General features: G+C 61.9%; 82 protein-coding genes and 2 pseudogenes (1 of these 84 only partly in view). 55 read left to right on the plus strand and 29 right to left on the minus strand.

Features of this window, described 5'->3' with window-relative positions; genetic code table 11:
* From HX875_RS07340 to nuoN, 21 genes are all read left to right on the plus strand, one after another.
* Positions 1-34, plus strand: the final stretch of a protein-coding gene (locus HX875_RS07340; RefSeq protein ID WP_177042656.1) for an NUDIX hydrolase. It extends 413 nt beyond the left edge of the window; 34 of the gene's 447 nt are visible here — the last part of the coding sequence; its start codon lies beyond the left edge, outside the window; its stop codon occupies positions 32-34.
* 59 nt (positions 35-93) lie between these two features.
* On the plus strand, positions 94-1,218 hold the full coding sequence (gene mnmA / locus HX875_RS07345; RefSeq protein ID WP_177042657.1) for a tRNA 2-thiouridine(34) synthase MnmA: 1,125 nt from the start codon (positions 94-96) through the stop codon (positions 1,216-1,218).
* Positions 1,215-1,838, plus strand: a complete 624-nt coding sequence (gene hflD / locus HX875_RS07350) for a high frequency lysogenization protein HflD (RefSeq protein ID WP_010172715.1) — start codon at positions 1,215-1,217, stop codon at positions 1,836-1,838. The genes mnmA and hflD overlap by 4 nt, the downstream gene beginning before the upstream one ends.
* 123 nt (positions 1,839-1,961) lie before the next feature.
* Positions 1,962-3,332, plus strand: a complete 1,371-nt coding sequence (gene purB, locus HX875_RS07355; protein ID WP_177042658.1) for an adenylosuccinate lyase — start codon at positions 1,962-1,964, stop codon at positions 3,330-3,332.
* An 84-nt stretch (positions 3,333-3,416) separates the two neighbouring features.
* The gene (locus tag HX875_RS07360) at positions 3,417-4,583 is read left to right on the plus strand and encodes a ribosomal protein uL16 3-hydroxylase (RefSeq protein WP_177042659.1); all 1,167 of its coding nucleotides are present in this window, start codon (positions 3,417-3,419) and stop codon (positions 4,581-4,583) included.
* Complete coding sequence (locus HX875_RS07365) at positions 4,576-4,998, plus strand: GNAT family N-acetyltransferase (RefSeq protein WP_017479509.1); 423 nt, start codon at positions 4,576-4,578, stop codon at positions 4,996-4,998. The genes HX875_RS07360 and HX875_RS07365 overlap by 8 nt, the downstream gene beginning before the upstream one ends.
* Positions 4,999-5,220: 222 nt before the next feature.
* Positions 5,221-5,958, plus strand: coding sequence for a secretin N-terminal domain-containing protein (locus HX875_RS07370; protein ID WP_177042660.1), 738 nt, complete (start codon positions 5,221-5,223; stop codon positions 5,956-5,958).
* A gap of 493 nt (positions 5,959-6,451) precedes the next feature.
* On the plus strand, positions 6,452-7,777 hold the full coding sequence (aceA, locus tag HX875_RS07375) for an isocitrate lyase (protein ID WP_003219577.1): 1,326 nt from the start codon (positions 6,452-6,454) through the stop codon (positions 7,775-7,777).
* 1,193 nt (positions 7,778-8,970) lie between these two features.
* Entirely contained in the window at positions 8,971-9,384 is a 414-nt protein-coding gene (locus HX875_RS07380) for an NADH-quinone oxidoreductase subunit A (RefSeq protein ID WP_003219575.1), read from the plus strand.
* Positions 9,385-9,394: 10 nt separating this feature from the next.
* Positions 9,395-10,069, plus strand: coding sequence for a NuoB/complex I 20 kDa subunit family protein (locus HX875_RS07385; protein WP_003219572.1), 675 nt, complete (start codon positions 9,395-9,397; stop codon positions 10,067-10,069).
* 72 nt (positions 10,070-10,141) lie between these two features.
* Entirely contained in the window at positions 10,142-11,926 is a 1,785-nt protein-coding gene (nuoC, locus tag HX875_RS07390; RefSeq protein ID WP_177042661.1) for an NADH-quinone oxidoreductase subunit C/D, read from the plus strand.
* Between the two features lie 2 nt (positions 11,927-11,928).
* Entirely contained in the window at positions 11,929-12,426 is a 498-nt protein-coding gene (nuoE, locus tag HX875_RS07395; RefSeq protein WP_003174721.1) for an NADH-quinone oxidoreductase subunit NuoE, read from the plus strand.
* Positions 12,423-13,778 (plus strand): NADH-quinone oxidoreductase subunit NuoF, encoded by a 1,356-nt coding sequence (gene nuoF, locus HX875_RS07400; protein WP_177042662.1) that lies wholly within the window; start codon positions 12,423-12,425, stop codon positions 13,776-13,778. The genes nuoE and nuoF overlap by 4 nt, the downstream gene beginning before the upstream one ends.
* 135 nt (positions 13,779-13,913) lie before the next feature.
* Positions 13,914-16,628 carry an NADH-quinone oxidoreductase subunit NuoG gene (gene nuoG / locus HX875_RS07405; RefSeq protein ID WP_177042663.1) on the plus strand — a complete coding sequence of 905 codons (2,715 nt, stop codon included), beginning with the start codon at positions 13,914-13,916 and terminating at the stop codon, positions 16,626-16,628.
* Positions 16,625-17,632 (plus strand): NADH-quinone oxidoreductase subunit NuoH, encoded by a 1,008-nt coding sequence (nuoH, locus tag HX875_RS07410; RefSeq protein ID WP_003219563.1) that lies wholly within the window; start codon positions 16,625-16,627, stop codon positions 17,630-17,632. The genes nuoG and nuoH overlap by 4 nt, the downstream gene beginning before the upstream one ends.
* Before the next feature lie 11 nt (positions 17,633-17,643).
* Positions 17,644-18,192 (plus strand): NADH-quinone oxidoreductase subunit NuoI, encoded by a 549-nt coding sequence (gene nuoI / locus HX875_RS07415; protein WP_003174725.1) that lies wholly within the window; start codon positions 17,644-17,646, stop codon positions 18,190-18,192.
* Between the two features lie 9 nt (positions 18,193-18,201).
* The gene (nuoJ, locus tag HX875_RS07420) at positions 18,202-18,705 is read left to right on the plus strand and encodes an NADH-quinone oxidoreductase subunit J (protein WP_003219561.1); all 504 of its coding nucleotides are present in this window, start codon (positions 18,202-18,204) and stop codon (positions 18,703-18,705) included.
* A 2-nt stretch (positions 18,706-18,707) separates the two neighbouring features.
* Positions 18,708-19,016: an NADH-quinone oxidoreductase subunit NuoK gene (nuoK, locus tag HX875_RS07425; RefSeq protein ID WP_003219560.1), complete on the plus strand. Its 309-nt coding sequence runs from the start codon at positions 18,708-18,710 to the stop codon at positions 19,014-19,016.
* Positions 19,013-20,866 carry an NADH-quinone oxidoreductase subunit L gene (gene nuoL, locus HX875_RS07430; protein WP_177042664.1) on the plus strand — a complete coding sequence of 618 codons (1,854 nt, stop codon included), beginning with the start codon at positions 19,013-19,015 and terminating at the stop codon, positions 20,864-20,866. Before nuoK ends, nuoL begins: the two co-directional genes overlap by 4 nt.
* A 55-nt stretch (positions 20,867-20,921) precedes the next feature.
* Positions 20,922-22,454: an NADH-quinone oxidoreductase subunit M gene (gene nuoM, locus HX875_RS07435; protein ID WP_017476147.1), complete on the plus strand. Its 1,533-nt coding sequence runs from the start codon at positions 20,922-20,924 to the stop codon at positions 22,452-22,454.
* A 7-nt stretch (positions 22,455-22,461) separates the two neighbouring features.
* Positions 22,462-23,925, plus strand: a complete 1,464-nt coding sequence (nuoN, locus tag HX875_RS07440) for an NADH-quinone oxidoreductase subunit NuoN (RefSeq protein WP_017476148.1) — start codon at positions 22,462-22,464, stop codon at positions 23,923-23,925.
* Positions 23,926-24,163: 238 nt separating this feature from the next.
* On the opposite strand, the gene HX875_RS33080 is transcribed toward nuoN, so the two are convergent.
* The 3 genes and pseudogenes from HX875_RS33080 to HX875_RS07450 all read right to left on the minus strand — a co-directional run bounded on the left by HX875_RS33080 (position 24,164) and on the right by HX875_RS07450 (position 27,232).
* A complete protein-coding gene (locus tag HX875_RS33080) occupies positions 24,164-24,985 on the minus strand; it encodes a methyl-accepting chemotaxis protein (protein ID WP_371318563.1) in 822 nt (273 codons plus the stop codon).
* Between the two features lie 36 nt (positions 24,986-25,021).
* A pseudogene (locus HX875_RS33085) lies at positions 25,022-25,843 on the minus strand (cache domain-containing protein); the annotation flags it as partial.
* Positions 25,844-25,912: 69 nt separating this feature from the next.
* Entirely contained in the window at positions 25,913-27,232 is a 1,320-nt protein-coding gene (locus HX875_RS07450) for a Na+/H+ antiporter family protein (RefSeq protein ID WP_169389406.1), read from the minus strand.
* A gap of 1,391 nt (positions 27,233-28,623) precedes the next feature.
* On the opposite strand from HX875_RS07450, the pseudogene HX875_RS33090 reads away from it, so the two are divergent.
* Both HX875_RS33090 and HX875_RS33095 read left to right on the plus strand, forming a co-directional pair.
* Positions 28,624-28,770 (plus strand): annotated as a pseudogene (locus tag HX875_RS33090) (HAMP domain-containing protein); the annotation flags it as partial.
* 102 nt (positions 28,771-28,872) lie between these two features.
* Entirely contained in the window at positions 28,873-29,628 is a 756-nt protein-coding gene (locus tag HX875_RS33095) for a methyl-accepting chemotaxis protein (protein WP_371321474.1), read from the plus strand.
* A 136-nt stretch (positions 29,629-29,764) separates the two neighbouring features.
* Here HX875_RS33095 and HX875_RS07460 read toward each other — a convergent pair whose 3' ends face one another.
* From HX875_RS07460 to HX875_RS07475, 4 genes are read right to left on the minus strand one after another with little or no spacing between them, the layout of a single operon-like run.
* Positions 29,765-31,081: a sensor histidine kinase gene (locus HX875_RS07460; protein ID WP_177042667.1), complete on the minus strand. Its 1,317-nt coding sequence runs from the start codon at positions 31,079-31,081 to the stop codon at positions 29,765-29,767.
* Positions 31,078-31,746, minus strand: coding sequence for a response regulator transcription factor (locus HX875_RS07465; RefSeq protein WP_177042668.1), 669 nt, complete (start codon positions 31,744-31,746; stop codon positions 31,078-31,080). The genes HX875_RS07460 and HX875_RS07465 overlap by 4 nt, the downstream gene beginning before the upstream one ends.
* Positions 31,746-32,069 (minus strand): PepSY domain-containing protein, encoded by a 324-nt coding sequence (locus HX875_RS07470; protein WP_010172783.1) that lies wholly within the window; start codon positions 32,067-32,069, stop codon positions 31,746-31,748. The genes HX875_RS07465 and HX875_RS07470 overlap by 1 nt, the downstream gene beginning before the upstream one ends.
* Complete coding sequence (locus HX875_RS07475; RefSeq protein ID WP_177042669.1) at positions 32,069-32,377, minus strand: PepSY domain-containing protein; 309 nt, start codon at positions 32,375-32,377, stop codon at positions 32,069-32,071. Before HX875_RS07475 ends, HX875_RS07470 begins: the two co-directional genes overlap by 1 nt.
* A 159-nt stretch (positions 32,378-32,536) precedes the next feature.
* Between HX875_RS07475 and HX875_RS07480 the strand changes: the two genes are divergently transcribed.
* The 7 genes from HX875_RS07480 to codA all read left to right on the plus strand — a co-directional run bounded on the left by HX875_RS07480 (position 32,537) and on the right by codA (position 39,278).
* Positions 32,537-33,616 (plus strand): patatin-like phospholipase family protein, encoded by a 1,080-nt coding sequence (locus HX875_RS07480; protein ID WP_177042670.1) that lies wholly within the window; start codon positions 32,537-32,539, stop codon positions 33,614-33,616.
* Between the two features lie 179 nt (positions 33,617-33,795).
* Complete coding sequence (queD, locus tag HX875_RS07485; RefSeq protein WP_003237990.1) at positions 33,796-34,152, plus strand: 6-carboxytetrahydropterin synthase QueD; 357 nt, start codon at positions 33,796-33,798, stop codon at positions 34,150-34,152.
* Between the two features lie 91 nt (positions 34,153-34,243).
* Positions 34,244-34,696, plus strand: a complete 453-nt coding sequence (locus HX875_RS07490) for a GNAT family N-acetyltransferase (RefSeq protein ID WP_177042671.1) — start codon at positions 34,244-34,246, stop codon at positions 34,694-34,696.
* A gap of 10 nt (positions 34,697-34,706) precedes the next feature.
* A complete protein-coding gene (locus HX875_RS07495; RefSeq protein ID WP_177042672.1) occupies positions 34,707-35,330 on the plus strand; it encodes an NUDIX hydrolase in 624 nt (207 codons plus the stop codon).
* Between the two features lie 202 nt (positions 35,331-35,532).
* Positions 35,533-36,801: a cytosine permease gene (codB, locus tag HX875_RS07500; protein ID WP_177042673.1), complete on the plus strand. Its 1,269-nt coding sequence runs from the start codon at positions 35,533-35,535 to the stop codon at positions 36,799-36,801.
* The gene (locus tag HX875_RS07505; protein ID WP_177042674.1) at positions 36,798-38,015 is read left to right on the plus strand and encodes a PucR family transcriptional regulator; all 1,218 of its coding nucleotides are present in this window, start codon (positions 36,798-36,800) and stop codon (positions 38,013-38,015) included. The genes codB and HX875_RS07505 overlap by 4 nt, the downstream gene beginning before the upstream one ends.
* Before the next feature lie 27 nt (positions 38,016-38,042).
* Positions 38,043-39,278 (plus strand): cytosine deaminase, encoded by a 1,236-nt coding sequence (codA, locus tag HX875_RS07510; RefSeq protein WP_177042675.1) that lies wholly within the window; start codon positions 38,043-38,045, stop codon positions 39,276-39,278.
* Here codA and HX875_RS07515 read toward each other — a convergent pair.
* Positions 39,273-40,256, minus strand: a complete 984-nt coding sequence (locus tag HX875_RS07515; protein WP_177042676.1) for a diaminopimelate epimerase — start codon at positions 40,254-40,256, stop codon at positions 39,273-39,275. The two genes, codA and HX875_RS07515, sit on opposite strands and share 6 nt — an antisense overlap.
* Positions 40,253-41,014 (minus strand): FadR/GntR family transcriptional regulator, encoded by a 762-nt coding sequence (locus HX875_RS07520; protein ID WP_076016736.1) that lies wholly within the window; start codon positions 41,012-41,014, stop codon positions 40,253-40,255. The genes HX875_RS07515 and HX875_RS07520 overlap by 4 nt, the downstream gene beginning before the upstream one ends.
* 234 nt (positions 41,015-41,248) lie before the next feature.
* Here HX875_RS07520 and HX875_RS07525 point away from each other — a divergent pair, with 234 nt between their 5' ends.
* The 8 genes from HX875_RS07525 (at position 41,249) to HX875_RS07560 (ending at position 48,699) form a co-directional block, all read left to right on the plus strand.
* Positions 41,249-41,989: an SDR family oxidoreductase gene (locus HX875_RS07525; protein WP_177042677.1), complete on the plus strand. Its 741-nt coding sequence runs from the start codon at positions 41,249-41,251 to the stop codon at positions 41,987-41,989.
* A gap of 30 nt (positions 41,990-42,019) precedes the next feature.
* The gene (locus HX875_RS07530; protein ID WP_177042678.1) at positions 42,020-42,865 is read left to right on the plus strand and encodes a fumarylacetoacetate hydrolase family protein; all 846 of its coding nucleotides are present in this window, start codon (positions 42,020-42,022) and stop codon (positions 42,863-42,865) included.
* A 20-nt stretch (positions 42,866-42,885) separates the two neighbouring features.
* A complete protein-coding gene (locus tag HX875_RS07535; protein ID WP_177042679.1) occupies positions 42,886-44,163 on the plus strand; it encodes an L-fuconate dehydratase in 1,278 nt (425 codons plus the stop codon).
* Between the two features lie 37 nt (positions 44,164-44,200).
* Complete coding sequence (locus tag HX875_RS07540) at positions 44,201-45,061, plus strand: amidohydrolase family protein (RefSeq protein WP_177042680.1); 861 nt, start codon at positions 44,201-44,203, stop codon at positions 45,059-45,061.
* Complete coding sequence (locus tag HX875_RS07545; RefSeq protein ID WP_177042681.1) at positions 45,058-45,831, plus strand: SDR family oxidoreductase; 774 nt, start codon at positions 45,058-45,060, stop codon at positions 45,829-45,831. Before HX875_RS07540 ends, HX875_RS07545 begins: the two co-directional genes overlap by 4 nt.
* On the plus strand, positions 45,828-46,175 hold the full coding sequence (locus HX875_RS07550; protein WP_177042682.1) for an L-rhamnose mutarotase: 348 nt from the start codon (positions 45,828-45,830) through the stop codon (positions 46,173-46,175). Before HX875_RS07545 ends, HX875_RS07550 begins: the two co-directional genes overlap by 4 nt.
* A gap of 51 nt (positions 46,176-46,226) precedes the next feature.
* A complete protein-coding gene (locus HX875_RS07555) occupies positions 46,227-47,450 on the plus strand; it encodes a sugar MFS transporter (protein ID WP_177042683.1) in 1,224 nt (407 codons plus the stop codon).
* Between the two features lie 97 nt (positions 47,451-47,547).
* Positions 47,548-48,699 carry an MFS transporter gene (locus HX875_RS07560; RefSeq protein ID WP_177042684.1) on the plus strand — a complete coding sequence of 384 codons (1,152 nt, stop codon included), beginning with the start codon at positions 47,548-47,550 and terminating at the stop codon, positions 48,697-48,699.
* Between the two features lie 45 nt (positions 48,700-48,744).
* Here the strand turns inward: HX875_RS07560 and HX875_RS07565 are convergent, their stop codons facing one another.
* The 7 genes from HX875_RS07565 to HX875_RS07595 form a co-directional block, all read right to left on the minus strand.
* The gene (locus HX875_RS07565) at positions 48,745-49,359 is read right to left on the minus strand and encodes a type III secretion effector protein (protein WP_177042685.1); all 615 of its coding nucleotides are present in this window, start codon (positions 49,357-49,359) and stop codon (positions 48,745-48,747) included.
* Positions 49,349-49,696 carry a hypothetical protein gene (locus HX875_RS07570; protein ID WP_177042686.1) on the minus strand — a complete coding sequence of 116 codons (348 nt, stop codon included), beginning with the start codon at positions 49,694-49,696 and terminating at the stop codon, positions 49,349-49,351. Before HX875_RS07570 ends, HX875_RS07565 begins: the two co-directional genes overlap by 11 nt.
* 564 nt (positions 49,697-50,260) lie before the next feature.
* Positions 50,261-51,142: a type III secretion protein gene (locus tag HX875_RS32740; RefSeq protein ID WP_256348057.1), complete on the minus strand. Its 882-nt coding sequence runs from the start codon at positions 51,140-51,142 to the stop codon at positions 50,261-50,263.
* Between the two features lie 375 nt (positions 51,143-51,517).
* Positions 51,518-53,923 carry a TonB-dependent siderophore receptor gene (locus HX875_RS07580; RefSeq protein WP_177042687.1) on the minus strand — a complete coding sequence of 802 codons (2,406 nt, stop codon included), beginning with the start codon at positions 53,921-53,923 and terminating at the stop codon, positions 51,518-51,520.
* A gap of 96 nt (positions 53,924-54,019) precedes the next feature.
* Positions 54,020-54,994, minus strand: coding sequence for a FecR family protein (locus HX875_RS07585; protein WP_177042725.1), 975 nt, complete (start codon positions 54,992-54,994; stop codon positions 54,020-54,022).
* A gap of 32 nt (positions 54,995-55,026) precedes the next feature.
* The gene (locus tag HX875_RS07590) at positions 55,027-55,527 is read right to left on the minus strand and encodes a sigma-70 family RNA polymerase sigma factor (RefSeq protein ID WP_177042688.1); all 501 of its coding nucleotides are present in this window, start codon (positions 55,525-55,527) and stop codon (positions 55,027-55,029) included.
* A gap of 98 nt (positions 55,528-55,625) precedes the next feature.
* On the minus strand, positions 55,626-56,570 hold the full coding sequence (locus tag HX875_RS07595; RefSeq protein ID WP_177042726.1) for an NAD(P)-dependent oxidoreductase: 945 nt from the start codon (positions 56,568-56,570) through the stop codon (positions 55,626-55,628).
* Positions 56,571-56,601: 31 nt separating this feature from the next.
* Between HX875_RS07595 and HX875_RS07600 the strand changes: the two genes are divergently transcribed.
* Positions 56,602-57,444 (plus strand): LysR family transcriptional regulator, encoded by an 843-nt coding sequence (locus HX875_RS07600; RefSeq protein ID WP_177042689.1) that lies wholly within the window; start codon positions 56,602-56,604, stop codon positions 57,442-57,444.
* A gap of 16 nt (positions 57,445-57,460) precedes the next feature.
* Here the strand turns inward: HX875_RS07600 and HX875_RS07605 are convergent, their stop codons facing one another.
* Positions 57,461-58,219 (minus strand): SDR family NAD(P)-dependent oxidoreductase, encoded by a 759-nt coding sequence (locus HX875_RS07605; RefSeq protein WP_177042690.1) that lies wholly within the window; start codon positions 58,217-58,219, stop codon positions 57,461-57,463.
* 111 nt (positions 58,220-58,330) lie between these two features.
* Positions 58,331-60,079 carry a helix-turn-helix domain-containing protein gene (locus HX875_RS07610; protein ID WP_177042691.1) on the minus strand — a complete coding sequence of 583 codons (1,749 nt, stop codon included), beginning with the start codon at positions 60,077-60,079 and terminating at the stop codon, positions 58,331-58,333.
* Positions 60,080-60,268: 189 nt separating this feature from the next.
* On the opposite strand from HX875_RS07610, the gene HX875_RS07615 reads away from it, so the two are divergent.
* From HX875_RS07615 to HX875_RS07675, 13 genes are all read left to right on the plus strand, one after another.
* Positions 60,269-60,868 carry an amino acid synthesis family protein gene (locus HX875_RS07615; protein WP_177042692.1) on the plus strand — a complete coding sequence of 200 codons (600 nt, stop codon included), beginning with the start codon at positions 60,269-60,271 and terminating at the stop codon, positions 60,866-60,868.
* Between the two features lie 447 nt (positions 60,869-61,315).
* Positions 61,316-62,263: a flavin reductase family protein gene (locus HX875_RS07620; RefSeq protein WP_177042693.1), complete on the plus strand. Its 948-nt coding sequence runs from the start codon at positions 61,316-61,318 to the stop codon at positions 62,261-62,263.
* Between the two features lie 22 nt (positions 62,264-62,285).
* A complete protein-coding gene (locus tag HX875_RS07625) occupies positions 62,286-63,797 on the plus strand; it encodes an aldehyde dehydrogenase (protein ID WP_177042694.1) in 1,512 nt (503 codons plus the stop codon).
* An 18-nt stretch (positions 63,798-63,815) separates the two neighbouring features.
* Positions 63,816-64,892, plus strand: a complete 1,077-nt coding sequence (locus tag HX875_RS07630) for an LLM class flavin-dependent oxidoreductase (protein WP_177042695.1) — start codon at positions 63,816-63,818, stop codon at positions 64,890-64,892.
* Entirely contained in the window at positions 64,892-65,704 is an 813-nt protein-coding gene (locus HX875_RS07635) for an alpha/beta fold hydrolase (RefSeq protein WP_177042696.1), read from the plus strand. Before HX875_RS07630 ends, HX875_RS07635 begins: the two co-directional genes overlap by 1 nt.
* The gene (locus tag HX875_RS07640; RefSeq protein ID WP_177042697.1) at positions 65,697-66,092 is read left to right on the plus strand and encodes a carboxymuconolactone decarboxylase family protein; all 396 of its coding nucleotides are present in this window, start codon (positions 65,697-65,699) and stop codon (positions 66,090-66,092) included. Before HX875_RS07635 ends, HX875_RS07640 begins: the two co-directional genes overlap by 8 nt.
* A gap of 242 nt (positions 66,093-66,334) precedes the next feature.
* Positions 66,335-67,468, plus strand: a complete 1,134-nt coding sequence (locus tag HX875_RS07645; RefSeq protein WP_218171887.1) for a quaternary amine ABC transporter ATP-binding protein — start codon at positions 66,335-66,337, stop codon at positions 67,466-67,468.
* Positions 67,461-68,357: an ABC transporter permease gene (locus HX875_RS07650; RefSeq protein WP_079443397.1), complete on the plus strand. Its 897-nt coding sequence runs from the start codon at positions 67,461-67,463 to the stop codon at positions 68,355-68,357. The genes HX875_RS07645 and HX875_RS07650 overlap by 8 nt, the downstream gene beginning before the upstream one ends.
* A 72-nt stretch (positions 68,358-68,429) precedes the next feature.
* Positions 68,430-69,455 carry a glycine betaine/L-proline ABC transporter substrate-binding protein ProX gene (proX, locus tag HX875_RS07655; protein WP_177042699.1) on the plus strand — a complete coding sequence of 342 codons (1,026 nt, stop codon included), beginning with the start codon at positions 68,430-68,432 and terminating at the stop codon, positions 69,453-69,455.
* Positions 69,456-69,681: 226 nt separating this feature from the next.
* On the plus strand, positions 69,682-71,169 hold the full coding sequence (locus tag HX875_RS07660) for an NAD-dependent succinate-semialdehyde dehydrogenase (protein WP_177042700.1): 1,488 nt from the start codon (positions 69,682-69,684) through the stop codon (positions 71,167-71,169).
* The gene (locus HX875_RS07665) at positions 71,166-72,551 is read left to right on the plus strand and encodes an aspartate aminotransferase family protein (protein WP_177042701.1); all 1,386 of its coding nucleotides are present in this window, start codon (positions 71,166-71,168) and stop codon (positions 72,549-72,551) included. The genes HX875_RS07660 and HX875_RS07665 overlap by 4 nt, the downstream gene beginning before the upstream one ends.
* Before the next feature lie 166 nt (positions 72,552-72,717).
* Complete coding sequence (locus tag HX875_RS07670; protein ID WP_177042702.1) at positions 72,718-73,206, plus strand: Lrp/AsnC family transcriptional regulator; 489 nt, start codon at positions 72,718-72,720, stop codon at positions 73,204-73,206.
* Between the two features lie 63 nt (positions 73,207-73,269).
* Positions 73,270-73,827, plus strand: a complete 558-nt coding sequence (locus tag HX875_RS07675; RefSeq protein ID WP_177042703.1) for a GNAT family N-acetyltransferase — start codon at positions 73,270-73,272, stop codon at positions 73,825-73,827.
* Here HX875_RS07675 and HX875_RS07680 read toward each other — a convergent pair.
* Complete coding sequence (locus HX875_RS07680) at positions 73,805-74,689, minus strand: EamA family transporter (RefSeq protein ID WP_177042704.1); 885 nt, start codon at positions 74,687-74,689, stop codon at positions 73,805-73,807. The genes HX875_RS07675 and HX875_RS07680 overlap by 23 nt on opposite strands.
* Before the next feature lie 116 nt (positions 74,690-74,805).
* Between HX875_RS07680 and HX875_RS07685 the strand changes: the two genes are divergently transcribed.
* Positions 74,806-75,582, plus strand: a complete 777-nt coding sequence (locus HX875_RS07685; RefSeq protein WP_177042705.1) for an AraC family transcriptional regulator — start codon at positions 74,806-74,808, stop codon at positions 75,580-75,582.
* A gap of 55 nt (positions 75,583-75,637) precedes the next feature.
* Here HX875_RS07685 and HX875_RS07690 read toward each other — a convergent pair whose 3' ends face one another.
* From HX875_RS07690 to HX875_RS07725, 8 genes are all read right to left on the minus strand, one after another.
* Positions 75,638-76,663, minus strand: coding sequence for a hypothetical protein (locus tag HX875_RS07690; RefSeq protein ID WP_177042706.1), 1,026 nt, complete (start codon positions 76,661-76,663; stop codon positions 75,638-75,640).
* 170 nt (positions 76,664-76,833) lie between these two features.
* A complete protein-coding gene (locus tag HX875_RS07695; protein ID WP_177042707.1) occupies positions 76,834-78,189 on the minus strand; it encodes an MATE family efflux transporter in 1,356 nt (451 codons plus the stop codon).
* Positions 78,190-78,211: 22 nt separating this feature from the next.
* A complete protein-coding gene (locus HX875_RS07700) occupies positions 78,212-78,775 on the minus strand; it encodes a DUF2239 family protein (RefSeq protein WP_177042708.1) in 564 nt (187 codons plus the stop codon).
* A gap of 50 nt (positions 78,776-78,825) precedes the next feature.
* Positions 78,826-79,782 carry an AAA family ATPase gene (locus HX875_RS07705; protein WP_177042709.1) on the minus strand — a complete coding sequence of 319 codons (957 nt, stop codon included), beginning with the start codon at positions 79,780-79,782 and terminating at the stop codon, positions 78,826-78,828.
* Positions 79,783-79,949: 167 nt separating this feature from the next.
* A complete protein-coding gene (locus tag HX875_RS07710; RefSeq protein WP_177042710.1) occupies positions 79,950-80,993 on the minus strand; it encodes an aliphatic amidase in 1,044 nt (347 codons plus the stop codon).
* A gap of 15 nt (positions 80,994-81,008) precedes the next feature.
* Positions 81,009-81,356, minus strand: coding sequence for an FmdB family zinc ribbon protein (locus HX875_RS07715; protein WP_177042711.1), 348 nt, complete (start codon positions 81,354-81,356; stop codon positions 81,009-81,011).
* A gap of 2 nt (positions 81,357-81,358) precedes the next feature.
* Complete coding sequence (gene fmdA, locus HX875_RS07720) at positions 81,359-82,588, minus strand: formamidase (protein WP_177042712.1); 1,230 nt, start codon at positions 82,586-82,588, stop codon at positions 81,359-81,361.
* A gap of 563 nt (positions 82,589-83,151) precedes the next feature.
* Complete coding sequence (locus HX875_RS07725) at positions 83,152-83,622, minus strand: Lrp/AsnC family transcriptional regulator (RefSeq protein ID WP_177042727.1); 471 nt, start codon at positions 83,620-83,622, stop codon at positions 83,152-83,154.
* 124 nt (positions 83,623-83,746) lie between these two features.
* Between HX875_RS07725 and HX875_RS07730 the strand changes: the two genes are divergently transcribed.
* Both HX875_RS07730 and HX875_RS07735 read left to right on the plus strand, forming a co-directional pair.
* Entirely contained in the window at positions 83,747-84,991 is a 1,245-nt protein-coding gene (locus HX875_RS07730) for a methionine gamma-lyase (protein WP_177042713.1), read from the plus strand.
* 185 nt (positions 84,992-85,176) lie between these two features.
* Positions 85,177-85,824: a helix-turn-helix transcriptional regulator gene (locus HX875_RS07735; protein WP_177042714.1), complete on the plus strand. Its 648-nt coding sequence runs from the start codon at positions 85,177-85,179 to the stop codon at positions 85,822-85,824.
* Between the two features lie 125 nt (positions 85,825-85,949).
* On the opposite strand, the gene HX875_RS07740 is transcribed toward HX875_RS07735, so the two are convergent.
* Together HX875_RS07740 and macA are read right to left on the minus strand one after the other, a co-directional pair.
* Positions 85,950-87,908 (minus strand): MacB family efflux pump subunit, encoded by a 1,959-nt coding sequence (locus HX875_RS07740; protein ID WP_177042715.1) that lies wholly within the window; start codon positions 87,906-87,908, stop codon positions 85,950-85,952.
* A 3-nt stretch (positions 87,909-87,911) separates the two neighbouring features.
* Entirely contained in the window at positions 87,912-89,063 is a 1,152-nt protein-coding gene (macA, locus tag HX875_RS07745) for a macrolide transporter subunit MacA (protein ID WP_177042716.1), read from the minus strand.
* Positions 89,064-89,519 lie beyond the last annotated feature (456 nt).

Raw genomic sequence — 89,519 nt, forward strand, 5'->3', positions numbered from 1 at the left:
CCACAGCCTCGAATTGATCCGCCCTTCTCTTTAGCCTTGCAGACGCGAGCCTGCTAGAATCGCGTCCTTTTTAAAGACACCCGTTGAAATCCTATGCGTGATCCAGCCCCTTCTGACACACAAAAGAAGCGCGTCATCGTCGGTATGTCCGGCGGCGTGGATTCTTCCGTTTCCGCCGTTCTGCTCATGGAGCAGGGTTATGAGGTGGAAGGCCTGTTCATGAAGAACTGGGAAGAAGACGATGGAACGGAATATTGCACCGCCATGGACGACCTGGCGGATGCCCAGGCCGTCTGTGACAAAATCGGCATCAAGCTGCACACCGCCAACTTCGCCGCCGAGTACTGGGACAACGTGTTCGAGCACTTCCTGGCCGAATACAAGGCCGGTCGCACGCCGAACCCGGACATCCTGTGTAACCGCGAGATCAAGTTCAAGGCGTTCCTCGATTACGCAATGATCCTCGGTGCCGACCTGATCGCCACTGGCCACTACGTGCGCCGTCGCGACATTGATGGCCGCACCGAACTGCTCAAGGGTCTGGACGCCAACAAGGACCAGAGCTACTTCCTGCACGCCGTTGGCGGCGAACAGATCGCCAAGACCCTGTTCCCGGTGGGCGAGCTGGAAAAACCCGAAGTGCGCGCAATTGCCGAGAAACACGGCCTGGCCACTGCCAAGAAGAAGGATTCCACCGGGATCTGCTTCATTGGCGAGCGCCGTTTCAGCGACTTCCTCAAGCAATACCTGCCGGCGCAACCGGGTGAGATCAAGACCACCGAAGGCGAAGTCATCGGCCGTCACCACGGCTTGATGTACCACACCATCGGCCAGCGTCAGGGCCTGGGCATCGGCGGCTTGAAAGACGCCGGCGAAGAGCCGTGGTACGTGCTGATCAAGGACCTGGAGCACAACGAGCTGATCGTGGGCCAAGGCAATGACCACCCGTGGCTGTTCTCCCGCGCCCTGCTCGCTTCGGACATCTACTGGGTCAACCCGGTCGACCTGAGCAGCCCGCGCCGCCTGACCGCCAAAGTGCGCTATCGCCAGAGCGACCAGCCGTGCACCCTGGAAAAAACCGCCACGGGCTATCGCGCCACCTTCGATGACCCGCAACGTGCCGTAACGCCGGGCCAATCGGTAGTGTTCTACGACGCAGAGATTTGCCTGGGGGGCGGCGTAATCGAAGTTGCCGAACCCTGGAGCAGCCAGGCATGAGCCCGACCCAGGAGCAATTGACGGCATTGGGCGGCGTGTTTCTCGCTGCGGTGCTGGTGGACAAGATCGCCAAGACCGGCCAGGTCACCGAGGCGGGCCTGACCTGCATGCTCGGCAGCCTGCTGATCCGCGACCCCAAGGACACCCTGGAAGTGTATGGTGGCGATGACTTGGCCCTGCGTGAAGGTTATCGCGCGCTGGTCGGCGCCCTCGAGCGCGACCCCAGCACCTTGCAGCGCGAGCCGCTGCGCTACGCCCTGTCGATGCTCGGCCTCGAGCGTCAATTGGCCAAACGCGACGACCTGCTGGAAACCATCGGCAAGCGCCTGCCGCAGATTCAGTCCCAGGTCGAGCATTTTGGCCCGGCCCACGAAAACGTGATCGCAGCCTGCGGCGCGCTGTACCAGGACACCCTGAGTACCCTGCGCCAGCGGATCCAGGTGCACGGCGACATGCGTAACCTGCAACAACCGAACAACGCCTCGAAAATCCGCGCCCTGCTCCTGGCCGGCATTCGTTCGGCGCGGTTGTGGCGCCAGTTGGGCGGTCATCGCTGGCAGTTGGTGATCAGCCGGCGCAAATTGCTGAAAGAGCTTTACCCGTTGATGCGCAACGAATAAGTCGCAGCAACCGATTTTTTATAGCCCCACGCGTAATACGCCGGTCAGTTGGCAACGGACCGGCGGATTTTTTCATGTATGATACGCGCCCCATTTCGTTGCCCGACTGTCCGAGAACACCCCATGCAGCTTTCTTCGCTCACTGCGGTTTCCCCTGTTGACGGCCGCTACGCCGGCAAAACCCAGGCCCTGCGCCCTATTTTCAGCGAATACGGCTTGATCCGTGCTCGTGTTCTGGTTGAAGTGCGCTGGCTCCAGCGCCTGGCCGCTCACCCTGCAATCAGCGAAGTGCCGGCGTTCTCCGCCGAAGCCAACGCAGTGCTGAACGCCCTGGCGGAAAACTTCGCTCTGGAGCACGCCGAGCGTGTGAAAGAGATCGAGCGCACCACCAACCACGACGTAAAAGCCATCGAATACCTGCTCAAAGAGCAAGCGGCCAAGCTGCCGGAACTGGCCAAGGTCAGCGAGTTCATCCACTTTGCCTGCACCAGCGAGGACATCAACAACCTGTCCCACGCCCTGATGCTGCGCGAAGGCCGTGATGACGTGATGCTGCCCCTGATGCGCCAGACCGCCGACGCCATCCGCGAACTGGCGATCCGTTTCGCCGATGTGCCGATGCTGTCGCGCACCCACGGCCAGCCGGCTTCGCCGACCACCCTGGGTAAAGAACTGGCCAACGTGGTGTACCGCCTGGAGCGTCAGATCGCTCAAGTCGCTGCCGTACCGCTGCTGGGCAAGATCAACGGCGCCGTAGGCAACTACAACGCTCACCTGTCGGCCTACCCTGAGATCGACTGGGAAGAAAACGCCCGCGCCTTCATCGAAGACGAGCTGGGCCTGGGCTTCAACCCGTACACCACGCAGATCGAACCCCACGACTACATCGCCGAGCTGTTCGACGCGATTGCGCGCTTCAACACCATCCTGATCGACTTCGATCGCGATATCTGGGGCTACATCTCCCTGGGCTACTTCAAGCAGCGCACCATTGCCGGTGAAATCGGTTCGTCGACCATGCCGCACAAGGTCAACCCGATCGACTTCGAAAACTCCGAAGGCAACCTTGGTATCGCCAACGCCCTGTTCCAGCACCTGGCCAGCAAGTTGCCGATCTCCCGCTGGCAGCGCGACCTGACCGACTCCACCGTACTGCGCAACCTCGGCGTGGGCTTTGCCCACAGCGTGATCGCGTACGAAGCCAGCCTCAAAGGCATCAGCAAACTGGAGCTCAACGCGCAGAAAATCGCCGCTGACCTGGACGCTTGCTGGGAAGTCCTGGCCGAGCCGATCCAGACCGTGATGCGCCGCTACAACATCGAAAACCCGTACGAGAAGCTCAAAGAGCTGACCCGCGGCAAGGGCATCACCTCTGAAGCGCTGCAAACTTTCATCGACGGCCTGGACATGCCAGCCGCCGCCAAGGCTGAGCTGAAACTGCTCACCCCGGCCAACTACATCGGCAACGCTGTGGCCCAAGCCAAACGCATCTGACAGCTGCTTGACCCTTTGAGACGCCCGGCAGCGCCGGGCGTTTTTATTCCCGTCTGAAAAGTGCTTTTTTTCAATAGGTTACACATGAATCCTGATATTCCTCTTCAACTTCTGGGCGGCATCACGGCACGCGAGTTCCTGCGCGACTACTGGCAGAAAAAACCGCTGCTGATCCGCCAGGCCATTCCTGACTTCGAAAGCCCGATCGACGCCGACGAACTGGCCGGCCTGGCGCTGGAAGAAGAAGTCGAGTCGCGCCTGATCATCGAACACGGCGAGCGTCCGTGGGAGCTGCGTCGCGGCCCGTTCGCCGAAGATGCCTTCAGCACCCTGCCCGAGCGTGAGTGGACCCTGCTGGTGCAGGCCGTCGACCAGTTCGTGCCGGAAGTGGCCGAGTTGCTGGAAAACTTTCGTTTCCTGCCAAGCTGGCGCATCGACGATGTGATGATCAGCTACGCCGCCCCGGGTGGCAGCGTAGGCCCGCACTTCGACAACTACGACGTGTTCCTGCTGCAAGGTTCCGGCAAACGCAACTGGAAGATCGGCCAGATGTGCAACTCCGAAAGCCCGCTGCTGCAACACGCGGACTTGCGCATCCTCGCCGAATTCGAAGAGACCGCCGAATGGGTGCTGGAACCGGGCGACATGCTGTACCTGCCGCCGCGCCTGGCCCACTGCGGTGTTGCCGTCGATGATTGCATGACCTACTCCGTAGGCTTCCGCGCGCCTAGCGCCGCTGAAGTGCTGACCCACTTCACCGACTTCCTCAGCCAGTACCTGACCGACGAAGAGCGCTACACCGACGCCGATGCCCAGCCGGTCAGCGACCCGCACCAGATCCAGGGCGACGCCCTCGACCGCCTGAAAAGCCTGCTGGCCGAGCACATGAGCGACGAGCGCATGCTGCTGACCTGGTTCGGCCAGTTCATGACCGAGCCGCGCTACCCGGAACTGGTCGCCGGCCCGGAAGTGGAAGAAGAAGACCTGCTGGGCAGCCTGGAAAGCGGCGCCGTGCTGATCCGCAACCCGAGCGCCCGCCTGGCCTGGTCCGAAGTGGACGACGACCTGCTGCTGTTCGCCAGCGGCCAGAGCCGCCTGTTGCCGGGCAAGCTGCGGGAACTGTTGAAGCTGGTTTGCGCCGCCGACGCGCTGCACATCGACAACCTCGGCCCATGGCTGGCGGATGAAGATGGCTGCGCCCTGCTGTGGGAGCTGGTCAAGCAAGGGAGCCTGGGGTTTGCCGATGAATAAGATTCACGTAAGTGTCGCGGACTGGCAAAAGGATATCGCCGAGATACGGCGCATTCGTGAAGCGGTATTTATCGCTGAACAATCGGTTCCACCGGAGCTGGAATGGGATGCTGACGACGCAGGTGCCGTGCACTTTCTCGCGTTCGAAGGTGACTTCCCCATCGGCACCGCCCGCCTGCTGCCTACGGGCGAGATCGGCCGTGTGTCGGTCCTCAAGGACTGGCGCGGCCTGAAGGTGGGCGACAAGCTGATGGAAGCGGTGATTGGCGAGGCCGAGAAACGCGGCCAAACCCGACAGATCCTCAGTGCACAGGTCCATGCAGCGCCGTTTTATGAGCGCCTGGGCTTCAAGATTGTCAGCGATGAGTTCCTGGAAGTCGGGATTCCTCATGTTGATATGGTGCGCGAGGGCTGACTTTAGACCGAGTCGCTCCCATCGCAGGCAAGCCAGCTCCCACAGGAGAATGCATTCCAAATGTGGGAGCTGGCTTGCCTGCGATAGCGGTATCAGCAACACCCCAAAAGGCCCTGTCATCCACCGATGCCAGGGCCTTTTGCCGTCCAGAATTCAACTTGCGGGCTACAAAGCCGACAAACTGGCACTATCTAGCCTAAATGACTCGCAGAGATAACGGACATGTCCCTACGCACCCTGCTCACCACTGTGCTCCTGGCCATCAGCTTCTCGGTGATGGCCGCCACCGAAGTGGTGCCCCTGAGCAACCGCACCAGCGCCGACCTGCTCCCGGTGGCGCAGAACTTCATCGGCAAGGACGGCACCGTCAGCGCCTACGGCAACCAACTGATCGTGAATGCCGAGCCGGACAAGATCCAGGGCCTGCGTGCCCTGCTCTCGCAACTGGATACGCCGTCCAAACGCCTGCTGATCACCGTCGACACCAACGAGAACAACCAGCAAAGCAACGGCAACAATCAAACCCAGGTGATCACCTACAGCACTGAAAGCCGCGACGGCGGGATCCAGCAGATCCAGGCCAGCGAAGGTGTGCCCGCGCTGATCCAGGTCGGCCAGAGCGTGCCGCTCACCACCACCCAGCCCGACGCCTACGGTCGCCCGCAAAACCAGACCCAGTATCGCAACGTGACCCAGGGCTTCTACGTCACCGCGAGCGTCACCGGTGAGACCGTTCACCTGAGCATCAGTACCAATCGTGACCGCATGAGCCAGGAACGTCCCGATGTAGTGAACGTGCAAAGCACCGACACAACCGTCAGCGGACGCCTGGGCGAGTGGATCACCCTGGCCGGTATCAATCGCCAGACTCAGGCCGAAAAAAGCACTACAACCCGCAGCTACTCTACTCAGGGCCGTGATGACCTGAGCTTACGGGTCAAAGTCGACACCCTGAACTGAAGCACCAAAAACTGACTGACGAGTCGTATTAGACTAAAGATGTAGTGCTTTAAAAAAAGCACTACAAAACATTTGACGATCCAAAAAAGCATGGGCATGATGGCCTCGCTCCCGCTAATCAGGGGCCCTGGCAAGGGCCTTCGGATCGTCGCTCAAAGCCACCCACCTGAGCCGATTCGTGTCTGTACCGCCCACAAGGTGTGTTTGACGAGGTTGCGACTGGAACGAAGTTGTCCCGAGGGACGGAAGCTACCCAGGTAACCCGGCAACACACTGATGGATCGTACAAAGGCCCACGACGCCCGAAGACCGTTCGCAGTTCGCCCTTACCTGCTCAACTCCCCCTTGATCCAATCGTTCATCCCGTCGCCTTCCCCGCCAAGCCTGACTTGACCGCCTAAGCTTCTGGTCAGCGAGCAGCCATAACCACGCACTGATACGTGGCTGGCAAATGGAATTTTCCACCTAGACCTATGCGACGAGGTTTTTCCCCATGGCACTGACACGCGAACAGCAAATTGCAGCCCTTGAAAAAGACTGGGCTGAAAACCCACGCTGGAAAGGCGTGACCCGCGCTTATTCCGCTGCTGACGTCGTCCGCCTGCGTGGCTCGGTTCAACCTGAGCACACTTTTGCAAAACTCGGCGCCGAGAAGCTGTGGAAGCTGGTCACCCAGGGTGCCAAGCCGTCCTTCCGCCCCGAGAAAGATTTCGTCAACTGCATGGGCGCCCTTACTGGCGGCCAAGCGGTTCAACAGGTAAAAGCCGGTATCCAGGCGATCTACCTGTCCGGCTGGCAAGTGGCTGCGGACAACAACTCCGCTGAATCCATGTACCCCGACCAATCGCTGTACCCGGTGGACTCCGTGCCAACCGTGGTCAAGCGCATCAACAACTCGTTCCGCCGCGCTGACCAGATCCAGTGGAAAGCCGGTAAAGGCCCGGGCGACGAAGGCTACATCGACTACTTCGCACCGATCGTTGCAGACGCTGAAGCCGGTTTCGGCGGCGTGCTGAACGCCTACGAGCTGATGAAGAGCATGATCGAGGCAGGCGCTGCCGGCGTTCACTTCGAAGACCAGCTTGCGTCAGTGAAGAAATGCGGCCACATGGGCGGCAAGGTTCTGGTGCCTACCCAGGAAGCGGTGCAGAAGCTGACCGCTGCTCGTCTGGCAGCTGACGTGGCCGGTACGCCGACCATCATCCTGGCCCGTACCGACGCCAACGCGGCTGACTTGCTGACCTCGGATTGCGACCCGTACGACCAGCCGTTCGTGACTGGCGAACGTACCCAGGAAGGCTTCTATAAAGTGCGTGCCGGTCTCGACCAGGCGATCGCTCGCGGCCTGGCCTACGCGCCGTACGCCGACCTGATCTGGTGCGAAACTGCCAAGCCGGACCTGGATGAAGCTCGTCGCTTTGCCGAAGCGATCAAGAAGGAATACCCGGACCAACTGCTGTCCTACAACTGCTCGCCGTCCTTCAACTGGAAGAAGAACCTGGACGACGCGACCATCGCCAAGTTCCAGCGCGAACTGTCGGCCATGGGCTACAAGCACCAGTTCATCACCCTGGCCGGCATTCACAACATGTGGCACAGCATGTTCAACCTGGCGCACGACTACGCCCGCAACGACATGACTGCCTACGTGAAGCTGCAGGAGCAGGAATTCGCTGACGCTGCCAAGGGTTACACCTTTGTGGCGCACCAGCAGGAAGTGGGCACTGGCTACTTCGACGACATGACCACTGTGATCCAGGGCGGTACCTCGTCCGTGACTGCACTGACTGGGTCGACTGAAGAAGAGCAGTTTCACTAAGTACTGAGTACACGGCCATTGCGGCCCCAAGGAAGACCTAACCGCAGTGCCGCATGACAATCACGCCCCGACTGGTTCGGGGCGTTTTTTTTGCCTCGGTTATTGGGTGTATATCCATTATTTGGGTAATGACTGCTATTGGTTCCGCTCTTACNNCGCCTAGGCTCGGTGTGCCCGAACGCAGGCAGCACGAAGCGGGGCGCCTAAGATCAAGATCAAAAGCAGATCAAAAGCAAAAGCACAGCGGCCTACAGGCCGGCTTGAGTGTGGTGAAGCAAAGGCAAAATCAAAATCTAAAGCGAGCACGGTCCACTGTAGGAGCTGGCTTGCCGGCGATGGCATCGCCTCGGTGTATCTGAAAGACCGAGTTGTCCGCATCGCCGGCAAGCCAGCTCCTACAGAAAAGCGGCTTTTGCCTTTGCTTCTACCACTCAGGTCGGCTTTCAGGCCGCCGTGCTCTTGATCTTGCTTTTGATCTGCGGGCCCCGTTAACCACGATGGCCGCAAGTAGGCACGGTGGAGCGGGTAAATCGGCAGGGATGCCGATTTAGCCGCGCCGGGCCATGGATGGCCCGTCGCGGCGGCCCGCGGAATCGGGCCTTCGTTCCGGCATGCCGAGCCTAAGCGAAGCACCGAGTGGTGGGGCAAAGACCTTTTGGTTACTTTTGGCTGGGCCGGCATTCCGGGCGTTTGCCAAAAGTGACCCGCTGTAAGAGCGGAACCATAAACCGCCGTTACCGCAGCAACGGATATGTACACAACCCCCTCCCACCCCCCATTTTCGATCAAAACATTGATCCAGAGCGGTACCCCCACCTACAAAACCAGTTAAAAGATCCGCTTTACCAACTAGCATCACCCACACAAGTAACAGCAACTTCCCCCGTTAAACCCCGAACAGCTGTTTAAAACCCACGCAAACAATATTCATTATCATTTAGAGCATGAAAACTTCTTTACAGCTTAAACAAAACATAATTGGTGAAATACCCGCTAATGCCCGCCCTACAAGGCCTACAGCCCCAAGAAGGTGCACTATGCCCTTATTCCATCGAATAATTTCGCTATAGGAATTTTACTTGCCCGGTGTTTAGCCATAAAATCACCGCGATTGATTGCGCTGCGACATATCGTCACTGCATCGTTACTTTTTCGAGCTCAGAGACCTTTGCTCTCTGTTAAGGATTTCCAGCATGACCGAAGCGACAGGACTCATGGCCCACAACTGGGGCTTTGCCATTTTCCTCCTCGGTGTCGTCGGCCTCTGCGCCTTCATGCTCGGCGTCTCCAGCCTCCTCGGGTCAAAAGCCTGGGGCCGCAGCAAAAACGAACCGTTCGAGTCCGGCATGCTACCTACAGGTGGCGCCCGCTTGCGGCTCTCAGCCAAATTCTATCTGGTCGCGATGCTCTTCGTGATCTTCGACATCGAAGCCCTTTTTCTCTTTGCCTGGTCTGTGTCCGTCCGCGAAAGCGGCTGGACCGGATTCGTCGAAGCCCTCGTTTTCATAGCAATTCTGTTGGCAGGCCTTGTCTACCTATTTCGAGTGGGCGCCCTTGACTGGGCTCCGGAAGCTCGTCGCAAGCGGCAAGCGAAGCTGAAACAATGAGGCTTTGGCGATGCAATACAATCTCACCAGGATCGACCCGGATGCTCCTAACGAGCAGTACCCCATCGGCGAACGGGAAACCGTTTCCGATCCGTTAGAAGACCAAGTCCACAAAAACATCTACATGGGCAAGCTGGAAGACGTGCTGAGTGGCGCGGTCAACTGGGGGCGTAAAAACTCCCTGTGGCCGTACAACTTCGGTCTTTCGTGCTGCTACGTGGAAATGACCACCGCCTTCACGGCGCCCCACGACATCGCGCGCTTTGGCGCCGAAGTTATCCGGGCCTCGCCGCGTCAGGCGGATTTCATGGTTATCGCCGGTACCTGCTTTATCAAGATGGCGCCGATCATTCAGCGTCTCTACGAGCAAATGCTCGAGCCAAAGTGGGTTATCTCCATGGGTTCGTGCGCCAACTCCGGTGGCATGTACGACATCTACTCCGTAGTTCAGGGGGTGGACAAGTTCCTGCCCGTGGACGTCTACGTGCCTGGCTGCCCGCCCCGCCCTGAAGCATTTCTGCAAGGCTTGATGCTGCTGCAGGAATCGATTGGCAAGGAGCGTCGCCCACTTTCCTGGGTTGTCGGAGATCAAGGCGTATACCGCGCCGAGATGCCGTCACAAAAGGAACAGCGCCGCGAACAGCGTATTCAGGTAACCAACCTGCGCAGCCCCGACGAAGTCTGATCCAGAACCGCTTCTTTTATAGAACGAAAACCTGGCTTCATTCTTTACGTTGACCGAAAGCGATAAAAAACCATGACTACAGGCAGTGCTCTGTACATCCCGCCTTATAAGGCAGACGACCAGGATGTGGTCGTCGAACTCAATAACCGTTTTGGCCCTGACGCCTTCACCGCCCAGGCCACACGCACCGGCATGCCGGTGCTGTGGGTGGCGCGTGCCAGGCTCGTCGAAGTCCTGAGCTTCCTGCGCAACCTGCCCAAGCCGTACGTCATGCTCTATGACCTGCATGGCGTGGACGAGCGCCTGCGCACCAAGCGCCAGGGACTGCCGAGCGGCGCCGACTTCACCGTGTTCTACCACCTGATGTCGCTGGAACGTAACAGCGACGTGATGATCAAGGTAGCCCTCTCCGAGAGCGACCTGAGCGTTCCGACCGTGACCGGTATCTGGCCTAACGCCAACTGGTACGAGCGTGAAGTGTGGGACATGTTCGGCATCGATTTCCCGGGCCACCCGCACCTGACGCGCATCATGATGCCGCCAACGTGGGAAGGTCACCCGCTGCGCAAGGACTTCCCTGCCCGCGCCACCGAATTCGATCCATTCAGCCTGACCCTCGCCAAGCAACAGCTTGAAGAAGAGGCTGCGCGCTTCCGTCCGGAAGACTGGGGCATGAAACGCTCCGGCACCAACGAGGACTACATGTTCCTCAACCTGGGCCCGAACCACCCTTCGGCTCACGGTGCCTTCCGTATCATCCTGCAGCTGGACGGCGAAGAAATCGTCGACTGCGTACCGGACATCGGCTACCACCACCGTGGTGCCGAGAAGATGGCCGAACGTCAGTCGTGGCACAGCTTCATCCCGTACACCGACCGTATCGACTACCTCGGCGGTGTGATGAACAACCTGCCGTACGTGCTCTCGGTCGAGAAGCTGGCCGGTATCAAAGTGCCGGACAAGGTCGACACCATCCGCATCATGATGGCCGAGTTCTTCCGGATCACCAGCCACCTGCTGTTCCTGGGTACCTATATCCAGGACGTCGGCGCCATGACCCCGGTGTTCTTCACCTTCACCGACCGTCAGCGCGCCTACAAGGTCATCGAAGCCATCACCGGCTTCCGCCTGCACCCGGCCTGGTACCGCATCGGCGGTGTGGCGCACGACCTGCCGCGTGGCTGGGAACGCCTGGTCAAGGAATTCATCGACTGGATGCCCAAGCGTCTGGACGAGTACCAGAAAGCCGCCCTGGACAACAGCATCCTCAAGGGCCGGACCATCGGCGTCGCCCAGTACAACACCAAAGAGGCCCTGGAATGGGGCGTCACCGGTGCTGGCCTGCGCTCCACCGGCTGCGATTTCGACCTGCGTAAAGCACGCCCGTACTCCGGCTACGAGAACTTCGAATTCGAAGTCCCGCTGGCGGCGAACGGCGATGCCTACGACCGCTGCATCGTGCGCGTCGAAGAAATGCGCCAGAGCCTGAAGATCATCGAACAGTGCATGCGCAACATGCCGGAAGGCCCGTACAAGGCGGATCACCCGCTGACCACGCCGCCGCCGAAAGAGCGCACGCTGCAACACATCGAAACCCTGATCACGCACTTCCTGCAAGTTTCGTGGGGCCCGGTCATGCCGGCCAACGAATCCTTCCAGATGATCGAAGCGACCAAGGGTATCAACAGTTATTACCTGACGAGCGATGGCGGCACCATGAGCTACCGCACCCGGATTCGTACTCCAAGCTTCCCGCACCTGCAGCAGATCCCTTCGGTGATCAAAGGTGAAATGGTCGCGGACTTGATTGCGTACCTGGGTAGTATCGATTTCGTTATGGCCGACGTGGACCGCTAAGCATGAATAGCACGCTTATCCAGACAGACCGTTTCACCCTGAGTGAAACCGAGCGCTCGGCCATCGAGCACGAGCTGCATCACTACGAAGACCCGCGCGCGGCGTCGATCGAAGCCTTGAAGATCGTCCAGAAGGAACGTGGCTGGGTGCCCGACGGCGCCCTCTACGCCATCGGCGAGATCCTGGGCATCCCTGCCAGCGATGTTGAAGGCGTGGCGACGTTCTACAGCCAGATCTTCCGCCAGCCGGTTGGCCGCCACATCATTCGCGTATGCGACAGCATGGTCTGCTACATCGGTGGCCACGAGTCCGTGGTCAGCGAGATCCAGAACAAGCTGGGCATCGGCCTTGGCCAAACCACTCCGGACGGCCGCTTCACGCTGCTGCCGGTGTGCTGCCTGGGCAACTGTGACAAGGCGCCGGCGTTGATGATCGACGACGACACATTCGGCGACGTGCAGCCTGCTGGCGTCACCCAATTGCTCGAGGGCTACCCATGACCCTGACTTCCTTCGGTCCTGCCAACCGCATCAAGCGGTCGGCCGAGACTCACCCGCTGACCTGGCGCCTGCGTGACGACGGCGAGCCTGTATGGCTTGACGAGTACCAGGCCAAGAACGGTTACGCGGCCGCGCGCAAAGCCTTTGCCGACATGGCCCAGGACGACATCGTCCAGACCGTCAAGGACGCAGGCCTCAAAGGCCGCGGCGGTGCAGGCTTCCCCACTGGCGTTAAGTGGGGCCTGATGCCGAAAGACGAATCCATCAACATCCGCTACCTGCTGTGCAACGCGGATGAAATGGAGCCGAACACCTGGAAAGACCGCATGCTGATGGAGCAACTGCCCCATCTGCTGATCGAAGGCATGCTGATCAGTGCCCGCGCGCTGAAAACCTACCGTGGCTACATCTTCCTGCGTGGCGAATACACCACCGCCGCCAAGCACCTGAACCGTGCCGTGGAAGAAGCCAAGGCAGCTGGCCTGCTGGGCAAGAACATCCTCGGTTCGGGCTTTGACTTCGAGCTGTTCGTGCACACCGGCGCCGGGCGTTATATCTGCGGTGAAGAAACCGCACTGATCAACTCCCTCGAAGGCCGCCGCGCCAACCCGCGCTCCAAGCCGCCCTTCCCTGCCGCCGTTGGCGTGTGGGGCAAGCCGACGTGCGTGAACAACGTTGAAACCCTGTGCAACGTGCCGGCGATCATCGGCGACGGCGTGGAGTGGTACAAATCGTTGGCCCGGGTCGGCAGCGAGGATATGGGTACCAAGCTCATGGGCTTCTCCGGCAAGGTCAAGAACCCGGGCCTGTGGGAACTGCCTTTCGGCGTGACCGCACGCGAACTGTTCGAGGACTACGCCGGCGGCATGCGCGACGGTTACACCCTCAAGGCCTGGCAGCCAGGCGGCGCCGGTACCGGCTTCCTGCTGCCTGAGCACCTGGACGCACAAATGTACGCCGGCGGCATCGGCAAGGTGGGCACCCGTATGGGTACCGGCCTGGCCATGGCCGTGGACAACACCGTGAACATGGTGTCGTTGCTGCGCAACATGGAGCAGTTCTTCTCCCGCGAATCCTGTGGTTTCTGCACCCCGTGCCGCGATGGTTTGCCATGGAGCGTCAAGCTCTTGATGGCCATCGAGAAAGGCGAAGGCCAGCCCGGCGATATCGAGACCCTGCTGGGTCTGGTCGGCTTCCTCGGCCCAGGCAAGACCTTCTGTGCTCACGCACCGGGCGCCGTGGAGCCATTGGGCAGCGCGATCAAATACTTCCGCTCGGAGTTCGAAGCCGGCATCGCGCCCAAAAGCGCCGCCGTCCCGCCTCTGGCAAGGCCGATTGTAGTCGGCGCGTAACGCTTAAAAAGGCGAAGGGTCAGTGCCCTTCGCTTTCTCATGTGCTGACGCCTTCAAGGCTGTGTTGATGCACATGAATAACAAGATTCCATTAGCCACGCCCGCTGACACCGGGCCAACGAAGAACTTTGAACCATGGCCACTATCCACGTAGACGGCAAAGAGCTCGAAGTCGATGGGGCAGACAACCTGTTACAGGCGTGTCTGTCGCTAGGCCTCGACATTCCATATTTCTGCTGGCACCCCGCCCTTGGCAGCGTTGGCGCTTGCCGCCAGTGCGCGGTCAAGCAGTACACCGACGAGAACGACACCCGTGGTCGTATCGTGATGTCCTGCATGACCCCTGCCACCGACGGCAGCTGGATCTCCATCGAAGACGAAGAAGCGAAAGTGTTTCGCGCCAGCGTCGTCGAATGGCTGATGACCAACCACCCGCACGACTGCCCAGTGTGTGAGGAAGGCGGCCACTGCCACCTGCAAGACATGACCGTGATGACCGGCCACAACGAGCGCCGGTATCGCTTCACCAAGCGCACCCACCAGAACCAGCAACTGGGCCCGTTCATTTCCCACGAGATGAACCGCTGCATCGCTTGCTACCGCTGCGTGCGCTTCTATAAGGATTACGCCGGCGGCACCGACCTCGGCGTGTTCGGCGCCCACGACAACGTGTACTTCGGTCGCGTTGAAGACGGCACCCTCGAAAGCGAGTTCTCGGGCAACCTCACCGAGGTCTGCCCGACCGGTGTATTCACCGACAAGACTCACTCCGAGCGCTACAACCGTAAGTGGGACATGCAGTTCTCGCCGAGCATCTGCCATGGCTGCTCCAGCGGTTGCAACATCTCCCCGGGCGAGCGCTATGGCGAACTGCGTCGCATCGAAAACCGCTTCAACGGTTCGGTCAACCAGTACTTCCTGTGCGACCGTGGCCGTTTCGGCTACGGCTACGTCAACCGCGAAGACCGCCCGCGTCAGCCACTGCTGGCCGACGGCGCCAAGCTGAGCCTCGACGAAGCGCTGGATAAAGCCGCTGACCTGCTGCGCGGTCGCAACATCGTCGGTATCGGTTCGCCCCGCGCCAGCCTCGAAAGCAACTATGCGTTGCGCGAGCTGGTGGGTGCCGAGCACTTCTACTCGGGTATCGAAGCCGGTGAACTGGAGCGTATCCGCCTGGTACTGCAAGTTCTGAACGACAGCCCGCTGCCGGTTCCGAACATGCGCGACATCGAAGACCACGACGCGATCTTCGTCCTCGGTGAAGACCTGACCCAAACAGCTGCCCGCGTGGCCCTGTCCCTGCGCCAGTCGGTGAAAGGCAAGGCCGAAGACATGGCCGACGCCATGCGCGTCCAGCCCTGGCTCGACGCGGCGGTGAAAAACATCGGCCAGCACGCGCTGAACCCACTGTTCATTGCATCCCTGGCTGAAACCAAGCTCGACGACATCGCCGAAGAATGCGTACACGCCGCGCCCGACGACCTGGCCCGCATCGGTTTCGCCGTGGCCCACGCCCTCGACGCCAGCGCACCTGCCGTTGAAGGCCTGGACGCTGAAGCCGTTGAACTGGCCAAACGCATCGCCGACGCACTGCTGGCCGCCAAGCGCCCATTGATCATTGCCGGTACCTCGTTGGGTTCCAAGGCGCTGATCGAAGCCGCTGCCAACATCGCCAAGGCCTTGAAGCTGCGCGAGAAGAACGGTTCCATCAGCCTGATCGTGCCGGAAGCCAACAGCCTCGGCCTGGCCATGCTCGGTGGCGAGTCCCTGGACGCGGCGTTGCAAGCCGTGACCGACGGCAGCGCCGATGCCATCGTGGTACTGGAAAACGACCTGTACACCCGCACGGATTCGGCCAAGGTCGACGCAGCGCTGAACGCGGCCAAAGTGCTGATCGTTGCCGATCACCAGAAAACCGCCACCAGCGACCGCGCCCACCTGGTACTGCCAGCCGCCAGCTTTGCTGAAGGCGACGGCACTCTGGTCAGCCAGGAAGGCCGCGCCCAGCGCTTCTTCCAGGTGTTCGATCCGAAGTACATGGACGCCAGCATCCTGGTTCACGAAGGCTGGCGCTGGCTGCATGCCCTGCGCGCTACCCTGCTGAACCAGCCGATCGACTGGACCCAACTCGACCACGTGACCGCTGCCGCAGCCGCCGCTGCACCGCAACTGGCCCGTATCGTCGACGCTGCACCGTCCGCCGCGTTCCGCATCAAGGGCATGAAACTGGCCCGTGAACCGCTGCGTTACTCCGGCCGTACCGCCATGCGGGCTGACATCAGCGTGCATGAACCACGTACGCCGCAAGACAACGACACCGCGTTCGCCTTCTCCATGGAAGGTTACTCGGGTTCGGTCGAGCCACGTCAGCAGGTGCCTTTCGCCTGGTCGCCGGGCTGGAACTCGCCGCAAGCCTGGAACAAGTTCCAGGACGAAGTCGGTGGTCACATCCGTGCTGGAGACCCGGGCACCCGCCTGATCGAAAGCGCCGGTGACTCGCTGAACTGGTTCGCCAGCGTTCCGCGTCCGTTCAACCCGGCCCAGGGTACCTGGCAGGTTGTGCCGTTCTTCCACCTGTTCGGCAGTGAAGAAACCTCTTCCAAAGCCGCGCCGGTACAAGAGCGCATTCCGGCCGCCTACGTGTCCGTAGCCAAGTCCGAAGCCGACCGCCTGGGCGTCAACGACGGTGCCCTGCTCAGCTTGAACGTTGCCGGCAAGACCCTGCGTCTGCCGCTGCGCATCAACGAAGAGTTGGGTGCTGGCCTGGTTGCATTGCCAAAAGGCCTCGCGGGGATTCCTCCGGCGATCTTTGGTCTTACCGTTGACGGTCTGCAGGAGGCAGCTCAATGACCTGGTTCACCCCTGAAGTGATCGACGTGATCATCGCGGTGGTCAAGGCCATCGTGATCCTGTTGGCCGTGGTCGTGGCGGGCGCCTTGCTCAGCTTCGTCGAACGTCGCCTGCTGGGCTGGTGGCAGGACCGTTACGGTCCGAACCGCGTTGGCCCGTTTGGTATGTTCCAGATCGCCGCCGACATGCTGAAAATGTTCTTCAAGGAAGACTGGACGCCGCCGTTTGCCGACAAGGTGATCTTCACCCTGGCACCGGTCGTGGCCATGAGCGCCTTGCTGATTGCCTTCGCAATCATCCCGATCACCCCGACCTGGGGCGTGGCGGACCTGAACATCGGCTTGCTGTTCTTCTTCGCCATGGCCGGCTTGTCGGTCTACGCGGTGCTGTTCGCCGGTTGGTCGAGCAACAACAAGTTCGCCCTGCTGGGCAGCTTGCGGGCCTCGGCCCAGACCGTGTCCTACGAAGTGTTCATGGGCCTCGCGCTGATGGGCATCGTGGTGCAGGTGGGCTCGTTCAACATGCGCGACATCGTCGAGTACCAGGCGCAGAACCTGTGGTTCATCATTCCGCAGTTCTTCGGCTTCTGTACCTTCTTCATCGCTGGCGTCGCCGTGACTCACCGTCACCCGTTCGACCAGCCGGAAGCGGAACAGGAACTGGCCGACGGTTACCACATTGAATACGCCGGCATGAAGTGGGGCATGTTCTTCGTGGGTGAGTACATCGGCATCATCTTGATCTCGGCCCTGCTGGTCACGCTGTTCTTCGGCGGCTGGCACGGTCCGTTCGGCATCCTGCCGCAGTTGGCGTTCTTCTGGTTCTTCCTGAAGACCGCGTTCTTCATCATGTTGTTCATCCTGCTGCGCGCTTCCATCCCGCGTCCACGGTATGACCAGGTGATGGATTTCAGCTGGCGTTTCTGCCTGCCGCTGACCCTGATCAATTTGCTGGTGACTGCTGCCGTTGTGTTGTTGAACACGCCAGCGGGCGCGGTTCAGTGAGGATTTGACCCATGTTCAAATATATTGGCGACATCGTTAAGGGTACCGGTACCCAGTTGCGAAGCCTGGTGATGGTGTTCGGTCACGGCTTTCGCAAACGCGACACCCTGCAATACCCGGAAGAAGCGGTGTACCTGCCGCCGCGTTATCGCGGCCGCATTGTCCTGACCCGCGACCCCGACGGCGAAGAGCGCTGCGTGGCCTGTAACCTGTGCGCCGTGGCGTGCCCGGTGGGTTGCATCTCGCTGCAGAAAGCTGAAACCGAAGACGGTCGCTGGTACCCGGACTTCTTCCGCATCAACTTCTCGCGCTGCATTTTCTGCGGCCTCTGCGAGGAAGCTTGCCCGACCACCGCGATCCAGCTGACACCGGATTTCGAGATGGCCGAGTTCAAACGTCAGGACCTGGTGTACGAGAAAGAAGATCTGCTGATCTCTGGTCCCGGTAAAAACCCTGATTACAACTTCTATCGTGTTGCAGGTATGGCCGTTGCCGGTAAGCCGAAAGGCGCCGCACAAAACGAAGCCGAGCCGATCAACGTGAAGAGCTTGCTGCCTTAAGGAAGAAAGATGGAATTCGCTTTCTATTTCGCATCGGGTATTGCAGTGGTGTCCACGCTTCGCGTGATCACCAACACTAACCCCGTGCACGCCCTGCTCTACCTGATCATTTCGCTGATCGCCGTGGCCATGACCTTCTTCAGCCTCGGCGCACCGTTCGCCGGTGTGCTGGAAGTGATCGCCTACGCCGGCGCCATCATGGTGCTGTTCGTGTTTGTGGTGATGATGCTCAACCTGGGGCCGGCCTCGGTCGCCCAGGAACGCGTCTGGCTCAAGCCCGGCATCTGGCTCGGCCCGGTGATCCTCGCAGCCCTGCTGCTGGGTGAACTGCTGTATGTGCTGTTCGCTCACCAGAGCGGCCAGGCCATCGGCCACACCACCGTAGACGCGAAAGCCGTGGGCATCAGCCTGTTCGGCCCGTATCTGCTGGTGGTCGAACTGGCTTCGATGCTGCTGCTCGCCGCAGCCATCACCGCCTTCCACTTGGGCCGCAACGAAGCCAAGGAGCAATGACGATGCCTGCTATCCCTTTGGAGCATGGTCTGGCGGTCGCCGGCATCCTGTTCTGCCTTGGCCTGGTCGGCCTGATGGTTCGCCGCAACATTCTGTTCGTGTTGATGAGCCTGGAAATCATGATGAACGCCGCGGCACTCGCGTTCATCGTGGCCGGTAGCCGTTGGGGCCAGCCGGATGGACAAGTGATGTTCATCCTGGTGATCAGCCTGGCAGCCGCCGAGGCCAGTATTGGCCTGGCGATCCTGCTGCAACTGTATCGTCGCTTCCACACGCTTGATATCGACGCTGCCAGTGAGATGCGCGGATGAACATGATCTTTCTGACTTTCGTATTTCCCCTGATCGGTTTCCTGCTGCTGTCGTTCTCCCGTGGACGCTGGTCGGAAAACCTCTCGGCCTTGGTCGGCGTGGGTTCCATTGGCCTGTCGGCGATTGTCGCCGCCTACGTCATCTGGCAATTCAACGTCGCGCCGCCGGAAGGCGGCCACTACACCCTGGTGCTGTGGCAGTGGATGTCGGTGGAGGGCTTCAAGCCCAACTTCGCCCTCTACGTCGACGGCCTGTCGATCACCATGCTTGGCGTGGTCGTCGGTGTAGGCTTCCTGATCCACCTGTTCGCGTCCTGGTACATGCGCGGTGAAGCCGGTTACTCGCGCTTCTTCGCCTACACCAACCTGTTTATCTCCAGCATGCTGTTCCTGGTGCTGGGCGATAACCTGTTGTTCCTGTACTTCGGCTGGGAAGGCGTGGGCCTGTGCTCGTACCTGTTGATCGGTTTCTACTACAGCAACCGCAACAACGGTAACGCCGCACTCAAAGCCTTTATCGTGACCCGGATCGGCGACGTGTTCATGGCCATCGGCCTGTTCATCCTGTTCCAACAAGTGGGCACGCTGAACATCCAGGAACTGCTGGTGCTGGCACCGCAGAAATTCCAGGTCGGCGACTTCTGGATCACCCTGGCGACCCTGATGCTGCTGGGTGGCGCTGTGGGTAAATCCGCACAACTGCCGCTGCAAACCTGGCTGGCTGACGCAATGGCCGGTCCTACCCCGGTTTCGGCACTGATCCACGCCGCAACCATGGTAACCGCCGGTGTCTACCTGATTGCCCGTACCCACGGCCTGTTCACCCTGGCGCCGGAGATTCTGCATCTGGTAGGCCTGGTGGGTGGCGTGACCCTGGTACTGGCAGGTTTTGCTGCTCTGGTTCAGACCGACATCAAGCGTATCCTCGCCTACTCGACCATGAGCCAGATCGGCTACATGTTCCTGGCCCTGGGCGTTGGCGCCTGGGACGGCGCGATCTTCCACCTGATGACCCACGCCTTCTTCAAGGCCCTGCTGTTCCTTGCTTCCGGTGCGGTGATCGTTGCCTGCCACCACGAGCAGAACATCTTCAAGATGGGCGGCCTGTGGAAGAAACTGCCGCTGGCCTACGCCAGCTTCATCGTCGGCGGTGCGGCCCTGTCGGCCCTGCCACTGGTGACCGCTGGTTTCTACTCGAAAGACGAAATCCTCTGGGAAGCCTTTGCCAGCGGTAACCACGGCCTGCTGTACGCCGGCCTGGTGGGTGCGTTCATGACCTCGCTGTACACCTTCCGCCTGATCTTCATCACGTTCCACGGTGAAGCCAAGACTGAAGCCCATGCAGGCCACGGCATTTCCCACTGGCTGCCACTGTCGGTGCTGATCATCCTGTCGACCTTCGTCGGCGCCATGATCACCCCGCCTCTGGCCGGTGTACTGCCGGAAAGCGCCGGCCATGCCGGTGGCGCCGCCAAGCACAGCCTGGAAATCGCCTCGGGTGCCATCGCTATCGCCGGTATCCTGCTGGCGGCCCTGCTGTTCCTCGGCAAGCGCCGCTTCGTCACCGCCATCGCCAACAGTGGCATTGGCCGCTTCCTTTCGGCCTGGTGGTTCGCTGCCTGGGGCTTCGACTGGATCTACGACAAACTGTTCGTCAAGCCTTACCTCGCCATCAGCCACGTACTGCGCAAAGACCCGCTCGACCAGACCATCGGTTTGATCCCGCGTGCCGCGAAGGCCGGTCACACCGCCCTGAGCCGTAGCGAGACCGGTCAATTGCGCTGGTATGCAGCTTCCATGGCGGCCGGTGCCGTGCTGGTAATCGGCGCCATCATCGTGGTGGCGGTCTGACCATGTCTAAGTACATTGCGAACTTTGCGAACTTGCGAAAGGAAACGAGCCCGTCATGATTCTGCCCTGGCTAATCCTGATCCCCTTTATCGGCGGCCTGCTCTGCTGGATGGGTGAACGCTTCGGCGCCACCCTCCCCCGCTGGATTGCGTTGCTGACCATGTCCCTGGAACTCGCGCTCGGCCTCTGGCTGTGGGCCCACGGTGACTATTCATTTGCTCCGGCACCGGGTGTCGATCCGACCTTCGCGCTTGAATTCAAGCACGTGTGGATCCAGCGCTTCGGCATCAACGTGCACCTGGCCCTCGACGGCCTGTCGCTGTTGATGATCCTGCTGACCGGCCTGCTGGGTATCCTCTCGGTACTCTGCTCCTGGAAAGAGATCCAGCGTCACGTGGGCTTCTTCCACCTGAACCTGATGTGGATCCTGGGCGGCGTTGTCGGCGTGTTCCTCGCCCTCGACCTGTTCATGTTCTTCTTCTTCTGGGAAATGATGCTGGTGCCGATGTACTTCCTCATCGCGCTCTGGGGTCACAGTTCTTCGGACGGCAAGAAAACCCGGATCTACGCGGCGACCAAGTTCTTCATCTTCACCCAGGCTTCCGGCCTGATCATGTTGGTGGCGATCCTGGGCCTGGTACTGGTCAACTTCAACAGCACGGGCGTGATCACGTTCAACTACGCCGACCTGTTGAAAACCAAGATGTCCCTGACCACCGAGTACATCCTGATGCTGGGCTTCTTCATCGCGTTCGCGGTGAAGCTGCCGGTGGTGCCGTTCCACTCCTGGTTGCCTGACGCTCACGCCCAGGCGCCGACCGCAGGTTCCGTTGACCTGGCCGGTATCCTGTTGAAGACTGCGGCCTACGGCCTGCTGCGTTTCGCTCTGCCGCTGTTCCCGAACGCTTCGGCCGAGTTTGCGCCGATCGCCATGACCCTCGGTCTGATCGGGATCTTCTACGGTGCGTTCCTGGCCTTCGCCCAAACCGACATCAAGCGTCTGATTGCCTTCTCGTCCGTTTCCCACATGGGCTTCGTACTGATCGGCATCTATTCCGGCAGCCAACTGGCACTGCAAGGCGCGGTGATCCAGATGCTGGCTCACGGTGTGTCGGCTGCGGCACTGTTTATCCTCAGTGGCCAGCTGTACGAGCGCCTGCACACCCGTGACATGCGTGAGATGGGTGGCGTGTGGTCGCGTATCGCCTACCTGCCGGCCATCAGCCTGTTCTTCGCCGCCGCCTCCCTGGGCTTGCCGGGTACCGGTAACTTCATCGGCGAGTTCCTGATCCTGATGGGTGCCTTCGTGCATACACCGTGGATCAGTGCTATCGCTACCTCCGGCCTGGTGTTCGGTTCGGTCTACTCACTGATCATGATCCACCGCGCGTACTTCGGCCCGGCCAAGTCCGACACCGTGTTGCACGGCATGGACGGTCGCGAACTGATCATGGTGCTCGGCCTTGCGGTACTGCTGGTGTTCATCGGCGTGTACCCGCAACCGTTCCTGGATACCTCTGCCGCAACGATGCATGGCGTGCAGCAATGGTTCAGCACCGCCTTCACTCAACTCGCTTCGGCCCGGTAAGAGCGCTATGGAATTCACGATCCAACACTTTATCGCGCTTGCGCCGCTGCTGATCTCCAGCCTCACCGTTGTGGTGGTGATGCTGGCGATCGCATGGCGCCGCAACCACTCACAGACCTTCCTGATTTCCGTGGCAGGTTTGAACCTGGCCTTGCTGTCGATTATCCCGGCACTCAAGGTCGCACCGCTGGCAGTCACCCCGCTGTTGATGGTCGATGACTTCGCGCTGCTGTATATCGCGTTGATCCTCGTGGCCACCCTGGCCTGCGTCACCCTCGCCCACGCCTACCTCGGCGAAGGCGGCACGGGTTACCCGGGCAACCGCGAAGAGCTGTACCTGCTGATCCTGCTGGCTGCGACCGGCGGTATCGTGCTGGTCAGCGCGCAGCACCTGGCCGGCTTGTTCATCGGCCTGGAACTGCTGTCGATCCCGGTCTACGGCCTGGTGGCGTATGCCTTCTTCAACAAGCGCTCCCTGGAAGCCGGCATCAAGTACATGGTGCTGTCGGCCGCCGGTTCCGCGTTCCTGTTGTTCGGTATGGCCCTGCTCTACGCAGAAGCCGGCAGCCTGAGCTTCAGCGGTATCGGTCACGCCCTGGCAGCCTCCGGCAGCCCTGCGCCAATCGCCCAGCTGGGCCTGGCCATGATGCTGATCGGCCTGGCGTTCAAGCTGTCGCTGGTGCCGTTCCACCTGTGGACCCCGGACGTGTACGAAGGCGCCCCGGCGCCGGTGGCCGCGTTCCTGGCTACCGCGTCGAAAGTCGCCGTGTTTGCGGTGATGGTGCGTCTGTTCCAGATCTCCCCTGCGGCCAACACCGGTGTACTCAGCAACGTGCTGACCATCATCGCGATCGCCTCGATCCTGTTCGGTAACCTGCTGGCGCTGACCCAGAACAACCTCAAGCGTCTGCTGGGTTATTCGTCCATCGCGCACTTCGGTTACCTGCTGATCGCCCTGGTGGCAAGCAAGGGCCTGGCGATGGAAGCCATCGGCGTGTACCTGGTCACCTACGTGATCACAAGCCTGGGTGCATTCGGTGTGATCACCCTGATGTCCTCGCCTTACAAAGGCCGTGACGCTGACGCCCTGTACGAATACCGTGGCCTGTTCTGGCGCCGTCCGTACCTGACCGCCGTACTGACCGTGATGATGTTGTCCCTGGCCGGCATCCCGCTGACCGCCGGCTTCATCGGCAAGTTCTACATCGTGGCCACTGGTGTTGAAGCCCACGAATGGTGGTTGGTTGCATCCCTGGTACTGGGCAGCGCCATCGGCGTTTTCTACTACCTGCGCGTGATGGTGACCCTGTACCTGATCGAACCAAACCTGCGCCGTGTAGACGCCGAGTTGCACTGGGAACAGAAAGCGGGCGGCGTGATGCTGCTCGCAATCGCCCTGCTGGCGTTCTTCCTGGGTGTGTACCCACAACCGTTGCTCACCCTGGTGCAGCATGCGGTGATGGCGGGTTGATCGCTTAGTTAAACGCAGTAAGCAAAACGGCGCCTTCGGGCGCCGTTTTGCGTTTCTGGAGAAGATAATCTTGTCAGGTTGAAGAAGCTTGCCTCCCGTAGCAGCTGTCGAGCTCAAGCGAGGCTGCGTCGGCTCAACTTGATCTGTGCCTGGCTCTATAACGACGGCGTGGCCAACGTAGCCTCGCTTGAGCTCGACAACTGCTACGACACCTTCAGCAGTGGCGGTAAATCTGCAATCAAATCCTGAACTGCCCCACCAACTGCCCCAACCGCTGCCCAAGGTCCGCCAGGCTGCGGGAGGTCTGGGCGCCCTGTTGGGTTTCATCCGCCACGCTGTCCACCGCCACCGCGATCTGATGCACGCTGCGGTTGATCTCTTCGGCTACGGCGGTTTGCTCTTCAGCCGCGCTGGCAATCTGCGCGTTCATCGAGTTGATGGTGCCGATCAGCTGCGCCATGGTGTCCAGGGAGGCACCCGCTTCGTTGGCCTGGGCCGAGGTGCCGTCGCCGGCTTCGCTGGAGCGACGCATGGATTCCACGGCGGCTTCGGTGCCTTTTTGCAGGCGGTCGATCATGCCCTGGATTTCCTGGGTACTTTGCTGGGTACGGCTGGCCAACGCCCGCACTTCGTCGGCGACCACGGCAAACCCACGACCGGCCTCCCCTGCCCGCGCGGCTTCAATGGCGGCGTTGAGGGCGAGCAAGTTGGTCTGTTCGGCAATCGAGCGGATCACGCCAAGCACGCTGACAATCGAGGAAACGTCCTGCTGCAAGCTGTCCAGGGACACGCCGCTGGTGCGGATGTCGTTCACCAGCGCGTGAATCTGCGCGATGCTGCCGTCCACGACTTTTTTCGCAGCCTGGCCTTCGGCGTCGGTCTGTTGCGCTGCCACGGCGGCGCCTTGGGCGCTGCGGGCCACTTCATGGGCGGCAGACGACATTTCGTTGATCGCGGTGGCCACCTGGTCCGTTTCGTGGCGCTGGCGCTCCATGGCTTTTTCCGAGCGGCTGGCTTGCTCGGCGACCTGGCTCACCAGGCCGGTAAGCTGGGAGGTCATTTCGGTGATCTGCCGCACCAGGCCGTGGATCTTGTCGACAAAGCGGTTGAACGAGCCGGCCAGTTCCCCCAGTTCATCCTGGCTGGTGATGGCCAGGCGGCGAGTCAGGTCACCTTCACCGGCGGCGATGTCGTCGAGGTTGATCTTCATCAGGTGCAACGGCCGCAGGATGGTGTTGGCCACCAGCATGCCCACGGCGGCGATCACCAACAGCACCACCACGGCAATCCCGATGATGCTCAGCACCACGCCTTCCATGCGCTTTTCCACCTTGGCCTGAACCTCGGCGACCTGGGCGTCGATGCCGTCCAGGTTCACCGACGTACCGATCACCATGTCCCACTTGGGCAGGTATTCGGTGTAGCCAAGCTTGGGCACCAGTTCGGTCTGGCCGGGCTGGGTCGAGCTGTATTGCAGGTAGTGGGTGCCGTCCTTGCCGACTTTCACCAGGTCACGGTTGACGTAGACGCCGTTCGGGTCGCGGTTGTCCTTGAAGCTTTTGCCCACGCCGTCCGGGCTGTTGCCCTTGAACAGGCGAATGGTCTCGGAGTCGTAGCCGAAGAAGTAGCCGTCCTTGCCGTAACTGGTGTTGGACAGCAGCTTGACCACCTGCGCCCGCACCGTCGTGTCGCCCTGGGCGGCAGCGTCGTACAGCGGCTGGATGGTGGTCATGGCCACCTCGACGTAGCCGCGCAAGGTGGTCTTGGCGTCGTTGAGCAGGTTCTGACGGGTTTCTTCGACTTCCTTGCGGGCCTGCTCCTGAAGGATCCACACCGTGGTCAGGCTGATGATCACGGCAAACAACAACACGGGCAGGACAGCAAGGGACAGTACTTTGGCCTTTAGACTCAGACGCATGGCTCTTCTCTCTTAAGGGACAACTTAAGAGGTTAACGGCTAGTTACAATAAATCTGTAGGACAATCCCTCAGAGCGTCATCGCAGCAAACCAGCCAAACGCCAGCAGCGGAATGTTGTAATGCAGGAAGGTCGGGACCACGGTGTCCCAGATATGGTGATGCTGGCCGTCGATGTTCAACCCCGAGGTCGGGCCCAGGGTCGAGTCCGACGCGGGCGAGCCGGCATCCCCCAGTGCCCCGGCCGTGCCAACGATGCACACGATGGCCAGCGGGCTGAAGCCCAGTTGCACGCACAGCGGCACAAAGATCGCCGCCAGGATCGGCACCGTGGAAAACGACGAGCCAATGCCCATGGTCACCAGCAAGCCCACCAGCAGCATCAGCAGCGCGCCCACACCGCGGCTATGGCCGATAAACGCCGCCGAGGCTTGCACCAGAGTCTGCACTTCGCCGGTGGCCTTGAGCACTTCGGCAAAGCCCGACGAGGCGATCATGATGAAGCCGATCATCGCCATCATCTTCATGCCTTCGGTGAACAGGTCATCGGTGTCACGCCAGCGCACGATGCCCGACACCGAAAAAATCAGGAACCCCGCCAGGGCGCCGATGATCATCGAGTCCAGCCACAGCTGGATAATGAACGCCGCCGCAATTGCCAGGCCGGCCACCAGCAGGGTCAGCGGGTTGTATTGCACCGCCACCTGCTCGACCCGCTCGATTTTCTCCAGGTCGTACACGCGCTTCTTGCGGTAGCTGATAAACACCGCCACCAGCAGGCCGACCACCATGCCCAGCGCCGGGAGGCCCATGGCATGGGTGACGTTGACCTGGCTGATGTCGACACCGCTCTTGGCCACGTTGGCCAGCAGGATCTGATTCAGGAAGATATTGCCGAAGCCCACCGGCAGAAACATATAGGGCGTGATCAGGCCGAAGGTCATCACGCAGGCGATCAGCCGGCGGTCCAATTGCAGCTTGGTCAGCACATATAAAAGCGGCGGTACCAGCAGCGGGATAAACGCGATGTGGATCGGCAGGATGTTCTGCGAGGCGATGGCCACCACCCAGAGCAAGCCGATCAGCAACCACTTGACGTGACTGCCGCCGGTGGCTTCCTGACGGTCCACCAGCAGCAGGGCCTTGTCGGCCAACGCATGGGCCAGGCCAGACTTGGCAATCGCCACCGCGAAAGCACCGAGCAGCGCGTAGGACAATGCCACCGTCGCACCGCCACCCAGCCCACTGTTGAACGCCTTGAGCGTTGCGTCGATGCCCAGGCCGCCGGTCAGGCCACCCACCAGGGCGCCGACAATGATCGCGATTACCACATGCACGCGGGACAGGCTGAGCACCAGCATGGTGCCGACCGCGGCGATTACTGCATTAATCATCGTTACCTCAAGACAGAAAACATAAAAAAAGCACGCACCTGCCCGGGCTGCTGTCGGGGACGGCTGCCGCAAATCAGGTGTTAAAGGAGTTTTATTAGAGGGCGCGCACTTTGCAGCAGGCAGGCGGGCATGTCAAAGCACGACGTCGCAAACAGCTTTAAATTGAACGTTTGAATAAAGAAAACTTTCAAGCGGCCGATACAGGCAGATCGTCTCTGTCGTATCGAAAGGTTAAGGAAGGCTCCATGTCGCTCAGACAGCTGTCCATTCAATGGAAAATTACCCTGCTGGCCGGTCTCTGCCTGTTGGGCATCGTGACCTTGCTGGTAGGTCTGTCGCTGTACCGCATGGCGCAGAGTTCCGATCTGGTGAAGGCCTCCAGCATGGAAATGCTCGACGAAGCTGCCCAGGCGCGCATCGAAGCCCAGGGTGAAGTCCAGGCCTTGGGCATTCGCCAGCAGTTCATGGACGCCTATCAATACGGCCACGGTTTTTCCCGGCAGGTGCTGTTCCTGCGGGAACAGGCAGAAAAACGCTTCCTGGATGCGTTCGATCTACGCGAAGACCTGACTCGCCAGGTCAAGGCCGCGTTGCAAGCCAACCCGGACTTGCTGGGCCTGTCCCTGGTATTTGAAGCCAACGCACTGGACGGCAAGGACGAACTGTTCGCCAATCAAAAGGAGCTGGGCAGCAACGACAAAGGCCGCTTTGCGCTGTACTGGTCCCAGCCGACCGCGGGCAAACTGACCTCAATGTCGCTGCCCGAAAGCGACATGTCCGACACCAGCATCGGACCCAGCGGCGAAAAAGCCAACGCGTGGTTCACCTGCCCGCGCACCACCCTCAAACCCTGCGTGATCGAGCCGTACTTCTATGTCATCGACGGGCAAAAGGTGCTGATGACCAGCATCGTGTTCCCGCTGATGGTCAATGGCAAAGTCATCGCGTCGCTGTCGGTGGACATCAACCTCAACAGCCTGCAAGCGGTCAGCCAGAGCGTCAGCCAGAAACTCTACAACGGCCAGACCAGCGTCAGCATCATCAGCCCGGTGGGCCTGCTGGCCGGCTACAGCCCGGACGCCGGCAAACTCAGCCAGCGCCTGGACACCGTCGACACCTCCAATGGCGCGCAACTGATCAGCGCCCTGGCCAGCAGCACCCAGACCCGCAGTGTGCGCACCGACCATCAACTCAAGGTACTGGCGCCGTTCCTGCCGATTCCCGATGGCAAACCGTGGGGCGTGTTGCTGGATGTGCCGGAAAAAGTCCTGGTCGCCCCGGCTGAAGCCCTGAAGGTCAAGCTCGACGCCGACAACGCCAAGGGCACCCTGCTGGAACTGAGCCTGGGCCTGTTGGCCGCCATCGTCGGCCTGTTGCTGGTGTGGCTGATGGCCCGCAGCGTGACGCGGCCGATCCTCGGCGTGGCGCGCATGCTGGAAGACATTGCCAGTGGCGAAGGCGACCTGACCCGCCGCCTGGCCTACGACAAGCACGATGAACTCGGTGAGTTGGCCGGCTGGTTCAACCGCTTCCTCGACAAGCTGCAGCCGATCATTGCCCAGGTCAAACGTTCGGTGCAGGACGCCCGGGGCACCGCCGACCAGTCAGCCGCGATTGCCACCGAAACCAGCGCCGGCATGGAGCAGCAATACCGCCAGGTCGACCAGGTAGCCACCGCCTCCCACGAGATGAGCGCCACCGCCCAGGACGTCGCCCGCAATGCAGCCCAGGCCGCCCAGGCCGCCCGCGATGCCGACCGGGCCACCCGCGAAGGCTTGACGGTGATCGACCGCACCACCACCAGCATCGGTCATCTGGCCGCTGACATGAGCACGGCAATGACCCAGGTTGAAGGCCTGGCCGCCAACAGCGAGAAGATCGGTTCGGTACTGGAAGTGATTCGCGCGATCGCCGAGCAGACCAACCTGCTGGCACTCAACGCCGCCATCGAAGCGGCCCGCGCCGGTGAGGCCGGTCGTGGTTTTGCAGTGGTCGCCGACGAAGTGCGCAACCTGGCACGACGTACCCAGGAATCGGTGGAAGAAACCCGCCTGGTGATCGAGCAACTGCAAAGTGGCACCCAGGATGTGGTGGGCTCCATGAGCAACAGCCATCGTCAGGCCCAAGGCAGCGTCGAGCATGTAGGCCAGGCCGTGACCGCGTTGCGCCAGATCGGCGATGCGGTGACGGTGATCAGCGACATGAACCTGCAAATCGCCAGCGCCGCCGAAGAGCAAAGCGCGGTGGCCGAGGAGATCAACAATAACGTGGCGACGATTCGGGATGTGACCGAGTCGCTGTCCGAGCAGGCGAATGAATCGGCGCGGGTCAGCCAGGCGTTGAATAGCCTGGCGAATCAGCAGCAGGGTTTGATGGATCAGTTCAGGGTTTGATGAGCTGCGAGATTCTCTGGCAATAAGCCCGAGTATCCCGTAGCAGCTGTCGAGCCTCGGCGAGGCTGCGTTAGCGGTGTGTCAGGTATGCCGCCGACGCAGCCTCGCCAAGGCTCGACAGCTGCTACGTCGGTTTTCACTGGCGGCGTGGCAGGTCGATAACCACCTTCAGCCCGCCCAGCTCGCTTTCCTGCAACAGCAGCACCCCGCCCCACACCTCGACAATATCCCGCACGATCCCCAACCCCAGGCCATGGCCGTCAGTCTGCTCATCCAGCCGGGTGCCCCGGCTGAACACCTGGTCGCGCTGACTCTCGGGAATCCCCGGCCCGTCATCCTCGACCATCAGCCGAAAGCCTTCCGGGGTTTCGCTGATGCTCAACACAATCTCGGCATCCGCCCATTTGCAGGCGTTGTCCAGCAGGTTGCCCAACAGTTCCAGCAAGTCCTCGCGGTCCCACGGCAGTTGCAAACCGGGGCGCACGCGGTAACTCAAATCCAGATGTTCGCCATGGATCATGTTCAAGGTCGCTAACAGCCCCGGCAATTCACCATCGCAGTCGAACAAGGCACCCGGCAGGGTCTCGCCGGCCAACCGCGCACGATTGAGTTCGCGGTTAAGCCGTTGCTGCACCTGCTCCAACTGTTCGCGCAGCAGCTTGCTCAGTTGCGGATGGTCCTTGAGCTGCTCGCTGGAGGCCACGCTCAGCAACACCGCCAACGGGGTTTTCAGGGCATGGCCGAGGTTGCCCAGGGCGTTGCGCGAGCGTTTGAGGCTGTCTTCGGTGTGGGCCAGCAAATGGTTGATCTGTGCCACCAGCGGCTCCAGTTCCACCGGCACCTGGGTATCCAGTTGCGAGCGCTGGCCTTGTTGCAGTTGCGCGATCTGGTTGCGCGCGGTCTCCAGCGGGCGTAACGCGCGGCGCACGGTGACCCGTTGCAGGATCAGGATCAGCAACAGCGCCGCCAGCCCGATTACCAGGCCAATCTGGCGCATCAGGCGAAAGCTTTCCCTGACCGGGGTGTAGTCCTGGGCCACGCTGATGGAAATCGATTGGCCGAAGCGCTTGTAGTCCGAACGCAGCACCAGCAGTTGCTGGCCTTCCGGGCCCAGTTGCAGGTTGCCCTTGAGCCCGGCCTGGGGCAGTTGCGGCAGCTCCTGGTCCCATAACGAGCGGGAACGCCAGTGGGTGTCACCAAAATCGATACGGAAATAGTGCCCGGAAAACGGGCGCTGATAAGCCGGAGACAGCCGCTGCTCATCCAGTTGCACACCCGTGGGCCCGCGCACCAGCGCCACCAGCAGGTTCTCGCTGTCATTGCGCAGGCCCGATTCCAGGTAGCGTTGCAGGCCCACTTCGAACAGCCACAAACTGGTCTGCGCCAGCACCAGGCCGACGATCACCATCACACTGATCAGCCCCAGGCTCAGGCGCCGCTGGATCGACTTCATGCAGGGCCAGCGCCAAACCGGTAACCCTGGCCGCGCCGGGTCTCGATCACGCTGCGGCCCAGCTTGCGGCGCAGGTGATTGACGTGCACTTCCAGCACATTGGAATCACGCTCGGTCTCGCCGTCGTACAGGTGTTCGGCCAGGTGGCTTTTGGAAAGGATTTGCTCGGGGTGCAGCATGAAGTAACGCAGCAGCCGAAACTCGGCGGCAGTCAGTTGGATCTCCTCGCCGTCACGCATCACGCACTGGCGGCCCTCATCCAGGTGCAAACCGGCGGCCTGCAAGGTGGGCTGATTGGCCTGGCCATGGGAACGGCGCAGCAAGGCCTGGATACGCAGGTGCAGTTCTTCGGGGTGGAAGGGTTTGCTCAGGTAATCGTCGGCTCCGGCCTTGAGCCCTTCGATGCGCTCGGCCCAGGAGTCGCGGGCAGTGAGGATCAGCACCGGCGTGGCCAAGCCGGCGGCGCGCCATTGCGTCAGCACCTCAAGCCCGGGCAAACCCGGCAGGCCGAGATCAAGAATGATCAAGTCGTAGGGTTCGCTGCGCCCCTGATACACCGCATCGCGCCCGTCCGCCAGCCAGTCCACGGCATAGCCCTGGCGATTGAGCCCGGCCATCAGCTCATCGGCCAGGGGTACGTGGTCTTCCACCAGAAGCAGGCGCATCAGTCGTCTTCCTTGTCTTTGAGCAGTTGGCCGGTGTTGGCGTCGAGTTCGATCTCGCGTACTACGCCTTCCACTGTCAGCAGTTCGATTTCATAGATATAGCGCACAGGACGATCCTTGTGCTCCTCAAGCTCGGCGTCGAGCAACTTGGCGCCCGGGTAGCGCTCGAAAGCCGGGCCAAGCAGATGCTCGAGCGGCGCGATCACACCCTTCTGGCGCAGGCGCAGCGCTTCGTCCTGGCCCAGGTCCCGAGCGGCCAGGCTTGAGCAAAATGCCAGGAGCACCAGCGCCACTTGAACGCTGGTGCGTAGATTTACCTTCATTACGTATCCTGATGATCCTTGAGGACGGCCCCGGTGACGGCGTCCAATTCCAGGTCCCACTCAACGCCCTGGGCGTCGCGCAGTTCAACCTGATACAGGTACTTGCCGTATTCCTCTTCAAGCTCGGTTTCATGCACGGTGGCGCCGGGATGTTTGGCGAGTGCAATGGCGTTGAGCTTCTCGAAAGACACAATGGTACCAGCGTCGCGCAATTTCAGTGCCTCGTCCGGCCCCAGGTCTCGGGCCTGGGCGAGGCCCGCAGTGAGGGCGATGATACTGCCGGCGATCACGGCTGTGAGGGTTTTCATGGTGAGTCTCCGTTTCAGGATATTTTGCCTACGGGGCTCACCGTACTGGATCCAACTTAACTGAAACTGAATTGCCACCATGGCAATTCTACGCAACACCATTGCCTGCAACCGCGCAGGATTTTCTATACTGCCCTGCTCGCTGTCGATGAGATCGGTATGACTGCTATCCATATGAAGTTCCCCGCCTTGACCCTCAAGGCCGGCAAACGCGCCTTTGCACGCATTCGCGAACAGGGGCTGGCGCCTGCGGATGTCGGCATCCTGCCCGGTGCTGCTGGCGGCCCCAAGGCCCTGGGCATCCAGGGCCTGGACCTGGCGCTGTTCGGTGACTGGCTGCCCCGCGCGCCACGCGAACGCGCACTGATCGGCGCCTCTATAGGCTCCTGGCGGTTTGCCAGCGCGTGCCTGCCCGACCCGGTGCAAGGTTTGCTCGACCTGGGCCGCCTGTACAACGAACAAAGTTTTGCCAAAGGCGTGACCATGGCCGAAGTCAGCCAGAGTTGCGTGCGTATGCTCGATGACCTGCTGGCCGGTCGTGATGCCCGGGTGCTCGACAACCCGAACTATCGGCTGAACATCATGGTGGTCAAAAGCCACGGCCTGCTCGCCGACGATCATCGCGGTCGCCTCGGCTTGGGCCTGTCCTCGGTGATCGCCGACAACCTGCGGGGCCGCGCTCGGCTGTCACGGCACTTCGAACGGCTGATCGTCCACGACCCGCGCCAGGCGCCACCGCTGCATGCGCTCAAGGATTTCCCGTCGCGCTTCCTCAATCTGGAACTGGGCAACCTGCGCCAGGCGTTGCTGGCGTCCGGCTCGATCCCCATGGTGATGCAAGGCGTGCGTGACCTGCCGGGTGCTGGCGCAGGCACCTACCGCGACGGCGGCCTGCTGGACTATCACCTCGACCTGCCCTACCACGGCGAAGACATCGTGCTGTACCCGCACTTCACCGACCGGGTCATTCCCGGCTGGTTCGACAAGGGCTTGCCGTGGCGCCGCGCCAATCAACAGGGCCTGCAGGATGTATTGCTGCTGGCACCGTCGAAGGAATACCTGGCCCGCCTGCCCCACGGCAAACTGCCGGACCGCAGTGACTTCAAGCGTTTCATGGGTGATGACCCGGGACGCAACAAGTACTGGCAAACCGCGATGAGCGAAAGCCAGCGGCTGGGGGATGAATTCCTGCAACTGGCCGACAACGGCCAATTGGGCGAACGCCTGCTGGCTCTCTGATCCCCCCGTAGCAGCTGTCGAGCTTAAGCGAGGCTGCGTCGGCAGCACCTCGGTTTACCAGGCAAACCGTAAACGCAGCCTCGCTAAAGCTCGACAGCTGCTACGTAGGGTGCGCGCGCGGTGGCAACAAACTGTTAAACTCGCCGCCTGCCAGACACCTGACCGAGCTGAAAAATACTGTGGAAATCTTCAAGGAATTTACATTCGAATCCGCCCACCGCCTGCCCCACGTGCCCGAAGGCCACAAGTGCGGGCGCCTGCATGGCCATTCGTTCAAGGTGGCAATCCACCTCAGCGGCGACCTCGACCCGCATACCGGCTGGATCCGTGACTTCTCGGAGATCAAGGCGATTTTCAAGCCGCTCTACGAACGCCTCGACCACAACTACCTCAATGACATCCCGGGCCTTGAGAACCCGACCAGCGAAGTGCTGGCCAAATGGATCTGGACTGAATTGAAACCGTTGTTGCCGGAACTCAGCGCGATTCGCATCCATGAGACCTGCACCAGTGGCTGCATTTATCGCGGCGAATGAGCTGGTGATGTAGAAAAAACCACCCTTGCGGTGGTTTTTTTATGCCGGTGACTCCCTTACAGTCGTGGCCTCTTGTAAAGGAAGCGCTGCGATGCCATCCCTTATCCGCCCTGCTACCGTTGACGATGTCGCCACCATCGAGACCATCGTCCACGCCGCCTACTCCCCTTACATCGAACGCATCGGGCGCAAGCCAGGGCCGATGCTGGATGATTATCGCCAACAGGTCGCTGCTGGACGCGTACATGTGCTGGAGAGCTCCGGCCGGGTGCACGGCTTTGTCGTACTGATCCATGAGGACGAGTACCTGCTGCTGGATAACCTGGCCGTCGACCCCGGCGCCCAGGGGTTGGGTTACGGGCGCCTGCTGCTGGAGTTCACGGAACAGCAAGCCCACCAGGGTTTCGTGCGCCTCTACACCAATGAGGCAATGACCGAAAACCTCGCGCTGTACACCCGCAAGGGCTATGTGGAAACCCACCGCGCCGAGGAAAACGGCCTGCGTCGGGTTTACCTGCAAAAAGACCTCACTGCCTCTCGCTGAAGGAATTCCCATGGAAAACACCTGGCTGGCCCAGGCCAAGCGCTTGCAAGCATTGGCCTCCACGGGGCTGCATTTCTGCACCGATGACTTCGAGCGCGAGCGCCTCGAGGAAATCGCCCAGATCGCCCACAGCATGCTCGCGCAGTTGGGCGAAGTGCCGCTGGAGCGCATCACCGGGCTGGTGCCGGACTTTGCCAAGCGCTATTCGACGCCGATGATTGATGTACGGGGTGCGGTGATTGACGGTGACCGGATCCTGTTGGTGCGTGAGTTGACGGATGGTTGCTGGGCGTTGCCCGGAGGCTATGCGGATATTGGTTTGTCGGCCGCTGAAAACATCATCAAGGAAATCCGCGAAGAGGCCGGGCTGACAGTTACCGCTCGGGCGCTGTACAGCGTCACCCATAAGGCCAAAGGTTTGTACCGGCCCGATATCCGGGACTTCTACAAACTCTATTTTCTGTGCGAGCGGGTTGATCAAGTGGCGCCGGCTGCCGGTTTCGAAACCACGGAAGTCGGCTTCTTCAGGCTCGATGCCCTGCCGCCGCTCTCCCGTGGCCGCACCATTGAAAGCGACCTTGAGGCCGCGTTTGCGTTTCATCGAGGGGAGACCACCCACACCCTGTTCGATTGAAAAACGGGTGATCCAATTTGTATCACCCTTGCACCGCTTTCGCGCCTGACTGGGCAGAAAGACCAATCCCTCCCGCGTGTTCTCCCTGTTTGGCTATAAATACTGTGCAACGTGCACAGCGCTGACCGTGCGCACGTCACTGCGTTGCAGTTGGCACGCCGGGTGCAATAGGCCTGCGTCACTCATTCAGGGAGAAAGGCACATGACGCAGAACGAACCGGGCAATGACTACCCTCTCAGCGAGGTGCCCATGCATGCCCGCAAAGGCCTGGCCTCCACCGCCATGGTGCTGCTGGGCTTTACCTTTTTTACCGCGACCATGTTCGCCGGCGGCAAATTGGGAGTGGCCTTCAGCTTCACCCAAATGCTCGGCGTCGTGGCCCTGGGTAACCTGTTGTTGGGTATCTACGCCGCAGGGCTGGGTTACATCGCGTTCAAGAGCGGTTTGAATTCGGTACTGATGGGGCGCTTCTGCTTTGGCGAAGTGGGCAGCAAGCTGAGCGACTTGATCCTCGGTTTCACCCAGATCGGCTGGTACGCCTGGGGCACCGCCACGGCGGCCGTGGTGCTGGGCAAATATTTCGAATTGAGCCAGGGCAGCGTGCTCGGGCTGATGGTGCTGTTCGGCATGGTGTTCTGCGCGACGGCCTACGTGGGGTATCGCGGGCTGGAGATCCTGTCCTACATCGCCGTACCGGCCATGGGCATTTTGCTGTTTCTGTCGATGTGGGTGGCCACCGTCAAGGTCGGCGGTCTGGATGGGCTGTTGGCAGTAGTGCCGACCGGCGAGCTGGATCTGTCCACCGCCATCACGCTGGTGTTCGGCACCTTCGTCAGCGGCGCGACCCAGGCCACCAACTGGACGCGGTTCTCGCGCTCGGCCAAGGTCGCGGTGCTGGCCAGCCTGATCGGCTTCTTTATCGGCAATGGCTTGATGGTGCTGATTGGTGCCTATGGCGCCATCGTCTACCAGCAACCGGACGTGGTCGAAGTGTTGCTGCTGCAAGGTTTTGCCATGGCCGCCATGGCCATGCTGCTCCTGAATATCTGGAGCACCCAAGACAACACCATCTACAACTTCGCCGTCGCCGGCTGCAACCTGCTGCGCACCAAACGCCGCAAAACCGTGACCCTGGCCGGCGCGGTGATCGGCACCCTGCTGGCGCTGCTGGGCATGTACGACATGCTGGTGCCCTACCTGATCCTGCTGGGCACGGTGATTCCGCCGATCGGCGGGGTGATCATGGCGGACTTTTTCTATCGCTACCGCGGCCACTACCCGCGCCTGGCCGAGACGCGCCTGCCGGCATTCAACTGGCCCGGGCTGATCGCCTATGCCGTGGGCACGGTACTGGCCTTTCATTCGCCGTGGGTCGCTCCGCTGGTGGGGATTGTGGCGGCGTCGCTGACCTACATCGTGCTGACCAGCGTCCTGCGCGTGCGGGCACCGTTGGCTGACGCCCAGGCATGAGCCTGACCATCGCCGATGTGCTGGCCTTGCCCGGGCTGGAGTCGATGTGCCTGCGGGCCGGGGAAGCCGGCCTGGAGAACGCGGTGCGCTGGCCCTATGTGGCGGAAAACAGCGGCATCGCCGAATGGGTGCTGGGGGGCGAACTGGTGTTCATCACCGGTATCAATCACCCCCGGGATGAGGCCAACCTGCTGGTGTTGCTGGACGAGGCCTGTCAGCGCCAGGTCGCCGGGCTGGTGATTCTCACGGGAGCGGACTATATCCAGGCGATCCCGCAGCGCTTGCTGGAAGCCGCGCAAGACGCGGGCATGCCGCTGATCGAGCAGCCGTACTCGTTGAAGATGGTGCTGGTGACCCAGGCCATCGGTTCGGCGTTGATCCAGTCGCAACAGTTGGGGCGCTCGCGGCACGATGTATTGGAACGCCTGCTGGCCGGTGACTATCAATCCCTGGATTTGCTGCTGCACCGCGCCGCGCAATTGGGCATGCCGTTGGCCGGGCATTGGCAGCTCGTCCAGTTGCAGCTGGACGGCAGCGATGCACTGTTTGCCCAAGGCGAGGCGCCGGTGGTCGAAGCACAGCTGGCCCGTCAGCACGATGCCATTACCCGTCGTCTGCGCCAGTTTTCCGCGCAGCATCCGTCGCGTTTGCCCGTGCAGGGGCGTGCCGGGCAATGGACAATGCTGTTGCCTGCGGCCGACGCAGGCGAGGCATTGGCCAACCGTCAGTTGTTGGCGGGCTGGTTGAAAGCGCTGAACCTGCGCCTGGCGCCGCTGAAACTGTTTATCGGCCTGAGTGCCGCCGCGCACCCGCCCGCTCGCCTGGCCCAGGCCCTGGACGAAGCGCGCCAGGCGTTGGCGGCGGCGCGGCGGTTCAGTGAGCGCGCCGGGTTGTGTGTCTACGATGAGCTGGGGGTACTCAAGTTGCTCAGCGGCGTACGTGATCGCGCCGTGCTCGACCAGTTTCTCAACGAACGCCTGGGGCCGCTGTTGCGCCACGACCTGCACCATGGCCCAAGCCTGATGCCAACCCTGGAGGCCTGGTTCCACGAGAATGGTAACCTTGTGGCCGCCGCCCAGCGGCTGGCGGTTCACCGCAACACCCTGACGCACCGCGTCCAGCGCATCGAAGCCCTGTGCGGGCTGACGCTGGACAATTCTTATGACCGCCTGGACATCGGCATCGCGCTGATGATCTGGCGGCTGTCTGCCTGACTGTTTTTTGCCAAGAGGAACTTGCCCATGCACATCATCAACGCCCGCCTGCGCAACCGTGAAGGCCTGCATGATCTGCACCTGGAACACGGCCGGATCGCCAGCATCACCCAACAAGGCGCGGCGCCCATCGCAGGCCCCGACGACCTGGACGCCGCCGGCAACCTGGTGGTGCCACCCTTCGTCGAACCGCACATCCACCTCGACGCCACCCTGACCGCCGGCGAACCCCGCTGGAACATGAGCGGCACATTGTTTGAAGGCATCGAGTGCTGGGGCGAACGCAAGGCCACCATCACCCTGGAAGACACCAAGACCCGCGCCAGGAAAACCATCCAGACCCTGGCCGCCCATGGCATCCAGCATGTGCGCACCCATGTCGACGTCACCGACCCGGACCTCACCGCGCTCAAGGCGATGCTTGAAGTGCGCGAGGAAAGCACCCACCTCATCGACCTGCAAATCGTCGCGTTCCCCCAGGAAGGCATCGAGTCCTACCGCAATGGCCGCGAGCTGATGGAAGAAGCTATCCGCTTGGGCGCCGACGTGATCGGCGGCATCCCGCACTTTGAATACACCCGCGACCAAGGGGTGAGTTCGGTGAAGTTCCTGATGGACCTGGCCGAGCGCACCGGTTGCCTGGTGGACGTGCACTGCGACGAAACCGACGACCCTCATTCGCGCTTTCTCGAAGTGCTGGCCGAAGAAGCCCGCAGCCGCGACATGGGCGCCCGCGTGACCGCCAGCCACACCACGGCCATGGGCTCTTACGACAACGCCTACTGCGCCAAGCTCTTCCGCCTGCTGGGCCACTCTGGCATCAGCTTTGTCTCCTGCCCCACCGAAAGCATTCACTTGCAGGGCCGCTTCGACACCTTCCCGAAACGCCGAGGCGTGACCCGGGTCAACGAACTGCTGGAAGCCGGCATGAACGTCTGCTTCGGCCAGGACTCCATCGTCGATCCCTGGTATCCCCTGGGTAACGGCAACATCCTGCGGGTGCTGGAAGCCGGCTTGCATATCTGCCACATGCTCGGCTATCGCAACCTGCAAAGCGCCCTGGACCTGGTCACCGACAACAGCGCCAAGGCCATGGCCCTGGGAGATCGTTATGGCCTGGAACCGGGACGCCCGGCGAACCTGTTGATCCTGTCGGCGGACAGCGACTATGAAGTGATTCGCAGCCAGGGCTTGCCGTTGTATTCGATTCGCGCGGGCAAAGTGTTGATGAAACGCCGGCCGGCGCAGGTGGAGTTTTTATAAACGCCGCGCCGTTCCGAACAGGCTGACGCTCAGCAACTCCCCCGCGTCAGCCTGCAAGCGCACCGGTGCCGTACCGCCGGGCATCACCACCGCCACCTCACCCGCCGTCACCCATCCTACAGACCAGGCGGCGCAAGCCACGGCACTCGCGCTGGTCCCGGAGGACGCCGTTGGCCCCTCGCCGCGCTCAAACACCCGGGCGATGACACGGTTGCCGGAATCCCGGGCGCCCCATTGCAGGTTGACCCCGGAAATACAGGGCTGACCCGCCCCGGCAGGCGGCGCAAAAGCGATTGCCCTCAGCGAATCGAACAACCCTGGCTGGAGCATCTGCGCATTGTCCGGCAACGCCGATGCATCCTGCACCAGCGTCACACAATGAGGATTGCCCACTCGCACAAACTGGCTGTGATTCCACGCAGTGTTCAGTGCAGACAGTGGTGAGACATGGCTCACCTCGGTCCCCTCAAGCGAGACCACACCCACCCCAACCGCCCCCACCGCCGAAGGCCCGAACCCGGGACGCCCCAACGCCAGCCAAAAGCCCTGGACCTGTTCGTACTGCGCAGGCTCAACCTGTGTGATCACCGGTGACACTGCATCCGCCTTGTCGTGATGCACCCGCAGGTCACAGCCCTGCGTCATCAACCCTTGGTCGGTCAACGACTGGGCAAAAATCGTCAGCCCATTGCCACTGCGCTCGGCCAGGGAACCGTCGGTGTTGACGATCAACAGGTCGAAGGGCGGTGCGGCCTGAAACGGCCCCACCAACAAGCCGTCGCAGCGATGCTCTTTGGCCCCAGCCGGGCGTGGCAAAGAACCCCACTCGCATTCGGCGGCAACCGCCGCCAACGCCCAAGCATCGCGGGTGCCCGCGGCCAAGGCGGCGTCATCCGGCACGTCGATGCCTTTGCTGCGCAACAGTGCCGGGGTCGCCACGCCGTAAATATTGCCGCGAGCGTCATAGAACACGGTCATTGCGCCGTCCGCATGAAAATCCGCACCACCTCTTCGAGGTGCTTGCGCATGGCCTGTCGCGCACCTTCCACGTCCCGCTGTTCCAGGGCGTCGAGGATCTTGCGATGCTCGTCTTCCGAGCGATGCGGCATGTCATCCGAGGTGTAATGCGCCTGCAACCGCTGGAACATGCTGCCGTAACGATGCCCCAGCAAGTGCGCAATCATCAGCGCATACGCCGGATTGCCCGAGGCCTGGGCAATACGGATGTGAAACAGCCGGTCGCCCGGATGGGTATGGGAGCCTTCGCGGTTGTCCTGCACGTTGCGCTCGAACGCCTCGCGAATACCCGCCAGCTCTTCGTCGGTGGCATGTTTGGCCGCCAAAGCAGCCGCTTCCGGCTCAATCAGGCGACGGGCCTGGAGCAACGAAAACGGTGGAATCTCGGCATTGAAGTCGACGTGCAGGTTGAGCTCCGGATCGAACTCCTTCCATTGATCCCGGGTGGCCTGAGCCATCACCGGTTCCTGGCTGACTTTCGGTTGCACGGGTTCGCACACCAGCACGCCGTTGCCCACCCGCACGTCCACCAGGCCGATCACCTCCAGGGCAATCATCGCCTCACGCACGGAGGCGCGACTCACCCCCAACAGTTTGGCCAGCTCCCGCTCAGCCGGCAGGCGACTGCCCGGTGGAAATTCTCCGCTGTCGATCAACGCCCGCAACTGGTCGGCAATCTGTCGATAAAGACGTTGGTTATCAATTACTTGAAATGGCATCTAGGCTCAGCTCGATTCATGCATGGCACGGTCCAGATGATCAACCCGCGAAAAAGCCGCTTGTTGACCGAGAAGACCCATGCTAAAAATTGGATCAATGGCCTGACCATTGGATCGTTTCCAGTGTGCTGATCATAGCAAACCCTCACAGGTTCGCTATGCCGCAGATGCAGGCGTTTTACGCCCTTAATGGCCTGACCATTGAGCCAATAATAACAATCAAGGGAGTCTGTCATGGACCTCACCGGTAAACGCGTGCTGATCACCGCCGCCGCCCAGGGCATTGGCCGCGCCAGCGTCGAAGCCTACCTGGCGGCTGGCGCGGAAGTGATTGCAGCCGACATCAATCAACAAGCGCTCGCCAACCTGCCGGGTGCGCAAACGGTGGTACTGGATGTCACCGACGCCAGCGCCATCCAGCGCCTCGCTGCCGAGATCGGCCCTCTCGATGTGCTGTTCAACTGCGCAGGCGTAGTGCACGCCGGCAACATACTCGAGTGCCCGGAAAGCGACTGGACCTTTGCCCTGGACCTGAACGTCACCGCCATGTACCGCATGATCCGCGCGTTTCTGCCGGGAATGCTGGCGGCGGGCGGTGGCTCGATCATCAACATGTCGTCGGTGGCCTCCAGCCTCAAGGGCGTGCCCAACCGCTTTGCCTACTGCGCCAGCAAGGCTGCGGTCATCGGCCTGACCAAATCCGTCGCGGCCGATTTTGTCACCCAACGCATTCGCTGCAACGCCATCTGCCCGGGCACGGTGGAGTCGCCGTCGCTGCAGCAACGCATCATCGAACAAGCCAGCCGTGAAGGCCGCCAACAGGACGAGGTGTACGCCGCCTTCACTGCGCGCCAGCCGATGGGCCGCCTGGGCACACCCCAGGAAATCGCCCAGTTGGCGCTGTACCTTGGCTCCGACGCCAGCGCGTTTACCACTGGCACCACCCAAGTCATTGACGGCGGCTGGAGCAACTGACCGCCCACTTGCGAATCAAGAGGATTACTCATGAAATTGCTGCGCTACGGTGAAAAAGGCCAGGAACGCCCGGCCCTGCTGGACGCTGAGGGTCGCCTGCGTGACTTGTCCGCCCACATCAGTGATGTCGCAGGCGAAGCCCTGCTGCCGCACAACCTCGCTCGCCTGCAAGACCTCGACCCCACGAGCCTGCCCCTGGTACCGGGCAACCCGCGCTTGGGCGCCTGTGTCGGCCAGGTGGGAAAATTCATCTGCATCGGCCTGAACTACGCCGATCACGCCGCCGAAACCGGCGCGCCGATACCCGACGAACCGATCATCTTCAACAAGTGGACCAGCGCCATCGTCGGCCCCAACGACAACATCGAGATCCCCCGCCACTCCACCAAGACCGACTGGGAAGTCGAACTGGGCGTGGTGATCGGCCAGGGCGGCCGTTACATCGAAGAAAGCCAGGCCATGCAGCACGTGGCCGGATACTGCGTGATCAACGACGTCTCCGAACGTGAGTTCCAACTGGAGCGCGGCGGCACCTGGGACAAGGGCAAGGGCTGCGATACCTTCGGCCCGCTGGGCCCGTGGCTGGTGAGCCGGGATGAAATCGCCGACCCGCATCAACTGTCGATCTGGCTGGAAGTCGACGGCCACCGCTACCAGAACGGCAACACCCGCACGATGATTTTCCAGATTCCGAAATTGATCAGCTACCTCAGCCAGTTCATGAGCCTGCAGCCGGGGGATGTGATTTCCACCGGCACCCCGCCCGGTGTCGGCCTGGGGATCAAGCCCGTGCCGGTCTACCTCAAGCCCGGGCAAAAGATCCGCCTGGGCATTGAAGGCCTTGGCGAACAGAACCAGACCACGGTCGACGCCTGACAAGAGCCAAGGAGCCGTTCATGACCACCATTACCGCGATTCGCGTCGAAGATATCCGCTTTCCTACGTCCCAGTCCCTGGACGGTTCCGACGCCATGAACCCGGACCCGGACTACTCGGCCGCCTATGTGATTCTGCAGACCGACAACCCGGCGCTCGAAGGCCATGGCCTGACCTTCACCATCGGCCGCGGCAACGAGATTTGCTGCGCGGCGATCCAGGCCATGCAGCCGTTGCTGGTGGGCTTGACCCTGGAATGGATCGCCGAAGACATGGGCCGCTTCTGGCGCCATGTCACCAGTGACAGCCAGTTGCGCTGGATCGGCCCGGACAAAGGCGCTATTCACCTGGCCACCGGCGCAATCGTCAATGCCGCGTGGGATTTGTGGGCCAAGGCCGAAGGAAAGCCCTTATGGCGCCTGGTAGCCGACATGAGCCCGGAACAACTGGTGCGCTGCATCGACTTCCGCTACATCACCGACTGCATCACCTCCAGCGAAGCCCTGGCCTTGCTGCGCCAGCGCGCCGAAGGCAAGGCTGAACGCCTGGCCAACCTGCAAGCCAATGGCTACCCCTGCTACACCACCTCCGCCGGCTGGCTCGGTTATGGCGACGAAAAGCTGCGCCGCTTGTGCCAGGAAGCGGTGGATGCCGGGTTCAATCACGTCAAGCTCAAGGTCGGCCACGACCTGCAGGACGACCTGCGCCGCGTGCGCATCGCCCGTGAGGTGCTGGGGCCGGACCGTCAATTGATGATCGATGCCAACCAGGTGTGGGAAGTCGACACCGCCATCGACTGGGTGCGCGAACTGGCGTTTGCCAAGCCATGGTTTATCGAGGAACCCACCAGCCCCGACGACATCGAAGGCCATCGCAAGATTCGCCAGGGTGTGGCGCCGGTCAAGGTCGCCACCGGAGAGATGTGCCAGAACCGGATCATCTTCAAGCAATTGATCATGCGCGAAGCCATCGATGTGGTGCAGATTGACGCCTGCCGCCTGGGTGGGGTCAACGAGGTGCTGGCGGTGATGCTGATGGCGGCCAAGTACGGCCTGCCGGTATGCCCGCATGCCGGCGGCGTCGGGCTTTGCGAGTACGTGCAGCACCTGTCGATGATCGACTACCTGTGCATCGCCGGTACCCACGAAGGCCGGGTGATCGAGTATGTCGACCACTTGCACGAGCATTTCGAGGAACCTTGCGTGGTACGCGGCGCTGCCTATCTGCCGCCGCAGGCTCCGGGTTTTTCGATCCAGATGAAAGCCGCGTCCCGGGAGCAATACCGCCACCGGCCGTGAGCTGAAACGCAATTTGAATGGACGGAGCACAATAATAATGTCGTCCCCATCACCTCTGAGGCTCGATGCGCACCAGCATTTCTGGCGCTACCGGGCCGCTGATTATCCATGGATCGGCGCGGCTGAGGCCGACCTGCGGCGGGACTTTCTCCCACAGGATCTGCGGCCCTTGCTCGACGCTGCCGGCATGGATGGCTGCATCGCCGTGCAGGCCCGCGCCGGTGAGCAGGAAACCGAAGCGCTGCTGGAAATGGCGCACCGGCACCCGTGGATACTCGGCGTCGTCGGCTGGGTCGACCTGTGCGACCCAACCCTGGAACAACACCTGGAACAGTGGCGCGACGCACCGAGGCTCAAGGGCTTCCGGCATCAGATCCAGGACGAACCCCAGCCCGCCCACTTTATGGCTGACCCGGGATTCTCCCGTGGCCTACGGCACCTGCAGCAACAAGGCTACGTCTACGAGGTGCTGATCCGCTGCGCCGACCTCGACGCCGCCACCGCCCTGTGCCGGCGCCACGACCGTCATCACCTGGTGCTGGATCACCTGGGCAAACCCGACATCGCCAACGGCCCGGCCGGCTGGGCCGAACACCTGGCGCCGCTGGCCGCCCTGCCCCACGTCAGTTGCAAGCTGTCGGGACTGCTGACCGAAGCCGGGCCCGACCAGCGCAACGCCGGTGCGTTGCGCCCTTATATAGAGCTGGCGCTGGAACTGTTCGGCGCCGAACGCCTGATGTTCGGCTCGGACTGGCCGGTGTGCCTGCTGGCCGGGGAATACCAGGGCACCTGCCAATTGCTGCAACACACTCTCGGCTCGCTGTCGCCTGATGAACAGCAGGCCATCTGGGGCGGCACCGCCCAGCGGGTCTATCACCTTGAAGGAAACTGCCCATGAATCTGCATTTGCAGGACCGCGTGATCATCGTCACCGGCGGTGGCTCGGGGATTGGCGCCGCCATCTCCCTGGGGCTGATCGCCGAAGGCGCGATCCCGGTGATTTTCGGACATCAACCGTTGTCGGCGGCCTTCGCCGCCGAGCTTGAACAGCAAGGTCAAAGCCACTTCATCCGTGTCGAGTTGCGTGATGAAGATGCCTGCCGCGCGGCCGTCAACGACGTGTTGCAGCGCTACGGGCGTATCGACGGGCTGGTGAACAACGCCGGGGTCAACGACGGTGTGGGCCTGGAAGCGGGCCGTGCAGCGTTCGTCGAATCCCTGGAAAAGAACCTGATTCATTACTACCTGATGACCCATTTGTGCCTGGATGCTCTCAAGGCCAGTCGCGGCTCGATCGTGAATATCAGCTCCAAGACGGCCCTCACCGGCCAGGGCGGCACCAGCGGTTACACCGCCTCCAAAGGGGCACAGTTGTCGCTGACCCGGGAATGGGCCGCCTCGTTGCTGGAGTTTGGCATCCGGGTCAATGCCGTGGTGCCCGCCGAGGTGCTGACGCCGCTGTACCAGCGCTGGATCGACGGCTTCGACAACCCGGAGGCCAAGCTGGCCGCCATCGTTGAGAAAATCCCCTTGGGCAAACGGATGACTACCCCCGAGGAAATTGCCGACAGCGTGCTGTTCCTGCTCTCACCTCGCGCTTCCCACACCACCGGGCAATGGCTGGTGGTGGACGGTGGCTACACCCACTTGGACCGGGCGCTGACATGAGCCGCCAACGTTACTGCCTGGCCCTGGACCTGATCGACGATGAGGCCTTGATCGTCGAGTACCAGCAGTTGCATCAACGCATCTGGCCCGCCGTGGCCGAGCATCTTCGCGGCCAGCAGATCGTGGAGATGCAGATCTGGCGCCTGGGCACGCGGCTGTTCATGGTCATGGACACCGCCGCCGGTTTCAGCTTCGAAGCGCTCGACCAGGCCGCCCGCGCCAACCCCGAGGTGCAAGCCTGGGAAACCCTGATGTGGCGCTTCCAGGCCCCCACGCCATGGACTGATCCCGGCGGCAAATGGCAGCCGCTGACCCAGATTTTCAGCCTCACCGACCAACCCTGATACCCGCTGCATCGCACGCCTTGATCCCATAAAAACAACAGGAGAAGCGTCATGTTAAGCAAAGACACACCTGTGGCAACCGGCGCACGCGTCGTGCCGACCTATCGCTGGGCACTGATGCTGGTGACCAGTCTGTTCTTCCTCTGGGGCTTGTCATACGGGTTGCTGGATGTGTTGAACAAGCACTTCCAGGAAGTCCTGCACGTCAGCAAGGCCCAGTCCGGGTTGTTGCAAAGCGCGTATTTCGGCGCGTACTTCCTGATCGCCCTGCCGGCGGGGCTGTTGATGGACCGCCACGGCTACAAGGCCGGGATCCTGTTGGGCCTGTGCCTGTATGCGGCAGGTGCGCTGCTGTTCATGCCGGCAGCAGCGGCGGCGAGTTTTCCGTTTTTCCTGTTTGCGCTGTTCGTCATCGCCTGCGGCCTGGGCTGCCTGGAGACCGCTGCCAACCCGTACGCCACGGTGCTGGGTGAACCCCAGGGCGCCGAGCGGCGGTTGAACCTGGCGCAATCATTCAACGGTTTGGGTCAGTTCTTCGGGCCGCTGATTGGCGGCGCAATGTTCTTCAGCGCTGGCAGCACGCCGGCCTCGGACATGAGTTCGTTGCAGACCACCTATGTGGTCATCGCGGTGCTGGTGTTGCTGGTGGCGCTGTTGATCGCCCGCACTCCGCTGCCGGATTTGCGCGCCCAGGAGCAGGAACTGCAGCCAGTGGCCGGCAAAGGCCTGTGGCAGTATCCGGAATTCGTCGGAGGGGTGATCACGCAGTTTTTCTACGTGGCAGCCCAGGTCGGAGTCGGTGCATTTTTTATCAACTACGTCACCGAGCACTGGGCGCAGATGGGCAACCAGCAAGCGGCCTACCTGCTGTCGATCGCGATGCTGTCCTTCATGTTCGGGCGTTTCTTCAGCACCTGGCTGATGGGACGGGTCAGCGCGCAGAAGCTGCTGCTGGCGTATGCGCTGATCAATATCGCGTTGTGCGGGCTGGTGGTGATTGGCCTGGAAGGTGTCTCGGTGATCGCGCTGATTGCGGTGTTCTTCTTCATGTCGATCATGTTCCCGACGCTGTTCGCCATGGGCGTGAAAAACCTCGGGCCCCATACCAAGCGCGGCAGTTCGTTCATGATCATGGCAATTGTCGGCGGCGCGCTGATGCCCTACTTGATGGGCAAGGTGGCAGACAACAGCACAGTGGCACTGGCGTACCTGTTGCCTATGGGGTGTTTCGTGATTGTGGCGGTGTATGCCCGCAGTCGCCTGCGCCATCCATGAAGCAACACCCGTGGGAACCTGGCTCGCTCGATACGGCCTGATGTGCAAGGATGTTGCGCTGCACATCGTTCGTTGAACGCAAAACCAAGGATTTTTCATGACCGTCATCAGCACCCCAGCGCCCGTGGTACCCGGGCGGCTGGAACAAATGTCGACCCGCATCGCGTTTTTTATCGCCGGTTTCGGCATCGCCGCCTGGGCCCCCCTGGTGCCTTATGCCAAGGCCCGCGCCCAACTCAATGAGGGCACCCTGGGGCTGTTGCTGCTGTGCCTGGGGGTGGGGTCGATGATCGCCATGCCGGTCGCGGGTGCCCTGGCGTCGCGCTACGGTATCCGGCGGGTGGCCACCGGCGGGACGCTCCTGATCTGCCTGGGCCTGCCGATGCTGGCCACCGTCACTTCGATTCCGCTGTTGATGGCCGCGCTGTTTGTGTTCGGTGCCGGCCTCGGCACCGTGGACTCCACCGTCAACCTGCAAGCGGTGATGGTCGAACGGGCCAGCGGCAAGACCATGATGTCGGGCTTTCACGGGCTGTTCAGCCTGGGCGGGATCGTCGGTGCGGCGGGTGTCAGTGGGTTGCTGGGGTTGGGCTGGTCGCCGTTGCAGGCCACGTTCGCCGTCATCGCGGTCATTGCGGTGGCCTTGCTCAAGGCCGGGCCGCACTTGCTGCCTTACGGCAGTGAAAGCTCCGGGCCGGCCTTTGCCGTGCCCCACGGCGTGGTGCTGTTTATCGGCTGCCTGTGCTGCATCGTGTTTCTCGCCGAAGGCGCCGTGCTGGATTGGAGCGCGGTGTTCCTGAGTGCCGAGCGCGGCCTGGACGAAGCTTATGCGGGCCTCGGCTACGCAGCCTTTGCCTTGACCATGACGGTCGGACGCCTCACCGGCGACCGCATTGTGCGCAGCCTCGGCGCAACCCGGGTGATCGTGTTCGGCGGTGCCCTCGCGGCGGCCGGCATGCTGCTGGCAACGCTGTTCCCGGCGTGGGAAACCGCGCTGCTGGGGTATGCGCTGGTCGGTGCCGGGTGTTCGAACATTGTGCCGGTGCTGTACACCGCCGTCGGCAAGCAGACGGTCATGCCGGAACACATCGCGGTTCCCGCCATCACCACCCTGGGTTACACCGGCATCCTCGCCGGCCCTGCGGTGATCGGCTTTATCGCCCACGGCAGCAGCCTGAGCACCGCCTTTGTACTGATTGCGGTGTTGCTGATCGGCGTGGCAATCAGCGGGAAAATACTGCGGGTATGAAGGGCTTCCCCGTAACGCCTCGCGCGTGGAGGCGTTACCCGGGGTTTACCGGGTTTTTTGGTGCCCAAGCCAGCGATCGAGGGTCTTGCTGCTGAGCCAGCCCGCCTGGTGATGACTGCCAAACATCCGCCGACCGCTGCCGTCGGCGTTTTCCAGTGACCGCAGCAACCCCGGCCGGTCCACAATATTCTTCGCCATGTACACCTGCTGCTCGTCGTATTTTTTCCGCGCCAGCCCTGTGGCGGGGTCCAGCACGGGCTCACCCTGACTGTCGAGTTCGTCCGGGTCCTTGCTCATGGCCACCAGCAACTCGATGTTGACGTAGCCGATGTGTTCAAAGAATCCCTTGCGGTCCCGGGACCGGTCACGCAGCTCGTCGAACATCGCCTTGAACACCACGACAAGCTCGGCATTGCTCTTGGCGTGGAAAGGATCCGGGCTGAAGGCGCCGGGATCGCTGTTGCCGAACACCACGCTTTCGGCCTGTGAAAGGCTTTCCAGGGTGATGCGGCCGTCCTGATCGGTGATTGCATCGATCAGGCGCGGACGCTGGACAAGTGCCTTGGCCAGCAGAATCGCACTGTCGAACTTCGGGTTGTCGCCGATTTTTCTGCCGGCGATTCGCTGCAACGAAGACAGCGTCAGTCCGTCACTTTTCATGAAGTTCTTTCAGCGTGGGAAAACCGGCTTTCAGTGCTTTCACCAACTCGCTGTCCGGCAAGTGCAGGTTGGGATTGGGATAGCCGGCGCGGGGAGCAACAGCGTTCTGAAGCGTACGATGATGGGACACCACCTCATAGGGCTGGGCCGACCGCAAAGGTGGCCGATAACCGGAAGAACGCACCGCCGTGGCGCCATCGTGATAATTAACGTGCCGGCCAACATCAGCGGCTTCATTTGAAGCGGACTGAACGGTGCGCCCCCCCTCATCCGGTGTTACGTCAAATCGGCTTGCAGCGCCGGACTGCAGGTAGCCTGACCCGCCATCAATTCTCATGCTTCATCTCCACCAATTTTAGATCCACGCTGCCAAGCTATTACCCTCGGTAATGGCCGTATCGCTCGCGCGATAAACAAGCCAAAGGTGTGTGGTGCCCTGAAGGCAATGGTTCCGAAGTAGCACAGTGTTCCAATGACAACATGTAAAAAACGAAAAATCAGTCAGTTTTCCGGGAACCCGGCACAGTCGGTTTTGCCGCCTGCCAAACGCCTTTGATCACACCGGCCATCGTTCCCAGCACTGAGCAAAACTGGCGCAGCACAGAGGCCGCCTCAGTGGCAGGCAATTGTCCATGGGGCAACAGGCCTCTGATGAAGTCGTCAGACGCGGGAGCCTGAAACGTGTGCTGCCCGGTGAAGTTCTTCACGCGCAGTGCTTCGCCACCCTCGTCGTATGGCAGGGTTTCGCTGCCCCTCGGCGCACGACAGACGGGTTGAGGCGCGGGATTAGGCGATCCAAATGAAGTTGAAGGCATGTCTAAGCCCTGGCTGAAAGCGTAAAAAACAGCGGATTGATCAACGCAGGAAATCGCGCCACGAAGCACTCGCGGCGTGATCGGGTTTAGCGCGACAGCCAGCGCAACGCGTCCTTGACGATTTTGCCGTCGTTATCCTGACTGGCGAAGTTGTCCATTTGCGTCAACAGACTGGAACGCTGGGTGACTTCCCTGGCCAACTGGATGAGCGAATCCTGTCTTGGGTTCCCCGTCAAAGGCAGTGCAGCCATGCGGTGCAGGTCATTGATATTGATGGAGCTTTTCCAGAAACCGCCCTTCAGCGCATTGAAGTCCTTCAGCATCTGTTCGGCGATCTGTTTGTCGCTCTGATACTTCAACGGGTTGTCAGAGCTGAGCACGGCGTCGAGATCCTTGCGGGTGATTCGACCATCCAGATTGCCCGTCCCACCGCTTCGATCAAAGGCTTGAAGCACCTCGGGACGTCGCAACAGTTCCCGGGCCAGGAGAATGTTCTGATCCCTGTCCTCATTGCCGGTCAACCGCCTGTCCGCCATGTCCTGCAGGCTTTGCTGGGTGACGTGGGAGGTGCCCGGCGCCCTGAACGCGTTGAAGTTGTCCTTGAGCAGCTCCCCCAGTTGATCGTTGCTGCGCCGCGAATACTGTGGATCCGGGCGACCGTAGCCTGGCTCAGGCTTGGCAGGGGCCGCAGGGCAGCACCCGGGGTTGGGCCGGGCAGGACTGAACAGCGACTTCAGGTTATTCAGAAATGTCTGGAATTGTGTGATCAGGTTGTCCAGAAAGCCGCCCGGATTTGACGTCGGGAACGAACCTGGCGCGAAGCCACGGGGGTCCGCAGTGCTCTGCGCCTGCGGGCCGGCGAACATCGGGCCGGTTTTATTCTCCGGGGCGCCGAAATTGACGGTGACCGATTCCGGCCCGACCAGTGAGCGTGCCAGTGCCAACGCGGCGGTACCGGCCTGGTGCATCTCGGAGTTAGTGGGGGAATGGGTAACGGATTGATTGGGTCCTAGTACCGACATTGGCATCTCCAGTTCGACGTATTGATACGATTCACTCTCGGATCAAAGGCACCTCGACGCTGCAAGGTTCCCCATGGAAAGTGGGCACCTTCTTGTGTGGCAAACCTGTCGGATTCAGTTCCTGCGGACGCAGAAAATCGTTCGAAAAAGGGTAGGAAGAAAGGCTGATATCGATCAGTCCAGGAAAAACATCATACCTGTGGCGAGGGAGCTTGCTCCCGTTGGGCTGCGCAGCAGGCCCTGTTTTTGGGGCCGCTTCGCGACCCAACGGGAGCAAGCTCCCTCGCCACATTTTTCTCAACGGTTTACTTCAACAATCCATCAGAACCCTACGCTGGCCTGCACAAAGAATGTGCGCGGTTCGCCCAGGTAAATCCCCGAGTTGTTGTCGCTGGAGCGGGTGTAGTGCTCCTGGTTGAAGACGTTCTTGACCCCCACGCCCAGCTTCAGGTTCGACAGCTGCGCACCGAAGTCATAACCGCTGCGCACGTTGACCGATACATAGCCGGGAATATCCCCGTACTGGCCATCGGCAGTCGGCTGGGTGATGTAGGTGGTGCCGGTGCCCGGTGCACGCTGGCCGGACTGGGCGTAGACGTCCAGGTTATGGGTCCAGTGATTGACGTCGTAACGCAGCCCAACGGTGGCCACTTCACGGGAGTACAGCGGCAAGTCGCGACCCTTGAAGGCAACGTCGCCTTCGGAGGTAGCCTTGGTGTAAGTGAAGCCGGCGTTGGCGGTCAGGCCGTCGAGGCGCGGGTCCAGGTTCGACAGGTCATAATGGGCCGACGCTTCGATACCTTCGTGCTTGGTGGCGCCGAGGTTGGTCCAGCCCACATCGTTGCTGACGTATTGCAGCTCGTCCGAGAAGTCGATGTAGAACAGCGTCACTTCGCCGCCCCAGACGTTGTCGTTGTAGCGGGTACCGATTTCGTAGGTCTTGGCTTTTTCCGGGTTCAGACCGTTCGCGGTCTGGTCGCCGTTACCCCCCTGGCCCAGCTGGAAATACTGCAGGCTGCCGAAGGACGTTTCGTAGTTGGCGAACAGTTTCCAGGCATCGGAGACGTGGTACATCACGCTCAGCGCCGGCAGCGGTTCGTTGTTGTGGATCTCGCGACGCTTCTCCTGAACCATCGCGCCGTTCAGCCCCACCACCGGGCGGTCGTGCCACTCGGTACGGATCTGCTCAAAGCGGATGCCCGGGGTGACGGTCCATTTGCCGATATCAATCTTGTTGTCGATGTAGAACGAGTTGGCCTCGGTGCCACCGGTTCGGTCCTGGTACACGTGGCCATCACTCTGGCCCACCGGGGTCGGCACGTTGTTGACCAGCGCCAGGCTGGTGGCCTGCTCGTGCATGCCTTCCTTGAGGTAACGGTAACCGACGCTGACTTCCTGGGTGCTCGGCCCCAGGTCAAACACATGGGAAACCCGCGGCTCGATCCCGAAGGTGTAGTAGGTGCGCGGGTAGGAACCCAGGGTCTTCAGGTCGCGGTTGGCGATGTTGCTGCCGCGGAAACTGTCGGAGTAGTAGGTCAGCACTTCGGCCTGGGTACGGTCGTCAATCTGCCGGATGTACTTGAAGGACATGTCCTTGCGCCGGCCGTTGAAATTGTCCCAGTCACGCACCGATTGATACTTGTCGGCGTCGTACTGCTTCTGGGTCAGGCCGCCGGGCATGTCGGCGCTGGCGTCGTAGTAGTGGAAGTTCAGCGAGAAATCGTCTTGATCGGTCGGTGCCCAGTGGGTCTTGAAGATCACGTCGTCGATGTCGTTGGAATTGTTGCGGTCGCGGTAACCGTCGCCCTTGGTCCCGGAATACAACAATGCGGCGCCGATGCCGTTGTCGGCGGTGCCACCGATGAAGGCGTTTTCAATGTGCTTCCAGCCGCCGTGGGCGGCGGTTTCCAGGGTGGTGCCGACTTCGCCGGAGAATTTTTCCGGGATGGCGCGGGTCACGAAGTTGATCACGCCGCCGACGTTCTGTGGCCCATAACGCACAGAGCCCGCACCGCGCACCACGTCGATGCTGTCCAGGTTGCCGGAGGAAATCGGTGCCATCGACAGCTGCGGTTGACCGTACGGCGCGAACGCCGCCGGTACGCCATCGATCAACACCGTGGAGCGTGGCGACAGACGCGATGTCAGCCCGCGCACGCCGACGTTGAGGGAAATATCGCTGCCGCCGGTGCCGTTGGCTTCCTGCACCTGCACACCGGGAATGCGCCGCAGCACATCGCCCACGTTCATCGCGCCCTGCTCCACCATGGCCTCACGGCGCACGACGGTGCGCGCGCCCGGGTGGTTCTGCACCACTTCGGCATTCGCGTCGCCGAGCCAGTCGCCGACGACCTTGATATCGGTGGCGCCCAGTTCCAGCGGGGAACCTGCTTCGCCGGTGCCCTTGCCCTGCGGGCGCAAGGTCACGGAGCCGGCATCAATCTGGTAATCCAGGCCGCTGCCTTGCAGCAACTGGCGCAGGGCTTGTTCCGGGGACAGGTTGCCGTCCACGGCCGGGGCTTGTTTGCCGGCCACCATGTCGGGACTGAAAAATACTTGCAGGGACGTTTGCTGACCCAACTGGCTCAAGGCCGAACCCAGGGACTGGGCCTGGATATGAATCGCGTCGTCGGCATAGGCCGCCGGCAGTGCGGCGCTGACGGCCAGGGCCAGGGCGAGCGGTGCCCAACGGGAGGATTTATTGTTTTTCACGGCGAGTTTTTTCACGTCGAACGGAGTCCTGTGATCGCAAGAGTGTGCGGCTGTTAATGCAAACCAGTTGCAGTTGCACAAGAAGACGAAGAACTCGGAAAAAACCTGAATCTATCGTGAAATTATTTCCTGGCTGCCGTCAGGCAAGGTGCGCAAGGCCACCGGAAGGATGTGCGGCAAGGCCTTGAGCAACGCATCGGTGTCAGTGGATTTGAACACGCTGGTCAAGCGCAGGTTGCTCACCGCAGCGGTGCTGACCCGCAACGGTTGCTCGCGGTAGCGCGAGACTTCCCGAGCCACTTCACCGAGGGTGGCGTTGTTGAACACCAGTTTGCCGGTACGCCAGGCCGTCAGTTCTTCGGGGTTGACGGCGTAGGCAGCCGCCACCTGGCCCTGGGTATCCACATGGGTGCCCCTGCCTGCGGTGAGCGTCACGATTTCATCGGGAGAGCGTCCTTGCACCTTGACCGTGCCGGCCTCGACCACCACGCGGGTCTGGTCGTCATCGCGGCGCACGTCGAAACGCGTGCCGGTGACCGTCACCTGCCCTGCCCCGGCCGCCACCACAAAGGGCCGGCTGGTATCATGCTCGACGCTGAACATCGCCTCGCCCTGCTTGAGCTCGATACCGCGCTGGCCTTTTACATAGTGCACCGCGACCACGCTGCGGCTGTTCAAATCCATCAGCGAACCGTCGGGCAACGCCACCTGCCGGCGCTCTCCCAGGGCGGTGCTGAATTCGGCGTTATAGGTTGCCGGATGATCCAGGCCGCTGAACAAACCAAGGCCCAGGGCCACTGCCAGCACACTGGCGGCCACTGCATAACGCAGCACGGGCCGGCGCTTTGCACGCGGTTCCGGAGCATCACACAACGCCTGCAAGCGCGCTTTTGGCAACAGGTCGGTGGCGCTCCACAAACCTTGCAGCACATCAAATTCATACTGGTGCGCGGCATGCTCTGCACGCCAGGCATCAAAACGCTCGCGTTCTTCGACGCTCAATTGGCCGTCCTGCACACGCACAAACCACTGCGCCGCCTCATCGCGGGCCGCTGCACTGCCGCAGGCACACTCACGGGTATCCATCATGGAAGATCCTGTTTCAAAGCGGGCATTGGTCATGGGGCCATCGCGTCCAGGCGGTCACGTAGATGCCGCAGGGTGCGGATCATATACTTTTCCACCATGTTTTTAGACAGGCCCAGGCGTTCGGCGATTTCCTGCTGGGTGAGGCCCTCGATTTTCTGCCAGATGAAAATCTTGCGGCAATTGAGCGGCAGCTCGGCCAAGGCCCGCTCGATGGAGTCCGCCAGCTGGATCGCGTGCATGAAATGCTCCGGGTCGCCACTGTGGGGCGAACTCTGATCAAAGGCTTCCAGCGCCATCGCCTCCCGACGGTCCTCGCGGCGATAGGCGTCAACCGCAATATTGCGCGCCGTTTGATGCAGGTAGGCGCGAGGTTGCGCAACCTCGGTGGACTTGGACTCAAGCACCCGTACAAAGGTGTCGTGGGCCAGGTCTTCGGCCTGCTGACGGTTTCTCAGGCGGCGCGTCCAGGTCCCGATCAACTCTTCGTAGTGCTCGAAAAAGCCTGTTCTGCGGGGCGGCTGAGGAGTCATCAAGGGAGCACTGGGGAGGCGGGGCGTGAATAGTAATGCTTCCTATTAAGCGGGGCAATTGCTTCCCGTCGCCCTCTTTCCCGCCAGGGTTTCAAGGTTCAGGGTTGCAGGCTGTTCTTGAGGCTCGCAAACACCGACCAATCCCGCTCTCCCAGGCCCCGGGCAACCGCGCTGGACATCCTGGCGCGCACCACTCCGGCGGCAGGTAACGCCAGGCCTTTGTCGCCAGCGGCATCAAGGGCAAGGTCGACGTCTTTCAGGCCCAGGGAAAGCTTGAAGCCCGGTTCATGGTTTGCGTCCGCGATAGAGCGGCCGTAGCGTTGGTAACTCGGGCAGGCAAACAGGGTCTGGGTGATCATTTCGATAAAGCCCGCAGCACTCAACCCATAGGCCTCGGCCAACCGACTGCCCTCCCCCAGGGACTCAATGGCCTGGGTGATCATCAGGTTGCCGGCAATTTTCGCGATACAGGCCTGCACCGGGTCCTCCCCCAATCGCCAGGTCTTTTTTCCAAGCACATCAAACAGCGGCTGGACCCTGTCGATGGCCGCCGCGGACCCGGCCACCAGAATATTCATCTCGCCCCTGGCCGCCACCGCAGGTATGCCAAACACCGGCGCGGCGACAAACCCAACGCCAGCCTGCTCGTGCCGCTCGCGCAGTTGCTCGATCAGCGCCGGTGAAAGCGTCGACATCACGATATGAATGCAGCCCTCGGTGGCGGCCGATAATGCATCGGACGACAGCAACACCTGCCGCGCCGCACGATCATCAGCCAGCATGCTGATCACCACCGCCCGCTGGAACGCGGCCGTCGGTTCATCCAGTACGCTCACGCCCTCGAGGCTGGCCAACGCCTGGGGGCTGCGGTTCCAGGCGCTCACGTGATGCCCCGCACCGATCAGTCGCGGGATGATTGCCCGCCCCATGCTTCCCACGCCAATGAATCCGATGTCCATCAATGCCACCCCTTTATCAGTTACCTGAGCTTGTGGGTCTATTGTGGGGGCCACAGGGTTGCGACGGGACTGCCATTGCTGCATCTTCACCGTTCACTTTTGTACGAGGTACCCCATGGAATGGAATGACTTGCGCGTCTTCCTGGCCATCGCGCGCGGCGGCTCGCTGGGGGCAGCGGCCAAGCTGCTGGGCGTCAGCCACCCCACCGTAGGGCGGCGCTTGCATGTGCTTGAGCAGGCTGGCGGCGAGGTGTTCTTCAGGCGTACGTCGTCGGGCCTGGTGCTGACCGACATCGGCGAGCGCATTTTCGAACTGGCCGAGGACATGGAACGCAGCGCGCTGACGATCGAGCGGCGCATCGCAGGCGAAAGCGACCAGCCTGAAGGCCTGTTGCGGATCTCTTCGGCGGACTGGTTCGCCTGTTACGTACTCGGCCCCGTGCTGGACGAGCTGTTGCGGCGCCATCCCTTGATCGTACCCGAGGTCATCGCCGGGCACCGGTTGTTCGACCTCACACGCCGCGAAGCGGATATTGCCTTCCGGATCGTTCCGTTCACCGAGCCCGATATCGTCCAACGACGGCTTACCACGCTGAGTTACGGCCTGTACGCAAGTGCTCGGTCAGGCGTTGCCGGCGAAGATGTCGGCCTGATCACCATGAACACCGCACAAGCGCATTACCCCGACGTGCTCTGGCTGCAACAGCGGTACCCGCACGCCAGGACAGTATTCACCAGCAGCAGCCGCACCGTGCAGGCTCAGATGTGCGCCCAAGGACTGGGCGTTGCCGTACTGCCTCGCGCCCTCGGCGATCAACTGCCCGTGCTCAGGCGGCTGGACACCGATGAGGCACCACCCGGGCGCGATATCTGGATGGGTTATCACCAGGATATGCGCCAGATGGACCGCCTGCGCGCCCTCGCCGACCTGGCAGACGAGATGATCGGCTCACCCTGAGCGACCGGAGGTGAAGTCAGATTTGCGAAAGACCGCCGTCCACCATCAGTTCCACACCGTTGACATACCTGGCGTCAGCCGATGCCAGGAACAGAGCGCACGCGGCGATTTCCTCGGGTTCGGCCATGTAGCCCAGCGGCACAATCTGCTCGACGTGGCTTCTGAGTGCGTCGATCTGGCTGGCATCCATCTTCAAGCCGTTGTCCATCAACGGCGTTCTGGTGAAGCCTGGGCTCAGCACGTTGGAGCGAATCTTCCGGCCTTTGAGTTCATTGGCCCAGGTCCGCGCAAATGAGCGCACCGCCGCCTTGGACGCGTTGTAGAGACTCAGGCCTTCCATGCCGTTACTGGAGCAGATCGAGGCGGTCAGAACGATCGACGCGCCGTCCTTCATCAATGGCAAGAGGGTTTGCACCGTGAAAAACACGCCTTTGACGTTGATGTCGAACATGCGGTGATAGGCCGCCTCAGTGGTTTCACCAAGCGGGTTTTTCTCGCATATACCCGCGTTGGCAAACACCGCATCCAGTTCATCGTCCTGCTGTTCAACCAATGCCTTGAGTGCATCAAGGTCGGACTGGGTGGCAACGTCGGACACCACCGCTACCACTTTATCCCCCAGCCTGGCCGCCGCAGCTTCCAGCGTTGCCGACGAGCGACCGGTGATATAGACCCGTTTGGCGCCCTCGGCCACCAATGCCTGCGCAATCGCAAAACCGATTCCGGTGGAAGCGCCCGTGACGACAGCTACCTGATTGTTGAATTTACCCGACATGCCTTGACTCCTCAGTAGTGCCTTCAGTTGAAGGGCACAGTGTGGGAATCAACCCGCGACGGCGGCACTGCCAGAACTGTACGTTGCCTGTGCATTTTTGTCGGGGGGTCTTCAGCTATCAATCACCCGTTGCAAATGAATCGCCAACTCCGTGGCAAACCGCTTTTCCGGCGTTTCCACATCAATCCCGAACAACTCCTGAATCCGCGCCAGCCGATAGCGCAGCGTCGTCACATGCACCCCCATCGCATCCGCACACGCCTGGCTGCGGCAGCTTTCCCGCAGGTACGCGGTCAGGGTTTCCAGGTACGGCGTCTGGTGCTTGCGGTCATGGGCGAGCATCGCGCCGACGCTGTCGTTGACGAAGGTGCGAATATCCTCGCCGCCCACGGCCGCGACAAAGATCGGGATCGGCCCGAAATCCTGGTCGGAGATCGGCCCGCTGCGACCAAATGAACGGGCAATCTCGATCAGCCGCCGGCAGCGTTCCCACGCAGCCGGATAATCCGCCAGCACCCGGCACACGCCGCTGGCCAGCAGGATCGGCTCGGCGCCCAGGTAGTGCGCCAGGTCATCCGCGATCTGCCGCTTGATCTTGCTCAAGCGCTCGCCTTCCGCCGGCACCAGGCACACCAGGCCGTTGTCGACGATGATCACCGTGGCCTGCATCCCCGCCCGTTGCAGGATGCGGGCGACGTTGTGGTGCAGGTTCTTCGCCTCCCGGGCCTTGGCGCCATAGTCGACAATAATCATCTGCTGCGGGGTGTTGAAACTGATCCCCAGGCGTTGGGCCCGTTGCTGGATATCATCGGCGTCGCGCCAGCGGCCTTCGAGCACTTCGAACAACAACTCGGTCTGGGTGCGGGTTTCAAACCGAAAGCGGATAAAGCTGCGCATCATCTGCACGCTCAAGGCGAACTTGGCGCTTTCCAGCATCAGCAAATCCAGCTCGTTGACCGGCGCCGCCACCGGGAACAACACCAGCGCGCCCACTAGTTCGTGGTCGACCATCAACGGTTCGATCTGCGCCCGCAACGTAAACTGGCGCTGGCCGTCGTCAAGGAACAGGTTGACCGTGTTGCGCAGGGCGCTGCGCAAGCTTTCCTGGGCGGCCTTGGTGATCTGCACGCTGAGCACCCCGGCGACGGCGGCCTGCCAGGCGTTGTCATCAAACAGCGCAGTGTCCGGCGAGCGCCCCGCCACCACCTGGTTGGCGGTGAAGTCCACGGCGATCACCGGGTTGGGCAACTGGTCGCCCACCATCAACGATAACGACGTCACCGAGCCGCCGCCCAACACGTGTTCCAGCATCGTGGTGTGCACCTTCAAGGCCTGCTGCATGCGCTCGGCGGCGCGGCGCTCGGCTTCCAGCTGGCGCTGGCGCTCCACCGCGATGGCGCCCAGGTGGATGATCATGCCGAGGAACACCCGGTCTTCTTCCGACACGTCCATCAGCGTGCGGGAAATCACGCTGAGCACCATGGGCCGGCCATCGAAGTCGGTGCAGTTCATCGGCATCACCATCACCGTGCGGTAATCGCGCTCCAGGGATTCGCGGCGGTAGCCGGGGTACTCGCATTCGCGCACGTCGCGGATGAATACCGCCTCGTTGCGTTGCAGGGCGGTCATCACCGGGCTCGAAGACAGCTCCCAGCAATCCACCAGCGGGCGCTGCACCAGGGTCGGGTCGTGGCGGGCGATGACGTGGCCGAAGCCGGCATCCATGTCGATGGCCATGATCGAGCTCATGGTCCAGTGGGTGTGGCGGCAACTGGCGTACACCAGCTGGTGCAGCATCGACTGCAAGTCACCGCCGGAGTTGATCTGACTGGCCACATCCCGCAACGACAGTATCTGCATTTCTCGATTCAAGGCGCTCACCCGAACATGGAGGTCACGGCAGCCACGTTGCCTGCCAGGCCCGCCTGATACTTGCGCCGGTTCAGAGCAATGTCCAGTGGATTTGCACTCCGAAACCATGGAAGACGCTGTTGGCCAATGCTCCTAGCCTAAGGCCACAACCAACAGCCACAAGGGCGACGAGTCATCATGAATCTGGAAAATCTGGGCGTCAGGAAGTACTGCACCTTTATCGAAGAAACCCTTATCGAAGGCGGCAAGGACGCCGGCAAACCCATCACCCTGATCGTGGTTGCCGCGGTGTTGAAAAACCCTTGGGCCGGCCAGGGCTTCGTCGAAAACCTGCGCCCGGAAATCCTGCGCCTGGCCCCGGGCCTGGGTTATGAAATGACCCGCCGCCTGATCGCCCTGATGCCCGGCGGCAAGGTCGAAGCCTTCGGCAAGGCGGCGGCGGTGGGGGTCAACGGTGAAATCGAGCACGCCTCGGGCCTGATCCACACCCTGCGCTTCGGCAACCTGTTTCGCGAAGCCGTGGAAGGCACCGCCTACCTGAGCTTCACCAATACCCGCAACGCCCCGGGCGCCCTGCTCTCGCTGCCGATGGTGCACAAGAGCGAAACCGGCAAGCGCTCGCACTTTCTCACCGCCAACTTCCAGATCGCCGATGCGCCGGGCCCCGACGAAGTGCTGATCGCCATCGGTGCCAGCGACGGCTCCCGTGCGCACCCACGGATTGCTGATCGCTACCAGGATATGGCGGAGATGGAAGCGGAACTGCCCAAGGACTGACGCCTCACTGAAGAACGACGCTCAATTGTGGCTAAGGAGCTTGCCTGTGACCAGGAGCTTGCCTGTGGCTGGGGAGCTTGCTTGTGGCTGGGGAGCTTGCTGTGGAGAGGGAGCTTGCTGTGGCGAGGGAGCTTGCTCCCGCTGGGTCGCGGAGCGGCCCCATGAGTCCCGCCACAGTCCGCCTGAAAGAACCCGGTTGGCTTTGGGGGGCTGCTTCGCAGCCCAGCGGGAGCAAGCTCCCTCTCCACAGCAAGCTCCCTCGCCACAGGCAAGCTCCTAGTCTCAGGCAAGCTCCCTCGCCACAGGGTTGATGTATTTGTCATGGAAATGCCGGAGCACTACGAAGCACAGCAAAACTTTCACCATCGTTACCATTTTTCGACGCAAGCCCACGGTCTCCCTTCCTCGTAGGCTTGCTTCACACCACAAGAACAAAGGAGTACCCCGATGCCGAGCACCGTGATCAGCGCCAACGTTGCAGCCGTCGATCCGGGCGCCTTGCGCCAGGCCTTCGGCACCTTCGTCACCGGCGTCACCGTCATCACCACCCATGACGCCGACGGCAACCCACGCGGCATGACCGCCAATTCGTTCACCTCGGTGTCTCTCGACCCGCCGCTGCTGCTGGTGTGCGTGGGCAAGTCCGCCGCCAGCTACACCGCGTTCGCCAACACCGAACAGTTCGCCGTCAACCTGCTGCATGAAGGCCAGGTCGACGTCTCCGGCACCTTTGCCTCCAAGTCGCCGGACAAGTTCCACACCGTCAACCACGACACCGTGCACACCGGCGCGCCGATCCTCACCGACAGCCTGACCTGGTTCGATTGCAGCGTGCACCAGCGCATCGAAGCCGGCGACCACCTGGTGCTGATCGGCCAGGTGCGCGCCTTCGGCACCAGCCCCAAGCTGCCGCTGTGTTTCTGCCGGGGCCGCTACGCCAACATCCAGGACCCGCTGCCAGCCAGCTGGCTGGACTCCCACAAGATGATCATCGGCTACCTGATCGAAGCCGACGGCGGGATCCTGTTCCGCGCCGATGGCAATGGCGGCTGGACACTGCCGGTGGCCGGCAAGCGCAAAGGCTTTATCGACGCCGGTAACAGCTCGCTGCCGGTGGAACAGGAATCGACCTTCCTGTACTCGGCCTTCGATGTCGACGACACCGACCCCGGCTACCTGATCTACCGCGCCCAGCTCGGCCCGTTCGACAGCGGCCTGCCCGACACCCTGCGCGTCTTCCCGCTGGACGCGTTGCCCATCGAACAGATGCCGGTCAACGAACTGCGCTCGGTGGTGCGTCGCTATGCCCGCGAGCGCCAGAACCAGCAATTCGGCATCTACACCGGCTCCGCCGCCAGCGGCCGCATCGCGATGCTCGAAAACGCGCCCCTTTGACACGCACCTACAGGACTCCTGCATGAAAACCACGGTCAGCGCCCTTGAGGGCAACCGCCTCAACCTGTTTATCGACGGCCGCTTCGTTGCTCCCGCCAGCGACACCTATGTCGACAGCTTCGACCCCACCACAGGCCAGTCCTGGTACCAGTTTGCCCAGGCCGATGCCGGTGACGTCGCCCGCGCCGTCGCTTCCGCCCACAAGACCTTCAACGATCCGCAGTGGCGCAACATGACGCCCACCGCACGGGGCAAATTGCTGTATCGCCTGGCCCAGCTTGTGGCCGAGCACGCCGAAGAACTGGCGCTGCTGGAAACCCGCGACAACGGCAAGCTGCTGCGGGAAATGCGCGCCCAGATGAGCGCCCTGCCCGACGCCTACATCTACTTCGCGGGCATGGCCGACAAGCTGCAAGGCGAGGTGATCCCGGTCAACAAGCTCAACCAGCTCAACTACAGCAGCCGGGAACCGTTGGGCGTGGTCGGCATGATCACCCCGTGGAACTCGCCCTTGATGCTGCTCACCGGCACCCTCGCGCCGTGCCTGGCCATCGGCAACACCGTGGTGATCAAGCCGTCGGAACACGCCAGCGCCTCCACACTTGCACTGGCCGAATTGATCATCGAAGCCGGCTTTCCGGCGGGTGTGGTCAACGTGGTCACCGGCAACGGCGCCGTCACCGGCGATGCGTTGACCCGCCACCCGGACATCGCCAAATACGTGTTCACCGGCAGCACCGACACCGGCCGACGCATCGCCGGCAACGCCGCCAACAACCTGGTGCCGTGCCAGATGGAATTGGGCGGCAAGTCGCCCCACGTGGTGTTTGCCGATGTCGATATCGAGAAGGCCGTGAACGGCGTGGTCTCCGGGATCTTCGCCGCCGCCGGGCAAAGTTGCGTGGCCGGTTCGCGCTGTTTTGTCGAGGCGCCGATCTACGACAAATTCGTCGAGGCCCTGGTGGCCCGCACCCAACAGATCAGCGTCGGCCATCCGATGGAAGAACACACCGACATCGGCCCGCTGGCCCTGCAAGCCCAACTGCAAAAGCTCGAAGGCTACATCGCCAGCGGCGCGAGACAAGGTGCGCAGATTGCGGTCGGCGGCAAGCGCCCCAATGCGGCCAACCTGTCCGAAGGCTGGTACTTCGAACCCACGGTGATGGCCAACGCCACCAACGACATGCCGTTCATGCGCGATGAACTGTTCGGCCCGGTAGTGGGCGTAATGCCCTTCACCACTGAAGAGCAAATGCTCAGCCTGGCCAACGACACCCACTACGGCCTGGCCTCGGGCATCTGGACCCAGAACATCGATCGCGCCCTGCGTTTCGCCAACCGCATCGACGCCGGCACGGTGTGGATCAACACCTACCGCAGCTCGGCCTACATGTCCGCCAATGGCGGTTTCAAACACAGCGGTTATGGCCGTCGCGGCGGCTTTGACGTGATGCGCGAGTTTTCCCGGGCCAAGAACGTGGTCATCGATTATTCCGGCGAAATGCAGGACCCCTTCGTCATTCGCCTGCGCTGATTATTCAAGGAGCACCTTATGAAATTCGCCGTATCCCTGAGCATGGAACGCTTCTCGCCGGACGTGCCGATGCAGACCGTCATGGCCAACCTGCTGGAGCTGGCAAAGATCGCCGATGCCGGCGGCTTTGAAACCCTATGGACCTCCGAGCACCACACCCTGGAATGCACCATCGCGCCCAACCCGTTCCAGACCCTGACCTGGCTCGGCCAGCACACCGAGCGCATTCGCCTGGGCACCGCGACCCTCGCCGCGGCCTATTGGCATCCGATCCGCCTGGCGGGCGAAGCCGCGCTGTGTGATCACCTGACCCAAGGTCGCCTGGAGTTCGGCATTGCCCGCGGTTCCTACCAGTACGAATTCGACCGCATGACCCCCGGCCTGCAACAGCAGGAAGGCGTGGGCTACATGAAGGAACTGGTGCCGGCGGTGCAAAAGCTCTGGACCGGCGACTACGCCCACGACGGCCACTACTGGAAATTCCCGCAGACCGCTGCGGTGCCCAAGCCATTGCAAAAAGGCCATCCACCGATCTGGGTTGCCGCGCGGGACCCGGGCACCTTCGATTGGGCGGTGAGCATTGGCGCCAACATCCTGTCCACCCCGCTCTCGCTGCCGGCGGCCGAAATCGCCGTGCTCGGCGAGAAGTTCAACAAGGCCGTGGCCGACAACCCCCACGTGCCGCGCCCGCGCTTCATGATGCAGCGCCGCACCTGCGTATACGCCAATGCCAACGACTGGGAATTGCCGGTCAAACACAGCATGGACTTTGGCCGCGCCTTCGAAAACCTGATGCAGAACATCGGCACCGTGCACAACGGTTTCCCGGAGCCGGTGCCGTTTGAAAGCGTGCGCGGCAAAGACAACTACAACCCGGAAAACCTGCGACGCAACCTGATGTTCGGCACCCCCGAGGAAATCATCGAAAAGCTGCTCGACTACGAAGCCGCCGGTGTCGACCAGTATTGCCTGGGCCTGACCTTCAACCTGCCGTTCGAATTGCAGAAGCAGACCCTGCGCCTGTTCATCGATGAAGTGATGCCGTTCTTCGCCGAGCGCGAACGCGCCAGACAACGCGACAAGGTCAGCGCGTGATGGGCCAGGCACAACGTTTCAGCGTGGCCAACGTCACGCTCAACTTTCGCCTGGACGGGCATGGGCCGCGCCCGCTGGTGTGCATTCACGGCGTGGGCTCCAGCCTCGAGGCGTGGGCCGAGACGGTGGCCGGTTTGCAGGAGCAGTTCACCGTGCTGACCTTCGACCTGCGCGGCCACGGCCAGTCGTCGCGCACACCCGGGCGTTATGAAATTGATCACCTGGTGGGCGAGGCCCTGGCCCTGGCAGATCACGTGGGTTTCAAGCAGTTCGACCTGGCCGGGTTCTCGTTGGGCGGTTTGATCGCCCAGCGCATGGCCCTGACCCATCCGGCGCGGGTGCGTCGTTTGGTGCTGCTGTCCACCGTGGCCGGGCGTAACGCCGAGGAGCGCGAGCGGGTGCAGGCACGCCTCGCCGCGTTGGAGGCCGGGGAGCCCGTGGCGCATTACGAGGCGTCGTTGTCGCGCTGGCTGACCGAGGACTTCCAGGCACGCCATCCCGAGGCCGTCACCCGTCTGCGTCAGTTGAATGCCGAGAACGACCCCGGCTGTTATGCCGCGGCGTATCGCATCCTCGCCGAGTCGGATTTCGGCGAGCAGTTGTCACGGATCCACTGCCCCACCCTGATTGCCACCGGTGCCGACGATGCCGGCTCCAACCCGCGCATGGCGGCGTTCATGCACGCGCGCATCGCGGGTTCGCAACTGCAGATTCTGCCGGGGCTGCGCCATTGCATTCTGATCGAGGCGCCGCAACAGGTGGCCGCCCTGATACGCGATTTTCTAACCGACTCGGAGACCCATCATGGATAAATCACTGCAGGCCCAGGGCGAAAGCGTACGCCGCAAAGTCTTGGGCGATAGCTACGTCGACCAGGCCCTGGGCCGCGCCGACGACTTTTCCCGCCCCTTCCAGGCGGTGCTCAACGAGTATTGCTGGGGCATGGTCTGGACCGACGACAGCCTGGACCTCAAGCAACGCAGCCTGCTCAACCTGGGGATGCTCGCGGCGCTGGGGCGCATGGACGAATTCGGCACGCATTTTTGCGGTGCCATCCGCAACGGCCTGAGCGACGACGAACTGCGCGCCGCCCTGGTGCAGATCGCGGTGTACTGCGGCGTTCCGGCGGGTGTCGAGGCGTTCCGCGTGGCCCGCAAGGCCCGGGAAAGCATGGCTCCATCGGATTCAGCGACCGGTTGACGGCCAACCCTTGCACTCGTCACACCGCTCATGCTGTAAGTGCCATGGCACCCCAACAAGAAATTTTTGCGACTGCACCTTGCGTCGTCATAGCTCGAAGATTTTTAACTGCCAGTAGCCCAAAAATTTCTATTGATGAAGTTTTCCGCAGATTGCAAAACAACAATTGGAGGCAATTGGTGAGCGAACGACTAAAGATTGAGAACCTCTACAAGGTCTTTTCCTCAACCCCGGACAGAGCCATGCAGCTCTTGACCGCCGGGGCCAGCAAAGACCGGATCCTGGCCGAGACCGCAACCGTGGTCGGCCTCAACAACGTATCGCTGTCGATTCCCAGCGGTGCGATCTACATGATCATGGGCCTCTCGGGGTCGGGCAAATCCACCCTGGCGCGCTGCATCAACCGCCTCAACGAACCGACCGCGGGCAAGATCCTGCTGGACGGCGAAGACCTGGTGACCCTCGACGAAAACCAGTTGCGGGAAGTGCGCCGCACGCGCATCTCCATGGTGTTCCAGCACTTCGCCCTGCTGCCGAACAAAACCGTGATCGAGAACACCGAGTTCGGCCTCAAGCTGCGGGGTGTCTCGGCGGCCGAGCGGCGCAAGCGTGCCCTGGAAGTGCTGGCCATCGTGGGCCTGGCCAAGTGGGCCGATCACCATCCCCACGAGCTGTCCGGCGGCATGCGCCAGCGAGTGGGCCTGGCCCGTGCACTGGCCACCGACGCTGACGTGTTGATCATGGACGAAGCCTTCAGCGCACTCGACCCGTTGATCCGCACCGAGATGCAGGACGAGTTGCTGCGCCTGCAACGCACCCTGAAAAAAACCATCCTGTTCATCACCCACGACTTCCAGGAAGCCCTGAAGCTGGGCACGCGCATCGCGATCATGGCCGACGGCCAAGTGGTGCGCGAGGGCACGCCCCAGGAAATCGTGATGGACCCGGGCAGCGATTACGTCGCGGCGTTCACCCGCGAGGTGGACCGTTCGCGGCTGTTCGATGCGCGCTCGATCATGGAGAAAGCCAACACCCTGCTGGTGCAAGGCGACACCCGGGTGGTGGGCAATGAAAGCTCGGCAGCCTTCGTGCTCAACACCTGCGGCAAGGCCGTCGGCGTGCTGGACTCGGCGGCGCTGCTGGCCGTGGGCGGCGGCGCCGACGCCCTGCAACAGTTGTCGAGCCAGTTCGTCAGCGTACCGGCCAACGCCAAGCTGGTGGAAGCCGCACGCCTGCTCAAGCCGGGCCTGCCGGTGGCGGTGGTGGATGGCGACGGGCTGTTCGTCGGCACGCTCAACAGCGCGCACATTCTTGATTGCATAGCCAGCGTCCCGGCCCCGCGCCCTGCCGCTGCGGAGGTTGCACAGCATGCTTAGTTCAGAAGACCTCGCGGTTCTGCCCGTAGACCAATGGATCAGCCAGGGCGTGGAGTGGCTGGGGATTCATCTGCGGCCGATGTTCCAGGCGATCCGCTGGCCGGTGGAGCACCTGCTGGGGCTGAGCGACACGGTGATCCACGCGATCCCGTTCCCGGTCATGGTGCTGCTGATGTTCGTGATTGCCTATCGCGCCGCGAGCCTGGGAGTGGCGGTGTTCAGCGCCGTGGCCCTGGTGGTGATCGCCGCGCTGGGAGTGTGGGACGAGGCCATGACCACCTTGTCGCTGATCACCACGGCGATCGTGATCTGCATGGTGGTGGGCATCCCGGTGGGCATCTGGTGCGCCCGTAGTGAGCGGGTGTGGGGCGTGATGCGGCCGATTCTCGACATCATGCAAACCACCCCGACCTTCGTGTACCTGGTGCCGGTGGTGATGCTGTTTGGCGTCGGCACCGTGTCGGGGGAAGTGGCGGTGGTGATCTCCGCCTGCCCGCCGCTGATTCGCTTTACCTACCTGGGCATCCGCATGGTCGACACCGAACTGGTGGAAGCCGGCCACGCCTTTGGTGCAGACAAGCGCCAGTTGCTCTGGGAAATCCAGCTGCCCCTGGCGATCCCGACCATCCTCGGCGGCCTCAACCAGACCGTGCTCACGGCCATGGTGATGTCGGTGGTGGTGGCGATGATCGGCGCCGAAGGCCTGGGCCTGGTGGTGCTGCAAGGCCTGGGGCGGATGGACGTGGGCCGCGCGGCGGTGGGCGGGATTGCCATTGTGCTGCTGGCGATGATGCTCGACCGCATCACCCAGAACCTGGCGCAGCCGACGGTGCGCAAACGCAAGTCGCTGTTCAAGCGCCTGCTGAATCCGAACCCGGTAAACGCATAAAAATACAAGAAATCATGAATGCCCGTTGTTGACTGCCAACCCTGACCATAACGAGAAAAAAAAGAGGAAATCATGATGCATCCATTCAAAGCCTTGCTTGGATTTGCAGCAGTGTTGTACCTGGCAAGTACGCAGGTGTGGGCCGAAGATTTACCCGGCACCGGCAAGACCATCCGCTTCGTGCAATCGGAGAGCACCGGCGGCAACTACGTACTGACCAAAATCGCGATCGAGGCCACCAAGCGCCTGGGCTATGCAAGCAAGTTGAGCACCGTGAACACCACGCTGTTCTTCCCCGCCGCCGCCCAGGGCGACCTGGATTTGTCGATGGACGTGACCTTGCCGATGCTGCAACCCAGCTTTGACAAGGTGAAGGACCGCACCGAGGTGGTGGGCGCAGGCTTCATTACCGGCGCGGGCTACAACGGCTACATGATCGACAAGAAAACCGCCGACGCGTATGGCATTACCAGCCTGGAACAAATGAAAGACCCGAAAATCGCCGGGCTGTTTGGCAAGGACGGCAAGGCCAACCTGATCAGCTGTGACCCGGGTTGGGGCTGTGGCGACGTGGTGGATTACCAGCTCGACAAGTTCGGCCTCAGGGACACGGTGAACCCGGTGCGCGGCAAGTACGAAGCGCTGATGTTCGAAAACGTCGCCCGCCTGAAACGTGGCGAGCCGGTGTTTTTCTATGCGTGGGCGCCGTCGTGGATGACCAACACCATGGTGCCGGGCAAGGACGTGGTGTGGTTGCCGACGCCGTTTGATGCGTTGCCGGGCAATGTGCCGAGCACCACGTCGGCACTCACGCCCGGGGTTGCCGGGTGTGCCGGCGGGGCCGATCCGTGCCGCATGGCGATGGCGGCGTGGAACTGGTACGCGATCGGCAACAAGCAGTTCATCGCGGCGAATCCGGCGATCAAGAAGCTGGTGGAGCAGATGACGTTCTCCCAGGCGACGTGGAGTTATTGGGAAAAAACCATCAGCGCCGACGGCTCCAGCGAACGCAATATTCGCAAGCTGGCGGAGGACTGGATGAAAGAAAACAAAGCGACCTTTGACGGCTGGATAGCCACCGCAAAAACCGCGAAGTAGCACCCATTCAATGTGGGAGCTGGCTTGCCTGCGATGGCGGTGGTGAATTCAACATCGTTATCGCAGGCAAGCCAGCTCCCACCGTTGATTTTCACCCGCCGCAAAAAAACCTGTTTGGGCGACATCAATCAGAAAAAACCCACTGCCCCACCCCCACCAAACCACCAATCCCGCACGCGCCCCTGCCCTAGCATTACTCCCACTCAGACGAACCGGAGTGAACCCGATGACCTACAAACACCCACTGTTGTTCAAGGCCCTGTGCTACGTCGACGGCCATTGGGTCCACAGCGCCAGTGCCAGCACCATGGCCGTGCACAACTCGGCGAACCAGCAACTGATCGGCCATGTGCCGATGCTGGAAAAACCCCAGATTGTCGCCGCCATCGACGCCGCACACCGCGCCTTCCCCGCCTGGCGTGAACAGAGCCTCGATGCCCGCGCCACGATCCTGCGGCGCTGGGCGGCCCTGATCCTCGAACACCAGGAAGACCTCGCCCGTATCCTCAGCCAGGAACAGGGCAAACCGCTTGCCGAAGCCCGCGGCGAAATCGCCTATGCCGCAAGCTTCATTCCGTGGTTCGCCGAAGAAGCCCGGCGCCTGTACGGCCAGAACATTCCCAGCCATATCCCCGGCGCGCACCTGGGCACCCTCAAGGAACCCGTGGGCGTGTGCGCCCTGCTGACCCCGTGGAATTTCCCCTCGGCGATGATCACCCGCAAGGCCGCTGCCGCCCTCGCCGCCGGTTGCACGGTGGTGGTCAAGCCCGCCCATGAAACCCCCTACTCGGCCCTGGCCCTGGCGCAACTGGCCGAGGAAGCCGGCTTCCCGCCGGGGGTGTTCAACGTAGTGCTGGGCGAACCGCAAATGACCATGCAAACCCTGGTGCAGGACAGCCGCGTGCGTTCGGTGAGCTTCACCGGCTCGACCCGGGTCGGCAAGCTGGTGTTGCAGGCGGCGGCACAGGACGTGAAGAAGGTCTCGCTGGAACTGGGGGGCAATGCGCCGTTTATTGTCTGCGCCGATGCCCACCTTGAGCACGCCGTGAAAGTCGCAGTGGAGGCCAAATTCCAAACCTCCGGCCAGGACTGCTGCGCCGCCAACCGGATCATGGTGGAGCGTTCGATCTATCCCGAATTCCTCAGCCATTTCGCCGCCGCCGTGCGGGAGCTGCGGGTCGGCCCGGCGTTGATCGGCGGCCAGGAGCAAAACGTCGATATCGGCCCGCTGATGCACCAGGCCGCCTTCGACGTCACCGCCGAGCGCGTGGCCGATGCCCTGGAGCTGGGCGCAAACCGCCTGGTGGGCGGCGAAGCCCATGCACTGGGCGGGCTGTTTTACCAGCCGACGGTACTCGCCGATGTGACCCCGCAGATGCGCATCTACCGCGAAGAAAACTTCGCGCCGATCGCCGGGGTGATGCCGTTCGACTCGATTGAACAGGCCATCGAGATGGCCAACGACACCGAATACGGCCTGGCCGCCTACATTTGTTCCAACCGCCTGGACCTGATCTACCCACTGATCCGCCGCCTCGACCACGCCATGGTCGCCGTCAACGGAGTGAAATTCACCGGCCACCCGATTCCCTTCGGCGGCATGAAAGCCTCGGGCCTGGGCCGTGAAGGCGGCGCCGAGGGCTTCGAAGCCTTTGTCGAAACCAAATACTTTTGCCTGCATCACCAAGGCCAATTCCAAGGAGAGCAACCATGAGCCAAGCACTCGAAAGCCTGTTCGAACAAGACCGCGCGCACTTCATGCACCCCTCCACCCACGCCCATGACCACGCCAGCGGCGCGCTCAAGGGCCGCATCATCCAGAGCGCGTCGGGCATCCGTATTCGCGACCATGAAGGCCGTGAATTCATCGATGCATTCGCCGGCCTGTACTGCGTGAACATCGGCTATGGCCGCACCGAAGTCGCCGATGCGATCTACAAGCAAGCCAAGGAACTGGCCTACTACCACACCTACGTCGGCCACTCGACGGAGGCGATCATCGAGCTGTCGAGCCGCATCATGGACTGGGCGCCCGAGGGCATGAAAAAGGTCTATTACGGCCTGTCCGGCTCCGACGCCAACGAAACCCAGATCAAGCTGGTGCGTTACTACAACAACGTGCTGGGCCGCCCACAGAAGAAGAAAATCATCTCCCGTGATCGCGGCTACCACGGTTCGGGCATCATGACCGGCAGCCTTACGGGCCTGGCAGCGTTTCACCAGCATTTCGACCTGCCGGAACAGGGCATCCAGCATACCGTTTGCCCCCACTGGTACCGCAAGGCGCCGGCGGGCATGGACGAGGCCGGGTTCGTGCGTTACTGCGCCGATGAGCTGGAAAAAATGATCCTCGCCGAAGGCCCCGACACCGTCGCCGCCTTCATTGGCGAACCGGTGATGGGCACCGGCGGCATCGTGGTGCCGCCGGCCGGTTACTGGGCGGCGATCCAGGCGGTACTCAACAAGTACGACGTGCTGTTGATCGCCGATGAAGTGGTCTGCGCCTTCGGCCGCCTGGGTTCGAAAATGGGCAGCCAGCGCTACGGCATGCGCCCGGACCTGATCACCACCGCCAAGGGCCTGACCAGTGCGTATGCGCCGCTGTCGGCGGTGATCATCGGTGAGAAGGTATGGGACGTGATTGAAAAAGCCTCAACTCATGAGGGCGCCATGGGCCATGGCTGGACCTACTCCGGGCACCCGATCTGCGCGGCGGCGGCATTGGCCAACCTGGATATCCTGGAGCGGGAAAACCTCACCGCCAACGCGGACGAAGTCGGCAGCTACCTGAATCGCCGCCTGCGGGAAACCCTCGAAGGCCATCCGCTGGTGGGCGAAGTGCGCGGTGACGGTATGCTTGCCGCCGTGGAATTCATGGCCGACCGGGAGCAACGCACGCCGTTTGATGCAGCGTTGAAGGTTGGCCCGAAAGTCTCGGCCGCCTGCCTGGAGCGCGGCATGATCGCCCGGGCCATGCCCCACGGCGACATCCTCGGCTTTGCCCCGCCGCTGATCCTGACCAAGGCTGAGGCCGACCTGATTGTCGACATCACCAAGGGCGCGATCGACCAGGTGGCCGGGGAAGTATTGGGCTGATGAGGTAGCCTGTGGGAGCTGTCGAGCTTTAGCGAGGCTGCGATAGCGGTGGGTCAGGCAACCTCAATGTTTGCAATGCCGACGCCATCGCAGCCTCGCTAAAGCTCGACAGCTCCCACAATTTAGTGGCCTGATATTTACCCGCCCGCTTCAGAGTCTGCTCGCAATGCACAAGCTTGACCGCTATGACCTGAAAATCCTGCGCATCCTCTCCGAGGACGGGCGCATCACCAAGTCGAGCCTGGCCGAGGCCATCAACCTCTCGGTGACACCGGCCTGGGAACGCGTACGCAAGCTGGAAAGCGCCGGCCTGGTCAAGGGCTACCGCGCCGTGATCGACTGGAACCAGGTGTTCAAGAGCCAGCAACTGCTGGTGGAAATCACCCTCGCCCGGCATACCGCCCAGGACATGCGCCGCTTCGAACAACGCATGAGCGATGCCCCTGAAGTCGAGTTCTGCTACGCCACCGGCGGCGGCGTGGACTACATCGCGATGATCCGCGCCACCGACATCGACCAGTACCAGCGCTTCATCGATCAGCTACTGATGGAAGACCTGGCCATCGAGCGCTACTTCACTTACATCGTCACCAAAACCATCAAGGCCAGCGGCGCAATGCCGGCCCAGGCGCTGGACGACTCGGCCTTCTCCTGACCCTTGTACAACCCTCGCAATCCCGGCAGGATTCGGCCCGTGACTTTCACGGACGAGCACTTTATGACCCTGCCCTTTTTCGCCCCCGTTCTCCTCACCACCAAGCGCCTGGGCCTGCGCCCTCCCCATCAGGATGATTGGCGCGCGCTGTTTGCGATCTGGTCCGATCCCGAGGCCATGCGCTACTTTTCCTTCCCCACCATGATTCGCGCCGAGCAGGCCATCGAACGCTTCGGCCAACTGATGGAGGCCTCGGTTGCCGGTGAAGACCTGGTGTGCATGGTGGAGTTGCTGGCCACCGGCGAGGTGATCGGCAGTTGCGACCTGTTCAATGTCGATGAGCAATGCCGCCGCGCCGAAATCGGCTTCACCCTGAACCGCCAGCACTGGGGCAAGGGCTACATGAGCGAAGCCGCCCGCGCCGTGATCGACCATGGGTTCGACACCGCCGGGCTGCGCCGCCTTGAAGCCGACATTGACCCGCGCAACCTGGGTTCCGCGAAACTGCTTGGGCGCCTGGGTTTTGTCCGCGAGGGCCTGTTGCGCGAGCGCTGGGTGGTGGGCGACGAGGTCTCGGACAGCGCATTGTACGGCCTGCTCAAGCGTGACCGTCCTGCCTGACCCACAACGGGCGCCCCTTCTTCAGGCCGACGATCAAGGCCAGCAGGATCAAGCCCATGGCCTGCCACTGCGCAGCGCCGGGGCACTCACCGAGGATCAGCATCGAGCTGACAATGCCAAACACCGGGATCAGCAGTGACAGCGGCGCGACCCGGGAAACCGGGTACTCGCGCAACAACAGGTTCCAGCCCCAATAGCAGAAGTGCGTCGCGCCATACACCTGGAACGCCAGGGAGAACAGCGCCACGCCGTTCAATTGGGCAGGCAAGGCGACAAAGGCTTGCGAGCCGTCCAGCAGCCACGTCAACAGCAGCAGCGGCACCGGTGCAAACAGGCTGGCCCAGACCACGAACCCAAAGATCTCCCGCACCCGGGAAACCTTGATGATGATATTGCCGACGCTCCAGGCCAGCGCACTGAACAGCACCAGGGCAAACCCCAGCATCGTGGCCGAGCCCTGCACCCCCACCAACATGCCCACCAGGCCCAGGGCCGCCAGCAGCACACTGATCAATTGCGCCTGGGAAAGGCTTTCACGAAACAGCAGCACGCCCCAGCCCATCGTAAAAAACGCGCTGAACTGGATCAGCAGCGACGCGCTGCCGGGCGGCACGCCCATGGCGATCCCGAGGTTGATCAAGGCCCACATCGCCACCCCGAATATCAAGCCGTAGGCCGCCAGCCATTTCACCGCAACCTGTGGCCGTTTTACCAGGAACACCCAGGGCAACGCCGCCAGGGTGAACCGCAGGGCCGTCAGCAACAGCGGGTTGATCTCGGCCAGGCCCAGCTTGGTAATGGGGAAGTTGATGCCCCACACAGCCGTCACCAGGACGGCCAGTAACAGGTGTTTGTGCTTCATGGTGACGGGGTCCGTTTGCTCAGTGGCACGGCGAGAGGCCATGCATCCGACCGATTTTTTCGCAAACCACGATGGCCCGCCTGCGATTGTGGGTCAACAAAGGCTAGAATCAGGCCATGTCCGATATTTATCCCTACGAAAACACCCCGCGCGACGTGGTCGTGACCGCCGTCGACTATGCCGACGGCCAGCTGTTCCCCGCCCACGCTCACCCGCGCGGGCAGTTTGCCTATGCCCGCCTCGGTGTCATCACCGTCTACACCGCGACCGGCAACTGGGTCGTGCCGCCCCGACGCGCGATCTGGGTGCCGCCCGATGTGTCACACGCCATGCTGATGCGCGGGCCAGTGACGATGCTCAACACCTACATTCGCCCGCAGGCGGCGCGGCGGCTGGAACTGCCCCAGGCGTGTCAGGTGCTGGACGTATCACCGTTGCTTGGGCAGTTGCTGGAAAAGGCCGTTGAGGTGCCGGCGCGTTATGCGGCGGGGGGTCGCGACAGTTACCTGATGGGTTTGCTGCTGCACGAAATCGCCCGGATGCCGGTGCTGCCGCTCAGTGCGCCGTTGCCAGCGGAGCCTCGATTGGCCAAGGCCTGCGAGGCGTTTCTGGCTGGGCCTTCGCTGGAAATCAGCATTGATGCCATGGCGCTCAGCGCCGGCATGAGTCGCCGTACCTTTACCCGGCAATTCCGCCAGGCCACGGGCATCAGTTACCTGCAATGGCGCCAGCAAGCCTGCCTGCTGGCGGCGATTGTGCGCCTGGGTAACGGCGAACCGGTGACAAGGGTGGCGCTGGACCTGGGCTATAGCAGCCCGAGCGCATTTGCGACGGTGTTCAGGCGTGTATTGGGCGAGGTGCCCAGTCGTTATTTCGCCAGGGCGCTTATGTAAAACCCCCAAAGGTTGTGTTCGACCCTTGGGAGCAGTTCACGGCCTATAAAAGGACTCAGGCAATTTTTTGCTCGGACGACGCGTACTTTTTGATCAGGTAGTCGAGGTTGGCCTTGTCAAATCGGCCATCTTCATCACCTGGCGTTTTTCCGTCGGATTTGATCCCGATGTCCAACTCCCGAAGAAGCTCTGGACGCCCGAGGAGTTGCTTGGCAAGGGCTCTCAGCTCAGGGCTATAGGTTTTGGAGGACTCCTGGATGCCTGCCGCCAGTTCAAGCTCGCCGACGTTGATATAGTCTTTCGACCCGTTGACCCACAACTCTGAAAAGTGCTCATTGATACCTTTGAGCAACACATCGGGTTTCATCGATGTGTACTGGAACTGTGCCAGGTCATCACGGGATATCTTCCCGTCAAACTTCCCGTCCTTATCCCCGTCAAGCCCACGGAACAGACCCGGCGCGTCCATCAGCGCATTGGCCAGGTTGATCTCCGACTGAGTAGCGGGAGTACCATCCTGATGTTTTCCAGCGGCGACCGCAGCCAGGGATTTATCGCTTATGAACCCGTCGGCATCGGCCAATGAACTGAAGCGCGCCATGGCGTTATCGGCAAGGTCCTCGGGCTTTTTGTCGCGATAAGCATTCAGTTGCCCGCTGTCCTTGTCAGAACTCTCGACCCTGTGACGCTGCAGACCATCCCCCCTGCCGCCGACCGGCAAGTCCTTTTTGGCGTCAGCGCCTTTAGTCTTCTCGCCTCTACCACCGGTCCTGAGGAATTCCTCGCTCCTGTCGATCAAGTCTCCATCAAACAGGCTGTGCTGGAGCACGGCCAGGGCCAGCGCCGTGATACCGTCGATCGCAGCATTCCCGGTTGGCTTACGGTTGCCCACCGCTATCAGTTTTTCCAGGGTGAGCTCACCGGTCTTTTTGTCCACGAATTGGGAACTGTTCTTTACAAAAGCCTCAGCGATGTCTTCAGGCGTGGCCTGGTCGTAGGCAGTTGATGGCAGGGCAGCGGGCGTGGGTTGAGGCGGTGGAGGCGGAGCGAAGGTTTGATAGGGTTTGCCAACTGATGACATAAGTTATTCTCCAATGGATTAGACCTTGTACCGCCCATCCAGGACTGGTGTTGATCAACCAACGACCAAGCCGGATGGGCCAAGGCTGTGTGGCGCCTTGCCGAAAAATGGTTCCGAAACTTCCAGTTCCCGGCAGGAAAACCCTTCATCGTCCAGTAGGAACACCCCCCTCACACTAAGCGTTTTATCTGCTTGTGCCGCCAGACCAACCGGTAATACGCGGTCTGCAACCCAAGCATCGCCAGGTACGTTACCGGAAACGCCATCCAGACCCCTTCCAGCCCAAACCGCGCATTGAGCAGGTACGCCACCGGCAACTCCACCCCCAACACACAAAAGATCGAAATCCCCACCGGCACCAGCACCACCCCGCTGGCCCGCATGATCCCGCCCACTACCGCCTGAAAACCAAACACCAGGATGCTCCAGAGCATGATATGCAGCAGGTGCTCGGCCTTGACCCGTGCATCAACGTCGGTAATGAACAACCCCAGCAACCAGTGCGACAACCCATACCCCAGCAGAATCAAGCCGCCGGTCAGGCACAGGTTGATCACAATCCCGGTGCGCAGGATCGGCCCGATACGTTCCAGCCGCCCTGCCCCGATCGCCTGTGCCCCCAGGATCGACGCGGTGATGGCGATCGACAGCGCCGGAAACTGCACGTAGTTGACGATTTGCGTCACCGCCCCATACGCCGCCGTCGCCTGGGAACCATGGCTGTTGACCAGCGCCAGAATCACCAGCTCCGACAGCGACAGCACCACCATCTGCAAGCCGGTCGGCAGGCCGATACGCAGGACCTTGCCGAGGATCACCCGGTCCAGCCGCAGCGCCGCCATCAACTCGCGGTCCGGCGCCATCACGTGGTTTTTATGGCGCAGGCGCAGCACCAGAAAGGTCATCGCCAGGGCGTTACCCACCAGACCTGCCAGCACCGCGCTTTGGATGCCCATCGGCGGCAGGCCCAGCCAACCCTTGATCAGCGTCGGGGTCAGCACCAGGCCCACGGCGGTCGACACCATCAGCGCCAGCAACGGCGACACCGTGTCGCTCACGCCCCGCAGCAGTTGGGTGAACAGGATGAACACCAGCAGCAGCGGCATGATCAACATCATCATCTGCGCATAACCCACCGCGTCATCCAGTACATCCACCGGGGTGCCCAGGGCCTGCATCGCCGGGCGGGCAAACACGCTGCCCAGTACCGCCGCGATCACCCCGATCAGGGCGCCGAGGGTCAGGGTGGCGCCGGTGATCGACTTGACCATCGAGGTTTCCCGGGCGCCCCAGGCCTGGCCGATCAGCACCGACGCGCCCGCCCCCAGGCCAATCACCAGGGCGATAAAGAAAAACACGATGGGGAACATCCCCGACACGGCCGCCAACGCCTGGGTGCCGAGCATCTGCCCGACATAGATGCCGTTGAGCGTGCCGGAAAAGCTCTGGAGGAAATTGGACAGCACCATGGGTGCCAAAAAGATCAGGTAGATCTGCCACAACGGTCGTTTCTGGGTGACTTCCATGAAGGTTCGGATCTCAATGCAATCAGGCAGGGAAAGCGTTGCGTGACAACCAGGCCAGGTACAGCTTCACATCCACCGGCCAGTGCGCAATCTTGTTGGAAAAGTCAGCGCCATCCTGGGCAAACAAGGCCCGCGAGGCTTCTTCAAAACCTGGCAGGTCGCCGCCGATAGCGCTCATGAAACGATAGCTGGATTCCTTCGCCTGGCGTTGCTGATCGTGCTCGGCATGGGCGTTGCGCGCTTCATCCACCAGCCGGCGCAAGGCCGCCGAGGCGCCGCCGCGTTGTTGCCCCAGCCACTCCCAATGCCGCGGCAACAGGGTGACTTCACGGGCGACCACGCCGAGCTTCGGGCGGCCTACAGCCGGTGACGCCGGCACTTCGGCCTCCGTCACCGCAACCGTCGGCTGCTGGGGTGCGTAATCGGCTGGCCAGGGATAGTCGACTTGAACACCGCTGGTGTCATCAAACACCAGCAAGCTGCCCGCCGACAGGTCGAGGCTTTTCAGGGTTTTGGCGACGTCGGCATAAGAGCCGGCGGCCACGCGTTGATGGCCGAGGAAGGCGGTGCAGTGTGATGCGCTCATGACTTTTACCCGGAATATATTGTTTTACCCGGGTTATATTAGCCTGGAATTCAGGGGATGCAAGGCGCTTGTTGCGAAACCACCAAACGATCGCTGCCGACCGTCACGCCCATAGGCCCCACACCCGGGTCGCGCAATACGCATTCGGCAATCGCCGGCTCCAGTTCGACCCGCAATCGACGGCCCAGGGCACGTGCCCCAAACCGTGGGTCATGGTCGCGGCACAGCCAGGCCCGCGCCGACTCATCCAGCACCAGTGAGCGTTGCTGAGCGGCAAGGCGCTGATTGAGTTTGCCGAGTTCCACCTCCAGCAACGCTTCAAGCCACTGATGATCGATGGGCTCGAACATCAGGATGCGGTCGATGCGATTGAGAAATTCCGGTTCGAAGTGACTGTGCAAGGCATCCTCCAACACCCCTGCTTCACCGCGCCCCCACCAGCGCAGCGGGGCAAACCGCTGTCGATGCCGACGCGCCTGTTGCGCACCGATATTACTCGTCATGAAGATCAGGCTGTTGCGAAAGTCCAGCGTACGGGCGCCGCCCGCCAGGGTCAGCTGACCGTTTTCAAGGATGCCCAACAGGCTGCGCACCACTTCCTGGCTGGCCTTTTCCAGCTCGTCGAACAGCACGATACCGGGGCGGCTGTAGCTGCCCTGGATCAGTTCGCTGTTGAACAGGCTGATGCCCTCCTTGCTGCCGACATAACCCGGTGGTGCACCAGTGAGTGCGGCGGCGTAATGCTCTTGGGCCAGGGTGTGCATGTCGATACGGCAGAACCCGTCGGCCCGGCCGTGCAATGCCTGCGCCAGCAGCCGAACGATTTCGGTCTTGCCGACCCCGGTCGGCCCCATGAACAGGTTGACGCTCAATGGCCGCTCACGCTCGCCGATATCGGCCTTGACCACCTTCAGCAGCCCTTCCACCTGGGCCAGGGCTGCGTCCTGGCCGACGATACGGCTGCGCAGCAAGGCCATGACCTGGGCCGGTTCAAAGGTAAACCGCATGCCTCACCCTATAACGATCAAAAGGACAATGAATAAACTGTGGCGAGGGAGCATGCTCCCGCGGGACCGGGCTGGTGCTCCAGTGCGTAGCGCTGCTTAAATTTTGGGGCCGCTGCGCAGCCCAGCGGGAGCAAGCTCCCTCGCCACAGAGGGTGTGTTTCGCCAGTTCAGCCCGCCGTTTTTTCTTTACCGCCATGGGGCAACTGCCCCACCGGGCATTCAGCGACACCGACGGTATTGCGGGTAAACGCCTCGACATTCTCTTGGGCCTTTTGCGCGTCCAGCACCCAGGTGCGATAGAACTCGAAGGGGCAGTCCGCCACGCCCTTGTCTCCATCGCCCGAGGCGTGCATGCCGGTGTAGCCACGGTGCAGCAGCTTGAACAGATGGTTCTGCGACTGGTCGTTGGCCCGCGCATCGCGGATCTGCGACACCGACAGCTGGGCGTACTGAATGCCCATTTCTTCCTCACCGCATTCGCCCAGGGTACGCCCATCAAAACCGATGATCGCCGAGTGCCCGAAGTACGAATACACCCCGTCGAACCCCGCCGCGTTCGCGACCGCCACATAGCAGTTATTCGCCCAGGCCATGCTCTTGGACATCTGCACCTGCTGCTCCTTGGCCGGGTACATATAGCCCTGGCAGCGCACGATCAACTCGGCGCCTTTCATCGCACAGTCGCGCCAGATCTCCGGGTAGTTGCCGTCGTCGCAGATGATCAGGCTGACCTTCATGCCTTTGGGCCCGTCGCACACGTAGGTGCGGTCCCCCGGATACCAGCCCTCGATCGGGCACCACGGAATGCATTTGCGATAACGCTGGACGATCTCGCCGAGGTTATTGATCAGCACCAGCGTGTTGTACGGCGCCTTGTGCGGATGCTCCTCGTGGCGTTCGCCGGTCAGGGAAAACACGCCCCAGGTGTTGGCCTGGCGACAGGCCGCCGAGAAAATCGCCGTCTCTTCGCCGGGAATGCTTGCGGCGGTGGCCATCATCTCGTCGTGGTCGTACATGATCCCCATGGTGCTGTATTCGGGAAACACCACCAGGTCCATGCCGGGCAAACCCTGCTTCATGCCGACGATGATCTCGGCAATCTTCTTCGCGTTATCGATGACCTCGGCCTTGCTGTGCAGGCGCGGCATCTTGTAGTTCACGACAGCAACGCCGACCGTGTCCGGGCTGCTGGATATGTCGCCATGGCGCATTGCAAATCTCCTAGGTCAGTGACTGATCATCCAGGGCCGCGGCCCGGTCCTGGTCTTGAGGCCCAACGGGTTGGTCTTGCTCGGCACCACCGGCTTGCTGGTGCCGCAGCAACTGCAACCCGCCGGGTGCTTGCGCGACTCCTTGTACTCACCGACGGTTTGCGGCGCATGGGCGCTGCGCTCGTTGCCGGCAATGGCCTTGCGCTGGTTGGCCGACAGCGTGGTCAGCGCCGGCGCCGACAGCAGCAACTGCCCGCCGGGGCTGTCGCAATACGGGCACTGGCTCGGCTCGTGACGCTGGGCGATAGGCCGCAGCATGGTGAAGGTGCCGCAGGACTCACAGGCATATTCGTAGGTCGGCATGGCTACAGGTCCGGTGCGATGGGCAGGTCGATGCTGCCGTCGAGGAACTTGGTCGGGCCGCTGGCGTTGGGGTTGATGTCGAACTCGAAGATTTCGGTGGGCAGCCACAACGTCGCGCAGGCGTTGGGGATGTCCACCACGCCGCTGATATGCCCCTGCACCGGCGCCGAGCCGAGCAACGCATAACCCTGGGCCGGCGAGTAGCCGAACTTGGTCAGGTAGTTGATCGCATTGAGGCAGGCCTGGCGGTAGGCGACGTTGACATCCAGGTAGTGCTGCTGGCCTTGCTCATCGACGGAGATGCCTTCGAAGATCAGGTAGTTCTTGTAGTTCGGGGTGATCGGGCTTGGTTTGAACACCGGGTTCTTGATCCCGTACTTGGCCATGCCGCCCTTGATCAGCTCGACCTTCATGTGCACCCAGCCGGCCATTTCGATGGCGCCGCAAAAAGTGATTTCGCCGTCGCCCTGGCTGAAGTGCAAGTCACCCACCGACAGGCCGGCGCCGTTGACGTACACCGGGAAGTAGATCTTCGAACCGCGGGACAGATCCTTGATATCGCAGTTGCCGCCATGCTCGCGGGGCGGCACGGTGCGGGCGCCGGTGGCTGCGGCGGCGTCACGGGCGTCGCCCTTGAGCTTGCCCATGTGGGCGGTGGCGGCCAGGGGGGCGTTGGCCAGGGGTGGGACGCGGGTCGGGTTGGTGTCGATCAGCTCCTGCTCGCGGCGGTTCCAGTCGGCGAGCATTACCGGGTCGGGCAGGCAGCCGATCAGGCCGGGGTGGATCAGGCCGGCGAAGTTCACGCCCGGGATGTGTCGGGAGCTGGTGAACATGCCCTTGAAATCCCAGATGGCTTTTTGCGCGCTGGGGAAGTGGTCGGTGAGGAAGCCGCCGCCGTTCTGGCGGGAGAAAAACCCGTTGAAGCCCCATTGGGAGTCGGCCTTGGCGCCGATGTCGAGCAGGTCGACTACCAGCAGGTCACCGGGTTCGGCGCCGTGTACGCCCACCGGGCCGGAGAGGTAGTGCACGGTGGAGAGGTCGACGTCGCGCACGTCGCTGGCGTCGTCGTTGTTCTTGATGGCGCCGGCGGTCCAGTCGTAGGTTTCGAGTATGAAGTCATCGCCGGGTTTGACCCAGCAGGCCATCGGGATGTCCGGGTGCCAACGGTTGTGGATCTGCTCGTTTTCGGTGACGGGTTGGTTGAGGTCGACTTTGATCAGGGTGTCGGTCATCGAGGTGCTCCCGGAGGGTGGCTGGGCTGTGGGAGCAGTCTCGCGGGGATGGGGTTGGGCGGGGAATACGTTGGATGACGTATGCGTCTTTGGGGCTGGGGGGCATATCCGTTATTTAGGTAACGGCCGCTTATGGTTCCGCTCTTACAGCGGCCTACAGGCCGGCTTGAGTGTGGTGAAGCAAAATCAAAAGCAAGCACGGTCCATTGTAGGAGCTGGCTTGCCGGCGATGGCATCGCCTCGGTGTATCTGAAAGACCGAGTTGTCCGCATCGCCGGCAAGCCAGCTCCTACAGAAAAGCAGAGCCCCCCGTAGCAGCTGTCGAGCGCTAGCGAGGCTGCGTGCCTTTGATCTTGATCTGCTTTTGATTTTGATCTGCGGGCCCCGTTAACCACGATGGCCTTCGTTCCGGCATGCCGAGCCTAGGCGAGGCTCCGAGTGGTGGGGCAAAGACCTTTTGGTTACTTTTGGCTGGGCCGACATTCCGGGCGTTTGCCAAAAGTGACCCGCTGTAAGAGCGAAACCATAAGCAGCCGTTACCGCAGGAATGGATATGTACACCATCACCCCGGCAAAGGAATCACCCGCAACGGCCGCACCGATTTATACGAGAAGCTCGAATAAATCTCCTTAACACACGGCAACCCCTGCAACACCTCCCGCGCAAACTCCCCAAACGACTCCAGATCCTTCGCCACCACTTCCAACAAAAAATCATACCGCCCCGAAACGTTATGACACGCCACAATCTCGGGAATCTCCAGCAACCTCTGCTCAAACGCCCGGGCCACTTCGCGCGAATGGGTGTCCATCATGATGCTGACAAACGCCGTCACCCCATACCCCAGCGCCTTGGGCGACAGGATCGCCTGATACCCCCCGATCACCCCGCTGTCCTCAAGGTTCTTCACCCGCCGCCAACACGGCGAAGTAGTCAGCGACACCCGCTCCGCCAACTCCGCCACGGTCAACCGCGCATTACCCTGCAAAGCGTTTAAAAGCGCCTTGTCAGTCCGATCCAGATGAGTGGGCATATCTTGCCTCAAAACCTCGTTTTTATTGTTTTTCATCCCAATCTACCGGCTTTTCCCAGCAAACTATGGAACGTTCGGCCGCAGTTATAAGCATAGCATTGTAGGAAATAAGGAGCGTCCGACCATGAAAAATAAACACAATACGTTCGGCTTTTCCACCCGCGCCATCCACCACGGCTACGATCCCCAGGACCACCACGGCGCCCTCGTGCCGCCGATCTACCTGTCGGCCACCTTCGCCTTCCCCACCGCAGAATACGGCGCCGCCTGCTTCGCCGGTGAAGAGAGCGGGCACTTCTATACGCGCATCTCCAACCCCACCCTGGCCCTGCTGGAAGCGCGCATGGCCACCCTGGAAAACGGCGAAGCCGCCGTGGCCTTCAGCTCCGGCATGGGCGCAATCGCCGCGACGTTCTGGACCCTGCTGCGCCCCGGTGACGAGATCATCGTCAGCCAGACCCTCTACGGCTGCACCTTCGCCCTGCTGCACCATGGCATCGGCGAGTTCGGCATCAAGGTGCGCCATGTCGACCTCACCGACCTGAACGCCCTGCGCGAGGCCATCAACCCGGCCACCCGCATGATCTACTTCGAAACCCCGGCCAACCCCAACCTGCAACTGGTGGACATCGCCGCCGTCGCCGAGATCGCCCACCGCCAACCCGGCATCACCGTGGTGGTCGACAACACCTATTGCACGCCCTACCTGCAACGCCCGCTGGAAATGGGCGCCGACGTGGTGGTGCACTCGGCCACCAAATACCTCAGCGGCCACGGCGACATCACTGCCGGCATCGCCGTCAGCAGCCAGGCCCTGGCCCAGCGCATTCGCCTGCAAGGGCTCAAGGACCTGACCGGCGCGGTGATGTCGCCCCAGGATGCGGCCCTGCTGATGCGCGGCCTCAAGACCCTGGCCCTGCGCATGGATCGCCATTGCAGCAACGCCCTGGCCATCGCCGAAGCCTTGCAGGCCCACCCACTGGTGGAATGGGTGACCTACCCCGGCCTGCGTTCCTTCCCGCAGTACGAATTGGCCGCGCGACAGATGAAGCAGTCGGGCGGCATGATCGCGTTCGAACTCAAGGGTGGCATCGACATGGGCCGGCGCTTCATGAACGCCCTGAAGCTGTTCACCCGGGCAGTGAGCCTCGGGGACGCCGAGTCACTGGCCCAGCACCCGGCCAGCATGACCCACTCCACCTACACCCCGGAACAACGCGCCCATCACGGAATTTCCGAAGGGCTGGTGCGGCTCTCGGCAGGCCTGGAAGATATCGCCGACCTGCTGGCCGACGTTGCCCAGGCCCTTCACGCCTGTGCCGAAAAGCCGAAATCCCGGGCGGTGCAACACAACGTTCATCACGCTTGAAGTAAATTCATCACCAGGCCCGACGTTTACCAATAGCCCGGCCTGCAAAGGTCGGGCTTTTCCCGTTGCGCCCTGCCCCGCAAAAAATTTGATCCATTCATTGGCCCGTTTGCGACAGCCTGTACTAGCATACGAGGCGGCAGTCATGGATATCACTGCCCTGTACACCGCCCTCCTTGAAACTCATGGATGAAATGATGAACTCACACCTGTTCCCCCACATTGGCAAGGTCATCGCCAGCACCGGCAGCCGGCATTTCCCGCGCATGCTGCACGACCTGATCCTCACCCAACTGGCGGTCGACGCCACGCACATCACCCAAATGCCCGTGAGTTCAAGGGACCACGCCCCGGCGCCCGACCTGGACGAAACCCAGGCCGCCGCCCAACTGCACCTGACCCGACGCAAGAATGACGTCAGCTACGTGCTGTCGGTGTACCGCTCCAACCCTTGCGAGAGTTTTTCCCAGCAGGAACGGATCATCCTGCAAGACTTCTCTTCCCTGCTGCTGCCGATGGTTGAAAAACACATCAGCGCCCTGCAACCCAGCGGCCCGGAGAATGAAGTGCCGCAGCAACAAGGCATCGACACCTTGCGCCGGCGCTTTGAAGAACGCCTTGCGCAATCCGGGCTGGCCCTGTCCAGCCGCGAGCTTGAAGTGTGCGTCGGGTTGCTGGCCGGACGCACCGCGCCGGAACTGGCGGAGCAGTTGGCGTTGAAGGTCAACACCATCGAGAGCTACCTCAAGCGGGCGGCGATCAAGATGGGCATCAGTGGTCGGCATTCGTTGATGCGGTGGATGTATTCCACGGAAGAAAGCAGCGGTCTCTAGAACACCACAGAACCAATGTGGGAGCTGGCTTGCCTGCGATAGCGGTGTCTCAGTCACCTGATATGTTGACTGACACATCGCTATCGCAGGCAAGCCAGCTCCCACACTTTTGATCTCTACCCGGGTTAATCCCGCGCCAGGGCTTCAATCGGATCCAGCCGCGCCGCATTCCTCGCCGGCACAAACCCGAACACAATCCCGATCAACGTCGAACACGCAAACGCCGTCACCACCGACCCCAGGGAAAACACCATTTCCCACTCTTTCACAAACAACGAAAACAGATAGCCGATGGCGAATGACAGCGAGATGCCGATCATCCCGCCAATCAGGCAGACCATCACCGCCTCCACCAGAAACTGCTGGCGAATATCCGATTGCCGCGCGCCCACCGCCATGCGAATCCCGATCTCACGGGTGCGTTCGGTCACCGACACCAGCATGATATTCATCACCCCGATGCCGCCCACCAGCAATGAAATCACCGCGATCAACGACAGCAGCAACGCCAGGGAACGGCTGGTTTTCTGCACCGTCTGCATGATGCTGTCGAGGTTGTTGGTAAAGAAATCCTTGGTGCCGTGGCGCTGCAACATCAGCTTGGTGACGTTCTCTTCCACCACCTTGCTCGGCTGGCCATCCTTGATGCGCACGGTGATGCTGTCCAGATGGCGCTGGCCCAACAGCCGGCCTGCCGCCGTTTCATAGGGCACCCACACGTTCAGCGCCTTGCTGGCGGCAAACATGTTTTTATTGTCGGCCGTCACCCCGATCACCGTGCACGGCAGGTTGCCCACCAGGATCACCTGGCCCAGCGGATCCACGCCAGGCCCGAACAACCGATGACGCGCGTTGTGATCGATCACCACCACCTGGGCCTGGCGCCGGGCGTCGCTTTCACTGAAGGTAATCCCGGCTTCGAGCTTCAGGCCCTTGACCTGGAAATAGCGATCGCTGACCCCATTGACCTGCGCGTCCAGGTCGATATTGCCGTAGCGCAGCAACAGGTTGCGCCCCACCACCGGCGTGGCGCTGTCGACATAATACAGCTGGTTCAGCGCCTCCACATCCGACGGCAACAGCGTCTCGATCGCCGAGGCGCGACTGTCACCGAAACTCTTGCCGGGAAAGATATCAATGGTGTTGCTGCCGATGGCCTGGATGTCCTTGAGCACATAACGCTTGGCGCCCTCGCCGATGGCCGAGATCGACACCACCGAGGTGATGCCGATGACGATGCCGAGCATGGTCAGCAAGGTGCGCATGCGATGGGAAATCAGCGCGACCCAGGCCATGTTGAAGGCCTCCTTGAACAGTCCGAGGCTGGCCACCAACTTGCGCGCACCGCTGCGCTTGGGCTCGATGGGTGCCTCGGTGGGCAGGTCGAGGCCGACACTTTCGTTGGCGCGGTCACTGACAATCTCGCCATCGCGCACCTCAATGATCCGCTGGGCATTGGCTGCGACCTTCGGGTCGTGGGTGACGATGATCACCGTGTGCCCGGCGGCGTGCAGCTCGGCCAGGATGCGCATCACTTCCTTGCCGCTGTGGGTATCGAGGGCGCCGGTGGGTTCGTCGGCGAGGATCACCTCGCCGCCATTCATCAAGGCCCGGGCGATACTCACCCGCTGTTGCTGGCCGCCGGACAGCTGGCTCGGGCGATGGGTCAAATGCCCCGACAAGCCCAGTCGTGCCAACAGCTCCCCTGCCCGACTGTGCCTCGCGCTTTCCGGTGTGCCGGCATAAATCGCCGGCATTTCCACGTTGTGCAACGCACTCAAGTGCGCCAGCAGGTGGTAACGCTGGAAGATAAAACCGAAGTAGTCACGACGCAGCTCCGCCAGCTGTTCATCCCCCAGGGTGCGGGTTTCGATGCCATTGATCTTGTAGCTGCCGGCGGTGGCGTAGTCGAGGCCGCCGAGGATGTTCATCAGGGTGGATTTACCCGAGCCCGAAGCCCCGGTAATCGCGACCATTTCCCCGGCGTGGATGGTCAGGTCGATACCCTTGAGCGCAATGAACTCACGGTCACCGGCCATGAAACTGCGCACGATGCCTTTAAGCTCCAGCAGTGGCTGCGTCATCGATCAGCCCCCCGCCACGGCGGGCGATGGATCGCCAATCACCACCTTGTCGCCTTCGGCCAGGCCATCGAGGATCTGCACCTTGACGTTGTTGTTGATGCCGGTCTGCACTTGCCGCGTGTTGGCCCGGCCCTTGGCATCCAGCACCCGCACCGGGAAGCGGCCATCGGCGTTGCGCGGGCCGAGTGCGGCCACGGGCACCGTCAGCGCGGCCTTGGCGGTGTCGAGCACGATGCGCACCTGGGCGGTCATGGCGATGCGCAGGCGGTGGTCGGGGTTGGGCACGTCGAACAGTGCGTTGTAGAACACCGCGGTGTTTTGCTTGGGGGTGCCGGCGGTCTGGGTTTCGAGAAAGTTCTGCGGGGCCGGTTCGGTGCCGCGCAGTTTGGCGTAGTAGCGTTTGTCGGCCTCGCCGAGGATGGTGAAGTACACCTGTTGGCCGGGGCTGATGTGGATCACGTCGGCCTCGGAGACCTGGGCCTTGACGGTCATGGTGTCCAGGTCGGCGAGCTTGAGCAGCACCGGCGCCAGTTGGCTGGCGATCACGGTCTGGCCTTCCTGGGTGACGATGCCCACGACATCGCCGTCGATGGGCGCGACGATGCGGGTGTAGGCCAGGTTGATCTTGGCGGTGTCGATCTGGATGTGGGCGCTTTTGATCTGGGCGTCGAGGGACATCAGGTTGGCGCGCTGCACTTCGTAGTTGGACTCGGCGGTTTCGAAGTCCTGGCGGGAGACGGATTCGTCCTCTTGCAGGCCCTGGTAACGTTGGTAGACGGATTTAGTTTCCTTGAGTTGAGCCGCGGTGGCGCGGCGTTGGGCCTGGAGGTTTTCTTCGTCGACCTGGGCTTTGCGCAGGGTGTTCTGCAGGATCAGTGGGTCGATTTCGGCGAGCCATTGGCCCTTCTTGACCTTGTCGCCGACCTTGACCTTCAGGGATTTGAGTTGGCCGGAGACCTGGGCGCCGACGTCGACCTGCTTGACGCCTTCCAGCAGGCCGGTGGCCAGGACGGCGTTTTCGATGTCACTGCGTTCGGCGGTGGCGGTCAGGTATTGCGGCGCGTCTGCGGGGGCCTGCACGGTGTAGATGATCAGGCCGGCTGCGACGGTCAACACCAGGGCCAATCCTGCTTTTCGATACTTTGACTTTTCCATAAATGACCATGAGAGGTGTTGAAGTTGGTCCGGCTTTTGGCTCGGAGTACATATCCGTTTTTTTGGTAACGGCTGATATTGGTTCCGCTCTTACAGCGGCCTACAGGCCGGCTTAAGTGTGGTGAAGCAAAGGCAAAATCAAAATCTACAGCGCGCACGCCCCCCTGTAGGAGCTGGCTTGCCGGCGATGGTCGTTAACGATGACGTTGGCGTCCTGAATGAACGCGGCGCTCTCAGGTTCTTCGCCGGCAAGCCAGCTCCTACAGAAAAGCGGCTTTTGCCTTTGCTTTTAACACTCAGGTCGGCTTTCAGGCCGCCGTGCTTTTGCTTTTGATCTTGATCTGCGGGCCCCGTTAACCACGATGGCCGCAAGCAGGCACGGTGGAGCGGGTAAATCGGCAGGGATGCCGATTTAGCCGCGCCGGGCCATGGATGGCACGTCGCGGCGGCCCCGGG

Origin of the sequence: Pseudomonas yamanorum (assembly GCF_013386765.1) — a bacterium.
Taxonomy (GTDB): Bacteria; Pseudomonadota; Gammaproteobacteria; order Pseudomonadales; family Pseudomonadaceae; genus Aquipseudomonas; species Aquipseudomonas yamanorum_A.

What these genes read in the sequence shown, in the direction of transcription:
- mnmA (WP_177042657.1), top strand. Translation starts at nt 94, where the DNA reads ATGCGTGATCCAGCCCCTTCTGACACACAAAAGAAGCGCGTCATCGTC.
- HX875_RS07670 (WP_177042702.1), top strand. Translation starts at nt 72,718, where the DNA reads ATGCACAAGCTTGACCGCTATGACCTGAAAATCCTGCGCATCCTCTCC.
- nuoC (WP_177042661.1), top strand. Translation starts at nt 10,142, where the DNA reads ATGACTACAGGCAGTGCTCTGTACATCCCGCCTTATAAGGCAGACGAC.
- fmdA (WP_177042712.1), bottom strand. Translation starts at nt 82,588, where the DNA reads ATGACCGACACCCTGATCAAAGTCGACCTCAACCAACCCGTCACCGAA.
- nuoL (WP_177042664.1), top strand. Translation starts at nt 19,013, where the DNA reads ATGAACATGATCTTTCTGACTTTCGTATTTCCCCTGATCGGTTTCCTG.
- nuoM (WP_017476147.1), top strand. Translation starts at nt 20,922, where the DNA reads ATGATTCTGCCCTGGCTAATCCTGATCCCCTTTATCGGCGGCCTGCTC.
- HX875_RS07650 (WP_079443397.1), top strand. Translation starts at nt 67,461, where the DNA reads ATGCTTAGTTCAGAAGACCTCGCGGTTCTGCCCGTAGACCAATGGATC.
- HX875_RS07675 (WP_177042703.1), top strand. Translation starts at nt 73,270, where the DNA reads ATGACCCTGCCCTTTTTCGCCCCCGTTCTCCTCACCACCAAGCGCCTG.
- aceA (WP_003219577.1), top strand. Translation starts at nt 6,452, where the DNA reads ATGGCACTGACACGCGAACAGCAAATTGCAGCCCTTGAAAAAGACTGG.
- HX875_RS07360 (WP_177042659.1), top strand. Translation starts at nt 3,417, where the DNA reads ATGAATCCTGATATTCCTCTTCAACTTCTGGGCGGCATCACGGCACGC.
- HX875_RS07460 (WP_177042667.1), bottom strand. Translation starts at nt 31,081, where the DNA reads ATGAAGTCGATCCAGCGGCGCCTGAGCCTGGGGCTGATCAGTGTGATG.
- nuoN (WP_017476148.1), top strand. Translation starts at nt 22,462, where the DNA reads ATGGAATTCACGATCCAACACTTTATCGCGCTTGCGCCGCTGCTGATC.
- HX875_RS07690 (WP_177042706.1), bottom strand. Translation starts at nt 76,663, where the DNA reads ATGTCATCAGTTGGCAAACCCTATCAAACCTTCGCTCCGCCTCCACCG.
- HX875_RS32740 (WP_256348057.1), bottom strand. Translation starts at nt 51,142, where the DNA reads ATGCACCAGGCCGGTACCGCCGCGTTGGCACTGGCACGCTCACTGGTC.
- HX875_RS07610 (WP_177042691.1), bottom strand. Translation starts at nt 60,079, where the DNA reads ATGCAGATACTGTCGTTGCGGGATGTGGCCAGTCAGATCAACTCCGGC.
- HX875_RS07525 (WP_177042677.1), top strand. Translation starts at nt 41,249, where the DNA reads ATGGACCTCACCGGTAAACGCGTGCTGATCACCGCCGCCGCCCAGGGC.
- HX875_RS07645 (WP_218171887.1), top strand. Translation starts at nt 66,335, where the DNA reads ATGCAGCTCTTGACCGCCGGGGCCAGCAAAGACCGGATCCTGGCCGAG.
- HX875_RS07680 (WP_177042704.1), bottom strand. Translation starts at nt 74,689, where the DNA reads ATGAAGCACAAACACCTGTTACTGGCCGTCCTGGTGACGGCTGTGTGG.
- HX875_RS07565 (WP_177042685.1), bottom strand. Translation starts at nt 49,359, where the DNA reads ATGAAAAGTGACGGACTGACGCTGTCTTCGTTGCAGCGAATCGCCGGC.
- HX875_RS07695 (WP_177042707.1), bottom strand. Translation starts at nt 78,189, where the DNA reads ATGGAAGTCACCCAGAAACGACCGTTGTGGCAGATCTACCTGATCTTT.
- HX875_RS07735 (WP_177042714.1), top strand. Translation starts at nt 85,177, where the DNA reads ATGGATGAAATGATGAACTCACACCTGTTCCCCCACATTGGCAAGGTC.
- HX875_RS07705 (WP_177042709.1), bottom strand. Translation starts at nt 79,782, where the DNA reads ATGCGGTTTACCTTTGAACCGGCCCAGGTCATGGCCTTGCTGCGCAGC.
- HX875_RS07730 (WP_177042713.1), top strand. Translation starts at nt 83,747, where the DNA reads ATGAAAAATAAACACAATACGTTCGGCTTTTCCACCCGCGCCATCCAC.
- HX875_RS07505 (WP_177042674.1), top strand. Translation starts at nt 36,798, where the DNA reads ATGAGCCTGACCATCGCCGATGTGCTGGCCTTGCCCGGGCTGGAGTCG.
- HX875_RS07740 (WP_177042715.1), bottom strand. Translation starts at nt 87,908, where the DNA reads ATGACGCAGCCACTGCTGGAGCTTAAAGGCATCGTGCGCAGTTTCATG.
- HX875_RS07605 (WP_177042690.1), bottom strand. Translation starts at nt 58,219, where the DNA reads ATGTCGGGTAAATTCAACAATCAGGTAGCTGTCGTCACGGGCGCTTCC.
- HX875_RS07620 (WP_177042693.1), top strand. Translation starts at nt 61,316, where the DNA reads ATGCCGAGCACCGTGATCAGCGCCAACGTTGCAGCCGTCGATCCGGGC.
- HX875_RS07715 (WP_177042711.1), bottom strand. Translation starts at nt 81,356, where the DNA reads ATGCCGACCTACGAATATGCCTGTGAGTCCTGCGGCACCTTCACCATG.
- HX875_RS07640 (WP_177042697.1), top strand. Translation starts at nt 65,697, where the DNA reads ATGGATAAATCACTGCAGGCCCAGGGCGAAAGCGTACGCCGCAAAGTC.
- HX875_RS07530 (WP_177042678.1), top strand. Translation starts at nt 42,020, where the DNA reads ATGAAATTGCTGCGCTACGGTGAAAAAGGCCAGGAACGCCCGGCCCTG.
- HX875_RS07540 (WP_177042680.1), top strand. Translation starts at nt 44,201, where the DNA reads ATGTCGTCCCCATCACCTCTGAGGCTCGATGCGCACCAGCATTTCTGG.
- HX875_RS07595 (WP_177042726.1), bottom strand. Translation starts at nt 56,570, where the DNA reads ATGCAGCAATGGCAGTCCCGTCGCAACCCTGTGGCCCCCACAATAGAC.
- HX875_RS07555 (WP_177042683.1), top strand. Translation starts at nt 46,227, where the DNA reads ATGTTAAGCAAAGACACACCTGTGGCAACCGGCGCACGCGTCGTGCCG.
- HX875_RS07725 (WP_177042727.1), bottom strand. Translation starts at nt 83,622, where the DNA reads ATGCCCACTCATCTGGATCGGACTGACAAGGCGCTTTTAAACGCTTTG.
- HX875_RS07700 (WP_177042708.1), bottom strand. Translation starts at nt 78,775, where the DNA reads ATGAGCGCATCACACTGCACCGCCTTCCTCGGCCATCAACGCGTGGCC.
- nuoI (WP_003174725.1), top strand. Translation starts at nt 17,644, where the DNA reads ATGTTCAAATATATTGGCGACATCGTTAAGGGTACCGGTACCCAGTTG.
- HX875_RS07520 (WP_076016736.1), bottom strand. Translation starts at nt 41,014, where the DNA reads ATGCCATTTCAAGTAATTGATAACCAACGTCTTTATCGACAGATTGCC.
- nuoG (WP_177042663.1), top strand. Translation starts at nt 13,914, where the DNA reads ATGGCCACTATCCACGTAGACGGCAAAGAGCTCGAAGTCGATGGGGCA.
- nuoK (WP_003219560.1), top strand. Translation starts at nt 18,708, where the DNA reads ATGCCTGCTATCCCTTTGGAGCATGGTCTGGCGGTCGCCGGCATCCTG.
- HX875_RS07495 (WP_177042672.1), top strand. Translation starts at nt 34,707, where the DNA reads ATGGAAAACACCTGGCTGGCCCAGGCCAAGCGCTTGCAAGCATTGGCC.
- HX875_RS33095 (WP_371321474.1), top strand. Translation starts at nt 28,873, where the DNA reads ATGGAGCAGCAATACCGCCAGGTCGACCAGGTAGCCACCGCCTCCCAC.
- HX875_RS07660 (WP_177042700.1), top strand. Translation starts at nt 69,682, where the DNA reads ATGACCTACAAACACCCACTGTTGTTCAAGGCCCTGTGCTACGTCGAC.
- HX875_RS07515 (WP_177042676.1), bottom strand. Translation starts at nt 40,256, where the DNA reads ATGACCGTGTTCTATGACGCTCGCGGCAATATTTACGGCGTGGCGACC.
- HX875_RS07665 (WP_177042701.1), top strand. Translation starts at nt 71,166, where the DNA reads ATGAGCCAAGCACTCGAAAGCCTGTTCGAACAAGACCGCGCGCACTTC.
- macA (WP_177042716.1), bottom strand. Translation starts at nt 89,063, where the DNA reads ATGGAAAAGTCAAAGTATCGAAAAGCAGGATTGGCCCTGGTGTTGACC.
- HX875_RS33080 (WP_371318563.1), bottom strand. Translation starts at nt 24,985, where the DNA reads ATGACCTCCCAGCTTACCGGCCTGGTGAGCCAGGTCGCCGAGCAAGCC.
- nuoJ (WP_003219561.1), top strand. Translation starts at nt 18,202, where the DNA reads ATGGAATTCGCTTTCTATTTCGCATCGGGTATTGCAGTGGTGTCCACG.
- HX875_RS07480 (WP_177042670.1), top strand. Translation starts at nt 32,537, where the DNA reads ATGACTGCTATCCATATGAAGTTCCCCGCCTTGACCCTCAAGGCCGGC.
- HX875_RS07625 (WP_177042694.1), top strand. Translation starts at nt 62,286, where the DNA reads ATGAAAACCACGGTCAGCGCCCTTGAGGGCAACCGCCTCAACCTGTTT.
- codA (WP_177042675.1), top strand. Translation starts at nt 38,043, where the DNA reads ATGCACATCATCAACGCCCGCCTGCGCAACCGTGAAGGCCTGCATGAT.
- HX875_RS07615 (WP_177042692.1), top strand. Translation starts at nt 60,269, where the DNA reads ATGAATCTGGAAAATCTGGGCGTCAGGAAGTACTGCACCTTTATCGAA.
- HX875_RS07685 (WP_177042705.1), top strand. Translation starts at nt 74,806, where the DNA reads ATGTCCGATATTTATCCCTACGAAAACACCCCGCGCGACGTGGTCGTG.
- HX875_RS07535 (WP_177042679.1), top strand. Translation starts at nt 42,886, where the DNA reads ATGACCACCATTACCGCGATTCGCGTCGAAGATATCCGCTTTCCTACG.
- HX875_RS07545 (WP_177042681.1), top strand. Translation starts at nt 45,058, where the DNA reads ATGAATCTGCATTTGCAGGACCGCGTGATCATCGTCACCGGCGGTGGC.
- HX875_RS07380 (WP_003219575.1), top strand. Translation starts at nt 8,971, where the DNA reads ATGACCGAAGCGACAGGACTCATGGCCCACAACTGGGGCTTTGCCATT.
- purB (WP_177042658.1), top strand. Translation starts at nt 1,962, where the DNA reads ATGCAGCTTTCTTCGCTCACTGCGGTTTCCCCTGTTGACGGCCGCTAC.
- proX (WP_177042699.1), top strand. Translation starts at nt 68,430, where the DNA reads ATGATGCATCCATTCAAAGCCTTGCTTGGATTTGCAGCAGTGTTGTAC.
- HX875_RS07635 (WP_177042696.1), top strand. Translation starts at nt 64,892, where the DNA reads ATGGGCCAGGCACAACGTTTCAGCGTGGCCAACGTCACGCTCAACTTT.
- HX875_RS07600 (WP_177042689.1), top strand. Translation starts at nt 56,602, where the DNA reads ATGGAATGGAATGACTTGCGCGTCTTCCTGGCCATCGCGCGCGGCGGC.
- HX875_RS07475 (WP_177042669.1), bottom strand. Translation starts at nt 32,377, where the DNA reads ATGAAAACCCTCACAGCCGTGATCGCCGGCAGTATCATCGCCCTCACT.
- HX875_RS07370 (WP_177042660.1), top strand. Translation starts at nt 5,221, where the DNA reads ATGTCCCTACGCACCCTGCTCACCACTGTGCTCCTGGCCATCAGCTTC.
- HX875_RS07465 (WP_177042668.1), bottom strand. Translation starts at nt 31,746, where the DNA reads ATGCGCCTGCTTCTGGTGGAAGACCACGTACCCCTGGCCGATGAGCTG.
- HX875_RS07550 (WP_177042682.1), top strand. Translation starts at nt 45,828, where the DNA reads ATGAGCCGCCAACGTTACTGCCTGGCCCTGGACCTGATCGACGATGAG.
- HX875_RS07570 (WP_177042686.1), bottom strand. Translation starts at nt 49,696, where the DNA reads ATGAGAATTGATGGCGGGTCAGGCTACCTGCAGTCCGGCGCTGCAAGC.
- hflD (WP_010172715.1), top strand. Translation starts at nt 1,215, where the DNA reads ATGAGCCCGACCCAGGAGCAATTGACGGCATTGGGCGGCGTGTTTCTC.
- HX875_RS07585 (WP_177042725.1), bottom strand. Translation starts at nt 54,994, where the DNA reads ATGGATACCCGTGAGTGTGCCTGCGGCAGTGCAGCGGCCCGCGATGAG.
- HX875_RS07560 (WP_177042684.1), top strand. Translation starts at nt 47,548, where the DNA reads ATGACCGTCATCAGCACCCCAGCGCCCGTGGTACCCGGGCGGCTGGAA.
- HX875_RS07590 (WP_177042688.1), bottom strand. Translation starts at nt 55,527, where the DNA reads ATGACTCCTCAGCCGCCCCGCAGAACAGGCTTTTTCGAGCACTACGAA.
- HX875_RS07630 (WP_177042695.1), top strand. Translation starts at nt 63,816, where the DNA reads ATGAAATTCGCCGTATCCCTGAGCATGGAACGCTTCTCGCCGGACGTG.
- nuoH (WP_003219563.1), top strand. Translation starts at nt 16,625, where the DNA reads ATGACCTGGTTCACCCCTGAAGTGATCGACGTGATCATCGCGGTGGTC.
- HX875_RS07710 (WP_177042710.1), bottom strand. Translation starts at nt 80,993, where the DNA reads ATGCGCCATGGCGACATATCCAGCAGCCCGGACACGGTCGGCGTTGCT.
- HX875_RS07470 (WP_010172783.1), bottom strand. Translation starts at nt 32,069, where the DNA reads ATGAAGGTAAATCTACGCACCAGCGTTCAAGTGGCGCTGGTGCTCCTG.
- HX875_RS07385 (WP_003219572.1), top strand. Translation starts at nt 9,395, where the DNA reads ATGCAATACAATCTCACCAGGATCGACCCGGATGCTCCTAACGAGCAG.
- nuoF (WP_177042662.1), top strand. Translation starts at nt 12,423, where the DNA reads ATGACCCTGACTTCCTTCGGTCCTGCCAACCGCATCAAGCGGTCGGCC.
- HX875_RS07490 (WP_177042671.1), top strand. Translation starts at nt 34,244, where the DNA reads ATGCCATCCCTTATCCGCCCTGCTACCGTTGACGATGTCGCCACCATC.
- nuoE (WP_003174721.1), top strand. Translation starts at nt 11,929, where the DNA reads ATGAATAGCACGCTTATCCAGACAGACCGTTTCACCCTGAGTGAAACC.
- HX875_RS07365 (WP_017479509.1), top strand. Translation starts at nt 4,576, where the DNA reads ATGAATAAGATTCACGTAAGTGTCGCGGACTGGCAAAAGGATATCGCC.
- codB (WP_177042673.1), top strand. Translation starts at nt 35,533, where the DNA reads ATGACGCAGAACGAACCGGGCAATGACTACCCTCTCAGCGAGGTGCCC.